Origin of the sequence: Myxococcus eversor (assembly GCF_010894455.1) — a bacterium.
Classification (GTDB): Bacteria; Myxococcota; Myxococcia; order Myxococcales; family Myxococcaceae; genus Myxococcus; species Myxococcus eversor.
Window position 1 is genome coordinate 343997 of sequence record NZ_JAAIXY010000001.1, and the last position, 113630, is coordinate 457626.

The following is a 113630-nucleotide window of genomic DNA, read 5'->3' on the forward strand; positions in this document are numbered from 1 at the left end:
GAAGAACCATGATGGAAACCCCGTTGCAATTGTAGCCCTCGAATCCAACTGCGGGCCCGGGGTTTGCGTCAAGCGCTACCCTGCTGACGCGTTGCGCCCATTGTCCACGAACTCGCAATCCCAGATGTGCCCCTCATCCTCTGTGGGCTGTCTTTGGGATGGGTGGACACCTGGGCGTGAGACGTGGCCTCGGATGCCCATGGAAAGACGAGATGCGGGTGGCCCGGGACTTCTACGCGCGTTCGGAGGCATGATGGGGGGGGGCAGGGTCGTCGCAGGGGGAGCGCGGGAATGTCGGAGTCGGTCGAGCTGAGGTGCCTCCGGTGTGGTGCTCCGGATGCGGGGAGCGTGGCGCGCTGTGTGTGCGGCGCCAGCCTCCGGGTCGACGTGGTGTTGCGAGACGCGGTGGCTGACGAGCGGACACGCTTCGCATTGGCCCGGGCCATCTCGCTGCTGGGGCCACCCGCGCCCTCGTTCTCCGAGGCGCGAAGCCTGCTCGCGACGGCGGGTGCTCCCCTGGCCCGTGGCGTCTTTCGCGCCTTCGCCGAGAAGCTCCTGGACGTGCTGCGCGCCCAGGGCGCCCGCGCGGACTTGCGGCCCTTCGTGGAGTCGGTGGTCCCCGCCCAGGAGTCCTCTCGCGGACTCCTGAGGGCGCTCGTGGGGGCCTGCATCCTGGTCGGGGTGCTGGGCGGCATCTGGGTGGCCCGCTCTCCTCGCTTCGAGCGCACGCGCTCGAATGTCCTGGCCCTCGCCACGGGTGAAGACCCGCCGAGCGAGGCAGCCCCCGTGCCCTCGGCCCTCTCCACCGCGGAGATTTCACGCCGCGCCGGCCCGAGCACGTTGACCCTGCGGTGTGGCAGCAAGACGGGCTCGGGCTTCTTCGTGGACTCCGAGCTGGTGCTGACCAACGAGCATGTGGTGTGTCCGCCAGGCAAGCTGATGACGGCGGTGCTCGCGGACGGGCGGGAGCTGCTTGGCGAGACGGTCGCCAGTGACGTGGACCTGGACCTCGCCACCGTCCGCGTCGTGGGCGCGAAGGCCGCACCGTTGCCGCTGGGGGACGTCACGCGCCTGGAGCCTGGAGACCCGCTGGTCTTCATCGGCAGCCCCAAGGGCCTGGACTTCACCGTGCACGAGGGGAAGGTGGGCTTCGTGGGCCGGCAGTACCTGGGCACCGGCTATGTGCAATTCAATGCTTCGGTGAATCCGGGCAACAGCGGCGGGCCCCTGTTGAATGGACGTGGCGAGGTGGTGGGCGTCGTCTCGATGAAAATCGAGAACGCGGATGGGCTGGGGCTGGCGCTGCCCATCGCCTACGCGAGCAAGCTCGTCTCCGTGCCCACCACGCCCGAGTCCACGGCGCGGTGGACGGAGCTGCTCGAGCGCGTGGCGCGCGACGAGGAGCGCGAGGTGCGGCGCTTCCAGGTGGACACCGAGCAGCAGGTGGTCCTCTCGGTGCAGCGGGTCGAAGGGTTGGGGCTCTTCGTGCTGGTCGTCGAGCGGTTCGATTCGCCCCCCACGGCCGTGAAGCGCCGCATGGAGCTGGAGACGGAGGGGAAGACGTGCACGCTGGACCTGGAGTTCGAGGACTGGCGGCCCCTGAGCCAGTCCCTGGCGGCGCAGGAGGACTCACGGCGGCTGCGCTGGTTCCTCTCGCGAGGCCTCACCCGGGGAATCCACATTGGCGGCGCGCGGCTGCCCGTCGAGACCTGTTCGCTGCCAGAAGTCGGCACGGCCTGGGTGAAGTCAGGGCAGGGAAGTGGTGAGAACCAGGAGCGCATCGAGGTGTCGCTCAAGGACGTGCGGGAGGCCCGTGAGACGTGGAGCCGGAACCCCACGGGCATCCAGCGCTGGGAGAAAGAGCGCTTCAAGCAGAGGTTGGCGGGGACTCGCTCACGGGAAGAGGAGGAGCGGTGGCGCTCGTCCTTCGTCAAGGCCCGGGCGCGTGTCGCCCGCTTCGAGGAGGAGCGCGCGCGTCTGCGCAAGGACGAGTCCTCCGGCAAGCCGGTGGTGAAGCGCCAATTGGAAGTCGAGGAGGAACTGAAGCTGGCGAACCAGCAGCTCGCCGAGCTCGAGCGCTACGCCGCGGAGAAGAGCGTTCCTCCGGAGTGGCGGCGGTAGGCTCTGGGCCTCGGGCTCCGCTTTCGCATCTGTCGCCGCGTCCGTGACAGGAGCGGGAACGAGGTTGGAGGGGACCGCTGGGGCTTTCGCGGCGGCCCTGGGATTTTTTGGGACGCCGCCCAGCCCATTCTGAAGCGCTTCACAGCCAGCCTGTGAAGCGCTTCACGGAGTCCGACGCAACCCTCTGAACTGCCGCGATGTGTGGCGTCCAGGGAGACCCTACGAGTTGCCCAGTCCACCTGTTGGATGCCCACCCTCAGTCGATGAGGACGTTGTCCTGGCAGTAGTTGTCGTTCAAAGACATGCCAAATAATGGCAGCGTGCCCGGCAGGTAGACGCCAGACTCACCGGCCGATGACCGACCGGTGTCGCGCGCATGGAGTCGATGTTCACTGAAGTGGAGCAGGCCCAGGTCGCTCCACCCTTGAATAAGGCGCCTTCCTCGCCGTCTGGTTCATGCATCTGGACCCAGCGCGGTCTGGCGCGATGGGGCCCGCCTGCGACGACCTCGGGCGGTGCACTCTCCGGCGCGAGGAGATCACGTGGATACGACGATTCGCAGCCGCACTCGAAGTGGCCTTTCCGCGCACACCAGAGCCTCTCTGCGCCACGGACTGCTTCTGGTGGCTTGGATGATTGGTGCCAGCTACCCGGCGCTCGTGCTGGCCAGAGACGGCGATTCCGGCTTCGCCATGTGCGTCAAGGCGGGTTACGTGGAACACGCCTGCGCCATGAACGGAACGCAGGCCTACGGCCGATGCGTCCAGAAGGGCTACCCGCCATACGCCTGCGAGCCGCAAAGCAAGATTGGCTATGCCATGTGTATCGAAGCGGGCTACCCGCCTTATGCATGCGCAACGGACGGGACACGTGCCTATGGCCAATGCATCGAAGCGGGCTCCCCGCCCTATGCATGCGAGGAGAGGATGTAGGCACCGAATCGAGGGGCAACGGCACTGCGTCTGCCCAGCCAGGTCTGGTTCGTTCGTCGATTCGCTGGCCGTGGGTGGCCCGCCAGGTGCGCCCGTTGTGCGGAACCCGTGGCGCCGACCCGACGCGCGGCCGCTGCCGGGAGATTTCCGGGGCGGGGGAAGGGGAGTGGGCCCTCCTGGATTCGAACCAGGGACCAATCGGTTATGAGCCGACAGCTCTAACCGCTGAGCTAAGGGCCCCCATGCATCAACGACCCGCGTGCACGCTGGCATATCGCCGCGCATGCGTTGCTGGCAAGCGCCACCCGCCCCTGGTTTGACGCTGCCTCCCGCGTCGGCGTGAGGCTTTGCGGCGCCCGTGTCAGCCCTTCCTCCTGGCGGTAGCGGCGACCTTCTTGCGAGCGGCCTTCGGTTTCGTGGCCGCCTCAGGTGTCTCGGCCACCTTCACCCGGAACACCTGTCCCCGCTGCTCCACCGTGACGCCCTCGGCGCGCAGGCGCTTCGCCTGCTCGCTCGCCACGGTGGTCGCCAGCGTCCCGCCCGACTTCGTGACACGCCACCACGGCACCTCCCGCCCTGGAGGCAGCGTCGCCATCTCGCGCCCCACGCCGCGCGCCGCGCCGGGCCGGCCCGCATACAGCGCCACCTGCGAGTACGAGCGCACCTGGCCTCGCGGAATCGCTCGCACCGCGCGCCACACCGCCTCGGAGAAGGGCGGACGCTTCGGCGGAGCCGAGGCCTCGGGTTCCGCTCGGGACTTCGTCCTGGACTTGGAGAGCGCCACGGCGCCCGACTCTAGAAACACGAAGGCCCCCGGTCCATGAAGGAGCGGGGGCCTCGCGCGCTTCCCGGGACGGCTCATGGTGGAGCCGTCAGGAAGGCGTCAGCTCTCCACGAACGAGCGCAGGCGCTTGGAGCGGCTGGGGTGACGCAGCTTGCGCAGCGCCTTGGCCTCAATCTGACGGATGCGCTCGCGCGTCACCTCGAAGTCCTGGCCCACCTCTTCCAGCGTGTGGTCGCTCTTCTCGCCAATGCCGAAGCGCATGCGGAGCACCTTCTCCTCGCGCGGCGTCAGCGTGGCCAGCACCTTGCGGGTCTGCTCCGCCAGGTTCATGTTGATGACCGCGTCCGCCGGCGACACGAGGCTCTTGTCCTCGATGAAGTCGCCCAGGTGGCTGTCCTCTTCCTCGCCAATGGGCGTCTCCAGGGAGATGGGCTCCTTGGCGATCTTCAGGACCTTGCGCACCTTGTCGAGCGGCAGCTCCATCTTCTCCGCGATCTCCTCCGGCGTCGGCTCGCGGCCAATCTCCTGCACCAGGTAGCGGCTGGTGCGGATGAGCTTGTTGATGGTCTCGATCATGTGCACCGGGATGCGGATGGTGCGGGCCTGGTCGGCGATGGCGCGGGTAATCGCCTGACGAATCCACCAGGTGGCGTAGGTCGAGAACTTGTAGCCGCGCTTGTACTCGAACTTGTCCACGGCCTTCATCAGGCCGATGTTGCCCTCCTGGATGAGGTCCAGGAACTGGAGGCCGCGGTTCGTGTACTTCTTCGCGATGGAGACCACGAGGCGCAGGTTCGCCTCCACCAGCTCGCTCTTGGCGCGCTCGGCGCGCTTCTCGCCCAGGCGGATGGCGTCGTAGTTGCGGCGCAGCGCATCCACGGGGAGGTTGGCCTCCTCCTCCACCTTCTTGATCTTCCGAACCGCCGTGCGCACGTCGCGGTCGAGGACCTCGAGCTGCTCGGGCGTGAGGTTGAGCTGCTTCTGCAGCTTCTTGCCGATGTTCGGATTCTCCCGCGACTCCTTCAGCTGCGGGCGCAGCTCCTTCATGGAGATGCCGTAGCGGCGCTCCAAATCACGAAGCTCGTCCTCGGCCTTCTCAACGCGCTCGATGAGCCCCTTGAGATTCACGACGATGCGGTCGACCTGCTTCTTGTTCAGCCGCATCTCCTCCAAGACCTCCATCATCTTGGTCCGGAGGTCCTTCATCTCCTGCTTGAGCTCCTTCTTGCGCACCTCGGTCAGCTTCTTCTTGGAGATGAGCTCCTCTTCCAAGACGTCGCAGTCCTTGGCGAACTTGCGGAAGCGCTCGATCTGCTTGCAGATCTGCTCAATCTTGTTGAGCTCGCTCTGCGCCAGCTGCGCCGGGGCGTCACCCTCGCCGACCTCCTCGGGCGCCTCCTCGGCGCCCTCGGCCTGGGCCTCCTCGGGCGCGTCCTTGATGACGTCGCGCACGCGCAGCTTGGCCGTCTTCAGCTTGTTGCCGATGTCGAGGATCTCCTCGACGGCGACCTTGCAGGCGAGCAGGGCGCGCAGCACTTCCTTCTCGCCCTCCTCGATGCGCTTGGCGATTTCGACCTCGCCCTCGCGCGTGAGCAGGCTGACGCTGCCCATCTTGCGCAGGTACAGGCGCACCGGGTCGTTCGACTTGCCACCCGGCTCGTCGTCTTCGTCCTTCTCATCCTCGACGGTGACGGTGGGCTTGATCTCGTTGTTCTGAGCAGCCTTCTGCGCATCGACAATCTCGATGTCGTTGTCGCCGAACATGCTCATCACGTCGTCGATTTGATCGGACGACACGATGTCGGCGGGCAGCGCGTCATTCACCTCGTCGTAGGTGAGGAAGCCCTTCTCTCGCCCCTGGGCGAGCAGGTCCTTCACTTCCTTGCGCTCGGCGACGGGGTCCTCCTCGACGTCGTCCTCGACGGCGTCCGGGTCCACCTCGACGGCGGCGGCGGCTTCTTCAGCGGCCTCCTCGGGGTCCACGTCCGCGGAGACGACGCCCTTCTTCTTCTTCTTCGTCTCGACCTCGGCGGGCGCCTCCTTGGCCTCCAGGGGCTCCTGCTCCTCGGTCCCAGCCTTCACCCCAGCACCCTTCGCCGCGGGACTGTCCGGTGCCTTCTTCTTGCGGATCACCGGATCCACCTTCTTCTTGGTGGGCTTCACGGACGCCTTCGAGGGCTTCTGCGTCGGCATTCGGGTACTTCTCCTTAAGAAATTCAGGGGCTTGAGGCCTGGGGCGAGCCGGCCGATCTACCGCAAAGTCAGGGTTTCTTACAAACGCGAAGTCAAACCGGTTGCATGGGCGCCTTTGTTCCCGGGGAAGCGGGCTTGAGCTCCTCCAGGACACGCTTCTTGAGCGCCAGCAGTTCCACGCGCTCCGACAACAGTTGCCGCGTCTCTTCCGTGAGGTCGAACGCTCCCGGCGTCTGCTCTGTCGCGCGCTTTATATAAGTGAGCCGCTCATCGATGCGCCGCACCATGATTTCCCGACAGATGGCGAAGAAGGCGTGCTCCAGCTCCTGTCCTTCCGAGGGGAGCTGGCGCCAGGACGTCTCGATGGCGCGTTTCACGGACTCGCCAGCCTCGAAGAGCGCGTCCTGCGCGCCCTGGCCCGACGTGGCGTGCGCGAGCGCCATGCGCAGTCCCATGTGGGACAGCTCGTCACAGACACGAAAGACATCCCTGTCGAGCAGGCGAGGGTCCCTCAGCACGGTGGCCACATAGAGCGCCTCCATGGGCGGGGGCGGCTTCTCGGGGAGCGGGCGGGCGGCCGCGGTGGCACCGCCATCCTGTGAACCCGAAGCGGCGGGCTTGGGCGTGGGGGGCACCTTGCTGCGCAGCGCGGCCTCCACGTCATTGGAGCGCCAGCCGAAGTGCTCCGCGAGGGCGGAGAAGAGCGACGCGCGCACCAGTCCCACGGGCACCTGTGCCGCCACGGGCTTGAGCCGCTCGAGTGCCGCCATCTTCTCCTCGAAAGACGCCCCCTTGCCCTGGGGGAGCAGGGAGGCGAACAGGTACGCGGTGAGCGGTTGCGCGCTTTCCAGCAGCTGCTCCACGCCTTCCGCTCCCTCTCGACGCGCGAAGACGTCTGGATCATCCCCCTGGGGAAGCAAGGCCACCCGGGCGGTCGCCCCGGCGGCGAGCAGGGGACCGGCGAGCCGCTCCACCGCCGCGATTCCGGCCGAGTCCCCGTCGAGCAGGAGCACCAGCTCCCGGGCCTCGCCGCGCTTGAGCACCTGCATGTGGCCCGGGGTGAGGTTGGTGGAGCACAGCGCCACCGCGTGGCGCACGCCCACCTGATGCAGGCCGATGCAGTCGAAGTAGCCCTCCACGAGGACAGCGGACTTGCGCTTGCGGACCTCGTCGCGCGCCTGGTCCATGCCGAACAGCGTGTCGCTCTTGTTGAAGAGCCGCGACTCGCGCGAGTTGAGGTACTTGGGCCCTTCCTCGGCGCCGACGAGGCGGCCACCGAAGGCGATGGGGCGGCCCTCGGGAGCGCGGATGGGCACCATCAGCCGGCTGCGGAAGAAGTCGTAGCAGCCGTCTCCGGTGTTTCGCTTGAGCACCAGCCCGGCCTTCATGGCCCACTCCAACATGCCTGTCTTTTGACAGCGCTCCGCGAGCAGGCTCCAGGCGTTGGGCGCCCAGCCCAACCCGAAGGACTGCGCCGTCTCTTCCGACACGCCGCGGCTCGCGATGTAGGCCCGCGCGGAGCGGCCTTCGTCCTGCCAGAGGATGGAGCGGAAGTGCTCGGCGGCCAGGTCCGTGGCCTCCTTGAGCTGCTGGCGCTCGCGCATGCCGGGGTCCTGCTGCGCCTCCAGGTCGATGCCCAGCTCGCGCGCCAGGTCCCTCACCGAGTCGAGGAACGTCTTGCCCAGGTAGCGCTGGACGAAAGACACCGCGTCCCCGCTCGCCCGGCAGCCGTGACAGAAATAGAAGTTCTTCTCCGGCACCACGTAGAAGGACGGCGTCTTCTCCTGATGGAAGGGACAGCGCCCCTTCCACTCGCGGCCCGCCTTCTTCAGTTCCACATGTCGGGAGATGAGGCCCACGAGGTCTACACGCTCGAGGACTTCCTGGATCTTGTGTTCCGGGATCATGTCGGCCACCCCTCGTCCCGCACCTGGGCGGGCGCACTCCCGACATCCTGGCAGCCGGGCCTGACGTCGCCCGTCTGGTCGCCAACCCGCTGGATCACCCCGCCCACGAGGGCGAAGGACCGGCGGCGGGGGGCGAATGGGAAGGCTGGGGACACGTTGGGGCTCCTACGGCCCGACGGCGCCACCCCTGGGGGGGTAGGGGCGCACGGCGGACTGGCCCTGGCACTTAATGACGGGGAGACGGGGGAGCAAGTTTCCGCTCACCCCAATCCCATCCACCCGAGGGGTCGCGGGAGCAAGCGAGCGACCCCGAACGGGTGGGAGACGACTTCAGCCGAGCTTCGCGAGCTGCGCCTTGACGGCCTCGGAGATGGCCTTGCCCTCGGCCTTGCCCTGGATCTTGGGGGTGAGGTTCTTCATCACCATGCCCATGTCCTTGGAGCTCTGGGCACCCACCTCGGCGATGGCGGCCTGGACGGCGGCGGCCAGCTCGTCGGGGGTGAGCTGCTGGGGGAGGTAGCTCTGGAGGACGGCGATCTCCGCCTCTTCCTTCTCCGCCATCTCCGGCCGGTTGCCGGCCTTGAACTGCTCCACGGAGTCGCGACCCTTCTTGATGAGGCCGGCGACGACGGTCAGCACACCCGCGTCATCGAGAGCGGACGCACCGGGCTCCACTTCCTTGTACTTGATGGCGCTCTTGATGGCTCGAATGACCGTGGTGCGCAGCTCGGTCTTGGACCGCATCGAGTCCTTCAGGTCCGCGTCGAGCCGTTCCTTGAGGGTTGCCATATATGCGACTCCGCTGGGTGGTGGTTCGGGGGGACTGGACGACGGGAGCCAGGGCACCTGACTGCTGGAGGGCGCCCCGGCTCTCACGCCGGCCTCGCGACTAGAACGACTTGCGGGCCTTCTTCACCGCGCGCTTCTTGGCGGCGAGGGCCTTCTTCTTCCGCTTCACGGAAGGCTTCTCGTAGTGCTCGCGCTTGCGGATCTCGGAAAGGATTCCGGCCTTTTCAGTGGCCTTCTTGAAGCGCTTGAGAGCGCTTTCAATGGATTCACCCTCTTTCACTCGGATACCGGGCATGAGTTCACCTCCTTCCGCCATGCGTCAATGTGTGTGTACCTCAAAAGGGGAGCGGGTATGTCCTAGCGGGGGCCAAAACGCAAGGACGCAGGAGGGAAAAGCCCGGGGCGGATGCACTACACTGTCCGCTGCGTGAGCCCTGCCCTCATCCTGATGGTACTGCTGGCGACCGGTCAGCGTGGCGGCACCGGGACGACCGACTGCTGGAACTCCTGCCAACGGCACGTGGCCGAGCGGGCCCTGCGAGCCCGGGTGTGTGGGGCCTGTCTGTCCGGCGGACGGGTGGACTCCTGGGTGGCGTCGCTGGGCAACATCCGGCCCGCGCCCCGTGACGCGCTGGCGTCCTCTCGCAAGGACGAGGACTGGCGCGTGCGCTGGGCCTCGGTGCGCGCGGAGGCGAAGGGGAAGGGGTTCTCCGAGCGGCGGGTGCTGGCGGAGTGGGTGGCCAGCACGCCCCCGTCGTCGGACCTGCAGGCCTGTCTCACCGCCGCTCGCGCCGCCGCGGAGTCGGATCAATCCTCGGCGACGTTCCTGCGGGATGCGGGCGCGCGGGGGCCGGAGGCGGCGGCTCGGGTGTGGGCTCGCCGTGAGGCCATCCGTCAGGCGCTGGAGGTGGAGCTGTACGCGGAGGATCCGCGCTCGCGCGGGGCGGCGCTCGGCCACCTGGGCGTGTTCCTGGGGCGCAAGCCGGCGCGGCTGCTGCTCGATGCCACGGCCACCCGTCCGGAGAGCAGTGACGCCATTGGCGCCGCCGCGCTGAAGGCCGTGGCGCTGCGGCAGCGCACGTCGGTGGGCCGCCTGTTGCTGGAGGAGGCGAAGCCCGTGGACGAGGTGCTCGTGAATCGCCTCTTCGCTGTGTACTCGCGGGAGCTGGAGGAGCTGCAGCCGGAGCTGACTGCGCCCGAGCCCCGTCGCCGGGACTCGGCGGTGCTGTCGCTGGGCGTCTATGGCCCCCTGGCCCGCAAGGAGTTGGAACGCGCGCTGGAGGACGCGGATCCGAAGGTGCGTGGATCCGCCGCTCGGAGGATGGCGGAGTCGGAGGGCACGTCGCTGCGCGTGGCCGCCGAGCGTCGGGTGGAGGGCCGCGACGCCGCAGTGTCCAAGCCCTGGCTGGAGGCCATGGTGCGGGAGAAGGGCTGTGCGGGCTTCTTCCTGGACGTGGCGAGCGACCCGAGGATGCCCGCCGAGCTGCGGGGCCAGGCGCTGGCGTCGCTGGCGGACTGCCGCGAGAGCGAGAACGAGCGGGTGCAGACGCTGTCGCCGTACCTGCGTGACTCGCGGCCCGTGATTCGCGCGGGGGCGGTGCGGGTGCTGGGCTCGCTGTCCTTCCGGAATCCGGAGGTGATGGATGCCACCACTCGCGCGCTGGAGGACGACGCGCCGGAAGTCGTGGCCGCCGCGCTGGCGGTGGTCGCGGGCCAGCGCCAGTCGACGCGAGGGGACACTGTCGCGGAGCTGCTCGGCTCGGAGCACCCGGTGGTGCGCGCCGCCGCGGCCCGGGCGTTGGAGGCCATTGGCCGCGCGGGCCACGTGAAGGCCCTGGCCTCCTGCCTGCGCGAGGATCCGGTGTCCGAGGTCCGCGTGGCCGCGGCGCTCGCGCTGGGCCGACTGGGTGGGCCGCATGCCGCCGCCGCGCTGTCGGACGCCGTGGCCCGGGACGCGGACACCCATGTCCAGCACGTGTCTCGCGAGGGGCTGCGGCGGCTGGGCTTCGGGAATTGATCCGCGGCGCCAGGCGGGGTGGCTGCTTGCGGGCGACGTCGGCGCGGTGTAGCTGCTCCGCGCCCTTCCTCAGGGACCGCTGATGGCCTTGGCGTCCGAGCGGTTTCGTCCCGCGCGCTTGGCCCGGTAGAGGTACTTGTCCGCTGCGGCGATGAGGTCCTCGGGCTGGGAGAAGTCCGAGTCCAGCAGCGTCGCCACGCCCAGGCTGATGGTCACCTTGATGGGCGTGCCGCCGAAGACGAAGTCCGCCTTGTCCACCGCGTACCGGCAGCGCTCGGCGCAGGCGAGAGCCTGGTCCTCGGCGGACTCACGCAGCATCAGCGCGAACTCCTCGCCGCCGTAGCGCGCCAGGAGGTCCTCGGTGCGCACCGTGTCGCTGACCCGCTGGGCGATGCGCGTCAGCACGTAGTCGCCCGCCGGGTGCCCGTACGCGTCGTTGATCTTCTTGAAGTGGTCCACGTCGAACAGGACCAGCGACAGGTTCACCCGGTGGCGCAGGCAGTAGCTGAACTCCTTGCGCACCGTCTCCAGGAAGTACTTCTTGTTGTAGACGCGGGTGAGGCCGTCGCGAGTGGCGGACTCATAGATGCTGCGCTGGTACTGCTCCTCCAACTCGTCCTGGATGGAGAACTTGAGGACGGTGTTGGAGCCGATCTGGATCTTGTCGCCGTCGTAGAGCGGGGCGGCGTTGACCTTCAGGCCGTTGAGGTACGTGCCGTTGGTGCTCGCCAGGTCCACCACCTGGAAGCGCCCGTCGCCCAGCGCCACCACCTTGGCGTGCTTGCGCGAGATGCCGTCGTCCTCCACCTGGAACTGCGCCTCGGAGCTGCGCCCCAGCACGACTTCAGAGCGGTCCAGCTTGAACATCCGGCCGATACCCGCCGCGGACTTGGCGCTGATGACGATCAGATAGGCGCTCTGCCGCTGGCCGTTGCCCAGCAGGTCCGAAATGGAATGGACGGAAGTTTTCTCCTCGGACATCGCGATACCCATCTTAAGGGCCGTTTTTTCATGGCGGCAAGCATGCTGCCGGCTTCCTTGCCGACAACCCTCGCCAGGGTTGGACTCACCGCGTCGGTTTGTGGCGCCGCTGACCCAGGGGTTCGACTGTCTTGCGTCCGACGGTCAGCTCTCCCGCCACCGGTGTCTGGATGAAGCGCGCCAGCGCCTCGGGAGAGCGGGGATGGTAGGCCAACCCCTGCATCAGCTTCACCAGCGCCGCCGAGGGCGTCAGGTCCGCCCCGCCCACCGCCCCCTGGGCCAGGGACGCCGCTCCAGATTCGTACAGACTGAGATCCACCCCGTTGCGGTGGGCCTGACTCACCACGACGATGGGCACGCCCCGCTCCCGGGCCTGGATGAACAGGGGCATGAGCGAGCGCCCGAGGGCCGGGTCGATGGGGAAGTTGCCAGCGCCGTACGCCTCCAGCACCAGGCCCCGGACGTGCGGCAGCAATTGAAGGGGCAGGGCGGGATCCAACCCCGGGTAGACCTTCAGGAGGAAGACGCGCGGATCCAGCTTCTCGTAGAGGCGGAAGGGGCCCTTGGGCCGCAGGCCCGGTTCGAAGGTCGCGTCCACGCCCAGGGTGCCCAGCACGGGGCAGTTGGGGCTCTCGAAGGCGTCGTACTCGGACACCTTCACCTTTCGCGTGCGGTTGCCCCGATAGAGGTGCGAGTCGAAGCAGATGGTGACCTCGCGCGGCCCCTGGAGCGCGGACAGCACCGCGTCGATGAGGTTCAGCCGCGCGTCCGAGCGCACCTCTCCCAAGGGGCGCTGGGAGCCCGTCAGCACCACGGGGCAGGGCGGGTTGCGCAACATGAAGGACAGCGCGCTGGCCGTGTAGGCGAGCGTGTCGGTGCCATGGGTCACCACGGCCCCGTCGAAGTCCTTGAGCTGCTGGTGCAGGTGGGTGGCCATCCGCCCCCACAGCTCCGGCTGCATCTCCGAGCTGTCCAGGTTGCTGAAGAGCTGCAGCTCGATGTCCGCGAGCTGGAAGAGCTCCGGGACGCGGGCCTTGAGCGTCTTGAAGAAGGCGGCGGGGCGCAGGGCGGAGGGCCGACCACCGGCCATCCCCAACGTGCCACCGGTATGCAGGAGCAGGACTCTGGGCATGGGCAAGGAGGCTCCTGCCAAGGCTTGCGTTGCTTTACAAGCCCCGCGAGCGTGGCTAAGACCCGCCGCGTGCTCCTCTCCTGCTGGAAGCGTGTCATTCCCCTGCTGGCCGCCATGGCGCTGACCAGCTCGGGCTGCAAGAACCCGGAGGGCTCCGCGCCCGCCTCGAATCCGGCCCCGGCCGCCGCTCCGGCTCCCGCCGCGCCCGCGCCGCCGCCCCCGGCCCCGCCCGCCGCCGCCCCGACGGACCCCGCCGCGGCCCTCTCCGGCATCCCCGGCATGGACTTCTCCTCGCTCTCCGCCGCGTCCAAGCGGGAGCTGGCCACCGTCCTGAGCGACGAGTTCTGCTACTGCGGCTGCCCGCACACCCTGGGCGCCTGCCTGAAGTCGCACAACACCTGCCGCCACGCCAAGCGCATGGCCCGGGTGGCCGCGCGCATGGTGTCCGAGGGCAGCCCCGCCACCGAGGTCATCGTCCAGCTGTCCCAGTACTACGGCGCCTTCCGCGAGCAGCGCGCCCAGTTCAAGGTGGATGACCGGATGTGCATGGGCGCGGCGGCCGCCCCGGTGACGGTGGTGGAGTTCTCCGACTTCGAGTGCCCCTACTGCGCCAAGGCCCGGCCCGTGCTGGAGGCCTTCGCGAAGAAGAACCCGGTGCAGGTGCGCTTCTGCTACCTGCCGTTCCCCCTGGCCAACCACGTCAACGCGCTGCCGGCGGCGCAGGCGGCCCTGTGGGCGAGAGACCAGGGCAAGTTCTGGCAGATGCACGACGCGCTCTTCGCCCATCAGGAGAACCTCAAGCCGGAGGCCCTGCCCGCGCTGGCGAAGGAGCTGGGGCTGGACGGCGCGAAGCTGGCGGCGGTGCTCAAGTCGGACGCCTACAAGCAGGAGCTGGAAGGCTTCCGCAATCAGGGCCGCTCGGCCGGACTGTCGGGGACGCCGACGGTGTACTTCAACGGACGCGCGCTCGACTTGAGCTTCATCCAGGACGACCTGCTCAACCACAGCCTGGAGGATGAGCTGGAGTGGGTGACGAACAAGAACGCCTGGGCGGCTGACTGACACGGAGATGACGCAACGGTTCCGCATCGACGCGGGGCAACTCGTCCCCGAGGATCGCCAGAGCCCCTCTCCGTTGGCGGGGCGGTCGGGGACGTACGCGCTGATGCCCACGGCGCCGGACCTGCTCGTCTTCGCCCGGGGCCCGTCCGAGGGCGGCACCATCGCCGCTCCGCGCGTGGTGCTCTCCGGTGACGCGGGCGGCTTCCCGCTGTCGGACCTGATGGCCTTCCTCAGCCAGTCGCGGTGGAGCGGCATCATCCGCGTCCACTCCCCTGGCGGCGAGCGCTCCGTCACGTTCCGGGACGGCGAGGTGCGTGGCGCCTCGTCGGATGACCCGGCGGACCGGCTGGGCGAGGTGCTGGTGCGCCTGGGCTACGTGGACCGCACGCAGGTGGAGGCCGCGCTCAAGGGCCAGCCTCCGTCCAAGGTGGGCCGCGCGCTGGTGGAGAAGGGCTTCCTGCAGGCACATGACCTCTTCAAGTGCGTCACGCATCAGGTCAGTGAGATCTTCCACGCCATCGTCCTGTGCCGGGAGGGGAGCTTCTTCCTCATCGACCAGCCGGTGGACGAGAAGGCGAGCCACTCCATCCAGCTCTCCACCCAGAGCCTGCTGATGGACAGCATCCGGAAGATCGACGAGATGGCGCACTTCCGGAAGCGCATCCCCCACGGCCGGCTGTACGTGGCGCGCAAGCGCGGCTCGGACGGGAAGCTGGAGGAGGATGAGGACCGGGTGCTGGGGCTGCTCGACGGCCGGCGCACCATCCTGGACCTGGGCCACGCCGCGCGCCTGTCCGAGTTCGACATCACCAAGGTCGTCTACCGGCTCTTGGAGGGCGGCTTCGCGTCGCTGACGGACAAGCCGCTTCTCGTGCCGGCGGGGCCTTCGCCTGTGGTGGGGCCCACGGGGGCGCAGGCTCCGGCCACGCCCGCGCCCGTGGGGACGACAGGGCGTCCTGTCGCGAGCGCCGCTCCGACGGTGGACCCTCGCCCCGTGGCGCGCGTGTTCAACTTCATCTTCCGGGAGATTCGCGACGAGGTGGCCAAGCAGGGCATGGACCGAGAGTTCATCGCCGCCGCCAACGCCGCGCTCTCCGGACAGGCGCTGTCGTCATCGCCGGTGCTGGAGGGCCTGGCCTTCCAGTCGGACGGGAGCCTGGCCGAGCCCAAGTTGATGGACGCCTTCGAGCGGCACCGCGCGCAACTGGGCAGCGAGCCGCTGGCGTCCTTCAAGCAGGCGCTCAGTGACGTGATGTTCTTTTTGCTGTTCCAGGCCGGAGAGCTTCTGGAGTCGCGCGCGGACGAGGACCTTGCCCGTCGCGTGAAGGAGCTGCTGGCGACGCTCGAGGGGCCGTGACGACGGATTCGGATTGGCCGCGGTTGACGGCGGATGTTCCTGGTTGTGGTGGTGCCTTCAAGCTGGTTCCCGAGGACTTCGAGGTCGAGGAGCTTCCCGCCTATCAACCGTCGGGCGAGGGGGAGCACCTCTACCTGTGGCTCGAGAAGCGCGGCCGGGACACGCGTGAGGTGGTGCGCGCGCTGGCCGCGTCGCTGGGCGTGTCCGAGGACGATATCGGCGTCGCGGGCATGAAGGACCGGCAGGCCGTCACCCGGCAACTGCTCTCGGTGCCCGCCCGCGCGGAGGCCCGACTGGGGGAGTTCGCGCTGGAGGGCGTGCAGGTGCTCTGGTCGAAGCGGCACGGCAACAAGCTGCGCACCGGGCACCTGCGGGGAAATCGCTTCAAGCTGCGCCTGCGTGGAGTGAGTGACGTGGGCGCGGCGCGCGAGTGCTTCTCGCGGCTGTCGGCCGGCGGCGTTCCCAACTACTTCGGGGAGCAGCGCTTCGGTCGCGCGGGCGACAACGCGGACCTGGGGCGCCTCTTGGTGTTGGGGCAGCGGCTGCCGAAGCGGCCCGAGCGCTTCCAGCGCAAGCTGTACCTGTCCGCCTTCCAGTCGCGCATCTTCAACCGGGCGCTCGCGGAGCGCGTGCGTTCCGGCACGCTGTCCACCGCGCTGCTCGGTGACGTGCTGCGCAAGGAGGAGACGGGCGGCCTCTTCGTGTGCGAGGCGCCGGACGTGGATGGTCCTCGCGTGGCCTCGTTCGAGGTGAGCCCGGCGGGGCCCCTGTTCGGCCCGAAGATGACGGCCGCGACGGGCACGGTGGGCGAGTTCGAGGCAAGCCTGCTGGTGGGAGAGGGTGTCACGCCGGATGACTTCAAGCGCGGTGGGGGCGAGACGGAGGGAGGGCGCAGGCCGTATCGCGTTCGCCTGGGCTCACCCGAGCTGACGCCTGATGGCGAGGACTTGTGGCTCGCGTTCGAGCTGCCTCGGGGTGCCTACGCCACCGAGGTCCTCCACGAACTGCTCAAGGACGACTGAGGCACTCTCGCGGGGTTGATGCCCTCGTGCGAAGCCTCGTGAGCGGCGTCCGCGCGAGGTCCTTCGCGGCTGCTTCGCACGGAAGGCGGAGTCGACTCTCGTGCGAGGAGCCTGGGCGCGGGGACCCGCGTCCCCTCGGTCGTCGCGCGCCCGTGCCGACCGACCCCCTGAAAAGCGAAGCGCCTCCTCGGGACTGTGCCCGGGAGGCGCTGGGCTGCTTGCCCCGGCCTTGAGGTGGCCGGGGCGGGCGGGCTACTGCGTGACGATGTTGAACTCCGTGCGGCGGTTCTGCGCGCGGCCCGCCTTGGTGGTGTTCGGCGCGATGGGACGCGTCTCGCCGAAGCCCACCGCTTCCATACGGCCCGGGTCGATGCCCTTGCGCAGCAGTTGCGCCATCACCGCGTCGGCGCGCTTCTGCGACAGCTTCAGGTTCGACTCGTCCTTGCCGAGCGAGTCCGTGTGGCCCTCGATGCGGACCTTCTGAATCCAGGGCGCATCCCTCAGGGCCGACGCCACGTCCTCGAGGATGGCGGTGCTCTGCTTGCCGATGATCTTCGCGGAGCCGGACCCGAAGAGGATCTGCTTCTTGATTTCAATCCGGTCCTTCTTGATGACGACGTTCTTGTACTGCTTCGGGCAGCCGCGCTCTTCCTTCGTGCCGGGCGCATCCACGCACGCGTCGAGCCGGTCCACCACGCCGTCATTGTCCGTGTCCTTGTCCGGGCAGCCGCTGTTCTCCGGCGGACCCGCCTCGTTGGGGCACTTGTCCTGCGCATCCGCCAGGCCGTCCGCGTCGTTGTCCAGGTCCGGGCAACCGTCCTCGTCCTGGAAGCCGTCCTTGTCCTCGGGCTCGTCCGGGCACTTGTCCTGACCGTCGTTGACGCCGTCCCCGTCCTTGTCCGGGCAGCCCATGTTCGTCATGGAGCCCGCCTCGTTGGGGCACTTGTCCTGCGCGTCGACGATGCCGTCGTTGTCGTTGTCCAGGTCCGGGCAGCCGTCCTCGTCCTGGAAGCCGTCCTTGTCCTCGGGCTGGTCCACGCACTTGTCCAGCGGGTCGACGATGCCGTCCCCGTCGCGGTCCTTCGGCGCCTCGGCCGGGCAGCCCTGGTTCTCCGCCACTCCCGCCAGCTCCGGGCACTTGTCGTTCGCGTCGAGCACGCCGTCGTTGTCGTTGTCCGCGTCCGGGCAACCATCCTCGTCCTGGAAGCCGTCCTTGTCCTCGGCCTGGTCGGGGCAGGGGTCGTCCTTGTCCAGCACGCCGTCCCCGTCGCTGTCCGTCTCCTCGATGCGGACCACGACCTGGGGCTGCTGCGGCTTGGCGTCCGTGGGCTGCTGGGGCTGCTGCGGCTGCGGCGCCTCGGGGCGCTCGCGCACCAGCACCTGGCGCGGGCCGCAGTTCTTCGACAGCTCCAGCGCCCGGTCCACCGCCGTGTCGGCGACGCGGACGTGGGAGGCGGCGCGACCGCTGTTGCCCTGGCTCAGCTCCCCCTTGGCGAAGTCGAGGTAGGCCTCGGCGGTGGCCAGCTCCACCGGGGCGCAGCGCAAGGCACCGCTGCGGCGGGCCCGCTCGACGTCCGCGGCGAGCACCTGGGTGTCCGCGCGAATCTTGCTGCCGCTCACACAACTGGCGGCCAGGAGGAGGGACAGCAGCGCTGCAAGGGAGGGACGCGTCATCGGGAGCGCTCGGTGCGTCACGGGTTCGGGGTCCGTTCGCCGTTGTCGGAATCGCCCGCCACGGACATGGCCTTCTCGCGGGCCTCGTTGGCGAAGCGGGAGGCCTTCACCGCGAAATCCACCCCGGCCTGGTAGTCGGAGTAGCCAACCTCCTCGCGAGCCTTCTCCAGATACAGGTTGGCGGCGGTCCACTCGTACGGAGCCAACTTGTCGGCTCCGGCCGTGCGTGCGGCCTGAATCTGGACTTCGGCGTCGAGGATGTTCGCGGTGGACTTCACAGGGCCGCATGCGGCGAGCGCCCCCGCCACCGCCACCAACACCGTCAGCTTCTTCATAGGGTGGCGCCTCTAGAGGAGGGAAAGAGGCATCGGTCGTATCAATCGCCTCTTGGGGGGTCAAGAATCGGGCAGACCCCGTTGAAGCGGGGGGCCGGCCGGCGGCGGGGACTTTGACGGCAGGCGCCGCCCTTGCCATCGTCGTCCCCCCGTGCGCCCGTCCGTCCTCTCCGCCCGCTTCCTGTTGCTGCTCGCGCTGCTCCTCCCCCCCCTGGCCCTGTCCGCCCAGGCGTCCGCCGCGAAGCGTGGCGAGCGCCGCGCCGAGACGGAAAAGGTCGTTCAGACCGTCATCCAGGGTGGGGCCGTCGCCGCCGCCGTCTCCCGGCTGCGCTACCTGCGCGAGGAGCCCTACGCGGCCGAAATCATCACCGACTCCCTCCGCCGGGTGCTGGAGGAGCGGGTCCGCCGCAACCTCGTCGCGGTGCTGGCGGGGCTGGACACGCGCTCCGCGGAGTCCTCCCTGGTCCGCCTCGCTGGCGATGGCGACAGCACGGTGCGCATGTATGCCGCGCAGGGCCTGGCCAGGCTGAAGAGCCGCAACGTCCAGGTGCTGGTGCCGCTGTTGGCCGACAAGAGCAGCGGGGTGCGCCGGGACGCGGCCCGGGCCCTGGGGGCCTCTCGCAACCCGAAGATGGGCAAGCCGCTGATGGCCGCGGCCAAGGAGGAGCAGGAGCTGGAGGTCCGCGCCATCATGCTGGCCGCCGCGGGCGAGACGGGCGACGCCAAGCAGGTGAAGCCCCTCAAGGAGTACCTGACGAACGACTCGGAGAGCACCCGCTTCGCCGCCGCGCGCGGCCTGTGTCGCCTGGGCTCGCCGGAGGGCTTCGCCTTCGCCAACAAGCTGCTCGGCGCGGAGGACCGCTTCGTTCGCCGGCAGGGACTGGAGCTGTTCGAGGGCGTCGCCGCCAAGAAGGCCACCCCCGCGCTCAAGCCGCTCCTGGAGGACAAGGACCGGGCCCTGGCCGCCGGCGCGGCGCGCATCCTCTACCAGGGTGGAGACGGCACCATGCTGGACTGGTTGGTGCTGGCCTCGTGGAACGCCAAGGGCGACGAGAAGCTCTCGTACGAGAAGGAACTGGAGACGCTCCAGCTCCAGGATGACCGGCGCAAGGCCATCCTCCGAAGGGCGGGCGTGGCGCAATGACGTGGGCGGTGGTGCTGGCCGCGGCGCTCGTCACCCAGGCGACGCCAGCCTCCTCGAAGAAGGACTCCGCCACGCCCGGCGCGGACCGGATTCTCGACTCCGGCTCGCCCGCGGCCCAGGCGGCCACGGCCGCTCCCCCGCGGCCCAACGGCTGGACGGGCCTGGACGCGAGCGCCTTCGCGGCCCTGGTGGTGGAGTCCGCCAACGCGCCGTTGACCGAGCGGCTGCTCACGATGAGCCAGCGCTTCATCAACACGCCCTATGTCCTGTCCCCGCTGGGCGAGGGCTCGGGGGTGGACCCGGATCCGACGTTCCGGTTGGACGCGGTGGACTGCCTCACCTTCGTCGAGCAGTCCCTGGCGCTGGGGCTGGCGCACACGGAGCCGGAGGTCGCCCCGCTGCTGGAGCACATCCGCTACGCCCAGGCCCCGGCCTATGAGGATCGCAACCACCTCATGGAGGCGCAGTGGCTGCCCAACAACGTCCGCAAGGGCTTCCTGCGCGACGTGACGCGCCGCTTCGGTGGCGAGGACGCGGTGGCCGTCACGAAGACGCTGACGCCGCTGACGTGGCAGTCCCGCTCGTCCCAGGCGCTCCAGCTCCCCAAGGAGCGGCAGCCGGTGGGCACGTTCGGGATGAACATGATTCCGCTGGAGCGGGTGATGGAGCACGCGCGCTCCATCCCCTCCGGCACCATCCTCGTGGTGCTGCGCGAGGACCTTCCGCTGAAAGCCACCCGCGTGACGCACCTGGGCTTCGTGGTGCAGCGCAAGGGCCGCACCTACCTGCGCCACGCCTCGCGCGGGGGCTACAACCGTGTCGTGGACGAAGATTTGGAGACCTTCCTCGGCCGCAACTCCCGCTACGCGAAGTGGAAGGTCACGGGCGTGAGCCTCTTCGAGGCCCGCCGCCCGGAGTCCGCTTCGCCTGGCGCCGTCGTCCGCTCGCCCTGATGCGTCAGAGGGCGGGTGGGGGAGACGCGGCCTGCTCGGTCTCCCGCTCCTCGTCCTCGGCGGCCTGGACCGCCTCGTTGGTGGTGGCCGCCTCCTGCACGCGCTCCCGTTCAATCATCGCCGCGGCGCGCTCCTGCTGCTCTTCGGGCACCAGAATCTCCCACCAGGGAAGCAGGTTGCCCGTGGTCAGCTTGTCCACGACACCGGAGCGGCCCGCCCGCACCAGCACCGGAATGTCCGCCTCCTGGAGCAGCTCCGCGAAGACCTCCGCCATCAGCGGATTGTCCGTGGTGCCCGCGCGCACGAAGACGCGCTTGTCCAGCTCATGTGGAAGCGGGAGTCCCCGGCTGCGCATCTCCCCCGCGTCCACCAACCGTGGGTTGCCCGGACAGTCCGCGCATTGCTCGACATCGTCCCGATACTCCGAACCGCACCTGGCGCAGTACTTCATGTCGGTCCCTCCTGCCCATTGGACGTCGTCCTGGAGGGACATAGTAGGTCTGGTGTCCTGTCTCGGCACCGGGGGCCAGTCCTTCCGTTCACTGTCGGGCGTCGTCGCCCTGCCATTGGCGCGCTTCTTCCCCCAGCTGGCTCACCGAGCTGCTCAGCCGCTCCACGTCGATGGGCTTGCGCAGGACGAGGTCGCAGTGCTCGGCGCCGTCCACCTGGGTGTAGCCGGAGACGAGGATGACGCGCGTGCGCGGCGCGCGGGCTTTCACCCGCCGGGCCAGCTCCGTGCCATGCAGCCCCGGCAGGGACTCGTCTGTCACCACGACATCCGGCAGCTCGCTCTCGAAGGCCTTCAGGCCCGCGAGCCCGTCGCTGGCCGTGACGACGTCGAACTCGAACTCGAGCAGCTCCGCGAGGAGCTCCCGGCTGTCACCGTCGTCCTCCACGAGGAGGACCTTGATTCGCTCGGCACCCATGCGTCTGGGTAACCCTGGCCCTTGTCGGATTCGTCCGCCGCGAAGGTGCGGGGCCGCGTGCCTCTCCGCTTGGAGAGCAGGCGGGGGGATAAGCCCCCCTCACCAGCGGGCGGGGGACTGTCCATCATTGGGCCTGGAGGTGATGCCATGAAGGTGTTGATGCGGGGCGTGCATCTGACCCTGACGGAGTCGATGAGGGACTACCTGCAGGAGCATCTGGTGGACCACATCGCGCGAATCGCGGACGACGAGGCGGCGGAAATCGACATCTCGTTGGTGGACATCAACGGTCCGAAGGGTGGGGTGGACAAGGAATGCCGGGTGACGGTGCACATGCCGAGCTTCGCTTCCGTGCATGTCACCGAGAGGGCGGAGACGCTGTTTCCCGCCATCGACGCGGCGCGTGACCGACTGGAGCGCACCCTGCGCAAGACGGTGGACAAGCGCCGCGACGTGCACACGAACGGGCTGCCCGACGACGTGGCGGCGGACGTACCCAACTATTAGCCCGGGGCGTGCCTCGGTGTAGGGCCCGGTCTTCCCGGTTGTCCACCGGGCGGCCGGGCCCGCGTTGTACGCTGTCCGAATCTTGCTGGGTCCGAATGGTGAACGCTATAAGCGGAACCCTTCACCCATGGGCTAAAGGACGGCGATGGTCCGCCTCAAGTTCCTCCTCTTCGCGTTCCTGGTCATTGGACTGGGGCTTGCTCATCTCCCGATGTTGTCGGGACCGCTGCGCGCGCGCGCGGTGGACGGAGCCACGGCCCAGTCCGCTTCGGGCGTGGCCGAGGTGGCGCGTCGCGTGGACGCGCGTCGCGCGGAGGTGCAGGCGCTGGCGCTGAAGCTGGCCGCCACGCCGGACGTCGCCTCCGCGGTCCACGCGCTGCTTCCTCCCAAGCCCGCCGTCCCCCCGCGTCCGCAGTTCAACAAGGACAAGGACAAGGTCGACGACAAGGCCAGCGCCCTCCAGCCGCTGACGGCGGAGCGCTTCGGGGCCGTGCGCACGGCGGCCGAGGCCGTCCTGCCCAAGGAGCTCAAGGGACTGGTGGTGGCGCTGGCCGCCCCTGACGCCGCGTTCCATGCCGTCGCGGGCGCGGAGCCTTCCTCGGACGCCGCGAAGCTGGACGTCGCCGCGCTGGCGAAGGCCGGCACCTCGGTGGTGGACGCGCTCGGCGCGACGCACGTGTTCGCCTCGGTGCCCGTGCTGTGGGGCGGGGACTTCGGCATGCAGCCGGCGGTGACGCTGGTGGTGGGCGCGCCGCTGCTCGACGAGGGCGCGCTGGAGGCCGCGGTGACGGCCACCGGTGTCTCCGCGCTCGGGTTGGTGAAGGGTGACTCGGTGGCGGCCGTGGGGCCGGACAAGCTGCTCGCGGAGGGCTCGCTGGCGCAGGTGGCGGCCAACGCGAGCGGCGTCGTGATTCGCCGCGGAAGCCTCCAGGCGCTGGGGCCCGTGGGCCTGCCCATGATGACGGAAGGTGACTTCCTGGGGGGCCAGGCGCCCCTCGCGGTGGGGACTCGCCGGACGCTGGAAGGCACTCCGCTGGAAATCCTCGCGGTGGCCGGGACGCAGTCGGTGCTGGGCGCCGTCGCGGACTACCAGCAGACCGCGCTCGTCGCGCTGGCGGGGCTCCTGGCCCTGACGCTGGTGTGGACGGCGCTGATGGGCGGCTCCAGCTCGGGCTCCGGTGACGACGTGCAGGGCACCTCCGACACGCTCAGCCTGTCGGCCGCGATGGCGGCGAATGCGCCCATGCACCACGCGGTGGTGCCTCCCGCGCCGCAGCCGCAGCCGGTGGCCGCCGCTCCGACGGCGGATCCGTTCGCCTCGGCGCCGTTCGCCGCCGCGCCGACGCCGGGCCCGTTGCCGGACCCCTTCGCGCAGGCGGCGCCGCCTCCTCCGGCGGTGGCCCCCATGTCGGACCCCTTCGCCATGGCCGCGCCGCCGCCTCCCGCGGCCCAGCCCTTTGGCGCGGACCCCTTCGCCATGGCCGCGCCGCCGCCTCCCGCGGCCCAGCCCTTCGGCGCGGATCCGTTCGCGCTGCCGCCGCCGGCCCCCGCGCCGGTGTCGAACCCGTTCGCTTCGGCGGATCCGTTCGGCTCGGCGGATGCGTTCCCCTTCCCGGCGCCGCCTCCATCCTCTCCGCCTCCTCCGGCGGCGAGCCCGTACGCGTCCCAGCAGCCCGCGCCCACGCCGTTCGGCGGTGCGATGCCGTTCGAGTCCGAGGCCGGTGGCTTCTCCGCCTCGGGTGAGCCCCTGTCGACGGCGTCGCCTCGGCGCGGTGCCTTCGCCTTCGAGGACCAGCCCACGGCGGCTTACACGCTCCAGCAGGCGGCCAACCCGTTCGCCCTGGCGGCGGCGCAGACGCCCGACAACCCGGAGACGACGCGCGTCGCGGCCATTCCGCGCGAGCTGCTCCAGGCCAGCACCCGGCCGGCCGAGGCGCCCATTCCGCTGCCGTCGCGCTCGGGCGGGCCCGCCGCGATTCCGCTCCCCGGCGCGGGTCCGTCCGGCAACTCCGCGGTGGCGCTCTCCGAGGAGCAGCACTTCCAGGAGGTCTTCCGCGAGTTCGTCACCACCCGTGAGCGGTGCGGCGAGCCGGCCGATGGCCTGACGTACGACAAGTTCGTGCAGAAGCTGCGCAAGAACAAGGAGCAGCTCGTCCAGAAGTACGCCTGCAAGACGGTGCGCTTCCAGGTCTACGTGAAGGAAGGCAAGGCCGCTCTCAAGGCCACGCCCGTCAAGGACTGAGCGCGGCTTCCACCGCGAGTCGACATCGGGGCCCGGGGCGATGATTCGCCTCGGGCCTCATGCGTTTCCGGCTAGGGCGCTCTGACGAGGCTGGACGCGGGGACGTCCGCGCGGGGGAGCACGACGCTGAAGCGCGCGCCCTGGCCCGGCTCACCGCCGACTTCGAGCTTGCCGCCGTGCTCCTGGAGGATGCGCGCGGCGATGGCCAGCCCGAGTCCCGTGCCGCCATCCTTGGTCGTGAAGTAGGGCTCGAAGATGCGGGCGCGGTGCTCGGGAGGGATGCCCGGGCCGCTGTCCTCGACTTCGATGATGGCGTCCGCGTCGGTGCCCTTCACCCGCACGCGCAGGTGGCCGCCCTTGCCCGTCATGGCCTCCTCGGCGTTCTTCACCAGATTCACCAGCACCTGCGTCAGCATGTCCCGGTCCACCTGGGCCACCACACCCGTCTGGAGCGCCGGGAGTATCTGGATGCCCTCGGGAGGTGTCGCGTAGAGGGACAACACGCTCTGCGTCAGCTCGGACAGGTCCACGGGGGCCAGTTGCGGCTTGGGCATCCTCGCGAAGCGGCTGAACTCGTCGACGATGCGCCGCAGGCGGTCCACCTCTTCGAGCACCACGCCCGCGCTCTCCTTGAAGAACTCCGGGAAGCGAGGGTGCCGGGCCTCCTGCGCGGCCAGCAGCGTCTCCAGCGACATGCGGATGGGCGTCAACGGGTTCTTGATTTCGTGCGCCAGCCGCCGCGCGACCTCCTGCCACGCGGCGATGCGCTCACTGGCCATCAACCGCTCCGTCGTGGCCTTCAGCTCGGACGTCATGTGGTTGAACGTCCGGACCAGCTCGCCCACCTCGCCCGTGGCGTCGGCCGTCACCTGGACGTCCAGCGCGCCTTCGGCCACGCGCCGGGCTCCCTCGGTGAGGGCCTCCACCGGCCGGGTCATCCACCGCGACACCAGCAGCCCGAGCAAGATGGCGAAGGCGCCCCCCAGTCCGGCGAGCAGGAGGAAGGCGCGCATGACGCCCTCCTCGGCCTCGCGGGCGGCGGCGCGGCTGAAGACGAGTCGCACCGTGGCGGCTTCGCCCAGGGGAAGCTCGCGCACCACCGTGGGAGGCAGCGCGGTGCCAGCCTTCGCCAGCTCGGTGTCACCGGAGACGAGCGAGACTTGCGCCTGCGTCAGTCGCGCGAGGTGCTGGGCCAGGCTGTCATCGAGCAGCACGCCACCCACGGCCCACAGGCGAAGGTCGCCGTAGTCCACCGGGCGCGCGGTGACGAGCGCTGGCATCTGTCGCAGCCCGGAGGGGGTGCGCACTTCCACGCGCACCGGCACGGGCTTGGGCGAAGTCTCACGCGTGACGGCGAAGAGGACCGGGTCCGGGTCTCCGCGTCGCGCGGGCAGGTGCCCGGAGGACAGCACGGTGCCGCTCCGGTCGAAGAGGGCGAGCACCGTCAGCCCGCGCGTCTTCATCAGCGCTTCCGCCGTGCCCGCTTGAATGGCGCGGGTGGGGCGCTCACGGGCCTCGCGTGCGAGGTCCTCCATGGCGGCGCTGTCCACCAGCTCCTCCACCGCGCGACGGGCGGTGGTGGCCGTGCGCTCCAGCGACTCCTGCGCGCTGGTGGTGGCGGCCTGCATGCGTGCATCCAGCTCGCGCGTCAGCGTGTCGCGCAGCCGTGAAAGGGTGGGCAGCACCACGACCGCGAGCGGCACCAGGGCGAGCAGGGCGAAGGCGAGCGCCAGCCGGGTCCTCAGGCGCAAGGGTGTGTCCCCTCGAGCAAGGCGCGGGCGCCCCTCATGGGCGTCCCCCGGTGCCGGCTCCCTCGGGAGGCAGCAGGAAGGCCCCGTCCAGCATCGGCAGGCCCTGCGCGTCCATCACCAGCCCGCCCACCTCCGGCATCGCGCGCAACCCAAGTCCCTGGGCGTAGAGCGGCAGCAGAGGCAGCGACGCGGCCAGCGCCAGGGCTCGCTCGCGGACCCGCGCATCCCTCGCCGCCGCATCCGACAGCGCTCCAATCGCGGGCAGCTCCACGCCGAGCAGGTCCTTGCGCCCACCCGCGTCCAGCACCACCGCGAGCGCGGGCCCCGGCACGGGAGGCAGCAGCACCGCATGCAGCATCAGCTCGAAGTCTCCCTTGGCCCAGCGGGCGCGCAGCGCGGAGCGCGCCAGGGGCTCCAGGGCCACGGTGTAGCCGCGCTCGTGCAGCTTCACCTGGATGCGCTCGGCCACCGCGCGCTGGTCGTCCAGGGCCGCGTCGTAGACGAGCGTCACCGTGCGAGCCGGACCCGCCGCGGGCGCCGCCGGACGGGGCTTGGGCGGCTGTGGCATCAGCGCGGGCGGCAGCAGGTGCGGCATGGGTACCGCCGGGCCGTGCACGAAGAGGCGAGTGAGGTCCTCGCGGTCGATGGAGCTCTCCACCGCCTGCCGGAAGTCCGTCGGAAGGCGCCGAGGCGAGAAGGCGAGATACGTGGCGTAGAGCAGGGCCCCCGGCGCGTTGTCCGTCTCCGAGGACACGCCCAGCTCCACCTGGACCTGCCGGGCGGACCACAGCCGGGCCAGTCCTCGCTCATCCGTGGCGGTGAGCAGCAGTCGGTCCAGATACGGGCGACCCCGAGGCCAGCCGAGCTGCGCATCCAGCGCGCCTCGCCCCGCGGCCGAGAAGGGGCCCGGAGTCGAGGAGGCCACGGGCGCGGCCAGGGCCGGGTGGCACAGCGCGCGCTCCAAATCCGGCCATGGGAATGAGAGCGCCAGCTCCAGCGAGGCGCCACTCGCGGTGACCTGCCGTCCCTCGCCTCGGAGCGGATAGAGCAGGGCCCGGTACGGCGAAGCCCCGTCGGTGCTCGACAGGCGCGTCCACGCGCGAGCCAGCGCGTTCGCCGTCGCGGCATTGGGCAGCGTCACCCGCGTGACTTGCGGCGTGGGACGCGACAGCTCACGGGCCAGCGTGGGCTGGACCTCTCCCTCCGGCGTCACCGCGCAGACGGGGCGGGACAAGAGGCCCAGCAGCGTGGCCTCCAGCGGGGTGTCGGCGAGCGAGGGCTCTCCAAGCTCGGGCGGCCCGGCATGAGCGACGCGCACCTCTCCGCCGTAGCGAGTCCGTCCCGCTCCCCACGCGGACGCGGAGCCCAGGAGCACGAGACTGGCGAGGGCGATGCGGCGGGACTTCATGGAGCACCCTGGCGAAGGAGGAACAGCTCACCGGTACCATCCGGCTTCGACAGGCCCACGACGACTTCGCGGCGCGTGTCGCCATCCAGGTTGGCCGTCACCACGAACAACGCGCGCCCGGTGGGCAGCGGGCCCTGCCACAGCGGCTCGTGCACCGTGGGGTCTCCCCCGTTGAGGGCGTGGACACGGAGCACATCCGGCGAAGGCTGGAGCAGGGCGGATGTGGTCAGCAGCTCCGTCGTGCCGTCACCGTCCAAGTCTCCCAGGGCACTGCCAGCGCCCAGTCCACTCAGTCGCGTCGGCGTCGCGCCCACGCGCGGATAGAGCGAGCCCGTGCCATCCGCGTGGACGAAGAGCATCCTCGGCGATGCGAAGCTCGCGGTGGTGAAGGGCGAAAGCAGCGTCACGGGCTTGCCGTCCCCCAGCCGCACCTCGGCCTGGAACGCCGTCTGCCCGGGGACGAAGCCGCCGCGCTCCACGGGACCGAGTGGCGCGCTGTCCAATGTCCCCACGGGGCGCAGCGTGCTCCGGCCCTTGTCCAGGACAAGCACTTCTCCCTGCGCACGACGGGTGCTCCACGCGGCCAGCCGGGGCGGCCCCGACAGCACGGCCAGCGCGCCAAACGGCTCGCGAGTCGTCGCGTTCGAGAAGGGCAACGAACCCAGCTCCCTGCGGGCCAGCAGTTGTCCATCCGCCGTGAAGACGGACACGTTTTCTTCCGTCAGCACCGCGATTTCGTCGCGGCCATCGCCGTCCAGGTCTCCCGCCGCGAGCGCCGCCACGGGCTGCTCCAGCCGGACCAGCGTCGCCCCCAGGAGCCGGATGCCCCGGGGCCCGCCCGTGGGAGGAGTCGTCGTCGGCGGCGTGCCCACCGAGGCGAGCGCGAGCGCCTCCGCGTCAGCCTCCACCGACTCGACGAGCGCACCCGACGGACGAGCAGGGCGCGTCAGCGCGCGGCCCGACCAGAAGTTGACCCAGGTGCCCAGCGCATCCCCGCGAGCCCGCAGCGCGCCAGCCTCCACGTCCACGGTCAGCCGCACCAGCGTGCGGGCCCCCTGTGCGCGAGCCACGCCCTCGGCGGCCTCCGCGCTCGGAGCGTCCACCACCGAGGGAGCCAATCCTTCCGCCGCCAGTCGCGCCGCCAGCACGCTGCCGACCGCGCGTCGCAGCTCGGCCGAGCCTCCCGAGAAGTACAGCGCCACGGGCGCCTCGGCGGGCAGGGCGCGCACGTCCGACGCCAGCTCTTGCGAGAGGCGCTGGACGGCGGACACGGTTTCGTCGGTCGAGGACCGCGGCGCGGCGTGGGCCGTGAGTGCGAGCAGCAGCGGTGCGAGGACCTGGGCTCGGCTCACAAACCCTTCCTGTTGTTTTCGTTGAGGAAGAACTCGTCGGTCGTCACCTGGCCCGGAGGCGGGGCCTCGGCGGTGGGCTGGGTGCCCTCGAGGAACGGCTCCAGCCGGCCCGGGACGGAGGCTCCGGCCAGCAGCCCCGTGACGGGGTCGATGCGTACCTGGAGGATGCCGGACGGCACCTCGAAGTCGCGCGCGGGCAGGCCCTCGTGGGCCACGCGCATGAACTGGAGCCAGATGGGCAGCGCGGCCCGGCCGCCCGTCTCACTTCCACCCAACGGCGAGTTGTCGTCGAAGCCCACCCACGCGCTGGCCACCCAGTCCATCGTGTAGCCGGAGAACCACGTGTCCTTGGACTCCTGCGTGGTGCCCGTCTTGCCCGCGGCGGGGCGGTTCAGCTCGCGCACGGCCTTGGCCGTGCCTTCCTCCACCACGCTGCGCATCAGCGACGTGGTGAGGTACGCGACGGCGGGAGGCAGCATCTCCTCGAAGGCCGGCTGATGGTCCTCAAGCACCTTGCCGCGCGAGTCGCGCACGCGCAGGAGCATCAGCGGCTCCGCGTAGCGGCCATTGGACTGGAGCGTGGAGTAGGCGTTCACCGCCTCCAGCATCGTCACCTCGCCGGTGCCGAGCGCCAGCGTCAGGTTCTCCGGCAAGGGTGAGCGGATGCCCGCCCGGCGCGCGAAGTCGATGACCGTGGGCGGAGTCAGCGACTCGATGAGCCGCACGGACACCGTGTTCTTCGACTTCGTCAGCGCCGTGCGCAGCGTCATCGGCCCTTCGAACTGCCGGTCATAGTTCTGGGGCCTCCACGCCTTGCCCGTGTACGGGTCCCGAATGGTCTCCGGCGCGTCGTTCACCATGGAGAGCGGCGTGTAGCGGCCACTTCCCAGGGCCGCGGCATAGAGGAACGGCTTGAAGGACGAGCCCGGCTGACGCTTGGCCTGCGTCGCGCGATTGAACGACGAGCGCGCCGCGTCGTACCCGCCCACCAGCGCCACCACGTTGCGGTTCTCCGGGCGGATGACCACCAGCCCACCCTGCACGAGCGGCACCTGGTCCAGCGTGGCCTCCACGAAGGCCGGCGCGGGAGGCGCCTTCAAGATTCGCACGTAGACGAGCTGTCCCTTGGTGAAGACGTCCGAGATGTTCTTCGGCGCGCCCTTGCCCTTCTGCCGGGCCCACGTGACGGAGGGGTACGCAATCTCCGCGGTGCGGCCCACCAGGTCCACGCGCGCCACGTTCCGCTTCTCGTCCAGCTCCGTCACATAGCCCGTCAGCCGCAGCCCTTCCGAGAGGGGCTTCAGGAGCACCGCGCGCACCATCAGCTCCTCCTCGGAGGGAGGCGCCTCGTCCTCGGGCGTGAGGTCCGGGCGCTGCTCCTCCGCGCCGTCCTCCTCGGTCTCCGCCTTCGGCTCCGGCTTCTCCGCCTTCGCGAGCGGCGCCAGGTCCGCCACGTAGCCCTGGTCCTTCAGTCGACGGCCGGCCTCTTCGATTCGCGTGGCGACCATGCCGCGCAGCCGGGCCCACTGCGCGTCATCCAGCGTGCCGCGCGGACCGCGATAGCCCTGGCGCCGGTCCACGGCTTCGAGGCCCTCGCGCACGGCCTGCTCGGCGGCGACCTGGAGCTTGGGCACCATGGCGATGTCCACCCGCAGGCCGCCCTCCATCACCGCGTGCTCGCCATAGCGCTCGATGAGCGTGCGGCGAATCTCCTCCGCGTAGTACGGGCCCACGCCCTGCTGGGGACGCGGGGCCAGGACGATGGGCTTGTCCAGCTCCGCCTCCGCGATGTTGCGCGGCACGAAGCCATGGTTGGCCATCTGCCCGAGCACGTACCGCTGACGCGACTTCGCGCGCGTCATGTTCGTCTCCGGGTTGATGCGGTGGGGAATCTGCACGGTGCCCGCCAGCACCGCGGCCTCGCCCACGCTCAACTCCTTGGCGTGCTTGCCAAAATAATAGACCGCGGCCTCCTCCACGCCGTAGCGGCGCTTCCCGTAATAGGACTGGTTGATGTAGAGGCCGAGAATCTGGTCCTTGGTGAGCGCCTCCTCGACGCGCGGGGTGAGAATCCACTCGCGAATCTTGCGCGACAGGCTGCGCTCGGGCGTGAGCAGCAGGTTCTTCACCACCTGCTGCGTAATCGTGGACGCGCCGGACTTGCGGCTGCCGGGGATGAGATTCTTGATGGCGGCGCGAGCGATGCCAAAGGGGTCCAGGCCCACGTGCTTGTAGAAGTCCGCGTCCTCGGCGGCCAGGAAGGCGTCGCGCACGTGGGGCGGCAGGTCCGCGACACGCACCACGGTGCGCTTCTCGAACGCGTACTCGGCGCAGATGCTCCCGTCCGCGCACGTCACCTTGGTGACCTGGGGCAACTGGTAGTGCTGGAGCGCGTCCACCGAGGGCAAATCCCGGCTGTAGTAGATGTACGCCCCCACGCCGACCAGCACGAAGAGCAACAGACCCACGGCGCCGGTGATGAGCAACCGCTTGGTCCACTTCCAGAGGCGCGCGCCGAATCCAGGGCGCGGCGGAACGGGCGCGGGCGCCGGGGTGGAAGGAGGAGGAGCTTCGGGCGGAGTGGGCATTACACGGGCCAGGGTCATGTGCTTCTCGACGGGGGCTGCACGTTAGACCAAGTCGGCATCTGAAATCGGGAATCGGACCGGCCTCCTTTCGTCCGGAGGCCGGCCTGCGGGCAGGGGAGCGCTACGGCGCCACGGGCCGCGGAGAGAGGCCCTCCTGTCCGCGAGCCTCGGGCGAGTCCAGGTCCACCTGGGCCACGCGGCTCATGCGGTCCGCGTTGACGCGGGCCTGGACGTAGCGCGGGGACAGCCGGGTGGCGGTGCCATACGCGGCGCGGGCCTCCTCCTTACGGCCCAGCCGCTCCCACGCCACGCCGAGGTTGTTGTGCACGTAGGCCACGTTCGGCAGCAGCTCCGCGGCCTGCGTGAGCACCTCGGCCGCCTTCGCGTTCTCTCCCGCGCGCAGGTACGCGAAGCCCAGGTTGTTGAGCGCGTAGCCATGCTCGGGCTCCAGGTGCACGGCCTGCTGGAAGCGGAGGATGGCCGACGTCAGTTCGCCGCCGACCAGGTGTGCCCGGCCGAGCACCTGATACGCCTCCGCGTCCTCGGGAGCGCGCAGCACGGCCTCCTCGCCCACGCGCACCGCCTCCGCGTGACGTCCCAGGGACACGAGCAGGCGGGCCTGCTGGATGAGGGCGCCCGCGTCCTCGGGAACCAGGTGGCCCAGTCGCGCGTACGCCAGCAGCGCGACGTCGGACTGGCCTTGGAGGCGGGCGAGCCGTGCGGCCTGCGTCAGCGCGTCCGTGTCGGCCGGGTCGTCATGCAGCGCGCGGCGCACCTCGGTGAGCGCGCCCGACACGTCACCCAGCTCTCGCAGCGAGCGCGCGCGTCCCAGGTGGTCCACGCGCCGCCCGTGCTCGTGGGGCAGCGCCAGGGCGTCCTCGGGCGCGGGGCGGGGCGCCTGCTCGACGATGGGGCTCGTCACTTCCGGAGGGGCGAGGGGAATGAGTCGCGGGGCCTCGGCGAAGTCGCTCGGCACCACGGGGGTGACGGCTTCGCGGGTGCGCGCGTGCTGCTCGGCGAGCGCGAGCCACGGGCGCAGCGAGGCGGGCAGGGGCACGTCGGTCCACGCGGCCAGGCCGAGCGCGGCGAGGCAGGTGGGCAGCAGGGACTTCTTCAGCGCGGGGGGCAGGGTGAAACCCAGGGTGCGGCGGGTGGCCTTCCTCGTCCTCGGGCTCATGGCGACCTCGACTCCAGGCGGGGCGTTCGAGAAGAACGCTCCGAGAGGGCTCCTGTGGGAGTCCTCCCACCCGGGGCTATTGCGATGGGCGTGCCAGGGGCCTGCCCCGAGGGCGTGCGACGGGGTGTGTCCCTGGGGCCGCACGCGAGGGGGAAAACCGTGGCGGGGGCGTGGGTGTCGTGCGACGGTGCCCGCGATGAAAATCGCCACCTGGAACGTGAACTCGGTACGGGCCCGGCAGGAGCGACTGCTCGAGTGGTTGAAGAGCGCGCAGCCGGACATCCTCTGCCTGCAGGAGCTGAAGTGCACGGAGGACGACTTCCCGATGGAGGCCGTGCGCGACGCCGGCTACCACGCGGCGGTCCACGGGCAGAAGACCTACAACGGCGTGGCCATCCTCGCGAAGGAGGCGCCGCGCGACGTGGTGAAGGGGCTGTCGGACGGCGTGGATGACACGCACGCGCGCCTCATCGCCGCGACGGTGGCGGGCATCCGCGTGGTGAGCGCGTACGCGCCCAATGGCCAGACGGTGGACTCGCCCCAGTACGAGTACAAGCTGGAGTGGTACGGCCGCCTGCGGCGCTACCTGGACACGCGGCACAAGCCCGACGAGGCGCTGGTGCTCGGGGGCGACTGGAACGTGGCGCCCGAGGACATCGACACCTACGACCCGAAGCTCTGGGAAGGGCAGACGCTCTTCACGCTGAAGGAGCGGGACGCGCTCCAGCGGCTGCGCGCCTTCGGACTGACGGACGCGTACCGGAAGCTGTACCCGGACACGCAGCGCTTCTCGTGGTGGGACTACCGGATGCTCGGCTTCCCGAAGAACCTGGGCCTGCGCATCGACCACCTCTACGTGTCGGCGCCGCTGGTGCCTCGGCTGACGGGCGCGGACACGGACCGGGAGGCGCGCAAGGGCAAGCAGCCCTCGGACCATGCGCCGGTGTGGCTGGAACTGAAGGACTGAAGTCGGGAGGACAGGCGTGACTCGGATGCGATGGCCGATGCTGTGCGTGGGGTTGGGGATGTTCCTCGTGGGCTGCGCATCGACGGGGAAGCCTCCCGCCGCCGCGGCCGAGCCCGTGCCCGCGCATCAACTCTTCACGCTCGCCTCGGCGACGCTGAAGGAGGAGCGGCGCATCGCCGTCTACACTCCCCCGGGATACGACGCGGCGACGGACGCGCGCTTCCCGGTGCTCTACATGCCGGACGGTGGGCTCCAGGAGGACTTCCCGCATGTCGCCTCGGCCGTCGACGCGGCGATTCGCGCGGGCGAGCTGCGGCCGATGCTCGTGGTGGGCATCGAGAACACGGTGCGCAGGCGTGACATGACGGGGCCCACGACGGTGGCCAGTGACAAGGAGATTGCTCCCATCACCGGAGGCTCGGAGGCGTTCCGCGCGTTCATCCGCGACGAGCTGATGACGGAGGTCCGTCGGCGTTATCGCGTGACGGAGGAGCGGGCCATCATCGGCGAGTCGCTCGCGGGGCTGTTCATCGTGGAGACGTTCTTCCTGGAGCCGGACCTGTTCGGCACGTACCTGGCCCTGAGCCCCAGCATCTGGTGGAACGCGGAGTCACTGGTGCGTCAGGCGGGCGAGCGGCTCGCGGCCCGCGCGGACCTGCGCGCGGAGCTGTACGTGTCGTCGGCGAACGAGGTGGATGACATCGTCCCCGCCGTCGCTCGGCTGGGGGAGGTCCTCCGGGTGAGCGCGCCCGTGGGGCTGAAGTGGGAGGTCGAGCCCCGGCCGGACCTTCGCCACGACAACATCTACCGGTCCTCCGCGCCGGGCGTGCTGCGCAAGTGGCTGCCACCGACGCAGGGCGCGGCCACACGGTAACGAGACGTTCGGCCTTCGGGTGCCGGCTGGAATAGAGTCGGCGTCCCATGCCTGTCATCCGACTCGACTGTACGAAGTGCGACCGGACCTTCGCGCCTGGCGTCGTGCTCAACCTGTGCACGTCCTGCAGCGCACCGCTCTTCGCGCGCTACGACTTGGAGCGCGCCGCGAAGACGCTACGGCCCGAGGCCCTGGCGACGCGGGAGCGCTCCATGTGGCGCTACCACGAGGTGATGCCCGTGGAGGACCCGGCCCAGCGGCTCAGCCTGGGCGAGGGCTTCACGCCGCTGCTCAAGGCGCCGCGCCTGTCGGAGTGGCTGGGCTTGAAGCACGTCATGGTGAAGGACGAGGGAGGCAATCCCACCGGCTCGTTCAAGGCGCGCGGCCTGTCGGCGGCGGTGAGCATGGCGAAGGTGCTGGGCGCGAAGGCGGTGTGCCTGCCCTCGGCGGGAAACGCCGGGAGCGCCCTGGCTGCCTATGCGGCGCGAGGGGGCCTGGAGGCCCATGTCTTCGTGCCCAAGGACATCGCGAGTCTCTTCCTGATGGAGACCCGTGCCTACGGCGCGCACGTCGAGACGGTGGACGGCCTCATCACCGACGCGGGGCGGGTCTGCGCGGGGCTCGCGCGCGAGCATGGCTGGTACGAGTGCGCCACGCTGAAGGAGCCCTACCGCGTGGAGGGCAAGAAGACGATGGGCTACGAACTGGCGGAGCAGCTCGACTGGACGCTGCCGGACGTCATCCTCTATCCGACGGGCGGCGGCACCGGGCTCATCGGCATGTGGAAGGCGTTCGAGGAGATGGAGACCATGGGGCTCATCGGCTCGAAGCGCCCGAGGATGGTCGCGGTGCAGGCCGAAGGCTGCGCGCCCATCGTGAAGGCCCACGCGGAGGGCCAGCCGGATGCCCCCATGTGGCCTGGGGCGACGACGCATGCGCACGGCCTGCGAGTGCCCAAGGCGCTGGGCGACTTCCTCATCCTCCGAGCCGTGAAGGCCAGCGGCGGGACGGCCATCTCCGTCACCGAGGAGGAAATCGTGCAGGGCACGAAGGAACTCGCGGCCTCCGAGGGACTCTTCGCCGCACCGGAGGGCGGTGCCTGTGTGGCCGCGCTGCGCAAGCTCCACTCCGCAGGACAGGTGACGCCGGACGAGTCCGTGGTGGTCTTCAACACGGGCACGGGCTTCAAGTACGTGGAGAACATGGCCCCGCTCTGGTGAGCGCGAAAGCGACAGGCGCACGACAATGCACGAAGCGAACTCGTTGCGATGGGCGCGCCTGCTCGTGAGTGGCGCGTGGCTCCTCGGCCTCACCCACTGCGGAACTCCTCGTGCCGTCACGCGCGAGGACCCGCCGGCCCAGGTCCAGGCCTCGCCCTCTGTGTCCTCGGATGGTCGCGTGCATGCCCGCCCCAGCGCGGCGCCCACCGAGCCCGGACTCGTGGGGTTGCATCCGCTGGGCCTTGGAGGCGGCAAGCGAGACGGCCTGCTCTACGTGCCCCGTTCCTATCGCCCGGGGCAGCCCGCGCCGCTGATGGTGCTGCTGCACGGCGCGATGGGAAACGCGGCGCAGATGCTGGAGGTGACACAGGCGCTGGCGGAGGCCGAGGGCCTCATCCTGGTGATACCGGAGTCGCGGGGCGTGACGTGGGACCACAAGCTGGCGACAGGCAGCGAGGACCTTGCCTTCATCGACCGGGCCCTGGCCCACGTCTTCGCGCGCCATGCCGTGGCGAAGGAGCAGCTCTCCGTCGCGGGCTTCTCGGATGGCGCGTCGTATGCGCTGGCGCTCGGCATCCTCAACGGAGACCTGTTCCCGCGCATCCTCGCCTTCTCACCCGGGTTCGTTGACGCGGCGGAGCCCCGGGGCGTGCCGCGTGTCTTCATCGCCCATGGTGACAAGGACGCGGTGCTGCCCGTCGAGCAGAGCGGCCGTCGCATCGTCGCCGAGTTGGGCGCGGCGGGCTTCGACGTGCGCTACCTGGAGTTCGCCGGAGGCCACTCCCTGCCCCAGGACGTGCTTCGCGCCGCCGCACAGTGGCTTCACGAACCGACTTCGCCCGTGAGCGCGGAATAGCCTCGGGTCCTCCTCACAGCCACTTCGGACGAACCCAGTCCAGGAAGCGGTCCTTGGCCTTCTCGAGGGGCTCCGTCACGTTGTCCCAGACCTGCTTGCCCGCGTCCTTCAGGCCTTTGACAATCTGGTCCTTGAGCTCCTTCAGCTCGCCGGTGGCCTTGGAGAAGTCCCAGTTCGGGTCGCCCTTGCCCGCGCGCAGCTCCTTCACCGCCGCGTCGAGATACGCGGTCTGGTCCTTGCCGCTCTCTCCGATGAACGGACGCTTGCCGTCGAAGTAGCCCTGCCTGACGGCGTCCTGGATGAGCTCGCCCTGCTGCTCGGGGTTGAGGTCTCCCCACTTCTTGCCGTCCTTGGCACCCGCTTCCCAGTCGTAGCCCTGTCCCGCGCTCTGGGCGACCAGGGCCTTGGCGGCGTAATCCGCGCCATGGTTCTGGTACTGCCAGACGTGGGTGGCCTCGTGGGTGAGCAGGTCCTTCGACGGCGGGAAGTTCGTCGGAGAGCCGTCCTGCGCCTTCGGGTTGACGAGAATCTTGTTCCCCGCGGTGAAGGCGGGCGTGTAGCGACTCAGGTTGTCGAAGAGGGACGCGGGGCCCTCCACCACGCGGACCTTGTCCAGGTCCACGCTGTCTCCGAAGACGCCCTTCAGGTCCTTCTTCTGCGCGTCCGTCAGTGGCTTGCCCTCGAGCTTCTCGGCGGCGTCCAGGACCTTCTTGAGGACCTCCTTGCCGGGGATGGCCGCGGAGGGAATGAACTCATCGACGATGGGCGAGGCCACCGACTGTGCCGCCACCGGCTTCGCCTGGGCCTTGGGCGCCACTTCCTCCTCGGGCCGGCGATAGGGAACAGTCCGTTGATTCTGGATGCGAACAGGGGCCATCGCGTGACTCCTCGTGGAGAGGGGGGCTGAGTCATTTGAATTGTCCGCAGTCGCCTTCGTTTTGTTTCCTCGAATTGTGAGATGTGTGAGTCCATGACGACGCCACCGCCCGAGTCCCTCCCATTCCCGGAGAGCCTCTGCCACCGCTGTGCGGCGCCTCCGCGTTACGTCCAGACGCGGACCTCCGTCTTCATCATGTGCCCGCTGCTGCCAGGGAAGTACCCGCCGCAGCCGGTGCGGGCGTGCGCGCTCTTCCGTCCCGCGGAACCCCATCCCGACTGAGTGCGTCAGGGCGACGGAGGGAGCAGGCCCTCGATGTCGCGGGCAGGCGGGCGAAGAGGGCGATTGCGAGCGGTTCTGTCCGTCCCCAACTGTGGCGCGCAGCCCAGTCACTGGGAGGGGGCCTTGATGGTTGCCAGGAAGAGCACGCGCGCCTCGACGCGCACCCGCACGATGATGCCCCGGAAGAAGCGGACGGTATCCCGCACGAGCAGCACCAAGGCGCGCCGCGTCAGCACGACGAGTCGGCGCCGCGTGGGGACTCGTGCCACCACCGCGAGCAGCAGCCGGTATACGCGGCCCGCGCTGAGGGAGCGCCTCAAGAAGCGCCTCATGGCGGGGACCCGGGGCGGACGCGCGGGACAGTGGAGCGCTCGCAAGGCGCAGCTCCTGGCGACGGAGTACGCGAAGGCCGGAGGCGGCTATCGCGGCCGGAAGACGGGGACCCAGAAGTCGCTGACGGCGTGGACCCGTGAGGAGTGGGGGACTCGGACGGGCGCCACACGTGCGCGTCGGGGCGCCACCACCGCTCGCTACCTTCCGAAGAAGGCGTGGGACCAGCTCAGCTCGAGGCAGAAGCAGGCCACGGACCGCCGCAAGCGCGCGGCGTCACGCCGGGGGCAGCAGTACGTGGCGAACACTCCGGCCGCGCGTCGTGCTCGAAAGATGGCGTCGCGACGATGACGGCTTGGAGGTCCGCCGTGCGGTGATGCACGGCGGACTTCCGGGTCAACAGCAGCGCCCGCCGCGGGGAGGGGCCGAGGGTGTCAGGCCGCTTCGGGAGAGGAGGGCTGGAAGTTCGGTGCGACGACGCGGGCGAGCTGGGGCATCCGGCCGTGTTTGCACTCGACGAGGAAGGCGTGGAGTGACTCCGCGGACAGGCCGTGGAGCATGAGGCGGAAGCCCGCGCGCAGAGTCGTGAGGGGCACCATGGGGTGGCGGTTGTTCACCAGCGCGACGAGTCCTGGCGCCTGGAGGAGCGTGGCGACGTAGATGGCGATGGTCTCATCCAGTTGCAGGGAGTTGCTCGCGCGCCAGAAGTCCCGGTCGGTGAGGAACAGTTGGTAGACGGGGGTGAAGACTTCAATCGCGGACTGGAGGTCCAGGAAGTTCGTCCACCGGTCGGGCAGTTCCTCCAGGGGGAACTCGTCGGACACGCCGCTGAAGTCGAGCCTGGCGGGAGGGGTGAGCGTCTTGCCCTGGTCTCGCAGTGCGCGGTTCAGGCGGATGACGAAGTTGAAGAGGTTGAGGTCGTGGTTGAGGAAGATCTCCTCCTTGACGTGCTCCAGGTTCGTCGGGCGGATGGGGTTGGTGGGGACGTTCAGCTCCTTCGTGTTCCGGGCGACGAAGTCGAGGATCTCCGAGCCGACGTGGAAGTGGCGCAGGATGAGGAAGTTCGCCTCGGGGCTGACCCAGACGCGCAGGCCCCAGGCGAGGAGCCGGTGGAGCCACTTCGACGAGGTGAAGCGGTTGGGGATGAAGATCTTCATCACCTGGAAGAGGACGATGTAGATCCGCGCGAGGGGCCGGACGACGGGCAGCAGGAACTGGCGCGAGCGTGAGCGCTGGTCCACGAGCAGGGCGGCCTTGGTGCGCTCGTGCATGGGCAGGCTGCGGTCCAGGAACAGCGCCACCCAGGGGTCCGGGTCCCTCGGGTCATGCGGTTGATTGTTCAGCAGCTCGATGGGGTCCATGGCTCACTGGGGCAGCGGGACACGTGAGGCCCGCACAATAGAATGCGTGTCATGAAAACCAAGAACCCCATGGCATCTTGGTGCCTCCTGGCGCTCTCCACGCTCGAGTTCCTGCTGGCTGCCTGCGCGGAGGGCCCGCTTCCCAAGACCACCAGCTTGGTCCAGAAATGGGTGGGCCCGCTGGTGAACGCTCCCGGAGGAGGACAGTTCCGCACCGTCATCTACTTTGGTCCCTGGCAGTGCAGCCAGCAACTGATGAACTATTGCCGGGGCAAGTGCGCAGGGGACGGGTATGCGCTCCAGGGCTGCATGTGGCTGGCGGACGTGAAGATGGATTTTCAGGGCACGCTGGTGCGAGCTGGAAGCCGGTTTGGGATGACGCACTGCTGTTGCAACTACGCGACACTCAACCCTGCCCAGACCGAGGCGGCGCGGAGCCGGTGGAACAACATCCGCACGGACTTTCGTGAGCAGTGGGCAGGTCGCTTCGGGGCCTGGCCCACCGATACCAACGGCCGGCTCTACGAAGGGCATCACGTCAGGGACCTCTGGCACGGAGGCAATCCCACGGACTGGGAGAACATCCTTCCGTTCCCCAAGGCCATCCACCAGGAACTGTTCGGGCTCTATAACCAGTGCTACGCGAACAACCCTCCGTGGTCCAGCGTGGGACCGGACTATCCCTATGGAAAGTAGCCCCATGTCGATGGCTGAAATGCTTGCGGAGGTGTCACGGCTTCACCACGCGCGACCTCCTGCGTCGCCAGCCCAAATCGAAGAGTTTGAGCGGAGCGCGGGGTGGCGCCTCGACCCGGATCTTCGTGCCTTCTATCTGCATTGCGATGGCGCCGACCTGTTCGACCTCAAGGACCCGGCGTTCACATTCTTCCCATTGGCACAGCTTCGTCGTGCCCGATGGGTCATGCGCAAGGATGACTCCGACAGGGCCGGACCTTCGACCTGGTACACCCTGGGCGAGGTCCGAGACAGCAACTTCATCTTGCTGGATGTGGGGGAACAGCCCGACGGCCGCTACACGATTCGTGACGGCTACAACGAGGCTTTCCCCGACCCGGCCTACTGCCGGAAGATCGCCGATTCCTTTGGCGAGTTCCTGGCGGGGGCGCTCCGGTCTGGAGAGCGGTGGTTCTGGCTCCGGGACAGCGAATAGTCCGCGCAGCGCCCCGTCCGCGCCTCAGACATTCCCCAGCTCCTCCAACTGGAGCAGGTACAGGCGCGCCGTCACCTTCGCCGTCTTCACGATTCGCGCGGCCAGCTCCGGCGTGAGGATGCCCGAGCCGAGCGCTCCGTCCAGCCGGTCCAGATGCGTGGCGTCGTTGTCACCGTGGTACAGGAAGAAGCGCACCTGCTCGTCCTCCAGTGACAGCTGCTCCCGGATGGCCAGACCCCAGCGCCGGGCCACGCGGCTTCCCAGTCCCTCGATGATGAACATCGCCCCCAGCAAATCGAACGGGTTCTCCTGGCTGGCGCGGTGGAACATCCACGCCGACAACGCCTCACTGCCAATGTTCTTCGGAGCGCGAGTGATGGCCTCGTGCGCGCCACCCACCGACACGTAGTGCCGCTCCAGCATCTCGTAGTCCCGGTGCTCGTCCCGCGCGTGGCGGATGAAGGACGAACGCAATGCCAGGTGCTCGGCGGTGATGCTCGACGCCGCGCGGGCAATCCAGCGCGAGCCCTCCACCACCTGCTGACGCATGTTGATGAGCAGCTCCCGGTAGTCCTCCACGGTGAACACGCCGCGCGACAGCTTGTCGAGCACCGGCACCCGCTGGAGCTTCGCCTCGAAGTCCACCCACACCCGCGTCAGCTCACGCACCAGCTTCTCGCGGACCGGGTCTCCTCCCTCCTTCGGGCTCAACGGCAGCGGCCCCAGCTCCGCGGAGACCGCACTCGTGGGGGTCTGCGTGTTCGCGGCTGGAGTCGAGACACCCACGTCGGGGACGAGGGACCGTGCTGGCGCAATGACGGTGAGCATCGCATAGCAGGCGATGAAGCCGCCGCTCTCGGGGACCATGCAAAAGATGCGCTGCCCCGGGCGCACGCGCCCCTCGTTCACCAGCTCCTCCAGCATCAAGAAGATGGACGCGCAGCCCGTGTTGCCTCGCGTGGAGAGGTTGGTGAACCAGCGCTCCTCGGGGATGCGCACGCCACCCCGCTCCAGCAGCTTGACGATGGGCTGCTTGAAGAAGTGCGAGGAGTAGTGGATGCAGAACCAGTCCACTTCGTCCGGCTTGAGCCGGCCCTGGTCCATCAACGCGAAAAAGCCATCCACGCCCAGCGCGACCAACGACTCCAACCGGCGGATGTCCTGCTTGATGTTGAAGGCCCCCGAAGCAGCCGCCTCGCCGAACGTCGGCGAGTCAATCCACCCCGGCCCGAAGCCACCATCCGCTCCCCGGTTCGCGCCCACGTACATGCCCAGTTCATGCCGGTTCGCGTGAGAGCGGATGTCCATCCACTCCACCTTCAAGCTGGGCCGCGTCGGGTGTGGTCGGTCCTGCACCACGGCGGCGCCCGCTCCATCCGAGAGCATCCAGCGCAGGAACTCCGCCTCGAAGGGCACGGTGTCCTCACCCGTGACCTCCTCGTAGTGGCTGGCCTTCAGCAACCGACTCACCAACTCGCTGGCACAGACGACGGCGCGCCGAGCCTCTCCACTGGCGACCTGGAGCGTGGCCGCCCGCAGCGCCTGCATCCCGCTGGAGCAGATGCCCTGGAGCGACGCCACCTCACACGCGGGCCCTCCCAGCGCGCGGTGCACCTGGCTGGCGAAGCCGGGCAACACCAGGTCCGCCTGGGTGGTCGCGGTGACGAGCAGGTCCATCTCCCCCAAGGAGATGGGTGAGCGTGACAGCGCATCGTGGATGGCGTGGACCGCCAGGTCCCAGTTGCGGAACAGGCTGCGCTGCTCCCGGTCGATGGCGTAGTGGCGCTGGGTGATGCCGTTCTGCGACAGCACACGGGCCCGCGCCCGGGAGGGCTTCCCCCTGACCTTGCCGAGATAGTCCTCCATCTGCTCGTTGGTGATGGGCTCGCCCGGCAGGAACTTTCCCAGGCTCGTGATGAAGGCGTCGTGGGGCATGGCCGGACCATATGTCGTCATCCCGCGCGAGTCCCCGTGAGCAGGTGGCGCCATCCGTCGCGCGTCATCGGCTCCGAGGTGACGGCGCCAGGGGTCACCGGGACTCGCCCGCTCGCGCACCACGCCTTTCAACGACGCCAGCAGCCTCCCGAGGGCGACGAGCGGCGGACCAGGAACGCCCGCCCCGAACGAGCGGCCGGAGAAATCACGATTTAGGACACCCTGCCGGACAAGCGGGCGTCACGACGTGCAGGCGGGTTTCATGTCGCCCTGAGGGCCGAGGCGTTTCGCATAGAGTGCTCCCGCCGAGCCCGGCGCCCCGGTCGCGACGACTTGGGGTGGTGGCGCATCGGAACGTGAGGACGGGAGACGCATGGACTGCGATTGGCTCATCATCGGCTCGGGCTTCGGCGGAAGCGTCAGCGCGCTGCGGTTGACCGAGAAGGGCTACCGCGTGGTGATGCTGGAGAAGGGCCGACGTCTGCTCGCCTCCGACTTTCCGAAGACGAACTGGAACCTGAAGCGCTGGTTGTGGATGCCGCAGGTGGGCTGGCGCGGCCTGTTCAAGATGACGTTCTTCCGCCACGTCACCGTGCTGTCCGGCGTGGGGGTGGGCGGAGGCTCGCTCGTCTACGCGAACACGCTTCCCGAGCCGAAGGACGACTTCTTCCAGGCCACCTCGTGGGGGCACCTCGCGAGCTGGAAGGAGGAGCTGTCCGGGCACTACCGGACCGCGCGAAGGATGCTCGGCGCGACGGCCAATCCGCTCACCACGCTGCCGGACCAGGTGCTCGCGGAGGTGGGCAAGGACCTCGGCCGTGAGGGCTTCGAGCCCTCCACCGTGGCCGTGTACTTCGGTGAGCCGGGCGTCACCGTGAAGGACCCGTACTTCGGCGGAGAGGGCCCGGAGCGCACCGGCTGCATCGCCTGCGGCGGCTGCATGCTCGGTTGTCGCCACGGCGCGAAGAACACGCTGGACCGCAACTATCTCCACCTCGCGGAGAAGCGCGGCCTCACGCTGCACGCCGACACCGAGGCCACGTGGGTGCGCCCGCTGCCGGACGGCGGCTACGAGGTGGAGGCGCGCCAGGGCACGGGTCTGTTCTCCCGGAAGCCGCTGCGCTTCACCGCGCGCAACGTCGTCTTCGCCGGAGGCGTGCTGGGGACCGTGGATCTGCTGCTGCGCTTGAAGGAGCGGACGGACGGCTTGCCCCGCCTGTCCGAGCGGCTGGGAGACGGCGTGCGCACCAACTCCGAGGCCCTGGTGGGCGTCGTGAGCGGGCGCAAGGACCACGACCTCTCCAAGGGCATCGCCATCGGCTCCATCCTGCACACCGATGAGCGCTCGCACCTGGAGCCGGTGCGCTACTCCGCGGGCTCCGGGTTCTTCCGCCTGCTGATGGCTCCGCAGGTGCGCGGGGCGACGATGCTCACGCGCGTGGCGCGGCTCCTCGCCCTGCTCGCGCGGCATCCGCTGCGCTTCCTCAAGGCCTGGTTCGTCCCGGACTTCGCGCGGCGGACGATGATTCTCCTCTACATGCGCACGCTGGAAGGCCACCTGCGCATGCGGCGGCGCCGAGGGCTGCTGACCGGGCTGCGCAAGGGACTCACCACGGGTCTGCAGTCGGGCCCCGCGCCCACCTCCAACATGCCGGAGGCGTTCGACCTGGCGAAGCGCGTGTCCGACAAGCTCGACGGCTACCCGATGACCATGGTCAGCGAGACGGTGCTGGGCATCCCCACCACCGCGCACATCCTCGGTGGCTGCTGCATGGGCGATTCGGCCCAGACGGGCGTCATCGACCATCGCCACCGCGTCTTCGGCTACGAGGGACTGTTCGTCGTGGATGGCTCGGCCATCTCCGCCAATCCAGGTGTCAACCCCTCGCTCACCATCACCGCGCTCGCCGAGCGCGCGATGACCTTCATCCCGGCCGCGCGCGCGAGCGACGACGTGGAGCAGGCAACGCCGCCCGCCATGACGGGGACGGCGCCGCCACCGCCGCACTGAGGTGAGGACGACTACAGGCGGACCTGGAGCTCGTACCGGCGGTTCTTCGCCTTCTTCGCCTCGGTGTTGTCCGGCGTCACCAGGGGGCGGTCGGCGCCGAGCCCCACGGCGATGATTTCTCCACGGGAGATGCCTCGGGCGACCAGCTCCTTGACGATGGCCTCCGCGCGCTGCTCGCTGAGTTGCTTGTTCTTCGCGGCGTCACCCGTCGAGTCGGTATGGCCCGAGACTTCGAACTTGTAGGTCTTCACGCCCGCGCTGGTGAGCTGCTTCTTCGCGTCGATGAGGGCGCTGGCCAGCTTCTTGAGCTTCCCGTCGCAGCCGGGCGTCAGCTCCGCGGTGCCCGTCTTGAAGCTGCACTGGTTCTTCTTCGCTTCGTCCGTGAGCTTGGTGTTGACGCGCTTCTCGACGGTGGACTTGCCCGCGTCACCGGCGGCCTTCTTGATGGAATCGAAAGGGCTCTGCGCGGCGGCCACGCCAGGGACGGCCAGCAGCGACACGGCGATGCACAACGCCTTGAGCTTCATACGTGGGACTCCTTGGGTTCCGGTGGGGAAGGGAACCGGGGGCGCAGGCTGCCCAGGGAGTCCGCTCTCGTCCAGCACCACGAGGCCTCCCGGACAGCGGAGCCGCCGCCCGCCTGGCGGGGTGGGTGAAGGTGCCCCGGGCGGGAGCTCCCGGGAAAACTTGCCTCGGCGTGTGAGCGGAGCAGCATGGACACCCGGAGTCCTTCCACGCAGCGACAGTGAGGCATCCGTGGGCAGCGGCAGTCGGACGGAGCGGTGGCGGCAGTTCCTCTCGAGGCACCGGGTGGGCTCGGACGGGAAGCCGGCGGAGGCGCTCGTGGAGAAGCCGCCCGTCGCCGACGAGCACCTGCTGCTGGATGAGCGCACGCCGTACGACGTGGACTACGACCGCATCGTCTTCTCCAGCGAGTTTCGTTGTCTGCACGACAAGACGCAGGTCTTCCCCCTGTCGTCGAGCGACTACACGCGCACGCGGCTGACCCACAGCATCGAGGCGTCCTGCGTGGGGCGTTCGCTGGGACAGCTCGCGGGCCGGGGGCTGAAGATGCAGGACGTGAAGGTGGAGCCCTCGCACCTGGGCACCATCGTCGCGGCGGCGTGCCTGGCGCACGACATCGGCAACCCGCCCTTCGGCCACTCGGGCGAGGCGGCCATCCAGCACTGGGTGGAGAAGCATCTCGCCGCGCCGGGAAGCGCGCCGTCCCAGCGCCCGAGTCCCTTCGGCACTCCCGAGGAGTGGAGGGACTTGGAGGGCTTCGAGGGCAACGCGCAGGGCTTCCGCATCCTCAATCGGCTCCAGTCTCGCGAGCGGCGCGGCGGCCTGCGCTACACGGCCGCGACGTTGGGCGCGATGAGCAAGTACCCACGCCCGTCCGTGCTCCCCGGAGGTCGCGTGCCGGTGAAGGGGCGCGTGTCGGAGAAGAAGTTCGGTTACTTCCAGGACGACCGCGTGCTGGCGCTGGAGGCCTATCGCGCCGCGGGCCTGCGGGAGCGCGAGGAGGGCGTCTTCTCTCGTCACCCGCTGGCCTTCCTCGTCGAGGCGGCGGACGACATCTGCTACGCGGTCATCGACCTGGAGGACTCCGCGAAGCTCGGGTTGATTCCGACGAGGGAGGCCTGCGAGCTGCTGGACCGCGTGCTGCCACCAGAGAAGGCGGACACCCGACCGCCTCCGGCGCACCCGGAGACTCGAATGGCGCAGGCCCGGGCGCGAGCGATTGGCGTGCTCATCCAGGCGTGCGTGCGGGTGTTCCTGGAGCACGTGGAGGCGATGGAGGCGGGCGAATGGGAGACCTCTCTTATCTCCGTAAGGGAAGAGATTCGCGTGCCGTTGAAGGACATCAAGGAGCTGACGCGGCGCCAGGGCTACGAGAGCGAGCGCGTGCTGCAAATCGAGAGCGCGGGCTTCAAGACCCTGGGCGGGCTGTTGGACATGTTCGCGGCGGCGGTGGTGACGGACACGCCCAACCGCGAGGAGAAGAAGCTGCGGCAGCTCCTCCCCCTGGAGTTGTTCCAGCGTCCGGACAAGCCGCTCTCGCTCAACGAGGACATCGGCGGGGCGCTCGCGCGACTGTCCATGTACCAGCGGCTCCTGTGCGTCACGGACTACATCTCCGGGATGACGGACGGCTTCGCGGTGGAGCTGTACCAGCGGCTGTCCGGCATCAAGCTGCCGACCTAGCGGCGCCCTCGCCGTGCCTCAGGCGTGCAGGTCCTCCCCGGGCATGCCCCTGCGCGGCCCGCGCTCGCGTTGCTCCAGGCTGGAGAGCGAATTGTCGATGGCCAGGATGTTTCCAGAGGGGTCCTTGAACCACGCGGACTTGATGTCACCCATGGTGGCGACGCCATTGCGTGTCTGGATGCCCATCTCCGGAATGTCGTAGTCCTCCAGCTTCACTCCAGCGAGCCGCAGGCTGTCCGCGGTCGCCTCCACGTCCTCCACGGGGAACGAGCATGCGGTGGCCGTGGAGCCGGAGGGCGTCGAGCGCTCATAGAGCAGCAGGAAGGAATCTCCGCTGACGCGGAACATGGCCGCGCCTTCCTCCTCCCCCAGCTCGGGCACCTCTTCGAGTCCCAGCACCTCGCTGTAGAACCGCCGGGCCGTCTTCAAGTCCGTCACCGCCAGGGTGGGTATCGCCTTCGTCCGTCCGAGTCCCATGGGCCTTGGCCTCCTTCTCCGACAGGTGGGCACCGGAGCCAGGGCTCGCAAGCGATGCCCCCGCCCGTGCCCTGGCCTTCCGAGGTGGCGAGGGAGGCATGTTCCTCGGACGCTCGGGTGCGACGTCGACGTAGGTCTCTCTCCGGGGCTCCGTTAGACTCGGCGGCACCGTGACACCGATGGAAGAACAGACGACGTCCTCCACGTGGCGGCGATGGCTGACGTGGGTCGCGGTGTGGACCGCGCCGGGGGCGCTGTCGGCCCTGGAGACGTACTTCTTCAGCCAGTCGGGCCCCAGGCCCCTGGCGCCCTGGCGCGCCTTCCTGTCGCAGCTCCCGGCCTGGTACGTCTGGGTGTTCGCCACGCCGCTCGTCTTCCAGCTCGCCCGCCGTTGGCGCCTGGGGCGTCCCTTCCAGGTGCGGGCCTGGGCGGGCCACCTGCTGGCCTGTCTGGGCGTGGGGAGCCTCTTCGCGCTCGTGTACACCGTCTGCCAGCGCGCCTTCGCCCCGGGAATGAGCGGGAGTGGACTGTCCTTCGCGCCGATGCTGCTGCGCTTCTGGCTGGGTTGGTTGCCGATGATGGCGATGACCTACGCGGCGGTGGTCGGCGTGGCACAGTCGCTCGCTTCCCAGCAGAGGGCGCGAGAGAAGGAGCGTCAGGCGGCAGTGCTCGCCATCGAGCTCTCGGAGGCCCGGCTCCAGGCGCTCCAGGTCCAGCTCCATCCTCACTTCTTGTTCAACACGCTCAACGCCATCGTCGTGCTGGTGCGCGAGCAGGAGACGGACACGGCCGCGAGGATGCTCGTGCTGCTCTCGGACATCCTTCGCGGGTTGTTGCGGCAGGGCGCCACGCAGGAGGTCTCATTGCGAGAAGAGGTCGCGGTGCTGTCGCGCTACCTGGAGATTCAACAGCTTCGCTTCCAGGACCGCTTGCGTGTCGACTGGGACGTGGACGAGGCGCTCCTGGACGCGCGGGTGCCGCACCTGGTGCTCCAGCCCTTGGTGGAGAACGCCATCCGGCACGGCGTCTCCGCTCGCTCGGCGGCGGGTGTGCTGCACATTCGCGCGCGTCGCCAGGGAGCGGCGCTGGCGCTGGAGGTGGAGGACGACGGGCCGGGGCTTCCGGCGGGCTTCGACCTGGAGCGCAGCCCGGGCATCGGCCTGTCCAACACGCGGGCGCGCTTGTCGCAACTCTATGGCGACGCGGGGCGTGTCGTCGTCGCTCCACCGAGGGAAGGCGTGGGCACGGTCGCCACCGTCACGCTGCCGTTCCACTCCGTCGCCACGGTGTCCGAGGTGGGGGCCGCGCGTGGCTGAGCTGAGTGTCCTGCTGGTGGATGATGAGCCGCTGGCCCGGCGAGGGCTGCGGCAGGCGCTGAGCCGACACGTGGACATGACGGTGTGTGGCGAGTGTCGCGATGGACGCGAGGCGGTGGCCTCCATCCACGCGCTGCGGCCCCGGCTGGTGCTGCTCGACGTGCAGATGCCGGAGCTGGATGGGTTCGGCGTCGTCCGGGAGGTGGGCGCGGCGATGATGCCGGCGGTCATCTTCATCACCGCGTACGACACCTTCGCCGTCCGGGCCTTCGACATGCACGCGGTGGACTATCTGGTGAAGCCCTTCGCGGAGGAGCGCTTCGACGAGGCGCTGAATCGGGCCCGCCAGCGACTGCGCCAGGGAGAGGCGGTGGAGCTGGGGCGGAAGCTCGCCGCACTGCTGGCGGACGCGGCTCCCGCGCAGGGGATGGGGGCCACCGCTTCATTGGACCCGGTGCGTCCGGACGAGGCCCTGGACCGGTTGTTGGTGAAGGTGGGCACTCGCTCAGTGCTCGTGCCGGTGGCGGATATCGACTGGATTGGGGCCGACGACTACTGCGTCACGTTGCACGTCGGGGAGCGGGAGCATGTGCTGCGAGAGAGCCTCGCGGCGCTGGAGTCCCGGCTGGATGCGGAGCGCTTCGTGCGCATCCACCGCTCGGTCATCGTCAACGTGGAGCGCATCCGCGAGCTGCACCACGACTCGCCCACGGAGATGGTGGTGGTGCTGAGCACGGGGCAGCGGCTGCGTGTGAGCCGGGGGCGCAAGGACGTGCTGGAGCGCAGGCTCGGCCGGGCTCGCTGAGCAGGGGCGCTCAGGACGCTGGTGGAGCGGACCACGTGTGGCGCGTCTCAGCGAGACTGGGCCGGAAGCATCTCCCCTTGCAGTGTCACCAGCTCCCCGGCTGTGCGCTCTCCCAGGAGCTTCAGGCGCACCACCTCGTTGAAGCCCCGCAGCTTGAAGTACTGAATCCACAGCTCGTCCAGGGCCCACCACGTGCCATCCGCCGACACGAGGATGATGGTGAAGTCGGTGGTCGCGACCGGAGTCACGCTGTCCGAGAAGTACTTCCTGGCGTAGGGGATGGCGGATTCGTCGAACCATGACGCCGCTTCGACGGCATCGAACTTCAACTTGCGGTGTCCGAGGCCAGTCAAGGTCAACCCGCCCAGGGTATGCATCACGGCCTCGGCGATGGCGTTGAGACGAAAGCCGTAGACCTCCAGTCGTGTCGCGATGTCGGCGACATCCACGGTCCGCTCCTGGAAGACGTCGCGTGCATCCAGGAGGGTCTCGACCGTGGCATCCAGTTTCCCCATCCAGGCGGGGATGGTCAGTGAACCGCTGTTCGCCATCGTGTGCGCTCGCTCGAGGTCCGCCGCGTGGAATCAGCCCTCGACCATCTTCGCACACACGGGTGGAGTGGAGCGCGTCAGGGCGCTGGAGCGCGGGTCTTCTCCACTGCGGTAGCGAGGCGGGACCACTCGCTGGCACTCAAGTGCATCCCAAAGACCCGGGCCACCTCCAGCTTCTCGCGCGCCGCCACGTCCACTGTCTCGGAGATCTGCTGCACGTTGAAGAACGAGCCGTCCGGCAGCGGCTGCACCAGGTCACTGGTGTACAGGAGGTGATGCTCGGGGAACCAGACGAAGAGCATGCGTTCTCCCGTCTCGGTGCGCACCGGCACCAGCTCCAGACGGTTCTTCCCCGAGCCCAGCGTGGTGCGTGCGCCCACGGGCCGAATCATCGCGGAGCGAGGCGACTTCGCGAGCGCATCCGGAGTGAGGGTGCGTGGCGCCTTCAGCAGCCGCTCCACCAGCGGACGGTTGAGGTCCAGCACATGGAGAGGCACTCCGCGAGCGACGTACTCCCGCAGGCCACCGACGTGCGGCCACGCATCGCTGGTGGACACCACGGCCTTCACCTTCACGCCAGGGAAGCGCCGCTGGGCTTCGTCCAGCACCCGTGAGGAATAACCCGAGGACAGCGGCGCCTCGATGATGACCAGGCCATCCTCCTGCTGCACGAGCGCCACGTCCCAGGCGCCGGGCAGGTGCACCACGCCGGGGACCAGCTCGACGGCGGGACGGTCGGGCCGACCCAGTGGCGCGGACTCCGCCGTCGTCTTGCTCCGCGTCGCGAAACCCTTGCGCACGTCCTCCGGGATGGCGAAGTCCGCCTCGGTCAGCGTGGGGTCCAGCTCCAGCCGCGTCACCGTGAAGGAGTGATACGCGTTGCCATTGCGCTCCCATTCCCAGTGGCGCGGGTAGCGAAGGCCGCCGGACTCGAGAGACCACGACTGGAAGGACAGCCGGGTGCGCACGTCACCCCAGACGCTCCAGAAGAAGTCTCCGGGGTGCGCGTCCACGGTCTCCACCTGCGTGGGCAGTCCGGTGCGGGCATTGAGGAACAGCTTCGCCGTCGCGCGTCCCTGGTGGAACGTCACCACATGGTGGGGTACGTCCTGCAACACGGTGTCGGGAGCGGAGCGCAAATCCGTGGCCGCCAGCGCGGTGAAGAGGACCCGCTCGGGAGCGAAGTCGAGGCGCTCCTCCATGTCCTGGAGCTGCGCGGCGCCAGCGGGGTACAGCTTTCCCCCGCGCTCCATGGCGACGACTCCGTCCGCCATCACCAGCGTCACGGCCTGCCACGTGTCGAGTCCGCCCGCGCCCCGGCCCTCCGTCTGCTGTCGAAGCCGGCGCTGGCGGAGGTCTCGCACCTCCTCGAGCTGCTCGTACGAGACGAGCCAGGGGGGAGTGGGGCGCTCGGATTGCTCCAGGAGATTCCAGTGGCCGATGCCATGGATTCGCAGGCTGGAGAGGGACCGCAGCCGGGCTTCCCCGCCCATGGCCTCCAGGGCGGCTTGGACGCGGGGCCGGGCGGTGTCCTCGGCGGAGCGTGCGGTGGAGGCGAAGAGCAGGGCGACGAGCACGAGCGACAGCGAGAGTCTTCTCATGCTCGCCAGGATGTCGCCGCGCGCATCGCCCTTTCCGGGGCGTGCAGGCAATGGCATGTAACGCGCGGCGAGTGGTGGGCCTGGAGCGGCGAACGGCGGAGGGAGCTCAGTCTCCGGAGACGGCGAGCTGCCAGTCACCCGTCTTGCTGATGCCCACGCGCAGGCCGACATAGGCATCGTCGAAGGCCTCCTGCATGCCCTTCAACTCCGCGTCGGAATAGATGCCGGCGAGGGCCTTGCGGTCCTGCGGAGTCTTGAGCCCCGTGACGTGAAGCCAGGGCCAGTAGTAGATGTCCCCCTCCTTCGCGTAGGGCAGCTCCAGCACCTGGACGATGCGCGCGAGGGCGGGCTCGCCCTGGGCCTCCTGTTCCTTCCAGTAGGCCACCGCGTCGTCCCCGTCACCGAAGGAGAAGCGCACGCTCTTGCCCTTCTCGTCGACCAGCTTCGCCAGCTCCGCGTAGTCGCAGGCCCTGGCGGCGGCCATGATGCGCTCGCGCATGCTCTGCACGGCCTTGGGCGGCGGCGGGGGGCCTCCGGTGGTCGCTGGGCGCACTGGCAGGCCCATCGCCGAGCACTTCGCGGTGCTCGCATCCGAGGGCCCGGTGGCGTCCGCCATCGCTCCGGAGTCCGGGGCTCCCACGGCTTGAGCGGGGGGAGGCGCGACGGCGGGCGCCTGTGCTTCCGCGCGCGGCGCGGGAGGGCTCGCATCCGCGTCTGGGGACTGCTTGGTGGGGCGTTCCGCGCAGGCGATGAGCGAGGCGGCACAGAGGGACAGGAGTGTGAACCGGTTCATGGCCCGCCTATGTAGACCAGGGGCGGCGGACGAGGTGCCGGTTTCAGCGCGCCGCGTCGTTCAGGTGCCACCTTCTGGTGACTCGATGACGACGGCGAAGGGGTCGAAGGGCTTGTCGCTCTTCTTCTTCGTGGACGTGTTGGGCATGCCGTACTCGCCGGTGGGGTGCTCCGGGCGCACGGAGGTGTACGGGTCAATCTTCACGGGGACGCCGAACACCTTCGGATTCTTCTTCGGCTCCGACGGTCCGCCGAAGCTCGAACGGTTGTCATCGCTCATTCCCTGGAGTCTACCGCGTCGGCAGGCCGGTTGCCGCCAGGGCGGCCCTTCACGGATTGCTTGGGTCTCTCCGTGGACAGGGAGATACTCCGGGCCCATGTGCGGCCGTGTCACCGTTCGGACTTCTCCAGACCAGCTCGTGGTGGAGCTGGGGCTCGCGGGCATTCGCGCGGCGGTGGACCGCCCGCGCTTCAACCTGGCGCCCACGCAGCTGATGCCCGTGGTGCCGAACGACGGCGCGCGGATGTTGGACGCGTTCCGTTGGGGGCTCATCCCCTCGTGGGCGAAGGACGCGAGCATCGGCAACAAGCTCATCAACGCGCGAGGCGAGACGGTGGCGGAGAAGCCCAGCTTCCGCAGCGCGCTCAAGCGTCGGCGCTGTCTGGTGATGGTGGACGGCTGGTACGAGTGGAAGCAATCCACGAAGCCGAAGACGCCCTTCCTCTTCCACCGCGAGGACGGCAAGCCCCTGGCGCTCGCGGGGCTGTGGGAGGAGTGGACGGCGCCGGACACGGGTGAGGTGCTGCGCACGTGCACCATCATCACCACGGGGCCCAATGCGCTGATGGCGCCCATCCATGACCGGATGCCCGTCATCCTGTCGCCACAAGCGCAGGAGGTGTGGCTGCGTCCGGAGCCCCAGGAGGCGGCGGTGTTGTTGCCGCTGCTGGTGCCCGCCGTCGACGGCGGGATGGAGGCCTACGAAGTCTCGCGCGTGGTCAACATCCCCACGAACGACGTGCCCGCTTGCGTGGAGCGCGTGGCGGCGTAGCGGCTTTTCGAGACGAGAATAGGCCAAAGACTTGGTTGCAATGAGGCTATTTTGTTGTCACCAGTAGAGCTGTCGGGAGCGGCAAGATTGGGTTGGTTAACTGAGTCATGGTCTGTGTGAGTTTGATTTTTTGTATCTCGTCGTGTGGGGAAGTCGGTGATTCATGGTCATCAGTCAGTTCGGCCACGAATGCTACCCGTTGAGATGGGCCGATCGACACTCCAACCGGATATGCGGCCACTTCCTGGTACGAGAGTTCAACAACCCATAGGTCGTCAGATATGTCGATACCCTTTTCATCAAGGTGCACGGCGGATAGGTTGTAAGTGCGATCGAGCAGCGGAGAGTTCCGAACTCTTGCATTCTTGCTCGGCGGAAGCGCTCTCTCGTTGGGGGCGGGCCGTAGTTGAGCTGTTACTTCGCGGCAGGCCCATGTTTCCGGTGTTGCGTGGTTCACGGGTGGATCCCATGAGACTATCAGTCGAACTCGCGGTTCCTTTGCTTTGACTAGCCAAGCTTTAGGGAGAGGCAATTGTACGCGAGCAATATCTCCTGATGCTTCTAGCAGGCCTTGCCAGAAAATTAATGCGCGTTCTGCACGAGGCGTTGCGAGGACAGTCGAGTCTGGAAATCCTCTGCCTAAGCTTCTTTCAGCCAGCGCTGCTATTGGCTTGGTGTAGGTGTTTTCCCCGCGCCGTGCGGCGGTGAGAGTCATTACTGCTCGCACGAGTGCTGCGAATGGCCGCCCAGCAATCTTCTGGAGACGCTCTACAGTTAGTGCTGCTTCTCTTGCGAGCAGTGGGGCCGCGAAAGATGTGCCGGGGTGATCTTCCCACTCCCCAGTGCTTGAGCAGCACCAGACACCCCCTCCAGGAATTGATTGGTAGTTGGCGCCAACATCTCCTCCTGGTGCTGAGAACTCCGGTGCTGCTGCTTGACTGATAGGTGGACCGATGCGCGTGAATGGACTAGGCCACCCCACTGTGTTGACAATTCCAGTGGATACGGGGTGGCTCACAAAGGCGCCGCACTTGAGTGTGCTGATTCCGCTTACCCATCCACCTAGTTTCCACTGCGGATCGTCGATGTGGTCCGGATAGAGCTTCGTTGGCTGCATTCCACCCAAGGAGTTGCCTGCAGACATTATGACGACTACGTCGTTTGCGAATATGAAATTATCTAGATCTTGTGCGTAGATTAGACGCTCAGTTGTCTCTACTCGTCCGTCGTTGTGGAGAGGAGAGCCACTGAAGCTTAAATTGAATACCCGAACTTCAGGGTTGCCTGTTGTGACGGTTCCTATGGCATCAACTACGTCTTCGTCTTGAATTACGGTTTTGGCTGCTGTGCTGTGGATTGGATCGGCAACGATGACATCTACAATTGCAATATTGCCAGGAGGAGGAACACTCACTCCACTGTAGAAGTTGAGTTCGCCAAATACGATACGAGAAGCTACAAGTGATGCGTGGTCTCCGGCAACCGCGCTGGAATTTCTTCCTGTGTATCGTCCCCTAATAAAGTTTCCGAGCAGGTTGTGGTTCTGTGGAATTCCACAGTCGAGCACTCCCACCACAGGCAGATTACTCGGAGGAGTAGTCGTGAGAGGGGGCGGGGTAGAGGGGACTGCCGTTTGGGTTGATTTGGCGGTAGACTTCTTCCGTGCCCCATCTAACGCCGTCAGCATGGGTGGGTGTATTGCCTGAATAGAAGGAAACTCCTTCGTAAGTCGCTCAATCGACTTGCGACGAAGCATGGCGGAAAACCATGGCCGTCCAGAAAAACTTCGCCCGGCGCGGATTAGGGTCTCGCCCTCCGTGAGAATTGATTCTGTAATTGCCCTTAGGACTAGTTCGATGTCGATACGTGTTAGTGAGGCGTGTAGTCTAATTACTGATTCGACGGGGGTCGATTTGCTGATGTTCTCGAGCCACGAGTCGTCGACTTTCATGTGAGGCGGAACCACATCGAATCTATCTAAAGGGGCCCAGCGCGCTTGTTCACGCTCTCCTTCTTTTTCTAGAGCTGCAGTTGTTTTGAGGAGCTTCTCGACTCGTTGACTGGTGACATGCACAACTGCTTCGCCTGTTGCCGCAACGTCGACAAGATCGATTCCTAAGCGTCGAAAAATGAGGGATTCTTTTCCGGCAAACGAGGGTCGCTCATCAAACTCTCCCGTAGGGTGTTTTTTCTTGTTGTCAGAGAGTTTGGGGATGGCCAGTACTGGCGTTGCGAGGAGAAAGAGACGATCGGTAGTTGTGGGATCGAGTGATCTATCCATTGTCTGTCTTGCCGCAGTCAATGACTGGGAAAGAATTTGTCCTCGCTTAGCCCAATCGATTCGGCCGAACTTAGGTTTGCCACCGCCGCCTTCCTTCTCTGCTCGTGAGAGTTCATGCCCTTCATTGAGGAAATAGTGGCGTGCTGGCGTGGTCATGATTGTACTTTCCGCAGCAGGGTTTCGCGCTGAGTGTTGTCGATAATCCTCAGTGCGTCTGCATAGCTTTTGCTTTGAAGTGCTCTGCGGCGCGTGTTTGGGTTGAGCTTGATGTCTCTTTTGAGGGACTCGTGAGAGATGAAGCTAGTTAGGCCCTCTCGTGAGGGGGATTTGAACTCGAAGATGGTATCAAAACGTCGGAGGAGGGCGCTGTCGAGAGTTGAGGCAACGTTTGATGTTGCGACTACAAGTCCCCTGGGATTGGAGTGTTCTAGCTCTTGCATTAACGAGATGGTTACGCGATCGAGTTCACCAATGTCGCGCAGGTCCCCTCGGCTTCGCCCTAATGCGTCGATTTCATCAATAAGTAATACGCAGTTTGACGCTTCGGCGAAGCTAAAAAGTTCACGCAGGCGAGAGGCGGTTTGTCCGAGATATGCACCGACAATCGCATCGAGTCGGACAACATAGACTGGCAGCCCAAGTTCAGTCGCGATTGCTCGTGCGGCCATGCTTTTTCCGCAGCCAGGGGGCCCGTGAATTAGTAGATGGCGTCTTGGATTTAGTCCGTTTGCGAATAGTATGTCTTTGTGCCGGTGCTCGCTAATTATGGCTTCCATCCCATCTCGGAGTTTTCTGGGTAGGAAGACGCTAGAGAGCGGAGTCGGCGCATTGAGCGCGGATATCGCTGTTGATGTGAAAGGACGTTCGGTACTTGATTTGGAGAACAGATCTCCGTGAGTGGCGCTGGGCGGGTGTGTTGCTAGGCTGCTTCGTAGTTGAGATGCGAGTACATGGTGGCCACGTTCCTCTTCTGCTGCAGCGATTGCCGTGGCCGATTTTTTAGCGGCGTCCCAATTGGTTGTAGCGATGCTGTGGAATAGGCGGATAAGTTCTTGTTTATGGGACATTGTTGATTCTAGTTGATGAGGTTGAGAATGAAGATTGTTCGGTAGGCCGTCTGCCATTCGTTTGCTCTACGGTCCGCCTCAAGGAGCACCTCTTGATCGCGGGCGGAACTCGCCTGCTGCTACATGCGGTGAGTTCGTCTTCCATGAAGAAGAATCTACTCCCTGGCACTGACACAAAGTCAGGACGACGCTTACGCTTGTCTACATCGGGGGACACTGAACAGCAGGAATGGAGGGTCCTCTCGATCTTCATGTGATGCGCAGCGAAGGCTTGAACGTGCGACTGCCTGAGTCTGTGGAGGCCGAGTGAGGGGGCGTAGGTGGTACAATCACCCTGTAGCATATGAAGGTCCGGCGGCTGGGCCAAGTGCTTCGATAGAGGCAGGGCGTGGAGACGCTGTAGCAGGGTGTTGAAGCCCACAGCCCGGCGGCCTCTAGGCCTTGCGTCGCACGCGTGCGTCCAGGCTCCAGGGCCCTCCGCCGATGAGGGCCACCGCCACCATCACCGTGAGATAGAGCAGCGCCAGCTCCATGCGGCCAAACGGGTCCGCGCGGTGGCGGAACAGCGCCACCAGCATCGTGAAGCCCGCGAACAACGCGGCCGGCCGCGTGAACAGGCCCACCGCCACGAGCACCCCACCCACCAGCTCCGCCAACGACGCGCACCACGCGAAGAAGAGCGGAAAGGGAAACCCCAGCTCCGCCACGCCCGCGGCGAACCTGGACATGTCCCCGGTGACCTTCCCCAGCCCGTGTCCCAGCCCCAGTGCAATTCCAAACACAACCCGGATCAGCGTCCAGCCCAACGCCATTCTTCCCACCATGCCGTAGTCCTCCGATGTGTTGCCGCATCCTCGCATGACGAAGTCGTGGCTCGAACCGAAGGATTCCCAGTGAAGCGTTCCTTCCCTGTCCTGCTGCGAATCGCAGCGGACAAGCCACGAGGAAAAGGGGCGACATATGCGTGAGCAGCAGAGGCCGTCGTGCGTCCAGCGCCGAGGGATGCGATGGGGACTTGTGTCCTGGCTGTGTCTGGGCGCGGTGGGCTGTGGCGGAGTCGCCGGGCCCGAAGCCACCGGAGCCGAGCCTTCGTCGTCCGCGTCCGCGGGGCTGGTGGAGCGCGTGCGAGATTCAGCGGAGCTGGCGAAGATGAAGGACTACGTCGACTCGCTCTACGACGCGAAGTCCGTGGTGCACCGCTTCACCAGCAAGGGCGGTGATGGCATCGACTGCGTGCCGCTGTACGCGCAGCCCGCGCTGCGGCAGCCCGGCATGGCGCACCACCGCATCCAGTTGGCGCCGGGAACCGAGCCCGTGTCGCTCGAGCGCCTCGTCGCGTCCCCCACGGCACCCGACGTGAAGTGGCGGCCCGAGCCCGCGACGCTGGAGGGTCTGGAGACCGCGCCGGACGACCTGGACGCCACGGGCGCGCTGCGTCGCTGCCCGGAGGGCTCCGTGCCCATCGTCCGACTGACGCTCGACACGCTCAAGCGCTTCGAGTCGCTGGACGACTTCCGTCAGAAGGTCCCCGGCCACCTGCGTGGCAACGCCTCGGTGGAGACCGACAAGCTCCGCTCGCTGGGGTACGGCACGCCGTCGGTGCGCGCCGGCCCCACGGACCTGCACCAGTACGCGCACGCTTCCCAGGGCGTGGCGAACATGGGCGCCGAGGCCTTCTTCAACATCTGGAGCCCGTTCACGGAGCTGTCCAACGAGTTCAGCCTGTCGCAGATGTGGGTCGTCCGTGGCTCGGGCTCGACGCTGGAGACGGTGGAGGCCGGCTGGCAGAAGTACCGGGACCTCTACGGCGATGACCGGGCGCGCCTCTTCATCTACTTCACGCCCGACAACTACGGCAGCGGCGGTTGCTACAACCTGAGCTGCGGCGCGTTCGTCCAGGTGAACAACACCGTCACCATTGGCGGCGGCTTCAACCAGTACAGCGTCTTCAACGGCCCGCAGTACGAGTTCAAGCTGATGTGGTTCAAGGATGGCACCACCGGCGCATGGTGGCTGAAGTTCCAGGACGTCTGGGTGGGCTACTACCCGCGCACGCGCTTCGACGCCGCGGGGTTGATGGACCGGGCCGACGTCATCGACTTCGGCGGTGAAATCATCGACAACCGCAATGGCAACCTCCACACGTCCACGGACATGGGCAGCGGCTCCTACCCGGGGCAGGGCTTCTCCTTCTCGGCCTATACGCGCAACATGCTCTACGTGGACACCGCCAACACCTACCGGGAGCCCGCGTCGCTGGGCGCCTGGCGCAATGACAGCAACTGCTACGACATCATCCAGGGCAACAACCCGGGAGGCTGGGGCCGGTACTTCTACTTCGGCGGCCCTGGCTACAACGCCAACTGCATGTAGCCGCACCCCGTGACTCGGGAGGGGGGCGGGCGCCAGACGTGCCCGCTCCCCTCTCGCGGTGCTCCGTCGCAGGGAGTCGGGGCAGGGGCGCGGGCCATGGCTGGCCCAGCGCGCGCGTCGGGGGCAACTTGAAGACTGGATGGGGGCCTCCTCTCACCGTGTCGGCCGGGCGAAGAGGCTCGGGCTCGCCTGGTGGTCAGGGTGGAGCCGAGCGGGGAGCCTCCGGAACGGGAGCGCCATGCAGACCGAGAACCCAACCCTGGACCTGGACAAGGTGGACGAGGCGGTGAGTGGGCGCATCGTCGACGCGGGGCCGGACCACCTCACCATCCACGACACCGGCGCGGGAGAGGACCTCACGCTGCGCATCGACGACCGCACCACCTACGCCTGGACGGACTCCCGCAAGCGGGGGCAACTGACCGACGAGGCCCAGGTCCGGGTGGGCTTCTACATCGCCGGAGGCGTGCACACGGCCGCCGAAATCATCGTGATGGACCCGGGAGATGGCGAGTCCATCGCCGCGGAGACGCTGCCCGACCAGTACCAGTGAGCCCGCGCCGGAAGAGGCGGGTGGAGGCCTCGTTCCGGTGGTCCGCCCCTCGAGCGCTACGAAGCGCGCTTGGGGGCGCGCAGGTCGGTGATGGGCAGCGGGTGACGTGCGCCCTGGGGTGAGACGAGGGCCGCGTTGAGGACGAAGTCCTGGCCCATCCGCAGCTCCAGGGTGGTGGGCCCCTTGTGCGTGGTGCGCCAGTCCAGGTCGATGCGCACGGTGCCCAGCAGCTCGCGGTCCACCGTGGTGGTGTCGAGCGATTCGAAGAGGGCGACGGAGATGGGGCCGGGGATGAGCGGCAGCTCCAGCGTGACGGATTTGGTCGCGGGCACGGGGGTGTTGGCGGGGATGACCTCGTGCTGCGCGCCGCCGGGCACCATGATGCCAATGGGCATGGGGACCACGTCCGCCAGCCCGCTGATGCCGCGCGCCAGGTTGCGCCCGAGAATCGCCGCGCCCACCGCCACGCCCAGCTCCGGGTTGACCTCCTTCTCCGAGGACAGGCGCTTGAAGTGGGCGAAGCGCTGGCGGATGACGGGCATGCGCGTCTGGCCTCCCACCAGCACCAGCTCATCCACGTGCTCGGCCTTCAGCTTCGCGCGCTCCAGCACGTCGTCGCACGCGGACGCGGCGCGCTCGATGAGCTGGAACACCATCTCCTCCAGCTGCTTGCGCGTGAGCGTGTAGTCGAAGTCGACGAAGCCGCCGTCCTTCTGGGCGATGCAGGGCACGCGCAGCACGGTGGAGTCCTTCGCGCTGAGCAGCATCTTCGCGGACTCGGCGGCGAACACCAGCCGCTGCATCACCACCTGGTTGCCGCGCAGGTCGATGCCGTGCTGGCGCTGGAAGTCCGTCACCAGCATCTCGACGATGCGCTCGTCGAAGTTGGCGCCGCCCAGGAACGCGTCGCCGCCGGTGGCCAGCACCTTCACCACGCGGTTCTGCACCGCGAGCAGCGTGGCGTCGAACGTGCCGCCGCCCAGGTCGAACACCATCACCGTCTGCTCGGGGTTGCGCAGGTTGGCGTAGTACAGCGCCGCCGCCGTGGGCTCGTTGACGATGGCGCGCACCTGGAGCCCGCACTGCTGGGCGGCCTGTCGCACCGCCTCGCGCTGGCGGATGCTGGCGTGCGCGGGCACGGTGAGCACGCACTCGCGGAAGGGCTCTCCGGCCGCGTGGGTCGCCAGCGTGAGAATCTGCCGGATGACCAGTTGGGTGACGTCCGTCAGCGACGTCTGCTTCCCGTACATCGTCACCGCGGTGTAGCCGTCCGGGGCCTCCACCAGCTCGAAGGCGTACTTGTCCTTGTGCTGCGTCACGTACTCGGACTGGAAGCGGCGGCCGAGGAATCGCTTGGCGCCGAAGACGGTGTGGCGGGGGTCGTCGATGATTTGACGCCGCGCCGCGTGGCCGACGATGGCCTTGTCCGCCGCGTGGAACCACACCACCGAGGGCAGCGTGAAGCTCTTGTCCGTCACGGGCACCAACCGCAGCTTGCCCGCCTTGTCGAAGAAGGCCGCCGAGGTGTTGGTGGTCCCGAAGTCGATTCCGAGGATGGAGGCCGTGCTCATTCTCCTCCGAGTCTCCCATGTCCTGAGCGACGGTTCAGCTTCGGAGCGTCCTCGTTCTCCGGCCCCGCGGCGTTTTGTGCCCGCTCGCTGTCATTTCCACCTCACCGGGGGTGGGTGCCCCTACACGTGCTCCATCACCATGACGGCCACGGTGTGGGGTGCGAGCGCCTCGTAGATGTGGGGCACGTCGCCGGAGAAGGTCGCGTAGTCGCCGGGGCCCAGCTCCACGGTGGCGTCGATGGGGCCCGCGCGCAGGCGGCCCTTGCTGACGACCAGGTGCTCGACGCTGCCGGGGATGTGGGGCTGGGCGTTGCGGGAGGCGCCGGGCTCCAGGCTGATGACGTAGATATCTCTGCGTGCGCCGGGAGGACAGGCGGACAGCATGATGCCGGTGAAGTGGGCCTGCTCGGAGCGGATGGCGGCGCCCTCGCCCGCGCGGATGACGCGCACCTCGCGGGTGGGCGGGTCGACCAGGCGGCTGAAGGGCACGCCCAGGGCCACGGCCAGCGCCCACAGCGTCTCGATGCTGGGGTTGCCGCTGCCTGACTCCAGCTGCGACAGCGTGGACTTGGAGATGTTGGCGCGCCGGGCCAGCTCCGACAGCGACACGTCCGCGCGCTCGCGCTCCCGGCGCAGGGCGATGGCGATGGCATCCAGCGGGCGGGGTGGCCTGGTCGTTCGTTTTACCGGCATGGTCGTTCTTATTGACGAACGACAGGCTTCTGTCCACATTGGTGCGCATGGGAAACGTGGATCGCGCCCTCGTCCGGGATGTGGGTGCCGTGGCGCTGGCGTCCGGAGTGGTGGGCGTGTCGTTTGGCGCGCTCGCGGTGGCGGCGGGGCTGTCGGTGTGGATGGCCCTGTTCATGTCGGTGGTGGTGTTCGCGGGCGGCGCGCAGTTCGTCGCGGTGGGGATGGTGGCGGCGGGTGCCACGCCGGTGGCGGCGGTGTTCGCGGGGCTGTTGCTGAACGCGCGGCACCTGCCGTTTGGAATGGCGGTGGCGGACGTGTTGGGGAAGCGGTGGCCCACGCGGTTGTTGGGCGCGCACCTGATGGTGGATGAGTCGGTGGCCTTCGCCCTGGCGCAGCGGGAGCCGGGGCGCAAGCGCGCCGCCTATTGGTTGTGTGGCGGCATGCTGTTCGTGGCGTGGAACCTGGGCGTGGTGGTGGGCGGCTGGGCGGGACGCACGGTGGGCAACCCGGAGCTCCTGGGGCTCGACGCGGCGTTCCCCGCGAGCATGCTCGCGCTGCTGTTGCCGTCGTTGCTTCCGCCCAAGGAGGAGGACGCGTCCGAAGGGGTGAGGCTCAAGGCCACCAAGGGGCGACGGGTGGCGCTGGTGGGAGCGCTCATCGCCCTGGCGGCGACGCCGTTGTTGCCCGTGGGTGTGCCGGTGTTGCTGTCGATTCTCGCCGTGGGAGTGGCCCTGCGATGACGCTGTTGCCCATTCTGGTGCTGGCGGTGGGGACGTTCGGCTTTCGAATCGCGGGGCCGTTGTTGAGCGAGCGGCTCCAGTTGTCCGAAAGGGTGCAGGGGCTGATGTCCATGGCGACCATCGCGATGCTGGCGGCGCTCGTGGCCACGTCGACGTTGATTGTGCAGGGAGGCTTCGCGGGGTGGGCGAGGCCGGCGGGGGTGTTCGTCGGAGCGCTCCTGGCCTGGCGTCGGCTGCCCTTCATCGCGGTGGTGGTGGCGGCGGCTGTCACCGCGGCGGGACTGCGCCTGCTTGGGGTTCCGTAGCGCCGCCCTGGCGGATGCCTGTGATAGGGTTTCGCGGCCCCCGAAGCGAGGGGGCGACGAAGCAGTATCTCGAGTGGAAGGCGCCGTTCAGGTCCTTGACGCGGAGATGCTCACATGAAGAAGAAGCTGCTCGCGGTGTGCATGGTGCTGGGAATGCCCTTCGGGTTCGCGATGGGGATGATGTCGAGCCCGTCCGAAGCGGAGGCCAGTGGTGGATATGTCTGTCTCACCGAGTACTACTCGGACGACACGTACTCGCAACAGGTGGGCACCGAAGGTTGTGGTTGTTGGACGCCGTGCAAGCTCTTCGGGCAGCGGACGGAGTATGCCGTGAGGGAATGCACTCCCTGCTGAGGCTCGTGCAGGAGGGCGGCCCGCTCCGGGACAGGGAGCGGGCCGTGAGTCACTCAGGGACAGGTGCCCTGGTTGTACCGCTTGGGATAGAGCGTCAGGGCCCCGGTGTAGACAGGCGACGCGCCACACTCGCACTGCATCGTGCCGAGCACCGTCGTATAGGTCTTGTCGTAATACTTGATGATGTACTGGCTGTCGCAGATGGCCTGCGCGGACACCTCGCCCTCGGGCAAGGGGACTTCGGCTCCGCCTTCGTTTCCGCCACCGCAGCCCACGAACAGCGCCGCCGCCAGCAGTCCTCCGAGAATGCTTCGCATGCGTCCTCCAGGAACGGGTCTCAGGTGCATGTTGCACGTCGAGATTAGGTGATTGGACACTCCGCTGAAACCGTGCGTCCGATGACGCGGTGCGCGCCGGGTTTTCAAGCAACCGTGGACGAAACCTTCAGCCTGTCTAGACGATGGAGCCTCGATAGAGTCCCCCGTCATGGGCGTTGAGGGCACGTGCGCTTCACGAGGGCATCCGTCGTCATCTCAGCAGAACGGCTCGTGAGTGACGAATCAAGCAACCGAGCTGGCGCCAGATGTCGTGAGTCGTGATAGCTGCGATACATGCGAACGAACGGACGATGGCTCGGATTGACGTTGCTGACGACAACCCTCTGCCTCGCTGCCTGTGACTCGGACGATGACAACCCGGGTCCGGATGACGCGGGAGTGGGTGATGCCGGCACGCCGGACGCCGGTGGCTCGGATGCAGGGACTGACGCTGGCCCCACGGACCCAGGCCTGGAGCAGGGCGACGGCGTCTCTCGCGAGTCCACGGTGGTGGGTGGACACTCGGTGGACCGCTACACGTGGACGGACTCGCGGGGCCGCCCTCGCACGGTGTCGCTGAAGCGGCAGACGCCCGCGGGCAATGGAGGCTATGCCGTCCAGTTGACGTATCAGGTCCAGGCCGGCGCGGACTGGCGCACGGTGACGGTGGATGGCACGGGCGGCGGTGAGAGCGGCTTCGGCTACTTCGTCGGACACGAGCTGTACCGCACGTTCGACAACGGCTCGTCCGGCACCATCGCGGGGCTGCATGGAGAGGATGACTCGCCGCTGGGGTACGGCTTCGCGGTGCAGGGTTCGCACTCGGCCATCGTTCCGGGCTCCACGTCCGCCAGCCATACCTTCACGACGGCCTATCCGAAGTGGGGCACCCGCGTCGCCATGCCGGATGTGACGGCGAATACGCCCGCGGCGCTGGCGGCCCATCAGAAGTTCATGGTGCCCGTCACCCTTCGGTGGGTCTTCGAGAAGGGCACGGACTTCCCGCGCTTCGACACCCGGTTGGACCTGGGCGAGGCGGTGGCGGGGCAGCTCTCCTTCGACATGCGCGGGCCCTACGGCGTCGTGGAGTTCGCGGACTCGGACACCCAGGCCCCGCTCAGCAACGTGCAGTGGGGTGACACGCGCAATCACTTCACCACGCAGTCCCCCGTGGCGGGCTCGTTGACGACGCAGGCGGGGTGGACGTGGAACGAGCCCATCGGCGCCACGCGCAAGTATCACAGCCTGCTCGCGCGCCACTCGGGGACGGGCGTGCTGTACGAGCTGGGGCTCGTGGAGCTGAAGCTGGGCCAGGACGCGGGGCTCGTGTACGGCGGCTACAGCACCAACAACGGCTCGACGAAGGCGGCCACGGGACGGGCGCTGTTGAGCGGGGACTTCTCCGCGGGCGAGTGGCCCTTCCAGTCCGCGCAGTACAGCGGGCTCAATCCGAACACGGGCGTGACGGGGAAGAAGTTCGCGTGGGGCTCCAGCCCGTTCTACGGCTCGGCGCTCACCAGCGTGTACTTCAACAACGATTTCAGCTCGCCCATCACCGCCTTCCCCGCGAGCAAGGCGCTGCTCTACCGGACCTGCGTGGTGCTGGGCGTGTCTCCCTTCACCGACGCGAACCGGAAGTCCCTGACGCGAGGAGTGGCGGAGAGCGCGTCCCCGAGCTGCGCGACGGCCGAGCCACTCTGAGTCCGCCTGGTGGAGGCCCGTGATGTTCCGTCACGGGCCTCCGCGGGTGGGTCGATGATATGATGAGGCCATGAGGACGTTGATGGATTGGCTCATGATTCTCCTGCCATTCGCCGGGCTTGTCTTGCTCTGGGTCGTCTCGATTGCGCGAGAGAAGCAGCGTGCCGAAAAACTCTATCGGTTCATCGATGAGGGCTCGCTGAGCGAGGTCCAGTCCATGCTCTCGAAGCAGGCTTTCCCGAACCTGCGAACAGGGGTCGTCGCGAGCGCCATCGAAAGAGCCGTTGAAGCAAGACAGCCCGCTGTTCTCGATTATCTCCTGAGCTCGGACCTGAAGCTGCTGACGCCTGGTCAGAAGCTCGCTTCGTTTCTCCATGAGCAGTCGCTGCGAGGTGGCTGGAGAGCCGTTGTTCTCTGGCGGTCTCGAACCGCGCACCCATTCGAGCCCTGGAGGGATTTGAGCAAGAAGGACAAATCGAAGTTGAGGAACAGGGCCTGTCGCGGCGGTGCCGCGGAGGCTTCAACGGCCCATCTTCGCCTTGAGCTTGGACGATGGACTGTCTCCTGACCGGAGACATCGTGGGTCATGCCTCGGACGAGCCCCGCCGCAGCCCCAGCGCCTTCATCTTCTTGTAGAAGTGTCCACGCTCCAGGTCCAGCAGTCGCGCGGCCTCCGTCACGTTGTCGTGGGTATGGGCAAGCACGTACAGGATGATCTCCCGCTCGGCGTCCTCCACCTGTTCGCGGAAGGTCTTGTCGGCCCGGGGCTGGAAGCCCGCCTGGACGGGCGCTGACACCGGGGGAGGGGGCGCCACCAGGGCCGGAGCCGGCGTGCTGGCCGCCACCACCACGGCCGAATCGACGGTGGGCGGAGGCGGAGTCAGCGCCGCCGTCACTTCCACCGGAGGCGGCACGCCACCGCGCCCCCGGGGCAGCAGCTCCAGCGCGTCCGTCCGGGTGACGATGGGGCCCTCGCAGAGGATGGCCAGTCGCTCGACCAGGTTGCGCAGCTCGCGCACGTTGCCCGGATAGTCATACGCGCTCATCACCGACAGCGCGTCCGGAGACAGCGTCAGCGGGCGGCGCCCGTTCTTCGCGCACGCCTCGCGGAGGAAGGCCCCCATGAGGTCCGGCAGGTCCTCGCGCCGTTCGCGCAGGGGCGGCGAGTGAATCTGGACGACGTTGATGCGGTAATACAAATCCTCGCGGAAGCGCCCCGCGGAGATCTCCTTCTCCAGATTCTTGTTCGTCGCCGCGATGACCCGCACGTCCACCTTGAGCGTCTCGGCGCCGCCCACCCGCTCCAGCTCGCCCTCCTGCAACACGCGCAGGAGCTTGGCCTGCATGGCCGGCGGCATGTCCCCAATCTCGTCGAGGAACAGCGTGCCCTCGTGGGCCAGCTCGAACTTGCCGCGCCGCACGCTCACCGCTCCGGTGAAGGCGCCCTTCTCGTGGCCGAACAGTTCACTTTCAATCAACTCGTGAGGCACCGCCGCGCAGTTGAGCTTCACGAACGGGTTGGCCTTGCGCCGCGAGTTCTGGTGCAGCGCCCGGGCGATGAGCTCCTTGCCCGTGCCGTTCTCACCGGTAATCAGCACCCGCCCCTCCGAGGGCGCCGTGCGCTGGATGAGCGAGAAGATGCGCTGCATGGCCGGGCCGCTGCCCACCATGTCGTAGCGCCCGAGCTGCTCGCGCAGCTCCCTGAGCTCCTCCATCGCCGCCTGGTGCTTGAGCACGTTGCGCAGCGCGACGAGCAGCCGCTCCCGGGCGATGGGCTTCTCCAGGAAGTCCCTCGCGCCCAGTTGGGTCGCCTTCACCGCCGTGTCGATGGTGCCGTGCCCCGACATCATGATGACGGGCAGCTCCGGCTTGAGCTCCGTGAGCCGGGCCAGCGCCGTCAGCCCATCCATGTCCGGCATCTTCACGTCCATCAACACCGCGTCCACCGGACGCGCGCTCACCACGTCGAGCGCCACCTGGCCGCTGGCCGCCAGATGTGTCTGATACCCGGCAAGCTGTAACGACTGGCTCAGGGTCAGCAGAATGTTCTTCTCGTCATCGACGATGAGGACGGATGCGGGCATGTGGGGCGCTCCCGGCCGGGGGCCACGTCACGCGGCCGCTTCACGGGCAAGGGCCACAATCTCACGGAAATTATTTGGACATTCAAGGGTTTCGGGGCGCGGGGGGGTGTCTCGAAAGGGACAAATGCTTTGACTCACCCCTCCGACTGCGACTACACGCGACCCGAATACCCGCCCCCTGCGGGTGCTTCTTTCGTTTTCAAGATTTTCGGGAGGAATGATGCGTCGGATTTCTCTTTGGGCGGGCCTCGGCCTTGCCATGGCCGTGCTGACCGGCTGCCCCCCCAGCTACCCCAACTGCAATGACGATTCGACCTGCTCCGAGAAGGGCGAGGTCTGCGTCCAGGGCCAGTGCCAGGAGTGCGCCACCGACGCGAACTGCAAGGAGGGCTTTACGTGCCAGGGCAACAAGTGCGCGCCCAAGCCCCCCGAGTGCACGGTGGACAACCAGTGCGGTGATGGCCGCATCTGCGAGGCCGGCAAGTGCGCCGAGGCCCAGTGCAAGGACGACTCGGCGTGCCCCTCCGGTGGCAAGTGCCAGGCCGGCCGCTGCCAGGTTCCCTCGGACACCTGCGCGGCCAACTCCGACTGCGGTGAGGGTCAGGAGTGCAGCTCCGGCCGCTGCGTGACGGCCGCCGCCGACAAGTGCGACTGGAGCCCGGTGCGCTTCGGCTTCAACGAGTCCTCCCTGACCTCGGAGGCCCAGCAGCGCCTGTCCGACCTGGCCACGTGCCTGAAGACGGGCCAGCAGGGCAAGCTGACCCTGGCGGGCCACGCCGACGAGCGCGGCACCGAGGAGTACAACCTCCAGCTGTCCAACCGCCGCGCGCAGGCCGTCAAGCGCTACCTGACGGACCTGGGCGTGAAGTCCAACTCGGTGACGACGGTGGGTTACGGTGAGACCCGCCCGGCCAGCAACGCCTCTTCCGAGGACGCCTGGTCCGAGAACCGCCGCGTCGAGTTCCAGCGCTAGTTGAGGCTGGGGTAGGCTGTGCGCCACATGGCCGTCCACGAGCCGGAAGCGCGGCAGTCCTATCTCGTTTTTGCCTGCGGTAGCAGTTGGTACGCGGTACCCGCGGAGAGCGCGGCGGAGGTGGTTACCTTCCCCGAGCTGACGCGGGTACCGGGCTCCCCTGCCCACCTGTTGGGCGTGTTCGCCCACCGAGGAGAGGTCATCCCGGTGGTCGACATGGGCCTGCTGGTGGCGGGGGTGAGCCAATCCTCGCGGCGGGCCGTGCTGGTGCGGCTGCCGCGTGGCACGCTCGGCCTCACGGCGTCCACGGTGGCGGGTGTGTCCCCGGTGACGGGCGCGCTGGAGCCCCTGGGCTCCGCCGGCGTCCAGGTCCACCTGCGGGGCCCCGCCAAGAGTGGCCCCAGGGATGTGGCCGTCATCGACCCCGAAGGGCTCTTCGACCATCTCAGCCAGGGGGCTTGACCCATGGCTCCAGCCAGTCCCGTCCGGGGCATGCTGTTCTGCCATGCGGGCCCGCATCGGCTCGCCTTCGCCGCGCACGAGGTGCTCGCCATCTCCTCTCCCGGTGAGGAGGCGGACGCGGCCTCTGCCCGGCTGGCGTTCCAGGCTCCGGCGGGCGCCATGCGGGTGCTGGTGGCGGCCTCGGGCGGCGCGGTGGGGGTGGACACGCTCGAAATCGACGCGGAGTCGCACCCGGTGCTTCCCGCGCCCTGTGTGACGGTGCACGCCTCGGGGGGCAGCCTGCGGGGTTTCGTGCTGGCGCGCGGGGTGCTGTGGCCGCTGTTGGGCCTGGCGGACTTCGAGCGCTTCCTGCGGGGCCTGGTTCGGGGGGCGGCATGACGGGGCCCAGGGACGTGCGGGGCCTGGCCCGGTGGCTGGCGCGTCCGGTGGCGCCCGCCAGCTCGGTGGGCATCTCCCTGGCGCTGCTGCATGGCCTGCTGACGGAGGCGCTTCCCGTCGAGTCGTGGCCGCGCTTCCTGGGGCTCGTCGTCCTCGTCACGGCGCTGTCGCTGTGGCTCATCCAACTGCATGCGCGGCGCTCGCTGCGGGTGCTGTACGCCGTGGGCGACGGGCGGCTGTCGGCTTCGTCGGAGCATCTCAAGGCGGCGTTGTTGGAAGCCCGGGGCTTTCCCGAGCGGTGTTTCTCCTTCGCGCTCCAGAGCTGGCTGGTGGGCGCGTTGGTGGTGGCCTTCATCTTCATCCCCTGGGTGGACGCGCCCCTGTCGCTGGGGCCGCGCATCCTGCTCGTGGGCGTGTCGCTGGGCTCGCTGACGGCGCTGCTCATCTACCTGCTGGTGGTGCGCCGCTGCCGGGAGGCGGTGGAGCTCATCGCGGCCCGGGGCCTGTCGCCCATGGAGGTGGTGGCCGCGGCGCCGCCCCGACGGCTGCATATCCGCCGCCGCATGGTGCTCTTCACCGCCATCGCGGTGCTCACGCCGTCGCTGTTCATCCTCGACGCCACCGTCAGCCGCACCTCGCGCGCCATGGACGACGTGGTGCGGGCCCACTCGCCGGAGGAGCAGGACGCGGCGCTGCGGCGGGCGGATGACGGACGAGGGCTGGCGGTGGCGGGGCTGGTCGCCATCCTCGTGCTGCTGACGGCATACCTGGGGGGCACCGTCATCGCGGCGCCGCTGCGCGCCATCACCGAGGATGCCACCCGCATCGCCCAGGGGGACTTGCGTCCTCCACGAGTCATCGCCGCCGAGGACGAGGTGTGGGCCACCTCCGCCGCCTTCGCGCAGATGCAGGCGCAGCTCGGCCAGGCGCTCACCCAGCTGCGGCGCGCGGGGCTTCAAATCTCCACCACCACGGAGCAACTGGTGGCCACGTCCGGGGAGCAGGAGTCCGGCGCGGACGAACAGGCCAGCTCGCTCAACGTGACGAGCGCGACGACGGAGGAGCTGGCGCGCTCGGCGCAGCAGATCGCCGGCAACGCGGAGTCGGTGTCCACCATCGCCGAGTCGACGTTCGCCGCCGCGCAGACGGGGCAGCGGGGCGCCGCCGCCTTCCTGGGCGCCATGCAGCGCATGAAGCAGGACAACCAGGCCATCGCGGACGCGGTGGTGCGGTTGAACAAGCGCGTGCAGCAGATTGGCAAGGTGGTGGAGTTCATCAACGAGCTGGCCGACAAGACGGACCTGCTGGCGCTCAACGCGGAGCTGGAGGGGACCAAGGCGGGCGAGGTGGGGCGGGGCTTCTCGCTGGTGGCCGCGGAGATGCGCAGGCTGGCGGAGAACGTCATCCGGTCCACCAAGGCGATTGAGCAGCTCATCGCGGAGATTCGCGACGCCACGCACGCGGCGGTGATGGCGACGGAGGCGGGGCTGAAGGCGATGGACGCGGGCACGGTGCTGGCGGCCGAAGTGGACGAAAGCCTGAGCCTCATCCTGGAGCTGGCGCGGCAGACGTCGCACGCGGTGCGCAGCATCTCCCTGGCCACGCAGCAGCAGCAGACGGGTACCGACCAGCTCGCCGCGGCCATGGGGGACATCCTGCGCGTCACGGAGCAGAACTCGGCGGCCACCAAGCAGATGGCGGTGGCGAACGCGGACCTGTCCACCCTGTCGAGGGACCTCAAGCGCGTGGTGGAGCGCTTCCACGTCGTGGCCGGGGAGGACGCATGAGCGCGCGCGGAGGCCCTCGGCGGGCCTCGTTCAGCCGGCATCTGATGCTGCCGGTGCCCCTGGCCAACCTGATGGGCGCGGCGCTGGGGCTTCACTACGCCCGGCTCACGCTCTCCGACGCGCTGGCCGTGGACGGGCGGCTGTCGCTGCTGCTCCGGCTGGGCGCGCTGCTGTGTGGCGTGGCGATGGTGGTGGGCTCGGCCGTGGCGCTCGGGCGGCTGCGCACGCTGCGTGGGTTGGAGCGGGGTGATATCTCGCCGACGCCGGAGTCCCTGAAGGCGGCGGTGATGGAGGTGACGCGCGCGCCGGATGAGTCCTTCCTGGGCTCGCTGGGGCTGTGGCTGCTCACCACCGTGGGGCTGGGGGCAGCGCTGTGGGGCGCGGGCGGCGCGGACGTGGACATGTCCCGTCGCATCGCCGGGCTGGGGCTGTTGTTCGGTCCCCTGACGGCGCTGCTGGTGCACTGCCTGGTCATCCTGCGCTCGCGCAAGGTGGTGCTGTGGCTGGCCGAGCTGGGCATGACGCACTCGCAGCTCATCGCGGCCATGCCCCGGCGGGCGGAGATTCGCGCGCGGCTGGTGGCCTTCGCCTTCATCTCCGTGGTGACGCCGGCGGTGTTGTCGGTGCAGCTCTCCTCGGCGCTGGGAGAGCGGGCGCTGGCCCAACTGGTGGAGCATGGAGCTCCGAGCGCGGAGCTGGCCTCGGCGCTGCGCCTGGAGGCGCTGGCGTCGGGAGGGCCGCTGGTGCTGCTCGTCTTCGGGCTGGGGCTCGCCACGGCGTACCTGGGTGGCACGTTGCTGGGGCGGCCGCTGCGGGAGCTGTCGAGCGAGGCGCGCCGCATCGCCGAGGGCGACCTGGCCAGCCCCCGCGTGGTGCCGGCGGAGGATGAAATCTGGGATGTGTCCGCCGCCTTCACCACGATGCGGGCGCACCTGGCGGATGTGATGTCGCAGCTGCAGCGCGCCGGGGCGCAGATTTCGGCCACCACCGAGGAGATTCTCACCACCTCCGGGCGCTACGAGATGGGCGCCGCGGAGCAGGCCAGCTCGCTGGACCAGACGAGCGCGACGACAGAGGAACTGGCGCGCTCGGCCCGACAGATAGCGGAGAACGCGGGCTCGGTGGCGCAGATCGCCCAGCGGACGCTGGGAGCCGCGCAGCAGGGACAGCGCAGCGCGGAGTCGTTCCTGGGCTCCATGGAGCGCATGAAGCAGGACAACGCCGCGATTGCGTCGGCGGTGGTGCGGCTCAACAAGCGCGTCCAACAGATTGGCAAGATTGTCGAGTTCATCAACGGCGTGGCCGACAAGTCGGACCTGCTGGCGCTGAACGCGGAGCTGGAGGGGACGAAGGCGGCGGAGGTGGGCCGGGGCTTCTCGCTGGTGGCCGCGGAGATGCGCAGGCTGGCGGAGAACGTGCTGGAGTCGACCAAGGAAATCGAGGGGCTCATCGAGGAGGTCCGCGAGGCCTCGGCCGCGGCGGTGTCCGCCACCGAGGGCGGCGTGCGCGCGGTGGAGACGGGGACGACGCTGGCCCAGCAGGTGTCGGAGTCACTGCGGCAAATCACGAAGCTCGCGGGGAAGACGTCGGACGCGGTGCGCAGCATCTCGCTGGCCACGCAGCAGCAGCAGACGGGCACCGACCAGCTCGCGGAGACGATGGCGGACATCCTGCGCATCACCCAGCAGAGCCTCAACGCCACCAAGCAGGTGAGCACGGCGAACACGGACCTGCTCGTGCTGGCCAGGGACCTCCGCGAAGTGGTGGAGCGGTTCCAGATTGGCCAGGAGACGCTGCGGGAGGAGGGCGGGTGAACCCGAGCGAGCGCCTCCTCAGGCAGTTCCGGGACCTGGTGACGGTGCGCTTGGAGCGCATCAACCGGGCGCTCATGGAGCTGGAGGCGGGGGCGAGCGCGGAGGCTGGAAGGGGCGCGCTGCGCGAGCTGCACGGCCTCAAGGGCGAGGCCCGGATGATGGGCTTCGACGACATCAACGTGCTCGTGCACGAGATGGAGGAGCTGGTCCGCTGCACGGAGCCTCGGCGGTATTCGCTGTCGGCGGACTCCACGGACGCGCTGCTCAGCGCCGCCGACGTGGTGCTGCTGCTCTCGGGAGCCCAGCCGTCGACCGAGGTTTCGCCCGAGGTGGGGCGGCTCGTGGTCTGGCTCCAGGCGTGTACCCGGGCGGAGGCGGATGGGCCGTCGATGGGGGCTGGCTCGTCGGAGGTCGTCGGTCAGGAGCCCGCGGTGTCGCGCCGGGTCGACGCGGGTGAGTCGCTGGCCGCATTGGCTCGGGCCGCCGCCGTGGCGTCCGAGCTGGCCACGGGTAACCCTGCTCCAGCGGTGGTGGAGGACAAGGGCACAGGCGTACCTCGCGGCACTCTCGTGCAGGGCGCTGGGATGGGGCGGGTGGGGGCCGGTGCCTCCGTCGAGAGCGCGCACAGTGGTTCAGGCACCGCGACGTCGAGGGGAGGCAGTGCCTCCGTCGAGGAGACGCCCCGGCGTGGCTCGGGCACGGGGATGTGGCGGGTCAGCAGCGGCACTCCCGTGGAGACTCCTGCTCGGAGCCCGGTGGGAAGTCTCCTGGCGACGGGCGGCACGCCTGCTTCGTCACGGGCCCGCAATTGGCCCTCCGCGCCTCGCCCAGAAGGAAGCCCCGCCGCGAGCCCTTCTCGGACTGGCACCGCTGCTTCTGGAGCGGGGACCTCTCCGGCGACTTCATCCATCACGGCGCCTCGGGCACCGGGGCAGGGTGGGGCGCAGCAAGGGGGCACCACCGCGGCGCCCCGCCAGGTCGAGACGCGCATGGACGCGGTGCGCATCGATGTGGCCAGCCTGGACCTGTTGACCAGCGCGGTGACCAACCTGGCCCAGGTGGCTCGGCGGCGAGAGCGCGCCAACGCCCGGCGGCTGGCCCTGGCCCGGGAGCTCGGTCAACTGGCCCGCGAGGCGGAGGACCTGGGGCCCGCGGCAGTGGCCCTGGTCGCCCGTCTGGGAACCGCCAAGGAGCTGGCCGCCGACCTCCATCGCGAGTCCAAGCTCCTGTCCAACGAGGAGCTCCGAGATTTGGGCCTCGTCGTGGAGGAGGTGCAGGGCCTGCGGATGCTGCCCTTGTCCGTCCTCTTCGAGCCCTACCCGCGCATGGTCCGCGACTTGTCTCGCTCGCTCGGCAAGGAAGTGGAGCTGGTCGTCGACGGCGAGGATACCCGCGCGGACCGGGCCGTGGTGGAAGCGCTGCGCGAGCCGCTGATGCACCTGGTGCGCAACGCCCTGGACCACGGCCTGGAGACGCGGGTGGACCGGGTGACGTCGGGCAAGCACCCTCGGGGCTGCCTCACGCTGCGCGCCGCCCGGGAAGGCAGCCGCATCATCCTCCGCGTCGAGGACGACGGCCTGGGCCTGGACCCCGCCGAGCTGCGCCGGGTCGCCGTGCGCCGGGGCACCCTGGACGAGAGCGCCGCCAACGCCCTCTCGGACGCCGCGGCCCGCGAGCTCATCTTCCTGTCCGGCTTCACCTCGCGCGAGGTCGCCACCGACTTGTCGGGGCGGGGCGTGGGGCTCGACGCCGTCCGTGCCTCCATCCAGGGCCTGGGCGGCGACGTGGGCGTGGAGTCCGCGCCCGGCTGGGGCACCATCTTCGAGCTGCGCGTCCCCGTCTCCCTCACCGTGGCGCCGCTGCTCTTCGTCCAGGTGGGCCAGGAGACGCTCGCGCTGAGCGCCACCCACGTCTCGCGGGCCCTCAAGGTGGAGCCCATCCACCTGTGCGAGGTGGCCGGCCGTCCCTCGCTGCTCGTGGAGGGGCGGGTGCTGCCGCTGGCCTCCCTGGGCGCGCTCCTGGGCCTGGCTCAGGAGCGGGAGGTGCGCGAGGGGGAGCTCGTCCTGGTGGTGCGCAGCCAGAGCGGCGCCGCCGCCGTCGTGGTGGACCGCGTCCTGGAGGAGCGGGTCCAGGCCATCCTCCCCCTTCGCGGGGTGATGGCCCGCTTCGGCCACCTCGCCGGAGCCACGTCCCTGGCCGACGGCCGGCTGGCGATGGTCCTCTCCGCCGCCTGGCTCACCGCCAGCGCCCACGGGACGTCCCCGCTGAAGCTGCCCCGCTCGACCTCCCCCGGAGCCGAGTCCCGCCGCCGCCGCATCCTCGTGGTGGACGACTCGCCGTTGACGCGGGAGCTCATCTCCAACCTCCTGGAGGCCGTGGGGTACGACACCGTCATGGCCGCCGACGGGGCGGACGCGCTGGATGCCCTGGAAGGGGCGCCGGTGGACCTGGTCGTGACGGACCTGGAGATGCCCGGAATGGACGGCCTGGAGCTGACCCGGCGCCTGAAGGGGCATCCCACCATGGCCCGGATGCCCGTCGTCATCCTCACCACCCGTGGTGGCGAGGAGGACCGGCGGCGTGGGCTGGCGGCCGGGGCGGACGGCTACATCACCAAGGGAGATCTGGTGCGCCAGGACCTGGTGGATGTGGTGGGCCGCCTCCTGTCCTGAAGGGCCCCCGCTCAACCTCCTGAGGACACGGCGGAGCATTGGCTATACTCGTGGCCTCGCGTACGGGGTATGGACAGGGCATGGGCAAGAAAGTGTCGGTGCTGGTGGTCGATGACTCACTCATCTGCCGACAGCTCATCTGCGAGGCGCTGAGCAAGGACCCCGACATCGAGGTCGTGGGTTCCTGCGCGGACGGCAAGCAGGCCGTGGAGATGACCAAGGAGCTGCGCCCCCACGTCATCACCATGGACGTGGACATGCCCGTCATGGACGGGTTGACGGCCACCGAGCACATCATGGCCGAGTGCCCCACGCCCATCCTGGTGCTGACGGCGGACCCGCGCTCGCAGGCCCCGGAGCTGACGTACCGCGCGCTGGAGCTGGGCGCGCTCGCGCTTCAAATCAAGCCCGCCATCGACGCCGGCCCCGAGGCGTGGAACCTGGTGCGGGAAATCAAGCTGCTCTCCTCGGTGCGCGTCATCCGGCACCTGCGCCGGGCCCAGAAGGGCACCATCACCCCTCCCCGGGTGACGACGTCGGTGCTGCCCGCGGTGTCCATGGGCGTGGTGGTGGTGGCCGCCAGCACGGGCGGGCCGCAGGTGTTGAACCGGATGCTCTCCGAACTGCCGGCCGACTTCCCGGCGCCCATCGTCATCGTCCAGCACATCAACGCGGCCTTCGCGGAGTCGCTGGCGGGGTGGCTGGGCAACACGAGCCGGCTGAAGGTGCGGCTTGCGCAGGACGGCGAGCCGTTGATGCCAGGGCACGTGCTCATCGCCCCGCCGGGGATGCACACGGTGATTCCCTTCCGCGGGCGGGTGGCGCTCAAGGCGGGGGTGGAGCGGGACGGGCACATGCCGTCCGGGACGACGCTGCTGGAGAGCGCGGCCAGGACGTATGGCCGCCGGGCGGTGGGGCTGGTGCTGACGGGCATGGGCGGAGATGGCGCGGAGGGGCTGCTGGCCATCCGTCAGGCGGGTGGGCTGACGCTCGCGCAGAACGAGGAGTCCTGCGTGGTGTTCGGCATGCCCGGCACGGCGGTGGAGCGCAAGGCGGTGGACCACCTCATCCACGGAGACGAAGTCGCCGCCACGCTGGCGCGACTGGCCCGGGGTGAGTCGCTCGCAGTGGGGCGCTGAGCCGCCGGTGCGCGCCCCGGGTGCGCCATGGTCTTCCGTGCGCGCCTTCCTCACGGCGCGCACGGGCATGGCCTTGAGCGGGCCGCAGATTCGTCGCCTGGATGATCGGCTGGCGGAGCGGTGTCGCGGGCTGACGCCGCACCAATACCTGGCCTTCCTCAAGTCGCCGTCGGGCGCGGCGGAGCTGGAGGGGCTCATCTCTGCGGTGGTGGTGAACAAGACGGACCTCTTTCGCGACGAGGTCCAGCTCACCGACTTCCGGGAGCGGGTGCTGTCGCCGCTGGTTGCGCGCGCGGGGGGACGGCCGCTGCGAATCTGGAGCGCGGGCTGTTCCACGGGCGAGGAGGTGGCCACGCTGCTCATCCTCCTGGCCGAGTCGGGCGCGAGTCCTGGCAGCACGGTGCTGGGCACGGACATCTCGGAAGCGGCGCTGCGGCGGGCGTCCGCGCTCTCTTTCACGACGGAGCAACTGCGCCGGGTGCCCTCGGGGCCGCGTGAGCGCTACTTCGTGACCAGGGGCTCGAAGCTGTCGCTGGTGTCGGCGCTGCGTGAGCGCGCCAGCTTCCAGGTCCACAACCTGATGGACGTGCCCTATCCCCGGCCCGTGGGAGAGGGGTGCTTCGACGTCATCTTCTGCCGCAACGTCCTCATCTACTTCACGGTGGAGTCCTTCCACCGGACGGTGGCGACGCTGGCCGACAGCCTCGTGCCGGGGGGAACGCTGGTGCTGTCCGCGGCGGAGCCGCTGCTCCAGGTGCCTCCAACGCTGCGGGTGGCACGCACGGAGGCCGCGTTCTTCCACGTCCGGGTCGACGTGTCCGAGGGGACACCGCATCCAGGCAAGGAGGCCCCGGCGAGCATCGTTGGAGTGGGCGTCGGGGCGGGCCGCGACGCGGCGACACCCAATAGCGCGGACCGGGCGCTCACATCGGGAACGAGCCGGGAGTCGCGGACGCCCACCAGCACGGGGAGGCGCACGCTGTCGGGCGCGAGCCGCGAATCGCCGACTCCCCTCGGCGCGGGCCGGGCGTCCGTGCCGGGAACGGGCCGCTCGCCGTCGATTCCCACCAACGCGGACCAGGGCTCGGCGCTGCCCTCACCGTCCTCCGCCGAAGCCGACCTGCTCTTCGCCTGCGTCCTCGACGGCGCCGCCTCGGGAGCCTCCGACGCGGTGGCGGAGCGCGATTTGCGCCGCTGCCTCTCGCTGGACCCGGACCATGCCGCCGCGCGCTACCTGCTCGGGCTGCTGCTGGAGCAGTGCCGTCGCCCCCTTGAGGCCGCCGCTGAGTACCGCCGGGCCCTGGTGTCCCTGGAGGAGGGGAGGGCCCGCCCGGTTCCCTTCTTCCTCAACCCCGCCCGGCTCCGCGTGGCCTGTGCGCACGCCGCCGGACGCCTGTCTCCCCCGAGCAGCAGCCGCCGCTGACGAAGCAGGCGGGCGGGCTCGGCGCCAGGGGCCTTGCGAGAAGTCCGGACGGCCCGGCGATTTGGCCGTAAGATGCCCGACCCATGCGAAGGCTCGTCCTGTTCGCGCTGCTGGTGGCGCTCCCTGGTTGCTTCTATCCCGCTGATCGCGGCCGCGCCCTCGAGGCGAAGGTCGACCGGCTCGGCGCCGACTCCGCGCAGATGCAGACGGAGCTGAAGGAGGCGCGCGATCAACTCGCCGCCACCCTGCCGAAAATCGACGAGAAGGTCGCCGAGGTCACCAAGGCCCTGGATGGCCTGGACACCGCCGCGCGCCGCAAGGACGCGGACATCGGCGTCCAGCTCCAGAAGACGATGGAGGACCTGTCCCAGCTGCGCGGCCAGGTGGAGACCTACCTCCACAAAATCACCGAGCTGGAGACGGCGCTCGGCGCCCAGGACCAGAAGCTCCTCGCGATGCAGGGCACGGCCGCCGTGAAGGAGGCCGAGGCCAAGAAGAAGGCCGAGGAGCTCCAGCGTCCCACCAACCCCAAGGACTTCCTCGCGCTCGCCCAGGAGCGGGCCAAGGCCGGCGAGGTGCTCGTGGCCCGTCAGCTCTTCACCGAGCTGATGAAGAAGTGGGCCAAGGACCCGCTGGTGGGCGAGGCCCACTACGGCCTGGGTGAGACGTACTTCTCCGAGTCCAAGTGCCGCGAGGCCCTCTTCGAGTACGGCAAGGTGGTGCAGGACCACCCGAAGACGCCCTCCGCGCCGGACGCCTTCCTGCGCTCCTCCGAGTGCTTCGCCCAGCTCAAGATGAAGGACGAGTCGCGGATGGCGCTCGAGGAGCTGGTGAAGAGCTACCCCAAGGCCGCCGCCGCGAAGACGGCCAAGGAGCGCATCGCCGAGCTGGACAAGGCGAAGGCCCCCGCGAAGAAAGGCGGCAAGAAGTGAGCCTCCGTCCCCTGCGGCTCGCCGCGCTGGCGCTGCTGCTCCTGCCCTTCGTCGCGGGCGCGGCGCCCAAGCAGTTGGTGCTGCTCTTCACCGGAGACAATGGGGGCGAAATCGCCCCCTGTGGTTGACGACACAACCCGTCTGGCGGTCTGGCCAGAAGAAAAGTCACGATAGAGCAGGAGCGCGCCAAGGGCGTACCGGTCCTCGTATTGGACGCGGGCAACGCGCTCTTCAGGAGCCGGGACAGCGGCGGCGCTCCGGATGCACGGCCGCGCGCGGAGCTGTTGCTCGCGCAGATGGACGCGCAGGGCACCACCGCCATGGCCGTGGGCACGAGAGACCTCAACCTCGGCGTGGACTTCCTGCGCAAGCAGACGCGCAAGTCGAAGCTGAAGCTGTTGTCGGCGAACCTCGTGGACGCCAAGGGCAAGCCGCTGTTCCCCGCCTCCACGGTGGTGGACGTCGGCGGCCTCAAGGTCGGCGTGGTGGGCGCCTCCCCGGCGACGACCCAGCCCGAGCCCATGGAGCCGTTGGCCCAGGGCAAGGCGGCCGGAGTGATGCGGCAGGGCCTGCCGGTGGGTCCCGCCGTGGCCGCCGAGGCGAAGCGGCTGCGCCAGCAGGAGCACGTGGACCTGGTGGTGCTGCTCGCCGCCGTGCCCTACGACGAGGTGCTCAAGCTGGCCAACGAGGTGGAGGGCGTGGACTTCGTGATGCCGTCTCACGAAGGCCGGGGCTCCGGCATCCCCCAGCGCATGGCGATGACCACCATCGTCCCGCCGGGAGACCGGGGGCGCCAACTGGCGAAGCTGGAGCTGGCCATCAACGGCCCTGGCCGGTTCGTGGACAACTCCGAGGTGGCGCGCACCCGCGACGGCCTGCGCATCGTCGAAACCAACCTGGCCAAGGCCAGGGAGCGGCTCGCCAAATCCACCGACGAGACGCAGAAGCGCTCGCTCGAGGCAGCGGTCGCCAGCCTGGAAGCCCGGCGCACGGCCCTGGAAAAGACGGTGGCGGGGGGCGCAACGCCCGCGGCCCGGACGCATCTATTGTCGTACATCCAGCTTGGGAGCGACGTGCCGGCGGATCCGGCCGTTCAAAAAGCGGTGGAACGCATCGAGCCTCCTGGCTCGGCATCCCACTGACCCGGGCGGATCTTGTGCCCCGGTCGGCGCGCCGTTATAAGCGCCGGCCATTACAGTGTCGGACCTCCCAGCCGTTGGCGGTTGGGGGCAAGGCACCCTGGAGAGCGTCATGAAGCCGGACCTGCACCCTGTCTATCCGCCGTCCCGCATCACCTGTGCCTGTGGCAACGTTTTCGAGACCCACTCCACCCGCGGCTCGTTCGCGGTGGAAACCTGCGCGAACTGCCACCCCTTCTTCACGGGCAAGTTCAAGCTCATGGACACGGCCGGCCGCATCGACCGCTTCAAGAAGAAGTACGCCGCGAACCCCACGAAGGGCGCGGACGCTGCTCCTGTCGAGGGCAACATCGCGGTCCCCGTCGCCAAGGCCAAGAAGGCCAAGGCCTGAGTCGGGCCGTCGCGCTTCGTAGCCACTGAAGCAGCACCGCGAGCAGGGTGTCGGAGCGCCTCCACGAGAGGCGCTCCCGCCCTGCTCGCGGTGTTTCTACGGCTTGAGCACCTCGTCAAGTTTCAGGGTGCTACAGGTCAGAAAATTGCTGTAGCAGCCTGTTGAGGCACATTCCGCCGCGTCCCACGACGAAGAGTCCGACGGAGGCGTGATGTTCGCGGAAGCTGCTGCCCCAAACCTGAAGGTTGTCCGGCGCTCCCTCAACGAGAGCGTGCACGCGAAGGGCGACGCCTGGACGCTCTTGCGGGGGGACAGCCTGGATCTCCTGCAGCAGTTCGAGCCCCAGACGTTCGACATGATTTTCGCGGACCCGCCGTACTTCCTCTCCAACGGTGGCACCACCTGCAAGGGTGGCAAGCGCGTGTCGGTGCAGAAGGGCGGCTGGGACGTGTCGCGCGGGGTGGAGGAGGACCACGCCTTCACCACCGCGTGGCTCGCCGCCTGCCAGCGCCTGCTCAAGCCCACCGGCACCCTCTGGGTGAGCGGCACGCAGCACGTCATCTTCAACGCCGGCTTCGCCATGCAGAAGCTCGGCTACAAGCTGCTCAACACCGTCACCTGGTTCAAGCCCAACGCCAGCCCCAACCTGGCGTGCCGCTACTTCACCCACTCGACGGAGCTGCTCATCTGGGCCTCCCCGAAGTCGGGCGGCAAGCTCCAGCACGTCTTCAACTATTCGAAGATGAAGGCGGACAACGGCGGCAAGCAGATGCGTGACGCCTGGGCGCTTCCTCCCTCCGGCGACGCGGAAGTGACGGCCGACGGCGAGGGCCGCCTGTGGACGCTCACCGTCCCGCGCGGCGGCGAGGAGAAGGCCTTCGGCAGCCACCCCACGCAGAAGCCCGTGGCGCTGCTGGAGCGCATCATCGAGGCGAGCACCCCCGAGGACGCGCTGATTCTGGACCCCTTCAACGGCAGCGGCACCACGGGCGTCGCCGCCCTCAAGCTGGGCCGCCGCTACGTGGGCATCGACATGGATGCCCAGTACCTGGACATCGCCGAGAAGCGCCTCGTGGCGCAGGCGGCGAAGTAGTCCACGCTCCCCAACGGTCCTCGCGCCTCTTCAGGCGCGGGACAGGATGAGCTCCACGCCCTGACGGGCGATGGGGTGGTAGCGCTCCGAGTACTTCTTGAAGAGCGAGCGCGCCAGGCCCTTGAACTCGCGTGACGAGCAGAGCACGCCGTACAGGGGCTTGAGGTACTTCATGCGGCCCACCTCACCCAGGAAGGCCTCGGTGCGGCCCACGGCCGGCTCCCAACCCACGCGCAAGGCCGCTACCAGCCACGCCACCAGCACCTCCGCGTTGCGGCTCTTGGTCAGCTCGAAGCGCTCGTCGAGCTGGCGGAACATGTCTCGCGGCGTGTCCGAGGGCAGCCACTCCAGGAAGAGCTGCCACTCCGCGGGCGTCCAGTCCTTCACCGCGTCCTTCGAAGGCACGGTGCCGCGCAAGCGGAGCAGCTCCTCCAGGCGGCTGGAGCGTGGTGAGGGCGCGCCCGCGGGAATGCCAGGGCGTTGCAGATAGGCGTCCGCGTCGACCTTCGCCAGCACGCCGGGCAGCTCGCGCTCGGTGAAGGCGATGAACTCCTCGGTGGTGAGGGCGCGGAAGCGGTACGTGGCCAGGTAGCGGCGCAGGAAGCCGTCGAAGGCGTCGCGCCCCACGGCGTCCTCCATGGCCCGGAGGAACAGGTACCCCTTCTCGTACGGAATCTGGGAGAAGGCCTCGTCCGGGTCCACGCCCGTCAGGTGCGTGCGCAGGGCCGTCAGGTGCGGGTGCTCGCGGAAGTGGTGCATCGCCTCCTCCAGCGCGCGGCGCCCCAGCGCGGCGTTGAGCGCGGCGACTTCCGGCCCCGCCAGCGCCTCCAGGATGCGGCGCTCGGCGAAGACGGTGAAGCCCTCGTTGAGCCAGAAGTGCTCCGCGGAGGCATTCGTCACGAGATTTCCCGTCCACGAGTGCGCCAGCTCGTGCGCCACCACGTTGACCAGGCTCTTGTCCCCGGCAATCAGCGTGGGCGTGAGGAACGTCAGCCTCGGGTTCTCCATGCCGCCGTACGGGAAGGACGGAGGCATGGTGAGCAAGTCAAAGCGCTCCCAGTCGTACGGGCCGAAGAGCGACTCGGCGGCGCGCAGCATGTCGTCCACGCCGGAGAACTCCTCGGCCGCGTCCTCCAGCAGCTCCGGCTCCGCCCATACGCGCGAGCGAGGGCCCAGCTCCTTGGGCGCCAGGCTGCCCACCGCGAAGGCCAGGAGATACGGAGGCACCGGCTGCGGCATCTCGTAGTGCTCCTCCGCCTCCACGCCGTGCTCCTCGCGCCGCAGGAAGCTGGCGGCCATGACGGCCTTGAGCGCCTTGGGCACTCGCAGCGACGCGCGGTAGCGGATGCGGATGCGCGGCGTGTCCTGCAGCGGCACCACGCTGCGCGCGTGGATGGCCTGGCATTGGCTGTACAGGAACGGGTGCTGCCCGCCCGCCGTCTGCGAGGGCGTCAACCACTGCAGCGCGCTCGCCGTGGGCGAGGTGCGGTAGTGCACCGTGAGCTGTCGCACCCCCGAGGGCAGCTCCACCCTCAACCGGCTCCCCAGAATCGGCTCCGGTGGGGCGAGCATGTAGGGCAAGGGGCGACCATTGCCGTCTACGACTCTGAGAATTTCCAGCTCCCGGGTGTCCAAATCCAGGGGCCCGGCCGAGGCCTCCTTCAGCGTCAGTGTTGCCTCCGCGTGCAGGCGGCGGGTCCGGAAGTCGACGCGAGCCTTCCAGTCCAGGGTTTCCGTCTCAGGCTGCGTGCTGTCGTTGTACGAGTGCGGGTCGGGGCGAGCCATGGAGGTCCGGTTTGTAGTCCTTGGGACGACGCATGGCGAGTGCTCCCACCTTCCGAACAGATTGACTTTCGGGTCAATCGCCTACATTTGTGCAGTCCCTTCTTCCCTCAAGGGAGCCTCTTCCAATGACGACGCGGATCCGCAAGGTAGCTGTGCTGGGCGCCGGAGTGATGGGCAGCGGCATCGCCGCCCATCTGGCCAACTCGGGCGTGCGCGCGCTCCTCCTGGACATCGTTCCGCCGAAGGCCGCACCGGGCGAAGACACTTCGACCAAGGCCTTCCGCAACAAGTTCGCCCTCGGGGCGCTGGCCAACATGCGCAAGCAGAAGCCCAGCCCCATCATGTCCGAGCAGGTGTTCACCGCCATCGAGGTGGGCAACTTCGATGACGACATGGCGAAAATCGCCGACTGCGACTGGGTCATCGAAGTGGTGAAGGAGGACCTGGCCGTCAAGCAGGCCCTCTTCGAGAAGGTGGAGAAGCACGCCCGCAAGGACGCCATCATCTCCTCCAACACCTCCGGCATGTCGATTGTCGGGATGACGCAGGGCCGTGGCGCGGCGTTCAAGAAGAACTTCCTCGTCACGCACTTCTTCAACCCCGTCCGCTACATGAAGCTGCTGGAGTTGGTCGCCGGCACGGAGACGGACCCGGCGGTGATGAAGACCATCCACCGCTTTGGTGAAGAGGTGCTCGGCAAGGGCATCGTCTACGGCAAGGACACCACCAACTTCATCGCGAACCGCATCGGCGTGTACGGGATGATGCGGACCATCGCGGCCATGGGCCCCGCGGAGCTGTCCATCGAAGAGGTGGACAAGATTTTCGGCCCGGCCATGGGCCGTCCCAAGTCCGCCGTGTTCCGCACCGCGGACATCGTCGGTCTGGACACCTTCGTCCACGTGTCGAAGAACTGTTACGACACGCTGACGCAGGACGAGGAGCGTGAGGTCTTCGCCATCCCCGGCTTCCTCCAGAAGATGGTGGAGAAGGGCATGCTCGGCGACAAGAGCGGCGGCGGCTTCTACAAGAAGGACAAGAGCAGCGGCGGGAAGGAGATCCTCGCGCTGGACTTGAAGACGCTGGAGTACCGGCCGCAGGCCAAGGTGCGCTTCGAGTCGCTGGGCGCCGCCCGCGAGGTCGAGAACGTCAAGGAGCGCGTCGCCGTCGTCATGAACGGCACGGACAAGGCCGCGAAGTTCGCCGAGCAGGTGACGCTGGACGTGCTGGCGTACACCAGCCGCCGCATCCCCGAAATCGCCGACGACGTGGTCAACGTGGACCGTGGCGTGCGCTGGGGCTTCGGTTGGGACCTGGGCCCCTTCGAGGTCTGGGACGCGTACGGCGTGAAGAAGGGCCTGGCGCGGATGAAGGAGCTGGGCCTCAAGCCGGCGAAGTGGGTGGAGGACATGGTGGCCACGGGCCGCGAGTCCTTCTATGGCGTGGAGGGCGGCAAGGACACGTACTGGGACATCCCCACGAAGTCCGTGAAGGTGGTGCCGGAGAACGCCCGCACGCAGCGCGTGGAGTACCTCAAGCGCGGCAACAAGAAGGTGGCCGGCAACGACTCCGCCACCCTGTGGGACTTGGGCGACGGCGCCACGCTGCTGGAGTTCCACACGAAGATGAACTCCATCGATGACCAGATCATCGAGATGATGAACACGGCGCTGGACGAGACGGAGAAGAACTTCAAGGGCCTCGTCATCGGCAACGACGGCTCCAACTTCTCCGCGGGCGCCAACATCGTCGCGCTGGTGTGGGCGGCGAAGAGCGGCCAGTACGAGGACATCCGCAAGCTCGTCACCGGCTTCCAGGCGGTGAACCAGCGCATGCGCTACAGCCCGGTGCCGGTGGTGACGGCGCCCTTCAACCTCACCCTGGGCGGCGGCTCCGAGGTGACGATGGGCGGCAACGCGGTGCAGGCGAGCGCGGAGCTGTACATGGGCCTCGTCGAGGTCGGCGTGGGCCTCATCCCCGGCGGTGGCGGCAACATGCAGCTGCTCCGCAACGTCTACGGCGCGTACTCCACGGACAAGGACTTCGATCCGCTGCCCTTCCTCAAGAAGGTGTTCCTGGCCATTGGCACCGCGAAGGTCGCCACCAGCGCGGAAGAGGCGCGGGAGCTGGGCTTCCTGTCCCTGACGGACGGCATCAGCGCGAACCGGGACTTCCTGCTGTCGGACGCGAAGGCTCGGGTGCTGGGCATGGCGGACGCGGGCTTCCGCGCGCCGCGTCCCACGCGCTTCCGGCTAGGCGGCCCCAGCGGCTACGCCACCATCGACATGATGCTGTACGACATGGAGATGAACGGGCAGGTCAGCGCGCACGACCGCAAGATTGGTCAGAAGCTCGCTCGCGTGCTCACCGGCGGCGACACCAGCACCTCGGCGCTCGTCACCGAGGAGAAGCTGCTGGAGCTGGAGGCCGAGGCCTTCCTGAGCCTGTGCGGCGAGGAGAAGACCCAGGACCGCCTGACGTTCATGATCGAGAAGGGCAAGCCGCTGCGGAATTGACGGCCGGCCGGTATCCATTGGCTACGACATAAATTTCGCTGCATGCCCGGGTACTCCCCGGGCAAGGAGACATCAAGATGCCTGGTCGAGTCGTGATTGCCAGCGCGGTCCGCACGCCGTTCACCCGCGCGCACAAGGGAGAGTTCAAGGACACCCGGCCGGATACGCTGGCCGCCATCGCCATCAAGGAAGCCGTTGCCCAGGTCCCCGGCCTCAAGCCGTCGGACGTGGAGGACGTCGTCCTGGGCTGTGCCATGCCGGAGGCCGAGCAGGGGATGAACGTGGCCCGTCAGGCCACGCTCCTGGCGGGGCTGCCGGTGGAAGTACCGGCGATGACCATCAACCGCTTCTGTTCCTCGGGGACGCAGGCGATTGCCCAGATTGCCGCGGCCATCCAGGCGGGGCACATCCAGGTCGGAATCGGCGGTGGTACCGAGTCGATGACGATGGTGCCCATGGGCGGCAACAAGGTCAGCGCCAACCCGGACATCATGGCGAACCACCCGGAGATCTACTCGTCCATGGGTGTGACGGCGGAGAACATCGCCTCCCGTCACAACGTGTCGCGTGAGGACTCCGACAAGTTCGCCGCGGAGAGCCAGCGCCGCGCTGCTTCCGCGCGGGAGACGGGCAAGTTCGCCGAGGAGATCGTCCCCGTCACCACCACCGTCTACGACGAGGATGGCAAGGCGCAGACGGTGACGGTGTCCGTGGACACCATCCTGCGTCCGGAGACGACGGCCGAGGGCCTGGGCAAGCTGCGCCCGGCGTTCAACGCCAAGGGCGTGGTGACGGCCGGCAACGCGTCGCCGCTGACGGACGGCGCGGCGGCGGCGGTGGTGATGAGCGAGGAGAAGGCGAAGGAGCTGGGCGTCAAGCCGCTGGGCTACTTCGTGGACTTCGCCGTCGCCGGCGTGCCTCCGGAAGTCATGGGCATCGGCCCGGTGCCGGCGGTGCGCAAGCTGCTCGCGAAGAACAAGCTCGAGGTGAAGGACATCGACGTCTTCGAGCTGAACGAGGCCTTCGCTCCGCAGGCGCTGTACTGCATCCGTGAGCTGGGCATCCCCATGGACAAGGTGAACCCGAACGGCGGCGCCATCGCCCTGGGCCACCCGCTGGGCGTGTCCGGCGCGCGGCTGGTCGCGACGATTCTGCGCGAGCTGAAGCGCCGCAACGGCCGCTACGGCGTCGTCACCATGTGCATCGGTGGCGGCATGGGCGCCGCGGCGCTCATCGAGCTGGCGAAGTAGTCGCCCGCTTCACCGACTGAAAGTTCGCGGGCCCCGGGGAAGTGCTTCCCGGGGCCCGTGTCGTTGCGGGGCTCGGAGGCTGGTGACGCCTCTCCATGCTCGAAGTCAGGAGACAGGGGCCTCGGGGTCGTCCACGGGGACACCGGCGAGGCGGAGGACTCGCAGCGCGTTGGTGGTGTCCACCACGCCATCGCGCAGCAGGTAGTCGAACACCATCTCTCCTTCCTCCAGGTGGTCCCTGAAGTGGACGTTGCGGACGTGGGCGTCACGCGTCTCTTCGGCCAGCGACGTCAGCGACAAATCGTGCGTCGTCACCGCGCCGGAGGCCCCGGTGGAGAGCAGGAGCCGGAGCACCTCGCGTGAGGCGAGCTGTCGCTCCCGGGTGTTGGTGCCCAGGAGGATTTCGTCGAGCAGGAACAGCGCCTGCCCGTTCGCCGCGCGCGCCGCGTCCAGCACGGCCTTGATGCGCTGCACCTCCGCGTAGAAGTACGACACGCCGCGCTCCAGCGAGTCCTTCACCCGCATGCTGGTGAGCACGTGGAGCGGCGACAGTCGGAACGACGCGGCGGACACCGGTGCTCCAGCGAGCGCCAGCACCGTGTTGGTGCCCAGGGCCCGCATCAGCGTCGTCTTGCCGCTCATGTTGGAGCCGGTGATGAGCAGGGCCTGCCGGGGGCCCGGCAGGGACACGTCATTGGGCACGGGGGCATCCAGCAGCGGATGGCCCATGACCTTCGCCTCGACGAGCGGCCCGGCGGCTTCCAGCGTGGGCCACGCGAAGGCGGGCCGGTCATGCGCGAGTCCCGCCACGCAGGAGAGCGCCTCCAGCTCCGCGAGCGCCTCGAACCAGTGCCGCACCCGCGCGCCGTGCTTCGTGCGCCAGCTCTCCAGGGCGAACAGCGCGTGGATGTCCCAGAGCGTGAGCCAGTGGATGATGGGGTGGAACTGGTGCCGCTTGAATTCGATGAGCGAGAACAGCCGGCTGAAGCGCTGGAAGTGCTTGGAGACGGGCGGCTCGCCCTGCTGCTGGAGTCCGGACTGGAGCTGGCGCAGGAGGGGATGCTCGAAGCGCTGACCTTCGACGCGCTCGAAGATGGGGGCGTAGCGGACGAAGCCCTGTTCGCCCTTCTCCACGCCTTCGTCCATCTTCCGCAGGGTGCGGCGGGTGGCCACGGCGACCGCGAGCTGCGCGGCGAGCCCCGCCCACACGGAGGAGCCGGGAAGCACGCCGACTTCGCCCAGGATGAAGAGCGTCAGCGTCACTGGCGGCAGGAGGATGGCGAGCGGGCGGGACCAGCGGATGGAGTCCAGCGAGGGCCCGGCCTCGGACCACTGGATGAAGAGGCTCGGGTCGGCCTTCTCCTTCGCCACCGTGCGTGCCTCCACGCAGAGGTCCTGTCGGAAGTCCACGAGCGGCGAAAGCTCCCGAGCCGCGCCCTGACGCGCTTGCACCACGTCCACCGGAGCAGGGGCCGACAGCCAGGCCGCGAGTCGCTCTTCGCCCGCGCGCGTGGCCGTCTCGTTCAGGAGCTGGAAGAGGCTGCCCTGCCCGAAGACGTCCAGGTCCGGCGTGTAGAGGTGGGCAGGGGAGGCGAAGCGCTCACCGCGCTCGGTGAACTCGTGCCAGCCGTGGCCCAGGCGCGCGAGGCCCCGCTCGTTGAGGGTGACGTACAGCCGTTGGCGGGCCTCGCGGCGGAAGATTTGATGGTGGAGGACCGCGAGGAGGCCGTAGACGACGACGGCGCTCACCGTGCCCCACCACCACGTCTTGGGCAGCCGCCCGGTGACGATGAGGCCCGAGATGATGGCCGCGACGAGGAAGGCCAGGGTGCGCAGGTTCGCGTAGCGGGCACTGACGCGGTCCAGGGCGGCCAGCTCCGCCTCCGCGGCGGCACGGCGCTCGGTGTACGTGTGGTGGGGGCTCGGGCTCGGGGCGTTCGGGGACACTGTGGCCGCGCATGCTGTGCTTCCAGCCCGCGCGGGGCAAGGGCTGGCTTTCCCCGGATGGTGTCGGGACGACGGAGATGGCCCTTCGCGAGGAGGCCCGGGGCTCGGTTGGCTCAGCCCCACAGCTCCCGGGGCGGCCAGAAGAGGGTGTTGCCCTCGAAGCGGATGCCCGGCTCGCGGTCCTTCGCGAGCAGCAGCGGGCCGTCCAGGTCCACCACCTCGGCGCCCTGGGCCACCAGGACGGCGGGAGCCATGGACAGCGAAGTCGCCACCATGCAACCCACCATGAGCTGGAGTCCGTGCCCGCGTGCCTCGCTCGCCATGGCCAGGGCCTCGGTGAGCCCTCCCGTCTTGTCGAGCTTGATATTCACCGCGTCGTACTTGCCCACGAGCGTGGCCAGTCCGTGCCGGTCATGCGCGGACTCGTCGGCGCAGACGGCCACGGGACGTCGCAGTCCTCGCAGGCCCTCGTCGTCGGACGCGGGCAGCGGTTGCTCCACCATCACCACGCCCATCTCGGCGCAGGCGGCGAGCAACGTGGGGAGTTCGCGGGGCGCCCAGCCCTCGTTGGCATCCACGATGAGGCGACTTGCGGGAGCACCGAGACGGATGGCGCGCAGTCGCTCGATGTCCCCTTCGCCCCCGCGGCCCAGCTTCACCTTCAACAGCGGACGGTGCGCGGACTTCTCGGCGGCCCGCCCCATGGCCTCGGCTGTGTCCAGGCTCAGTGTGTACGCGGTGACGAGCGGCTGGGGCTTCGACATTCCGAGCAGCTCCCAGATGGGCTTGCCGCACTTCTTCGCCTCCAAATCCCACAGCGCGCAGTCCAGCGCGTTGCGCGCGGCCCGGGGCTCCAGCACCTCCGGGACACCGTCGCGGCCCACGCCGCCCTCGATGCTCGGCCGGGCGATCTCCAGCGCGCGCAGCACGCCGTCCACCGTCTCTCCATAACGCCCGTAGGGGACGCACTCGCCGCGCCCCACCGCGCCGTCCTCTTCGAGCGTGACGACCACCACCTCGGCCGTCGTCTTCGAGCCCCGGGAGATGGTGAAGCTGCCCGCGATGGGCCAGCTCTCGTGCCTGATGGTGAGCTTGCGCATGGCTCGGGTCAGCCCTTCGCGGGGTAGCGGCGCACCAGCTCGTCGACCAGCGGGCCGACTCCGGTGCGGATGGGGTCCACGCAGGGCAGGCCGTACTCGCGTCCGGTCCGCTCCAGCAGCGCCAGGGCATCCTGCTCGGACAGGTGCTCGGTGTTGATGGCGAGCCCCGTGCACTGGATGGCCGGGTTGGTGAGCTGCCCCTCCAGCACCGTGCGGTCGATGACGGCCTGGATGGAGGGCAGGGCGTGCTGGACGCCGCGCATCTTCGTCCGCGTGGGCTCGTGGCAGACGATGAATGCATCGGGTTGAGCGCCGTGCATCAGCCCCAGCGTCACGCCCGCGAACGAGGGATGGAACAGCGAGCCCTGGCCTTCCACCAGGTCCCAGTGGTCCTCGTCGTTGGCGGGTGACAGCCACTCCGCCGCGCCCGCGACGAAGTCGGACACCACCGCGTCAATCGCCACGCCCCGGCCGGAGATGAAGATGCCCGTCTGGCCCGTGGCGCGGAAGTCCGCCTTGAGGCCCCGGGCGCGCATCGCCTTCTCCAGCGCGAGCGCCGTGTACTTCTTTCCCACCGAGCAATCCGTGCCCACTGTCAGCAGCCGCAGGCCCTGCCGCTTCGTGCCCTTGCCCGTGGCGAAGTCCATGTCGGGGATGCGCACGTCGTGCAGCTTCCGGCCATTGCGCGCCGCGGCCTCGGCGATGGCGGGGAAGGAGGCCAGCCGCTTGTGCAGCCCCGTGGCCACGTCCATCCCCGCGTCCAGGGCCTCCACCAGCTTGCTCACCCAATGCTCGGGGAGCACGCCCCCCGCGTTGGCCACGCCGACGATGAGCGTCTGGGCGCCCTTCGCCTTCGCCTGGGCGATGTCCAGGTCCGTCAGGCCACAGTCCGCCTGACAGCCGGGGAGCCGGAGCTGTCCCACGCACCACTCGGGACGCCAGTCGACGATGCCGTGCGCCGTCTTCGCCGCGAGCTGGTCGGGTACATCCCCCAGGAACAACAGGTAGGGCTTCTGGATCTCCACCAAGGTCCTCCCCGCGCCCCGGTCTGGGGCTGTGGCGAGGCTATTCAGCACGCCCCCGACAGGCCCGCAAGGTCATCTCGGCCCCCTGTCAGGAGGGGCCCGTTTCGCCCCCGGAACCACCCCACGCGTAGGCCCGTCCGAGCGCCCGGAAATGTCAGACCCACCGCGTATTCTTCATCCCATCGCAGCACACGAGGGGAGCGAAAAATGGCCGCGTCAGTCATTGATAATCGCGTCGAGATTGTCTTCAGCTTCGACACCACCGGCAGCATGTACCCTTGCCTCGCGCAGGTGCGAAAGAAGCTGCATGGCACCGTGTCCCGGCTGATGAAGGAGATTCCCGGCATCCGCATTGGAGTCATCGCGCACGGCGACTACTGCGACGCGGGCTCGACGTACGTCACCAAGATTCTCGACCTCACGGACGATGCGAACGCCGTGGTGCGCTTCGTGGACAAGGTGGGGCAGACGGGCGGCGGTGACGCGCCGGAGTGCTACGAACTGGTGCTGCGTGAAGCGCAATCCCTGTCGTGGACGACGGGCTACCAGCGGGCCTTCGTGCTGATTGGCGATGACGTGCCGCACGGGCCGTCGGACAACCCGAAGCGGCTGGACTGGCGCAAGGAAGTGGACGCGCTGGGTAGGATGGGCGTCCCGGTGTACGGGGTGCAAGCGCTGGCGCGGCGCCACGCGACGCCGTTCTACAAGGAGCTGGCGGAGAAGTCGGGCGGCTTCCACCTGAGCCTGGACCAGTTCGCGCACGTCACCGACATGCTGCTGGCCGTCTGTTACAAGCAGTCGTCCGACGCGCGGCTCCAGGCCTACGAGACGGAGGTTGCGAAGGAAGGGCGCATGAGCCGCGGGCTGAACGCCATGTTCAGCACCATGCTCCAGCGCAAGACGGAGTCGCTCTACGGAGAGACGGACCTGCGCGCCGTGCCGCCCGGCCGGTTCCAGTCGTTGGAGGTGGACGGCGACATGCCCATCAAGGCCTTCGTCCAGGAGAACGGGCTGGGCTTCAAGACGGGCCGGGGCTTCTACGAGTTCACCAAGACGGAGACCATCCAGGGCCACAAGGAAGTGGTGCTGATGGACCGCAAGACGGGCGACTTCTACAGCGGCGAGCGGGCGCGGGAGATGCTCGGGTTGCCGCCGGGAGAGACGGTGCGCATCCGCCCCGCCAGCCTGGAGAAGTACGTCGTGTTCGTGCAGAGCACCTCGGCCAACCGCAAGCTCGTGAAGGGCTCCAAGTTCCTCTACGAAGTGGAGGACTGGGACGGCGCGAAGGCGCTCGCGGCCTGAGTGGGCCTCTGGTTCAGCGCACCCACTCGGGGACCACGACGCACAGCAGGCCGAGGCCGGCCGATATCACGGCCAGCGCGAACAGGATGGGCGCGACCACGCGCCGCTGGGACACGCCCGCGGTCCTCATCAGGCCCATGACCGCCCACGGTCCCATCAAGGGGACGAGGGCGGCGGTGGACCAGAAGCCGCCGCAGTGCGACAGCAACCTTTGCACCAAAGGACTCCGGGGGCGGGACATCAGGCGTCGCCACGCCGCCAGTCGCTCCAGTCCATCCCAGCCCAGGTCCACGACGAGGACCTGGAGGTAGCCCAGGGGCACGCAAGCGAGGACCACCGCCCACGCTGGATAGCCCAGGCCGAAGATGCCCAGCGGCACGGCCGCGAGGACGCCACCCACCGGGCTTGCCGCCACCAGGGCGAAGGAGAGCAGTCGTCCCACGGCTTCACCACCCGGGCTTCGTCGCGTCCCTCCGGGCATGACCTCCCGCCTGGAGCATATCCCGGACAGGTCGTGGCCTCATGACACGTGTGTGACTCCCACGCGCCACGGGCATCAGGGATGAAGCAGAGAACAGCGTCAACGCACGGGAGTGCTTGCTGCGTGAGCGGTGACTGTCGAGCACGTGATGTTTCTCATGAGTGGATGTTTCATCCACTGGGGCGGCCCTGCGCCAAGGGTTGAAGAGGGAGCAGCCCATCGTTACCTGGGACGACGGTGAGGTCCTGGGTCCCATGGCTGCTGGTGCTCTGCGCCGGCTGCGACGTCTTCGAGCTGCACCCCTATGAAGTCCGAGGGGGTGTGCGTGACACGAATGCGCGGGCGGTCGAACGACTCGAGCGCAACGTCAGTGGCGGGGCCTTCCGCTTCGTGGTGCTGGGGGACATCGGCGTCTACCAGGACGACACCGTCGACGCGGTGAGGGACATCGCGCGGCGGGACGTCGACTTCGTCGTGCAGATGGGGGACCTGACGGAGTTCAGCTCGGCCCAGGAGTACCACTGGGTGGCGGACCTGCTCGGTGAGTCGGCGGTGCCGACGCTGGCCGTCATCGGCAACCATGACCTGCTCGGCCAGGGGAAGGAGCTCTTCCTTCACCACTTCGGCCCGACGTTCCTGAGCTTCGAGCACGGAGGGAGCCGGTTCATCCTCTTCGACTCCAACTCCCGCGAGTACGGATTCCCAGGCAACGTGCCGGACCTGGAGCAACTGCGCTCGGCGCTCGGTGAGGTGCCCGGCGGCGGGCATCTGTTCACCTTCTCGCATGTGCCGCCCGGGCACGCGGACTTCGACGCGTCACTGACGGAGCCCATCGAGCAGCTCCAGGCGGAGCGCGGAGTCTCCATCTCCTTCCATGGTCACTCCCACCGCTTCAGCACCGACGCGCGGCGGGGCGTGCGCTACTTCTGCACCGATGCGCTCGAGATCCACAGCTACCTGGTGGTCACCGTCGAGGGCGACTCGGTGAACGTCGAGCAGGTCTCCTTCTGATGGCGCGCCCCTGGCTCGTGGGAGGATTGCTGGCATCGCTGCTGCTCACGGGGCGCTCGGCGCGAGCGGAGTCACCGGAGCAGGCGGCGGCACCGTGGTACGTGCCGGACCACGCGGCGCTCCAGTTCGCCGGCTCCATCGGCATGCTGGCGGCGGGGCCGGGGTGGGCCTTCCTGGATGAGCAACTGGAGCTGGAGGTGCTCGTGGGCTGGGCGCCCAAGGCGGTGGTGGGCGCGGACTTCGTCACCCTCACGCTCAAGGGCCAGTGGCACCCGTTCCACCTCACCCATCGCGAGTGGAGCTTCCGTCCGTTCACCGTGGGCGCGGCCTTCAGCTACACCTTCGGCGATGACTACTACCTGACGCTGCCGGACCGCTACGTCTCCGGCTACTACTGGTTCAAGACGGCGTTGAGGCCCGCGCTGCTGCTAGGCGGGAGCGCGGGCCGGTCCGTGCCATCGCTCGGCCTGCGGCACCTGGAGGGCTACTACGAACTGGTGGCCACGGACTACCGCATCGTCCAGTTCCTCCAGAACCCGAGCACCGTGAAGACGGGCCTGTTCACGCTCGCGCTCGGAGCGCGGGTCCGCTTCTGAGCGGCGTTCAGCGCGGAGGCTCGGTCGCCGTCGCGGGGCTGGTGCGAGGCTCGGCCTCACCCTGCGCGCCGCCGCCCCGGAGTCGACGGAGGATGCGAGGGGCCTCGGCGGCGAAGCGCTCCCGCGCGTCTGTCAGCGGGCGGTCCCACAAGTCGCTGAGCTCCGTGCCGGGGAGCCCCGCTCCGAAGCGCACCTTCAAGTCCCGACCGATGAGCGCATAGCGAGCCTCCCAGCCGATGGTGGTGAGCAGGTAGCGCCGAGGGTCCGGTCGGCTCATCGGAATCCCGTCACCCAGTTGCTCGGGTGTGTGGGTATCGCCCAGCAAATCGAACAGGGTGGGCACCAGGTCGATGTGGCCGGTGACGGCGTCAATCTGACCCGTCGGGAGCTGCTCGTCGAACACGAGCATGGGGACATGGAGCTGCAGCTCGGTGACGTCGCTGGCGTGGCCGACGCGGCCGTGCTCGCGGAACTCCTCACCATGGTCTCCAGTGAAGACGACCAGGGGGCGAACTCCTCGCACGGCCTCCCACTGGCTCAGGAGCTCCTCCACCTTGGTGTCCACCTCGTAGGCGGAGTTCCAGGCGCGGGCCTTGAGGTGCTCGGCGGGGACACGCGCGGTGGCAAGGCCTCCCTTGCCGTCCCAGGCGGGGGTGAACACCGCGGAGCGCTCCGGGTAGTCGTAGTCGAAGTGCGTGCCCGCGAAGAACACGAAGGTGAACAGCGGCGTGTCCCTGGGCGTCTTGCGCGCCAGGTCCAGCGCGTCCTTCACCATGGCGGTGTCCCGCAGGTGGCTGCGGCCCTCGTAGTCCGTGCGCAGGCCGCCCTGCACGTCGCGGAACACGGTGTCCTTCAGGCCCATCCAGTCCACCGAGGACGCGGCGAAGAAGGCCTGGCGGTAGCCATTCTCCCGGAGCGCGGGGAAGAGCAGCGGCGCGCGCCCCGCGCCCACCACCGCGTCGCGACGCTGCGCCTCCAGTCCGAAGAAGAGGCTGAAGAGGGAGTAGTCCGTGGAGCTGGCCGCGCTGTGGTGGTGCAGGAAGCGCGTGCCGTGCTCCGCCCTGCGCCAGAGGTGGGGCATGACGTCCGCGCGGAAGAAGTCGTCGCGCAGGCTCTCCACCAGGATGAGGACGATGTCGGGCCGGCGGGTGAAGCGCACTGAAGCGGGGTCGATGGTCGACGCGGGGATGCCGGCTTCGGGGCTCACGCCCAGCCGCAGCCCGGACGCGGGAGGCCGGTTCGTCAGCCGCATGAGCAGCGTGTTCATCCTCACGGGGGGCTGCAGGGGCAGGGTGGTGGCCGCGTGCAGCACGGCGCCCCCGTGGGCGAAGACGAGCCACGCGCTCGTCAGGCGCTCCACCCCGGCGACCACGACGAGGATGGCGATGAGCCGACCCAGGTGACGTGGACCGGGGATTCGCCGAAGGAAGTGCACGCCCGCCCAGGCATCCAGCGCGAGCACGCCCAGCGTCGCCGCGCCCAGGAGCGCCAGTTCATGCGGCGCGAGCCCCGTCTCCGCGAGCGCGCGCGGCTGTAGCGCAACGGCGAGCACCAGCCCGTTGATGTGGAATCCCAGCGACGACAGCACCAGCGCGTCTACCCCGAGCAGCGCCACGCCCAGCGCCACGACGATGGGCAGGGCCAGCGCATAACGCCGCCCGAGCAACACCAGGGGCAGGGTGGCCACGAAGGTGAGCAGTCCCAGGAACAGCGCCTGGATGACGCCGCCCACCAGCAGCACGGGCCGCAAGGTGCTGGCCAACCGCCCCACGGAGTCGAGCAGGGGAGCCCCGAAGAACAGCAGCGCGAGCAACCCGTGCAACGTGCACCAGAGCAGCGCGGGGCCCAACAGGGGCAGGGCCCCGGCCCACCGCTGGCGGAGCCTCTCTGCGGGAGTGACGGTGGCGGGAGGCATCCGAGACATCGCGCACCCTGCTAGCCCGCCAGGGGCGGATGTTCAAGGAAGACAGGGCCGCCCGGCCGCCCCCTCGCAGTGGAGGCGCGCCGGGGCGACGCGAGTCCTCGGGTGGGTCTTTTCTCATGCCTCGTGTCCGGCGGCTCGCCGGTGCCAGGATGGGGTGCATGCCGCCACGCAAGCTGGTGCGACACCTCGTCTGGCTGGAGTCCTTCACCGCGGCCGTGGAGGCGGGCAGCATCGAATCCGCCGCGGAGCACCTGGGCGTGGCGCGCTCCGTGGTGAGCGAGCACATCCGCGCGCTGGAGATGGCGCTGGCCGAAGGCGCCACGCTGCTGGAGCGGGGCCCCGGCCGACGCCTCCAGCTCACCGCCCGGGGTGAGCGCCTCTTCGCCGGCACGCAGACGCCCCTGCACCAGCTCGACATGAAGCGGCTGCGTGATTTGGCCAGCGCGGAGCCCGTGGTGCGCCTGGGCCTCAACCCCACCCTGTCGCTCTCACTGCTGGGCAAGGTCGCGCGCGACGCGGCGGCCACCGGCCTCAAACTGGTGCTCAGCTTCGGCGGACCGCACGAGCTGACACGACAGGTGCAGACGCGCCAGTTGGACCTGGCGTTGGACTTCACCCCGCTGCCGCCGCACGAGGGCGTGGAGTCCGAGTCCCTGCTGCGCATGTCCTTCGTCGTGCTCGCCGGCCCGGACAGCGCCCTGGCGAGCGCGGCCTCGTCCCGACGGGCGCTGCACGTGAGGGATTTGAACGGACAGCCCTTCGTGGACTGGCTGCGGGACGACCCCTATGGCGGCGCGAACAGCGCGCGCTTCACCGCGCACGGCGTCAAGGTGGCGGAGGTGGCCCGCGTGGAGAGCTTCCTTCTCCTCTACGAACTGCTGCGCGCCTTCAAGGCCTGCGCGATTACGCCGGACCTGCGCCCCATGCACCCGTTTCCCCCCGACATCCACGCCTGGCCCTTGAAGGAAGACGAGCCCCAGGCCGTGGAAGTCGTGGCCCTCTGGCCCTCCGGCTCCCTCAGCCCGGGCGCCGCCACCGTCTTGGACGGACTGCGTCAGCGCGTGTGAATGCTCGTCGTTAAATCGACGAAGATGTCGAATTCTGCCGGTTTTCCGGAGCAGAGCCCGTCTGTATCCTCTCCTGACTGAAAGTTTTCACCAGGAGTGCCCGGATATGACGCCAACGGAACTGACGATATCGCGCCTGCCGCCGCATCTGCGGCGCTACGTGGTGAGCCAGGACTACGACGCGTATACGCCGAGAGACCACGCCGTCTGGCGCCACATCCTGGGCAAGCTGCGCGGTCATCTCTCGCAGCGGGCGCACTCCGTCTATCTGGAGGGGCTGGCGGCGACGGGCATCAACCTGGAGTCCATCCCCAGCCTGGACGAGATGAACGAGCGGCTGTCGCGACTGGGCTGGGCGTGCGTGGGCGTGCGCGGCTTCATCCCGCCGGCCGTCTTCACGGAGCTCCAGTCCCTGGGCGTGCTGGCCATCGCCTCGGACATCCGCACGCACGAGCACATCGAGTACACGCCCGCGCCGGACATCGTCCATGAGAGCGCGGGCCACGCGCCCATCATCGCCAACCGGCGGTACTCGGAGTACCTGAAGGCGTGCGGCCTGGTGGGCTTCAAGTCCATCGCGAGCGCGGAGGACCAGGCCGTCTTCAACGCCATCCGCAACCTGTCGGTGGTGAAGGAGGACCCGGACGCGAGCGCGGACGAAGTCTCCCACGCCGAGGCGCGGCTGGAGGCGGCGAGCGCCAGTCGTCGGTATGTGAGTGAGAGCACGCGGGCGACGCGGCTGTACTGGTGGACGGCGGAGTACGGCCTCGTCGGGGGCCTGGAGTCGCCTCGCATCTACGGCGCGGGGTTGCTGTCGAGCATCGGCGAGGCGGCACAGTGTCTGACGCCGGCCGTGCGCAAGCTGCCGCTCGGCGTGGCGTGCGTGGACACGGACTTCGATATCACCCGGATGCAGCCGCAGCTCTTCGTGGCGCGGGACTTCGAGCACCTGTTCGAGGTGCTGTCCGAGTTCGAGTCCACGCTGGCGTGGAAGCGCGGCGGCGACTTCGGGCTGGAGGTGGCCCGTCAGGCGCGCACGGTGAATCACCTGGTGCTGGCGGATGGCCGTGAGGTGACGGGTCTCGTGCTGGACACGGTGGCCGCGCCCGCCGAGGTGGCCCCGGGGCTCACCACCGCGCTGGTTCGGATGGAGGGTCCGGTCCTCACCTCGCGCGGTGGCAAGGGGGACGGGAGTCGGCCATGGAACGGTCCGGCGCTGGTGGCCTTCGGTGCGGGCCAGCTCCCGGAGCGCGGAACGTTCAAGTTGTCGTTGGCCAGCGGACTGGAGTTGGAGGGCTTCGCGGCGGGCGGAGGCGAGGTGCTGGCGCTGCGGGCTCGACTCGCGGGCCGCGCGCTCGACGTGCCCGCGGTGACGAAGCTCTTCGTCACCACGCACCTGCCCTCGGTGGCGGGTGGGCCGGCCGACCCGGCGACGTGGGACAAGTGGTTCGGTGAGCTGGAGGCCTTCGCGGAAGGTGACGGCGAGTCGAAGGCCCGGGAGCGCAAGGCGCTGGCCCTGCACCCGTCGCTCGCGGCGCTCTACCGGGAGGTGCGCACCTTGCGCGACTCCGGGCAGGCGAAGCAGGAGCGGCTCTCGCAGATCGCCGCCGCCGCGACGGACTTCCAGGACGACTGGCTCTTGCGCACCGAGGTCGAGGAGCTGAAGGTCCGGGCCTGAAGTCGCTGCTCGGCGGGTTTACGTTCCGTCGAATGTCACGTCGGGAGGCGTTCCAGCTTCCGGCCGCCGGGCGTGAGCGCTGTCGAGCGTCACGCCTCCATGTCGCGGAGGCAGGCGCCCGGCACCTGGGGCGCGCGGGCGCGTGCCTCGCTCAGGGTGTGCCGTCCCCCGCAAACGACGCGGGCCCGGCCACGTGGACATCCCGTGGTCAGGCCCGTCGTTGACGTCAGGTCTCCCGCGATGCGCGCGGAGGACTGTCGGTGCTCACTTCTCCTTGGAGGCAATCTTCCGCAACGCCTTCTGGTCCCTCACGCAGAGGATGCGGCCGACATTGCCGAGCACGCCCTCGCGCTTCATCTCGTTGATGAGCGTGGACACGAACGAGCGCGACGCGCCCACCAGGTCCGCCAGGTCCTGCTGCGTGATTCCGCGCAGGTCCGTCTCACCGCCGTGGGGGCAGCGCTCACCGTGCGCCTCCACCAGCGTCAGCAGGGTATCCGCCAGCCGCGCGGGCACTTCCTTGAAGGTCAGCCCCAGCACGCGCTTGCGCAGGGCACGCACGCGCTCGGCGTAGGCGCGCACCACGTCCACCGCCAGCGCGGGCCGGGCCTCGAGCTGCGCGCGGAAGTCGCGGCCCTCGATGCTCCACACCTCGGCCTCGCCCGCGGCGATGGCCATCTCTTCAATCGGCGTCCCCTCGGGGCGGAACAGCTCGCCGAACAGGTCACCCGGGCGGAGGATGGACACCACCGAGCGGGTGCCGTTCTTGCCAATGCGCATCAGCCGCACGCGGCCGGACTTGAGCAGATAGACGCGGTCCGTGCTGTCGCCAGGGCGGTAGATGGTCGAGTTGTGCGGGAAGGACTCGACCTTGAAGTAGCCCTTGAAGTCGATCGCTTCCTGGCCCGGAACCAGCTTGTTCGCGGTGACCATCATCCCGGAGCTGGTTGCCTGGAGCGGCGCCACGACGTTGGAACCGATGGGGCCGAGGGGGCGATTGAAACCGTGCATGGCATTCACTCCGTGGAAAGCAATCGGGGGTAGGACCGGCCGCCTGCTTCAGCGGCAACGGGACTTACCTTTTCCAAGGAACGTGCCAGCCGGGAATGAAGTGCTCCGGAAGGAACACATCCAGGAATGCCGGGTACTTAGCGCTAGAGGCCCGTAGCACCCACCTGTCTGTGTCCGAAACCTGAAACAAAACGTTCAAACAGTCTGATCATGTTGAACGAAACGTTCAAAGGGCAGGGCCCATTGTCGCGACCCGGACAATGTTCACGGGTCGTCCTTCACGGTGAACCCGTGCCCTAAAGGGTTCTGTCCCTGTGAAAGATTGTACTTCTGCAGTTTGCGCTCAAGGGTGGGGCGACTGATTCCAAGAATCTGGCAGGTGCGACCCTTGTGCCCCTTTGTGACGGCCATGGCACGGGCGATCAGCATCCGTTCGGCCTCATCGAGCGTGGGGATGAGGCTGGCGTCATCCACCGAGGGGGCGGTGAACATGAGGGTGTTGTTGGCGGCGCGGACCGACTCCGGGGAGGGCGGGATGTCCAGCGTGGGCAGGTCGTCCCCGCGCAACACATCGCCCGGCGCGAGCACCACGGCGCGGGTGAGCACGTTCTCCAGCTCGCGCACGTTGCCCCGCCAGGGCAGGCGCGTCAGGCGCTCCATGATTTCGGTGGGCACGCGGGTGACGCGCTTGTGCACCTTCTCGTTGATGCGCTCGAGCAGGTGTTTGACGAGCAGCTGGATATCCTCGCGCCGCTCTCGCAGCGGGGGAATCAGGAGGGTAATCACCTTGAGGCGCTGGTAGAGGTCCTCGCGGAAGCGGGTGTGCTCCACCTCCTCGGAGAGGTTGCGGTGGGTGGCGGCGATGACGCGGGCGCGCAGTTTGATTCGCTTGACGCCGCCCACGCGCTCGAACTCGCGCTCCTGGAGCACGCGCAGGAGCTTCGCCTGGAGCATCATCGACATGTCGCCAATCTCGTCGAGGAAGACGGTGCCGTCCTCGGCCAGCTCGAACTTGCCGGGCTTGCCCGCCGTCGCGCCGGTGAAGGCGCCCTTCTCGTGGCCGAACAGCTCGCTCTCCAGCAGCGTGTCGACGATGGCCGAGCAGTTGATGCCGATGAAGGGCCGGGGCTCGTCGTACGAGTAGTTGTGGATGACGCGGGCGATGAGCTCCTTGCCGGTGCCGCTCTCGCCGGTAATCAGCACGGTGGCGTGGCTGCCCGTCACCTTGCCAATCTCCTTCACCAACTGCTGCATGGAGGGGCTGGTGCCGACGATGTCGCCCAGGCGCACCGCGGCGTTCTCGCGGTTCACCTCGTCCGCGCGGCGCGACAGCTGGCGGTACTCCAGCGCGCGCTCGACGACGAGGTCCAACGCGGCCGGGTCGGCGAAGGGCTTGTGGATGTAGTCGAAGGCCCCCGCCTTCATCGCCCGGATGGTGGTCTCCATGTCGTGGTAGGCGGTGACGAGGATGATGCGCGCGTCGCCGCACAGGCCCTTCATCTCCTCGATGATCTCCAGACCGGTGCGGTCCGGCAGCATCATGTCGAGGATGACCACGCTGGGCATGGAGTCCTGCGCGGCGCGCAGACCCGCGGCGGCGCTGGTGGCCGTGGCCACCTGGTAGCGCGGCTGGCCGTCGTGCTCAATCTCCTCGAAGTGCATCTTCAGCGTCTCGAGGAGAGACACGTCGTCATCGACGATGAGAAGGGTCTCCATCATGGCTTCCTTCTCAGGTGGCGAATGTGAGCGTGAAGACCATTCCGGGCTCGGCGCTGCCTTCGGCGGCGACGTCCCCTCCTTGTCCCATCATCACCCGCCGCAGCGCCGCGAGTGACAGCCCCGCGCCGCGCGCCAGCCTCGAGCCGAAGGGCTCGAAGAGGGTGCCGTTCTCTTCCGGAGGAAGGGCGGCGGCCGGGTCCTTGAGTACCATCAGCACGCGGCCCGGCGAGCCCCGGCGGAGGGTCACCTCCACCGGACTGTCCTCGGGCCGACCCATGGCCACGTTGAGCAACACCTGGGCGAGCACGGGGCGCAGCCGGTTGGGGTCCACGCGCACGCGCGGCAGCTCGGCCTCCTCGTCCACGCGCACCTCGATTCGCCGCTCGGCCAGTTCCGGCGCCACCATGCCCGTGGCCTCCTGAATCACCGAGCGCAGCACGTGCGCGTCGATGTTGGGCGTGGTGTCGCGGCCGTACTCGGACAGGAGCCACAACATGCGCTCCATGGTGCGAATCTCGCGGTTGGCGATGGTCAGCCGCCGCCTGTCCCGGTCTGACAGGCCGGTGTTCCGGGCCAGCGTCTGCACCGCCATCTTCACGGAGGACAGGGGGTTGCGAATCTCGTGGCTGAGCGAGCTGGACAGCCGGGAAATCTGTACCGGAGGGGCGCCTTCCAGGAGGACGTTGAGGTTCTGGACGCAGGCGCTGGCCTCGCCCTCGTCCATGCCGAGCGCCAGTCGCAGCGGTGTGGCGTCCTCGCTCCCCAGCTCCGAGGAGATGAACTCCACGGCGCGGCGGTCCTCGCGAGCCCGTGCGTCCAGCTCACGGGCCCGCTCGGGGGAGATGCCAAGGGCCAGGTGGAGAGGTCTGTCGAGCAGCTCCTCCGCGGGGCGGTGGAGCACGGCGGCGCAGTCTCCCTGCGCGCGGGTCACCCGCAGGCCAGGAGACCAGGCGAGCAATGCGGCTTGCAGGAGATGGGCGTTCATTGGTGGGTCCCGAACATAACGAGTAAGGTTCCGCGCTGTCCCCTTATGTCCCTCATCGCGCGTTTCCCGAAGAACCTTGTGTCCGTCCTCCTCTTCCTTTCAGGAGGTACGGCGCTGGTCTACGAGTTGGTTTGGTCCAAGTATCTCGGGAACGTCCTGGGCAACAGTGGTCAGGCGCATGCCGTGGTGCTCGCCACCTTCATGGGCGGCCTGGCGCTCGGCGCATCTGTCTTCGGGCGGACAGCGGACCGGGTGAAGAGCCCGTTGGCCTTGTACGGCCTGCTGGAGCTGGGCGTGGCGCTGTACGCGCTGGCCTTCCCGTACGTCCTGGACGCCCTGGGGGCCCTGTGGCTGGCGGTGGCGCCTGGCGTGCCGGACGGGTGGCGCGTGGGGCCCCGGCTCCTGGTGGCCGCGGTGTCGCTGGTGGTGCCCACGCTCTTGATGGGCGGCACGCTGCCGGCGCTGGTGCGGCACTTCGCGGACAGCCTGTCCGGAGTGCAACGGGAGCTGGCGCGGCTGTATGCCGTCAACAGCCTGGGCGCGGCGCTGGGCGTCTTCATCGCGGGCACGAAGCTGGTTCCGGTGCTGGGGCTGTCGGCCTCGGCGAAGCTGGCGGCGGGGCTGAACCTGCTCCTGGCGGTGGCGGCGCTCCTGCTCGCGCGCAGGCATCCTCCCGCGTTGGCGCCAGGGCAGGCCGCGCCGGTGTCGGAGAGCGCGGCGAACCTGGCCTATCCCCGGGTGGCGGTGCGCGCGGCGCTGGTGGGCGTGGCGCTGTCGGGCTTCACGTCCATGCTGTACCAGGTGACCTGGATTCGCCTCCTGTCCATCGTCCTGGGCGCGTCCACGTACGCCTTCACGCTCATCCTCACCGCGTTCATCCTGGGCATCGGCCTGGGCAGCTTCTGGCTGATGACGCGCGCGCGGAAGTCAGACTCGCTGAAGCTGTACGCGCAGATGCAGGTGGCGCTGGTGGCCAGCCTCTGCGTGGCCCTGCCGCTCTACGTGCGGCTGCCGCACCTGTTCCGCTCGGCGCAGTGGATGATGACGCGCTCGGTGGACACCTGGCCTTTGTTCCAGTTGTTGACGTTTGGCTTCTGCTGCCTCGTCCTGCTGGTGCCCACCTTCTTCATGGGCGCGGCCTTCCCGGCGGCGGCGCGCGTGGCCACGGCGAAGGTGTCCGAAGTCGGACGGGAGCTGGGTGGCGTCTATCTCTGGAACACGGTGGGCACGATTACGGGCTCCGCACTGGGCGGGCTGGTGCTGATGCCGTGGTGGGGCATGGAGGGCAACTTCGTGGCGGGCGTGGTGGCGAACCTCGCCGCCGCCGCGCTGGCCTTCCACGCGCTGCCGAACCGTCCCTCGAGCCCCGTGCGCGCGCTGTGGCCGGTGGGCGCCGCGGCCCTGCTGGCGGCGGTGGTTCTCGGAGGGATGAGCGGCTGGTCCGTCCGGCTGTCGGGCATCGCCTCCATCCGCTCCCACCAGAAGCCGCCGGAGAGCTACGCGAAGCTGGTGGAGGAGACGGAGAAGAACATCCACCCCGTCTTCTACCGGGACGACACCTTCGCCACGGTGATGGTGGCCGACTACCCGGCGGACCACCTGCGCTTCATGAAGCTCAACGGGAAGATTGACGCCTCCAACGGCAGCGACGTGGAGACGCAGGTGATTGCGGGTCACCTGGGCGCGCTGCTGCATCCGCGCGAGCCGAAGAACGTGCTCCTCGTCGGCGCGGGCGCTGCGATTACAGCGGGCAGCGTGCTGGCACATCCGGTGGAGCGCCTGGACATGGTGGAGATTGCGCCAGCGGTCATCGACGCGGCGCGCCTGTTCAAGGATGACAACCGCAACGCGGTGGACGACCCCCGGACGCGCGTGCACATCGACGACGCGAAGACGTTCATGGCGCTGGCCGACCGCAAGTACGACCTGGTGGTGAGCGTGCCCTCCAATCCGTGGGTGGCGGGCGTGTCCGGCCTCTTCACGCGGGACTTCTTCCAGACGGTGGACCGGCACCTCGCGGACGACGGCGTGCTGGTGCAGTGGATCCACACCTACGAGAGCAACGACGAGCTCATCCGGCTGGTGGTGCGCACGCTGCGCGACACCTTCCCGCATGCGACGACGTGGCTGGGGCCGCATGACCTGGTGCTGGTGGCCAGTCGCAAGCCGCTGGCCTTCGACGCTCAGCGCCTGGCCCAGCGGATGGCGGTGCCGGACGTGCGCGCGGACATGGCGCGCGTGGGCCTGACGGATGTCTTCGCGCTCCTGTCCAAGCAGGTGCACAGCGAGGACGGGCAGCTCGCCTTCGCGGGCCCGGGCCCCATCAACACGGACGACCACAACCTGCTGGAGTACGCGTCCCCCATCGCCTTCTTCGTGGCGAACATCGACGTGCGCGTGAAGGACGAGCGGCGCTCTCCGGAAGGGGGCTCGCGCCTGTTCCTGGAGGACTACCTGCGCCAGCACCCACCCACGGCGGAGGAGGCCGCGCGGCTGTACCGGAACATGGAGCGCTACCACGCGGCGAATGATCCACTGGTGCGCGGCGTGGCCACGCTGTGGCGCTCGGTGGACCCGGACAACCGCGAGGCGACGGTGGCGCTGGGCAAGGCCGCCCTGGCCCAGAAGGATTTGACGCTGGCCGCGCAGCTGCTGGAGCCGGAGGTGGCCAAGGGTGGGCGGGAGCCAGGGCTGATCGCTGCCTACCTGAAGCTCGTCGCCGAGCGTGCCTGGGCGACGCGGACGGTGTGGACCCCGGTGGATGCCGTCCCTGCCCTGGCCCTGGGCCGGCAGGTGGCCGCCGAGTTCCCGGCCGACGCGGAACTCGCACGGGCCGTGCGCAACCTGTGCGATGCTCTCCCTGCCTCGGCGTGTGCCCCTCCGAAAAGCCCCGTCGCAGCCCCGGTTGGCCCCTAAGCGGGCATCCAAACCGTGAGAAAAAGGCCTATCCGCCGGGAATTACAGGGGATTAGCCCCATCCTCCCGATGACGGATGGAGGTGCAGGTGGGATCTCCCGTACTGTGCTTTTCAACCCCGAGTAACAGGGTGTCTTTCCCGTTCTGAACCCCCAGGAGACTTCCATGAAGGCGATCTCGAAGAAGAACCAGCTCCGCAAGGCTCGTGGTCAGGGCATGACCGAGTACATCATCATCGTTGCCCTCATCGCGATCGCCGCCATCGGCGTCGTGACGCTGTTCGGCGACAACATTCGCAAGCTGTTCGGCGCCTCCGCGGCGGCCCTGGCGGGTAACTCCAACGTCGCCAACGACGGCCAGAGCTCCAACGTCGCCCTGAACAAGAAGACCATGAAGAGCTTCGGCGAGAACAACGCCTACTAAGCTTTCATGTCTCGGAGGCGTCGCCTCTCGGCGGTGCCTCTGCTCACGTGGCGGGAGTCCTCTTCACCGAGGACCCCGCCATGTTTCTTTGTGCGCTCGTGCTCGGTCGCTGTGCAGGTGGCCGGAGACGGGCCGACGTCCAGGATGCCTCCTTGCGTGACTCCACCTCCGCGGACTCTGCAGTGCTGCGTCGCCGGGTGGTGCTGTACCGGACGCTGTCGCTGGTGCTGACGGTGTTCCTGCTGGCGGTGTTGTTCGCCGTGAAGCGCGCGATGACGGTGCCCGAGGACCCGGAGGTGGAGGTCTTCGACGTGCCCGCCGTCTTCGAGGCGCTGGCGAAGAAGAACCCCGACGCCGCGGATGTCTCCGACACCTTCTTCTTCTCGGACACCGCCACGGTGCACCTGCACGTCATGGGGCGAGGGCAGGCGTGTCCGCTGCACATCCACCGTCGCACGCACGAGGCGACCGTCATCGTCGCGGGGCAGGCGGAGGTGCATCAAATCTGGGGGCGGGATGGCGTGCTGGCGGAGCGGCGCGGGACGCATCATCCCGGCGCGCTGATTGCCTCCGAGCCCTTCACCGGCCACGCGTGGTTCAACCGCGCCGAGGACCAGATGCTGGGCAACCTCGTGTTCGCGACCCCGCGCTTCGACGGCAACCTGTACGTCGAGCCGACGGATGCGCGACTGATGCAAGGGCCGGAGCCGTTCACCTACGCGCCCACCCGCGCGCTGGTGCTGCTGGCCGAGCAGGCCGGTGGCGTGGCGGTGGAGACGTTGCCGGCGCTGGAGGGGAAGATGTCGAGCGTGGTGCTCGCCAAGGGAGAGCACGTCCTGAAGGCCACGCGTGCGGAGCCCGTCATCGCCTATGTCGCGGAGGGGGCGGGCTCGCTGACGGCGGCGGAGGAGCGGCCGGTGAAGCCGGGCCAGCTCTGGGTGCTGCGGCGCGACGCGACGGTGCGCGTGGCCGAGGGGGCCTCGCTGATGCTGTATGTCTTCCGTCCTCCGGTGGACGCTCCGCCCGACGTGGCGCGAGGCGAGTGAGCCCGTGACAGGCTGCCCGCTCGCGACGCGGTGAGGGGTTGACCCTCACGCGACGTGAGGCCTTAGACATCTCATCCGAGGTGAAGAGAGATGGCTCTGACGGTCAGCCAGGTGGCCCGATTGGCGAAGGTCAGCGTTCGGGCGCTGCATCACTACGACGAGCTCGGCCTGCTGTGTCCTTCAGGGCGCAGCGAGGCGGGGTACCGGCTGTACACCCAGGCGGACCTGGAGCGGCTGCAGCAGGTGCTCTTCTTCCGGGAGCTGGCTTTCCCGCTGGAGGAGATTCGCCGCATCCTGACGGACTCTCGCTTCGACCTTCGCGCGGCCTTGCTCATGCAGCGGCAGTTGCTGACCGAGCGGGCCTCGCGGCTGGACGCACTCCGCCACGCCGTGGACGCGGCGTTGGACGCACTGGACCAGGGGACGACGATGGACCGCGAGAAGATGTTCGAGGCGTTTGGGGACTTCGACCCTTCGAAGTACGAGGCCGAGGTGAAGGAGCGCTGGGGCGACACGGAGGCCTACAAGGAGTCGGCCCGACGGACCTCGCGCTACAAGAAGGAGGACTGGAGCACGCTCAAGGCGGAAGGGGACCAGCTCATGAAGGCGCTCGGGGAGCACCTGGGTGCCGGACATGCGCCGACGGAGCCCAAGGTGCTGGCGCTCGCGGAGGCGCATCGCCAGTACATCTCGAAGTGGTTCTACCCGTGCTCGTACGTCATCCACCGGGGGCTCGGGGAGATGTACGTGAGTGACTCGCGCTTCACGGAGAACATCGACAGCGTGAAGCCCGGGCTCTCGCGGTACCTGCGCGACGCCTTCGTGGCGAACGCGGAACGACACGGCGCGGAGTCGTGAGGTCCGTCACGCACGGGCGAGCGGACGCCGTCTCGCCTTGAGCCACACGAAGCCGAGCCCCGCCCAGCCGAGCAGGGACAACAGGAGTCCCGCGCGGAAGCTGAGCGGGGTGTAGTCGAAGCGGACGTGATGCTCACCGGGAGAGAGGCGCACGGCTCGCAGGGAGTGGTCCGCGCGGTGGATGGGGGTGTCCTGGCTGTCCACCGTCGCGCGCCATCCCGGGTAGTAGCTGTCGGAGACGATGAGGTAGCTGTCGTCGCAGGCCCTCACGTCCAGCGCCAGGTGCTGGGCTCCGCTGCTGGAAGGACGCACGGAGCCTTCGCACTCGGGGCGTTCAAGCGGCTCGCCCGAGGCGAGGAAGGCAATCTCCCGGAAGGGCTGGTCGGCATCCAGCACCGCCTCCAGGGCTTCGTCATCCGTCACCACGCGGGCGCGTTGGACGAGGAACGCTCGCGGCAGGGCGGTGCGCGAGCGGGACAGGGTGGTGCCGTCCTCGGCGCGGTGGAGCAGCTCCAGGTCCTCGAACGGAGGCGGGCCCTGGCGGAGGTAGTGGGTGACTCCGGCCAGGTCATAGACGCTGCGCTCTCCGGCGAGGTGGAAGCGGTCCGAGCGAGCGGGCTCGGGAGCGCCGTAGCCTTCGAGCGCGGGCAGACGCTCCTCGACGAAGCGGTTCGGCATGAGGCGGTCGAGGCTGCGCTCGATGGTGTTCGTCACCACGGCGCGGGTGGGGTCCTCGGGGCCTTCGATGTCCGCGCTGATGCGCCCCTGGAAGGGCTGGGGCAGCAGAGCGCGCAAGGAGAAGGGCTGTCGCAGCGAGTCCCAGGGCGTGTATTTCGGAATGCCCAGGAGCGAGTGCGCCGCGGCGAGCTCGAGAACGGCGAGCGCCGCGAGTCCATGGCGGACGCGACGCGGGCGCGCGAAGGACCACGGCAGCAGGAACAGGATGAGGGTGGCGAGCCCCAGTGCGAAGGGCACCCAGGGTGCACCCGCCTCGGCGGAGGCGCGCATGGGGAGCATGCGGACGACGGGGCCGATGGCGGCGATGGCGGCGCCCATGGCGACGAAGGCGATGGCGGCCTTCAGTCGAGACGGGGGCAGCTTGTGCGCCAGTCGCCCCAGCGCATCCAGGCCGAAGGCGGAGAGCACCGAGAGACAGAAGGCCGCGCCTACGAAGTACTTCGCCGGATAACGGAAGAGGGAGAAGGGCGGCACGGACTGGAGGACCCAGGCCGAGGGAGGGAAGTGGCGGCCCAGGCTCAACATCACCAGCGTGAGCGCACCCACCACGAAGGGCCGCGCGCGACGAGGGCCGTGCAGTCCGCCGATGATGGCGAGCGCGCAGGGCAGGGTGCCGAGAAAGAGGTTGAGGATGAACCACTGGTCCTCGCCCCAGTACCTGTCGCGAGGCCAGTCCGCGAGCGGCCACACCGAGGACAGCACCTGGGGCCAGGACACGGACCAGGCGAGCTGCTCGGCCCAGCCGCGCTGCGAGCGCAGGGAGTTCCGAGCGAACTCGGCCGTCGGGAACAAGGCCACCGAGGCGAGCACGGCGGACAGGATGAATCCACCGGTGACGCGAGCCACGGCGAGCCCCCGGGCCCGGAGGCCGGTCCGTGGGTCGCGCGAGCTTGAAGGTGCTTCCGCAGTGGGGACGCCGTGGAGCCGGGAATCACGGGGGAGCGCTTCGACTTCCGTCGACGGATTCCCCGCTGCGACCGCATGGAGCTGAAGTGCCGCGCTTGCTGACTCAGCGCCTGCGCGGGGCGGCGTTCCCTGTTCCCTGTCTGTCGAGGTGGCGGTATTCGGCCCGGCGGTGTGAGAGGCGCCTATCGGTTGAGACGAGGCGGCCAGTCCACGAGTCGCAGGGGTTGTTTCATAAGCCCGGCGTCTCGTCGAATCCCCGAGCATGGCCACCAGCACCGCGACGATTCCCTGCCACAGCGTCGTCTCAGGCGAGCCAGCGAAGAGAGACAGCGCGGAGAAGATGGCGAGGCGAGAGAGCGGACCGGGTCCAGGCCGGTGCGCGAGGTCATGCGCGGCGAGGAGGATGAACCCGCTCCATGCCGCCGCGTCCACGACGTTCTGCTGGATGCCCAGGTCCGTCATCATCGGCGACAAGCCGAACATGGCTCCCGCGACGAGCGACGCGGGCCATGAGGCGCGCAGCTTCCTGACGAGCAGGAACACGCCCACCGCCGCGAGCGCCGCGTGCGCGACGTGCATCACCGTCATCGAGGCGATGGGGCCGGAGATGAGCACCGCCACCCAGCGCGGTGGATAGAACACCTGCGAGTAGAGCGTGGCCGCGAAGGGCTGCCCCAGTCGGAGGTAGGGCGTCCACAAGGGCAACTCGCCCGCGCGCAGGGACTCCAGCAGGAAGGCGGAGTCGGGGAAGAAGATGCGGAACACGTCACGCCCGGCGAGCAGCTCTCCCCGCAGCACCGGGCTGTAGGCGAAGGCGAGCATCGCCACGAGGCCCACGACGGCGAGCCCTGCCTTCCGTGCGTCCTTCCGCCGCCCTGTCATGGGTGGCCCGTCGTGGTGGTGCGCTCGCGAATCCACAGCACGTAGTTGCCGTCCCGTGCCTCCTCGCGCCAGCCACCGAGCACCTTCAGGTTGTCGAGCAGGATGTTGCCGGGGTTCTCGATGTCCCAGAGCAGGTAGTCCGGGTCATAGCGGGTCAGGGCTTCTTCCCAGCCGGGCTCGCCCCAGACGAGCTTGTCGTAGTCCTCGTGGACCGACATGGGGAACGGGTCGTTCCGGCTGTCGATGAACACCTTGTAGTCGGCGCCCGCGAAGAACGAGATGGGCCCGCCGATGACGAAGGGGTTGAGCACCTTGCCGGGAGGGTGCTTGCGCAGCGCCTCGAAGACCGGGATGGGGATGACGGAGCGCTTCACGCCCTGCTCGAACGGCATCGGATTCTGCGCATGAATCAAGACGAGCCCCGCCAGGGCGAGCGTGGGCCAGAGCGCGCCACCCGCCTTGTCACTCCATCCGGCGGTCAGTGCATCGAACCGCGCCCAGAAGCGCTTCCACGCTCCAGCCGGCGCATCCGTTGCCACGGCGGAGTCTCGACTCAGCGCGACATGTTCCAGGAGCGCGAGCGCCAGCAGCACGGCGGCGAACGGCGCATGGCGCTGCACCTTGATGGCGGCGAGACCGAGGACGAAGGCGGGGAGGAGAATGGCCACCTTGCGCGCGCGGGCCTGTCCCACGGCGAAGCAGGCCGCGCCGCCGAGCGCGAGGTACGCCCAGCTCGAGGCGAGGTCCAGGTTGAGCGGACGCCACTCGACGATGGTCTGGGTGGACGCCAGCAGCGAATGGTGGAGCGGGTACAGGTAGATGTTGAGCCCGTCCGGCCCCAGTCCCGCCATGAGGAACGCCGCGACACTGAAGCCGATGGCTCGCAGCGAGCGGCGGCGCGACTCCGGAGTGCCTTCATCCAGGGCCTGACCGACAGCGGTGGCGCCGAGCAGCGCCGGGCCGAGGAGCCAGCTCCCGTGGACGTTGGCCCAGACGGCGCCGAGGAAGGGGAACACCCAGAGGATGCGGTCATTGCCGGCGCGCCAGGACTGGATGGCGAGCACCGCGAGGGTGAAGAGCAGGTGTCCCAGGTGGTAGGGGCGCTCTTGGGGCCACGTGGGGGCATAGACGACGAGGAGGGCCGCGAGCGTCGCGACGGCGAGCAACCCGCGCCGCCCCGAGGCCGCGCGCTCCAGGACGGTCCACAGGAGCATGAGGTTGAGGGCGACGAGGCCGGCGACCAGGAGGGCGGGCCCGGCGGCGCCCAGCCAGCGAACCAGGGCGACGCAGAGGACACCGAAGCCCCACTCATGGGGGACCCAGCCCGCGGTGCCGGTGACGCTGAAGGGGTCGATGCGGGTGAAGCCGTTCTTCAAGACGAACTGTCCACCGGCGAGGTGGAAGAACAGGTCGAAGTTCTTGAGCGGCGACATCCCGAGCCGCACGGTGAGCACCAGTGCCGCCAGGGCCGCTGGACCGGGAAGGAGGAGGGACCGCGTTCTCATGTGGGCCGCAGGCTACTTCGCTCCTGGGGCCCCTGCGAAGGCATGCTTGCTGGGAGGCCGAAGAGGCGAGGAGGCCCTGGCCCACCGTGGGCCGAGCCCCCTCTTCAGACTGTGGCAGCTCCACTGATGCCTATCGGCCGAGGGCGCAGGAGATTGACCCCGCTATCTGCTCGTGGATGAGGATGGCGCATATCCGGGAGAGTCAGCCCGGAACGATTCTTCCGGCCCCATGATGCGGGTGTGACATGAACTCAAGGATTCTGTTGCTGGTCTTTCTGATGGGATGTGCGCATTCGGTTGTTCCTCAAGGGGTGGTTCATGCCAAGGCAGTTTCCGAGTGTCTTGTGAGTTCTGGTCAAGCGGATGTGCTTGGTATTCCGGAGGGTTGGGCTCGCACGCCAGAGTGTCGCGAACGTTGGTGGGATGCAGCTCGTGAATTCGAACTGCGTTCGACTTGTGAGACTGATGATGAATGTGTGCTGGTTTCATTGCAGCCGAGCCTGCATGGGGGGTGCTGGCTTGTTTCTTCGCGGTCCGTGCTGAAGAATGATGCGCAGCAGTACTTTGAGCGGGTTGCGGCTGCTTGTGGTTCCTTCAATGTCTCATGTCAGGGCAGGCCCAGTACGCGCTGCGTGAATGGCAGATGCAGGATTCCCGGGTATCCGAAGATGCGTGTGCCGCGCGATTCGAGTTGTGGTGACGTGGCGCGCTAAACCGGAAGCACCAGGGCCTCAAGTCCAGGCAGGTCTGCCTCCAACTTCAGCGCCAGTCGGCGCATGACCGCCGCGTCTGCCCAGGCGCTGCCACTGACGTACTGTTGGATGCACTGGCGCCTGGCCTCCTTCTTGCCATCCTCCCCCACCAGCGGACCTGCCACTGGGTCGATGCTCTTGCGCTCGACCTCAAGCAGAAGACCCTTCACGTACCAGTTCATCGCCCGCCGCCATTCTACTCGACCCAGGCCCGAGAACATCGACTCAAGGATGCCCCAGCTCTCCTCCAGTCGCTTCACCTGCTTCGGCGTCATGCTCGGGGACTACTTCGCCCACCCTCCTGCATTCTTGAAGCGACCAAGTCGTATTAGGAGCGTGGCCATGGCGACATATCGCCACCGGGCCGCGAGCCAATCACCGTGGGTTTGTTGGTTCGTTCGCCTGAAGCCGTCCAATCGTGGTGCGCGAACATTCAGGGGTGCCTTACGGCGCTTCCGTGTTCGGATGGACGTCGACGGAGCATATCGGATGGAGGCACGGTTTCCATCATGGCGCCGTCACGGTTCGACGCTCCTTGCGTAAAATGGGGCGTCTCCCGGTGCAGCCGAAAGCATGGGTTAGTATTGCCTGGGGATAGAAGTGCATGCCTTCTCTCCCGGAATCGAGGTCATCCCGTGAGCGTCCTGGCCCGTCTGAAGTGGGTGGTTGACCGATGGATGCACCCCCTTGTACTGGCAGCGCATGACCAGCGTACTTGTGAGGGGTTCACGATTTACGGGGACAGTGAACATGACTTTGCTCTGGTGGTCGAAGCCATCGAGCTTCTTCGTGACTCGGATCCCCTGCGTTTCCGAAGAGCCGTCTGGCACTTCCCTTTGGTGCTTTGTGCTCCATTGGGGACGTGCGGCAGTCCCGTGACTCGCACATTCTATCTGAATACTCGCGAGTTTTCTGAGCCGCTCTC

100 protein-coding genes and 1 tRNA gene (1 of these 101 cut by a window edge) are annotated in these 113630 nt (G+C 68.6%); 54 read left to right on the top strand and 47 right to left on the bottom strand.

Going from position 1 to position 113630, the window contains the following annotated elements; translation table 11 throughout:
- On the bottom strand, positions 1-10 hold the start of the coding sequence (locus G4D83_RS01355; RefSeq protein ID WP_163861709.1) for a hypothetical protein. It extends 245 nt beyond the left edge of the window; only the first 10 of its 255 coding nucleotides appear in the window; its start codon is at positions 8-10; its stop codon lies beyond the left edge, outside the window.
- Positions 11-291: 281 nt separating this feature from the next.
- Here G4D83_RS01355 and G4D83_RS01360 point away from each other — a divergent pair, with 281 nt between their 5' ends.
- Positions 292-2121: a S1C family serine protease gene (locus tag G4D83_RS01360; protein WP_163861711.1), complete on the top strand. Its 1830-nt coding sequence runs from the start codon at positions 292-294 to the stop codon at positions 2119-2121.
- Between the two features lie 542 nt (positions 2122-2663).
- Complete coding sequence (locus G4D83_RS01365; protein ID WP_163861714.1) at positions 2664-3053, top strand: hypothetical protein; 390 nt, start codon at positions 2664-2666, stop codon at positions 3051-3053.
- A 167-nt stretch (positions 3054-3220) separates the two neighbouring features.
- Here G4D83_RS01365 and G4D83_RS01370 read toward each other — a convergent pair.
- The 6 genes from G4D83_RS01370 to rpsU all read right to left on the bottom strand — a co-directional run bounded on the left by G4D83_RS01370 (position 3221) and on the right by rpsU (position 9021).
- A tRNA-Ile gene (locus tag G4D83_RS01370) sits at positions 3221-3293 on the bottom strand.
- Positions 3294-3414: 121 nt separating this feature from the next.
- On the bottom strand, positions 3415-3837 hold the full coding sequence (locus tag G4D83_RS01375; protein WP_176437460.1) for an MGMT family protein: 423 nt from the start codon (positions 3835-3837) through the stop codon (positions 3415-3417).
- A 99-nt stretch (positions 3838-3936) separates the two neighbouring features.
- Complete coding sequence (rpoD, locus tag G4D83_RS01380) at positions 3937-6030, bottom strand: RNA polymerase sigma factor RpoD (protein ID WP_163861717.1); 2094 nt, start codon at positions 6028-6030, stop codon at positions 3937-3939.
- 92 nt (positions 6031-6122) lie between these two features.
- On the bottom strand, positions 6123-7937 hold the full coding sequence (dnaG, locus tag G4D83_RS01385; RefSeq protein WP_163861720.1) for a DNA primase: 1815 nt from the start codon (positions 7935-7937) through the stop codon (positions 6123-6125).
- A gap of 330 nt (positions 7938-8267) precedes the next feature.
- Entirely contained in the window at positions 8268-8726 is a 459-nt protein-coding gene (locus G4D83_RS01390; protein WP_163861723.1) for a GatB/YqeY domain-containing protein, read from the bottom strand.
- Between the two features lie 100 nt (positions 8727-8826).
- Positions 8827-9021, bottom strand: a complete 195-nt coding sequence (gene rpsU / locus G4D83_RS01395; RefSeq protein WP_002614080.1) for a 30S ribosomal protein S21 — start codon at positions 9019-9021, stop codon at positions 8827-8829.
- A 111-nt stretch (positions 9022-9132) separates the two neighbouring features.
- Between rpsU and G4D83_RS01400 the strand changes: the two genes are divergently transcribed.
- Positions 9133-10743: a HEAT repeat domain-containing protein gene (locus G4D83_RS01400; protein WP_163861725.1), complete on the top strand. Its 1611-nt coding sequence runs from the start codon at positions 9133-9135 to the stop codon at positions 10741-10743.
- A 69-nt stretch (positions 10744-10812) separates the two neighbouring features.
- Here the strand turns inward: G4D83_RS01400 and G4D83_RS01405 are convergent, their stop codons facing one another.
- Both G4D83_RS01405 and G4D83_RS01410 read right to left on the bottom strand, forming a co-directional pair.
- Positions 10813-11724, bottom strand: coding sequence for a GGDEF domain-containing protein (locus G4D83_RS01405; RefSeq protein WP_141644120.1), 912 nt, complete (start codon positions 11722-11724; stop codon positions 10813-10815).
- Between the two features lie 85 nt (positions 11725-11809).
- Entirely contained in the window at positions 11810-12856 is a 1047-nt protein-coding gene (locus tag G4D83_RS01410; RefSeq protein ID WP_163861728.1) for an asparaginase, read from the bottom strand.
- A gap of 51 nt (positions 12857-12907) precedes the next feature.
- Between G4D83_RS01410 and G4D83_RS01415 the strand changes: the two genes are divergently transcribed.
- From G4D83_RS01415 to truD, 3 genes are read left to right on the top strand one after another with little or no spacing between them, the layout of a single operon-like run.
- Complete coding sequence (locus G4D83_RS01415; RefSeq protein WP_240356085.1) at positions 12908-13918, top strand: DsbA family protein; 1011 nt, start codon at positions 12908-12910, stop codon at positions 13916-13918.
- Between the two features lie 7 nt (positions 13919-13925).
- On the top strand, positions 13926-15275 hold the full coding sequence (locus tag G4D83_RS01420) for a DUF4388 domain-containing protein (protein WP_163861731.1): 1350 nt from the start codon (positions 13926-13928) through the stop codon (positions 15273-15275).
- Positions 15272-16297, top strand: coding sequence for a tRNA pseudouridine(13) synthase TruD (gene truD, locus G4D83_RS01425; protein ID WP_163861733.1), 1026 nt, complete (start codon positions 15272-15274; stop codon positions 16295-16297). The genes G4D83_RS01420 and truD overlap by 4 nt, the downstream gene beginning before the upstream one ends.
- Before the next feature lie 252 nt (positions 16298-16549).
- Here the strand turns inward: truD and G4D83_RS01430 are convergent, their stop codons facing one another.
- Together G4D83_RS01430 and G4D83_RS01435 are read right to left on the bottom strand one after the other, a co-directional pair.
- The gene (locus tag G4D83_RS01430) at positions 16550-17971 is read right to left on the bottom strand and encodes an OmpA family protein (RefSeq protein ID WP_163861736.1); all 1422 of its coding nucleotides are present in this window, start codon (positions 17969-17971) and stop codon (positions 16550-16552) included.
- Positions 17972-17988: 17 nt separating this feature from the next.
- Positions 17989-18306, bottom strand: a complete 318-nt coding sequence (locus G4D83_RS01435) for a DUF4398 domain-containing protein (protein ID WP_163861739.1) — start codon at positions 18304-18306, stop codon at positions 17989-17991.
- Between the two features lie 151 nt (positions 18307-18457).
- Between G4D83_RS01435 and G4D83_RS01440 the strand changes: the two genes are divergently transcribed.
- Positions 18458-19450, top strand: coding sequence for a HEAT repeat domain-containing protein (locus G4D83_RS01440; protein ID WP_163861741.1), 993 nt, complete (start codon positions 18458-18460; stop codon positions 19448-19450).
- Positions 19447-20403 carry an N-acetylmuramoyl-L-alanine amidase-like domain-containing protein gene (locus G4D83_RS01445; protein WP_163861744.1) on the top strand — a complete coding sequence of 319 codons (957 nt, stop codon included), beginning with the start codon at positions 19447-19449 and terminating at the stop codon, positions 20401-20403. The genes G4D83_RS01440 and G4D83_RS01445 overlap by 4 nt, the downstream gene beginning before the upstream one ends.
- A gap of 4 nt (positions 20404-20407) precedes the next feature.
- Here the strand turns inward: G4D83_RS01445 and G4D83_RS01450 are convergent, their stop codons facing one another.
- Positions 20408-20854 (bottom strand): putative signal transducing protein, encoded by a 447-nt coding sequence (locus tag G4D83_RS01450; RefSeq protein WP_163861747.1) that lies wholly within the window; start codon positions 20852-20854, stop codon positions 20408-20410.
- Between the two features lie 88 nt (positions 20855-20942).
- The gene (locus tag G4D83_RS01455) at positions 20943-21329 is read right to left on the bottom strand and encodes a response regulator (RefSeq protein ID WP_163861750.1); all 387 of its coding nucleotides are present in this window, start codon (positions 21327-21329) and stop codon (positions 20943-20945) included.
- A 147-nt stretch (positions 21330-21476) separates the two neighbouring features.
- Here G4D83_RS01455 and hpf point away from each other — a divergent pair, with 147 nt between their 5' ends.
- The gene (gene hpf / locus G4D83_RS01460; protein ID WP_163861753.1) at positions 21477-21836 is read left to right on the top strand and encodes a ribosome hibernation-promoting factor, HPF/YfiA family; all 360 of its coding nucleotides are present in this window, start codon (positions 21477-21479) and stop codon (positions 21834-21836) included.
- A gap of 145 nt (positions 21837-21981) precedes the next feature.
- Complete coding sequence (locus G4D83_RS01465) at positions 21982-24078, top strand: MXAN_5187 family protein (RefSeq protein WP_163861756.1); 2097 nt, start codon at positions 21982-21984, stop codon at positions 24076-24078.
- A 71-nt stretch (positions 24079-24149) separates the two neighbouring features.
- On the opposite strand, the gene G4D83_RS01470 is transcribed toward G4D83_RS01465, so the two are convergent.
- The 5 genes from G4D83_RS01470 to G4D83_RS01490 all read right to left on the bottom strand — a co-directional run bounded on the left by G4D83_RS01470 (position 24150) and on the right by G4D83_RS01490 (position 32354).
- A complete protein-coding gene (locus G4D83_RS01470) occupies positions 24150-25829 on the bottom strand; it encodes an ATP-binding protein (RefSeq protein WP_163861759.1) in 1680 nt (559 codons plus the stop codon).
- Positions 25830-25863: 34 nt separating this feature from the next.
- A complete protein-coding gene (locus G4D83_RS01475; protein WP_163861762.1) occupies positions 25864-27237 on the bottom strand; it encodes a periplasmic substrate-binding domain-containing protein in 1374 nt (457 codons plus the stop codon).
- The gene (locus G4D83_RS01480; RefSeq protein ID WP_163861765.1) at positions 27234-28589 is read right to left on the bottom strand and encodes a VCBS repeat-containing protein; all 1356 of its coding nucleotides are present in this window, start codon (positions 28587-28589) and stop codon (positions 27234-27236) included. The genes G4D83_RS01475 and G4D83_RS01480 overlap by 4 nt, the downstream gene beginning before the upstream one ends.
- Positions 28586-31195, bottom strand: coding sequence for a penicillin-binding protein 1A (locus tag G4D83_RS01485; RefSeq protein ID WP_176434027.1), 2610 nt, complete (start codon positions 31193-31195; stop codon positions 28586-28588). Before G4D83_RS01485 ends, G4D83_RS01480 begins: the two co-directional genes overlap by 4 nt.
- Before the next feature lie 103 nt (positions 31196-31298).
- Positions 31299-32354 (bottom strand): tetratricopeptide repeat protein, encoded by a 1056-nt coding sequence (locus G4D83_RS01490; protein WP_163861768.1) that lies wholly within the window; start codon positions 32352-32354, stop codon positions 31299-31301.
- 196 nt (positions 32355-32550) lie between these two features.
- Here G4D83_RS01490 and G4D83_RS01495 point away from each other — a divergent pair, with 196 nt between their 5' ends.
- From G4D83_RS01495 to G4D83_RS01510, 4 genes are read left to right on the top strand one after another with little or no spacing between them, the layout of a single operon-like run.
- Positions 32551-33321 carry an exodeoxyribonuclease III gene (locus G4D83_RS01495; RefSeq protein WP_163861769.1) on the top strand — a complete coding sequence of 257 codons (771 nt, stop codon included), beginning with the start codon at positions 32551-32553 and terminating at the stop codon, positions 33319-33321.
- 25 nt (positions 33322-33346) lie between these two features.
- Entirely contained in the window at positions 33347-34195 is an 849-nt protein-coding gene (locus tag G4D83_RS01500; RefSeq protein ID WP_163862751.1) for an alpha/beta hydrolase, read from the top strand.
- Positions 34196-34242: 47 nt separating this feature from the next.
- Positions 34243-35415 (top strand): threonine synthase, encoded by a 1173-nt coding sequence (locus G4D83_RS01505; protein WP_163861772.1) that lies wholly within the window; start codon positions 34243-34245, stop codon positions 35413-35415.
- Between the two features lie 25 nt (positions 35416-35440).
- Entirely contained in the window at positions 35441-36271 is an 831-nt protein-coding gene (locus G4D83_RS01510; protein ID WP_163861775.1) for an alpha/beta hydrolase, read from the top strand.
- 13 nt (positions 36272-36284) lie between these two features.
- Here the strand turns inward: G4D83_RS01510 and G4D83_RS01515 are convergent, their stop codons facing one another.
- Positions 36285-37148 (bottom strand): eCIS core domain-containing protein, encoded by an 864-nt coding sequence (locus G4D83_RS01515; protein WP_163861778.1) that lies wholly within the window; start codon positions 37146-37148, stop codon positions 36285-36287.
- A gap of 93 nt (positions 37149-37241) precedes the next feature.
- Here G4D83_RS01515 and G4D83_RS01520 point away from each other — a divergent pair, with 93 nt between their 5' ends.
- A complete protein-coding gene (locus tag G4D83_RS01520; RefSeq protein WP_163861780.1) occupies positions 37242-37430 on the top strand; it encodes a hypothetical protein in 189 nt (62 codons plus the stop codon).
- A gap of 107 nt (positions 37431-37537) precedes the next feature.
- On the opposite strand, the gene G4D83_RS45820 is transcribed toward G4D83_RS01520, so the two are convergent.
- Complete coding sequence (locus tag G4D83_RS45820; RefSeq protein WP_240356086.1) at positions 37538-37750, bottom strand: hypothetical protein; 213 nt, start codon at positions 37748-37750, stop codon at positions 37538-37540.
- 10 nt (positions 37751-37760) lie between these two features.
- Between G4D83_RS45820 and G4D83_RS45825 the strand changes: the two genes are divergently transcribed.
- On the top strand, positions 37761-38111 hold the full coding sequence (locus G4D83_RS45825) for a hypothetical protein (RefSeq protein WP_240356087.1): 351 nt from the start codon (positions 37761-37763) through the stop codon (positions 38109-38111).
- A gap of 83 nt (positions 38112-38194) precedes the next feature.
- Here the strand turns inward: G4D83_RS45825 and G4D83_RS01530 are convergent, their stop codons facing one another.
- A complete protein-coding gene (locus G4D83_RS01530) occupies positions 38195-39121 on the bottom strand; it encodes a DUF6999 family protein (protein ID WP_163861789.1) in 927 nt (308 codons plus the stop codon).
- Positions 39122-39172: 51 nt separating this feature from the next.
- On the opposite strand from G4D83_RS01530, the gene G4D83_RS01535 reads away from it, so the two are divergent.
- Positions 39173-39817, top strand: a complete 645-nt coding sequence (locus tag G4D83_RS01535; RefSeq protein ID WP_240356088.1) for a hypothetical protein — start codon at positions 39173-39175, stop codon at positions 39815-39817.
- 4 nt (positions 39818-39821) lie between these two features.
- Positions 39822-40292, top strand: coding sequence for an SMI1/KNR4 family protein (locus G4D83_RS01540; protein ID WP_163861792.1), 471 nt, complete (start codon positions 39822-39824; stop codon positions 40290-40292).
- Positions 40293-40316: 24 nt separating this feature from the next.
- Here G4D83_RS01540 and G4D83_RS01545 read toward each other — a convergent pair whose 3' ends face one another.
- Positions 40317-42248 (bottom strand): 3-oxoacyl-[acyl-carrier-protein] synthase III C-terminal domain-containing protein, encoded by a 1932-nt coding sequence (locus tag G4D83_RS01545; RefSeq protein ID WP_240356089.1) that lies wholly within the window; start codon positions 42246-42248, stop codon positions 40317-40319.
- 352 nt (positions 42249-42600) lie between these two features.
- Between G4D83_RS01545 and G4D83_RS01550 the strand changes: the two genes are divergently transcribed.
- Entirely contained in the window at positions 42601-44238 is a 1638-nt protein-coding gene (locus tag G4D83_RS01550) for a GMC family oxidoreductase (RefSeq protein ID WP_163861795.1), read from the top strand.
- Positions 44239-44249: 11 nt separating this feature from the next.
- Here G4D83_RS01550 and G4D83_RS01555 read toward each other — a convergent pair whose 3' ends face one another.
- Complete coding sequence (locus G4D83_RS01555; RefSeq protein ID WP_163861798.1) at positions 44250-44765, bottom strand: OmpA family protein; 516 nt, start codon at positions 44763-44765, stop codon at positions 44250-44252.
- Between the two features lie 229 nt (positions 44766-44994).
- On the opposite strand from G4D83_RS01555, the gene dgt reads away from it, so the two are divergent.
- Complete coding sequence (dgt, locus tag G4D83_RS01560) at positions 44995-46446, top strand: dGTP triphosphohydrolase (RefSeq protein WP_205522548.1); 1452 nt, start codon at positions 44995-44997, stop codon at positions 46444-46446.
- A gap of 18 nt (positions 46447-46464) precedes the next feature.
- Here the strand turns inward: dgt and G4D83_RS01565 are convergent, their stop codons facing one another.
- Entirely contained in the window at positions 46465-46923 is a 459-nt protein-coding gene (locus G4D83_RS01565) for a VOC family protein (RefSeq protein ID WP_163861801.1), read from the bottom strand.
- Between the two features lie 179 nt (positions 46924-47102).
- Between G4D83_RS01565 and G4D83_RS01570 the strand changes: the two genes are divergently transcribed.
- Both G4D83_RS01570 and G4D83_RS01575 read left to right on the top strand, forming a co-directional pair.
- Positions 47103-48239, top strand: a complete 1137-nt coding sequence (locus G4D83_RS01570) for a sensor histidine kinase (RefSeq protein WP_163861804.1) — start codon at positions 47103-47105, stop codon at positions 48237-48239.
- Positions 48232-49044 carry a LytR/AlgR family response regulator transcription factor gene (locus G4D83_RS01575; protein WP_163861807.1) on the top strand — a complete coding sequence of 271 codons (813 nt, stop codon included), beginning with the start codon at positions 48232-48234 and terminating at the stop codon, positions 49042-49044. The genes G4D83_RS01570 and G4D83_RS01575 overlap by 8 nt, the downstream gene beginning before the upstream one ends.
- A gap of 47 nt (positions 49045-49091) precedes the next feature.
- Here the strand turns inward: G4D83_RS01575 and G4D83_RS01580 are convergent, their stop codons facing one another.
- The 4 genes from G4D83_RS01580 to G4D83_RS01595 all read right to left on the bottom strand — a co-directional run bounded on the left by G4D83_RS01580 (position 49092) and on the right by G4D83_RS01595 (position 52268).
- The gene (locus G4D83_RS01580) at positions 49092-49595 is read right to left on the bottom strand and encodes a hypothetical protein (protein ID WP_163861810.1); all 504 of its coding nucleotides are present in this window, start codon (positions 49593-49595) and stop codon (positions 49092-49094) included.
- Between the two features lie 77 nt (positions 49596-49672).
- Positions 49673-51196: an MBL fold metallo-hydrolase gene (locus tag G4D83_RS01585; protein ID WP_163861813.1), complete on the bottom strand. Its 1524-nt coding sequence runs from the start codon at positions 51194-51196 to the stop codon at positions 49673-49675.
- 106 nt (positions 51197-51302) lie between these two features.
- Entirely contained in the window at positions 51303-51989 is a 687-nt protein-coding gene (locus G4D83_RS45830; RefSeq protein WP_240356090.1) for a hypothetical protein, read from the bottom strand.
- Positions 51990-52049: 60 nt separating this feature from the next.
- Positions 52050-52268, bottom strand: a complete 219-nt coding sequence (locus G4D83_RS01595; RefSeq protein ID WP_163861815.1) for a hypothetical protein — start codon at positions 52266-52268, stop codon at positions 52050-52052.
- Positions 52269-52365: 97 nt separating this feature from the next.
- On the opposite strand from G4D83_RS01595, the gene G4D83_RS01600 reads away from it, so the two are divergent.
- Complete coding sequence (locus G4D83_RS01600; RefSeq protein WP_163861816.1) at positions 52366-53040, top strand: SOS response-associated peptidase; 675 nt, start codon at positions 52366-52368, stop codon at positions 53038-53040.
- Positions 53041-53086: 46 nt separating this feature from the next.
- Here the strand turns inward: G4D83_RS01600 and G4D83_RS01605 are convergent, their stop codons facing one another.
- From G4D83_RS01605 to G4D83_RS01615, 3 genes are all read right to left on the bottom strand, one after another.
- Positions 53087-55477, bottom strand: coding sequence for a S8 family serine peptidase (locus tag G4D83_RS01605; RefSeq protein WP_163861819.1), 2391 nt, complete (start codon positions 55475-55477; stop codon positions 53087-53089).
- The gene (locus G4D83_RS47070) at positions 55474-56445 is read right to left on the bottom strand and encodes an AAA family ATPase (RefSeq protein WP_338041895.1); all 972 of its coding nucleotides are present in this window, start codon (positions 56443-56445) and stop codon (positions 55474-55476) included. Before G4D83_RS47070 ends, G4D83_RS01605 begins: the two co-directional genes overlap by 4 nt.
- A 377-nt stretch (positions 56446-56822) precedes the next feature.
- Positions 56823-57248 (bottom strand): DoxX family protein, encoded by a 426-nt coding sequence (locus G4D83_RS01615; RefSeq protein WP_338041896.1) that lies wholly within the window; start codon positions 57246-57248, stop codon positions 56823-56825.
- Between the two features lie 142 nt (positions 57249-57390).
- On the opposite strand from G4D83_RS01615, the gene G4D83_RS01620 reads away from it, so the two are divergent.
- Entirely contained in the window at positions 57391-58761 is a 1371-nt protein-coding gene (locus G4D83_RS01620; protein WP_163861829.1) for a neprosin family prolyl endopeptidase, read from the top strand.
- Between the two features lie 238 nt (positions 58762-58999).
- Positions 59000-59314, top strand: coding sequence for a hypothetical protein (locus G4D83_RS01625; protein ID WP_163861831.1), 315 nt, complete (start codon positions 59000-59002; stop codon positions 59312-59314).
- A gap of 56 nt (positions 59315-59370) precedes the next feature.
- Here G4D83_RS01625 and G4D83_RS01630 read toward each other — a convergent pair whose 3' ends face one another.
- Positions 59371-60885, bottom strand: a complete 1515-nt coding sequence (locus G4D83_RS01630; protein ID WP_163861833.1) for an Hsp70 family protein — start codon at positions 60883-60885, stop codon at positions 59371-59373.
- A gap of 120 nt (positions 60886-61005) precedes the next feature.
- A complete protein-coding gene (locus G4D83_RS01635; RefSeq protein WP_163861836.1) occupies positions 61006-61578 on the bottom strand; it encodes a helix-turn-helix domain-containing protein in 573 nt (190 codons plus the stop codon).
- 47 nt (positions 61579-61625) lie between these two features.
- Between G4D83_RS01635 and G4D83_RS01640 the strand changes: the two genes are divergently transcribed.
- The 3 genes from G4D83_RS01640 (at position 61626) to G4D83_RS01650 (ending at position 62977) form a co-directional block, all read left to right on the top strand.
- Positions 61626-62318, top strand: coding sequence for an AzlC family ABC transporter permease (locus G4D83_RS01640; RefSeq protein WP_163861839.1), 693 nt, complete (start codon positions 61626-61628; stop codon positions 62316-62318).
- On the top strand, positions 62315-62623 hold the full coding sequence (locus tag G4D83_RS01645; protein WP_163861842.1) for an AzlD domain-containing protein: 309 nt from the start codon (positions 62315-62317) through the stop codon (positions 62621-62623). Before G4D83_RS01640 ends, G4D83_RS01645 begins: the two co-directional genes overlap by 4 nt.
- 114 nt (positions 62624-62737) lie before the next feature.
- Positions 62738-62977, top strand: a complete 240-nt coding sequence (locus G4D83_RS01650) for a hypothetical protein (RefSeq protein WP_163861844.1) — start codon at positions 62738-62740, stop codon at positions 62975-62977.
- 53 nt (positions 62978-63030) lie between these two features.
- Here the strand turns inward: G4D83_RS01650 and G4D83_RS01655 are convergent, their stop codons facing one another.
- Positions 63031-63294 carry a hypothetical protein gene (locus G4D83_RS01655; RefSeq protein WP_163861847.1) on the bottom strand — a complete coding sequence of 88 codons (264 nt, stop codon included), beginning with the start codon at positions 63292-63294 and terminating at the stop codon, positions 63031-63033.
- Positions 63295-63588: 294 nt separating this feature from the next.
- On the opposite strand from G4D83_RS01655, the gene G4D83_RS01660 reads away from it, so the two are divergent.
- Both G4D83_RS01660 and G4D83_RS01665 read left to right on the top strand, forming a co-directional pair.
- Positions 63589-64995, top strand: a complete 1407-nt coding sequence (locus G4D83_RS01660) for a hypothetical protein (RefSeq protein WP_163861850.1) — start codon at positions 63589-63591, stop codon at positions 64993-64995.
- Positions 64996-65089: 94 nt separating this feature from the next.
- On the top strand, positions 65090-65563 hold the full coding sequence (locus tag G4D83_RS01665) for a hypothetical protein (protein WP_240356091.1): 474 nt from the start codon (positions 65090-65092) through the stop codon (positions 65561-65563).
- A gap of 16 nt (positions 65564-65579) precedes the next feature.
- On the opposite strand, the gene G4D83_RS01670 is transcribed toward G4D83_RS01665, so the two are convergent.
- Positions 65580-67079: a sigma-54-dependent transcriptional regulator gene (locus G4D83_RS01670; RefSeq protein ID WP_163861856.1), complete on the bottom strand. Its 1500-nt coding sequence runs from the start codon at positions 67077-67079 to the stop codon at positions 65580-65582.
- Between the two features lie 220 nt (positions 67080-67299).
- Between G4D83_RS01670 and G4D83_RS01675 the strand changes: the two genes are divergently transcribed.
- The 13 genes from G4D83_RS01675 (at position 67300) to G4D83_RS01730 (ending at position 81282) form a co-directional block, all read left to right on the top strand.
- On the top strand, positions 67300-68052 hold the full coding sequence (locus G4D83_RS01675) for an OmpA family protein (RefSeq protein ID WP_163862756.1): 753 nt from the start codon (positions 67300-67302) through the stop codon (positions 68050-68052).
- 27 nt (positions 68053-68079) lie between these two features.
- The gene (locus G4D83_RS01680) at positions 68080-68514 is read left to right on the top strand and encodes a chemotaxis protein CheW (protein ID WP_163861859.1); all 435 of its coding nucleotides are present in this window, start codon (positions 68080-68082) and stop codon (positions 68512-68514) included.
- A gap of 3 nt (positions 68515-68517) precedes the next feature.
- Positions 68518-68892, top strand: a complete 375-nt coding sequence (locus G4D83_RS01685; protein WP_163861860.1) for a protein CrdC — start codon at positions 68518-68520, stop codon at positions 68890-68892.
- Positions 68889-70679 (top strand): methyl-accepting chemotaxis protein, encoded by a 1791-nt coding sequence (locus G4D83_RS01690; RefSeq protein ID WP_163861863.1) that lies wholly within the window; start codon positions 68889-68891, stop codon positions 70677-70679. Before G4D83_RS01685 ends, G4D83_RS01690 begins: the two co-directional genes overlap by 4 nt.
- Entirely contained in the window at positions 70676-72493 is a 1818-nt protein-coding gene (locus G4D83_RS46730) for a methyl-accepting chemotaxis protein (protein ID WP_163861865.1), read from the top strand. The genes G4D83_RS01690 and G4D83_RS46730 overlap by 4 nt, the downstream gene beginning before the upstream one ends.
- Entirely contained in the window at positions 72490-75165 is a 2676-nt protein-coding gene (locus G4D83_RS01700; RefSeq protein ID WP_163861868.1) for a hybrid sensor histidine kinase/response regulator, read from the top strand. The genes G4D83_RS46730 and G4D83_RS01700 overlap by 4 nt, the downstream gene beginning before the upstream one ends.
- An 80-nt stretch (positions 75166-75245) precedes the next feature.
- A complete protein-coding gene (gene cheB / locus G4D83_RS01705) occupies positions 75246-76304 on the top strand; it encodes a chemotaxis-specific protein-glutamate methyltransferase CheB (protein WP_163861870.1) in 1059 nt (352 codons plus the stop codon).
- A 67-nt stretch (positions 76305-76371) separates the two neighbouring features.
- Complete coding sequence (locus tag G4D83_RS01710; protein WP_163862757.1) at positions 76372-77727, top strand: CheR family methyltransferase; 1356 nt, start codon at positions 76372-76374, stop codon at positions 77725-77727.
- A gap of 83 nt (positions 77728-77810) precedes the next feature.
- Positions 77811-78659: a tetratricopeptide repeat protein gene (locus G4D83_RS01715; protein ID WP_163861873.1), complete on the top strand. Its 849-nt coding sequence runs from the start codon at positions 77811-77813 to the stop codon at positions 78657-78659.
- Entirely contained in the window at positions 78656-78787 is a 132-nt protein-coding gene (locus tag G4D83_RS46735; RefSeq protein WP_275902348.1) for a hypothetical protein, read from the top strand. Before G4D83_RS01715 ends, G4D83_RS46735 begins: the two co-directional genes overlap by 4 nt.
- 81 nt (positions 78788-78868) lie before the next feature.
- On the top strand, positions 78869-79801 hold the full coding sequence (locus G4D83_RS01720; protein WP_240356094.1) for a metallophosphoesterase family protein: 933 nt from the start codon (positions 78869-78871) through the stop codon (positions 79799-79801).
- 109 nt (positions 79802-79910) lie between these two features.
- Complete coding sequence (gene rpmE / locus G4D83_RS01725) at positions 79911-80189, top strand: 50S ribosomal protein L31 (RefSeq protein ID WP_163861876.1); 279 nt, start codon at positions 79911-79913, stop codon at positions 80187-80189.
- Positions 80190-80400: 211 nt separating this feature from the next.
- Positions 80401-81282: a DNA-methyltransferase gene (locus G4D83_RS01730; RefSeq protein WP_163861879.1), complete on the top strand. Its 882-nt coding sequence runs from the start codon at positions 80401-80403 to the stop codon at positions 81280-81282.
- A gap of 30 nt (positions 81283-81312) precedes the next feature.
- Here G4D83_RS01730 and G4D83_RS01735 read toward each other — a convergent pair whose 3' ends face one another.
- On the bottom strand, positions 81313-83067 hold the full coding sequence (locus G4D83_RS01735; protein WP_163861882.1) for a M1 family metallopeptidase: 1755 nt from the start codon (positions 83065-83067) through the stop codon (positions 81313-81315).
- A 125-nt stretch (positions 83068-83192) separates the two neighbouring features.
- Here G4D83_RS01735 and G4D83_RS01740 point away from each other — a divergent pair, with 125 nt between their 5' ends.
- Both G4D83_RS01740 and G4D83_RS01745 read left to right on the top strand, forming a co-directional pair.
- A complete protein-coding gene (locus tag G4D83_RS01740; RefSeq protein WP_163861884.1) occupies positions 83193-85583 on the top strand; it encodes a 3-hydroxyacyl-CoA dehydrogenase/enoyl-CoA hydratase family protein in 2391 nt (796 codons plus the stop codon).
- Between the two features lie 77 nt (positions 85584-85660).
- Complete coding sequence (locus G4D83_RS01745) at positions 85661-86833, top strand: thiolase family protein (protein WP_163861887.1); 1173 nt, start codon at positions 85661-85663, stop codon at positions 86831-86833.
- A gap of 105 nt (positions 86834-86938) precedes the next feature.
- On the opposite strand, the gene G4D83_RS01750 is transcribed toward G4D83_RS01745, so the two are convergent.
- The 3 genes from G4D83_RS01750 to dgcN form a co-directional block, all read right to left on the bottom strand.
- Entirely contained in the window at positions 86939-88780 is a 1842-nt protein-coding gene (locus G4D83_RS01750; protein WP_163861890.1) for a MutS-related protein, read from the bottom strand.
- 113 nt (positions 88781-88893) lie between these two features.
- Positions 88894-89880 carry an N-acetyl-D-Glu racemase DgcA gene (gene dgcA, locus G4D83_RS01755; protein WP_163861893.1) on the bottom strand — a complete coding sequence of 329 codons (987 nt, stop codon included), beginning with the start codon at positions 89878-89880 and terminating at the stop codon, positions 88894-88896.
- Positions 89881-89888: 8 nt separating this feature from the next.
- A complete protein-coding gene (dgcN, locus tag G4D83_RS01760; protein ID WP_163861896.1) occupies positions 89889-90905 on the bottom strand; it encodes an N-acetyltransferase DgcN in 1017 nt (338 codons plus the stop codon).
- A gap of 207 nt (positions 90906-91112) precedes the next feature.
- Here dgcN and G4D83_RS01765 point away from each other — a divergent pair, with 207 nt between their 5' ends.
- A complete protein-coding gene (locus G4D83_RS01765) occupies positions 91113-92207 on the top strand; it encodes a vWA domain-containing protein (protein ID WP_163861899.1) in 1095 nt (364 codons plus the stop codon).
- Positions 92208-92220: 13 nt separating this feature from the next.
- Here the strand turns inward: G4D83_RS01765 and G4D83_RS01770 are convergent, their stop codons facing one another.
- On the bottom strand, positions 92221-92649 hold the full coding sequence (locus G4D83_RS01770; RefSeq protein WP_163861901.1) for a hypothetical protein: 429 nt from the start codon (positions 92647-92649) through the stop codon (positions 92221-92223).
- Positions 92650-92925: 276 nt separating this feature from the next.
- Between G4D83_RS01770 and G4D83_RS01775 the strand changes: the two genes are divergently transcribed.
- On the top strand, positions 92926-93699 hold the full coding sequence (locus G4D83_RS01775; RefSeq protein WP_163861904.1) for a metallophosphoesterase family protein: 774 nt from the start codon (positions 92926-92928) through the stop codon (positions 93697-93699).
- Complete coding sequence (locus G4D83_RS01780; protein ID WP_163861906.1) at positions 93699-94295, top strand: hypothetical protein; 597 nt, start codon at positions 93699-93701, stop codon at positions 94293-94295. The genes G4D83_RS01775 and G4D83_RS01780 overlap by 1 nt, the downstream gene beginning before the upstream one ends.
- Positions 94296-94302: 7 nt before the next feature.
- On the opposite strand, the gene G4D83_RS01785 is transcribed toward G4D83_RS01780, so the two are convergent.
- Positions 94303-96219, bottom strand: coding sequence for a sulfatase-like hydrolase/transferase (locus tag G4D83_RS01785; protein ID WP_163861908.1), 1917 nt, complete (start codon positions 96217-96219; stop codon positions 94303-94305).
- Positions 96220-96377: 158 nt separating this feature from the next.
- On the opposite strand from G4D83_RS01785, the gene G4D83_RS01790 reads away from it, so the two are divergent.
- A complete protein-coding gene (locus tag G4D83_RS01790) occupies positions 96378-97286 on the top strand; it encodes a LysR family transcriptional regulator (RefSeq protein WP_240356095.1) in 909 nt (302 codons plus the stop codon).
- Positions 97287-97392: 106 nt separating this feature from the next.
- Complete coding sequence (locus G4D83_RS01795) at positions 97393-98964, top strand: aromatic amino acid hydroxylase (RefSeq protein WP_163861911.1); 1572 nt, start codon at positions 97393-97395, stop codon at positions 98962-98964.
- A gap of 264 nt (positions 98965-99228) precedes the next feature.
- On the opposite strand, the gene mrpC is transcribed toward G4D83_RS01795, so the two are convergent.
- From mrpC to G4D83_RS01810, 3 genes are all read right to left on the bottom strand, one after another.
- The gene (gene mrpC, locus G4D83_RS01800) at positions 99229-99975 is read right to left on the bottom strand and encodes a Crp/Fnr family transcriptional regulator MrpC (protein ID WP_163861913.1); all 747 of its coding nucleotides are present in this window, start codon (positions 99973-99975) and stop codon (positions 99229-99231) included.
- A gap of 264 nt (positions 99976-100239) precedes the next feature.
- A complete protein-coding gene (locus G4D83_RS01805) occupies positions 100240-101691 on the bottom strand; it encodes a sigma-54-dependent transcriptional regulator (RefSeq protein WP_163862762.1) in 1452 nt (483 codons plus the stop codon).
- 13 nt (positions 101692-101704) lie between these two features.
- Entirely contained in the window at positions 101705-102679 is a 975-nt protein-coding gene (locus G4D83_RS01810; protein WP_163861916.1) for a sensor histidine kinase, read from the bottom strand.
- A gap of 78 nt (positions 102680-102757) precedes the next feature.
- On the opposite strand from G4D83_RS01810, the gene G4D83_RS01815 reads away from it, so the two are divergent.
- The 4 genes from G4D83_RS01815 (at position 102758) to G4D83_RS01830 (ending at position 107922) form a co-directional block, all read left to right on the top strand.
- Positions 102758-105595, top strand: a complete 2838-nt coding sequence (locus G4D83_RS01815) for a fused MFS/spermidine synthase (RefSeq protein ID WP_240356096.1) — start codon at positions 102758-102760, stop codon at positions 105593-105595.
- Positions 105596-105760: 165 nt separating this feature from the next.
- Complete coding sequence (locus tag G4D83_RS01820; protein ID WP_141643904.1) at positions 105761-106018, top strand: hypothetical protein; 258 nt, start codon at positions 105761-105763, stop codon at positions 106016-106018.
- A gap of 152 nt (positions 106019-106170) precedes the next feature.
- Complete coding sequence (locus G4D83_RS01825; protein WP_163861922.1) at positions 106171-107064, top strand: hypothetical protein; 894 nt, start codon at positions 106171-106173, stop codon at positions 107062-107064.
- A 90-nt stretch (positions 107065-107154) separates the two neighbouring features.
- Complete coding sequence (locus tag G4D83_RS01830) at positions 107155-107922, top strand: MerR family transcriptional regulator (RefSeq protein WP_163861926.1); 768 nt, start codon at positions 107155-107157, stop codon at positions 107920-107922.
- 6 nt (positions 107923-107928) lie between these two features.
- Here the strand turns inward: G4D83_RS01830 and G4D83_RS01835 are convergent, their stop codons facing one another.
- The 3 genes from G4D83_RS01835 to G4D83_RS01845 form a co-directional block, all read right to left on the bottom strand.
- Complete coding sequence (locus tag G4D83_RS01835) at positions 107929-110448, bottom strand: YfhO family protein (protein ID WP_163861928.1); 2520 nt, start codon at positions 110446-110448, stop codon at positions 107929-107931.
- Positions 110445-111953, bottom strand: coding sequence for a hypothetical protein (locus G4D83_RS01840; protein WP_163861931.1), 1509 nt, complete (start codon positions 111951-111953; stop codon positions 110445-110447). The genes G4D83_RS01835 and G4D83_RS01840 overlap by 4 nt, the downstream gene beginning before the upstream one ends.
- 709 nt (positions 111954-112662) lie before the next feature.
- Positions 112663-112980: a transposase gene (locus tag G4D83_RS01845; RefSeq protein ID WP_163861934.1), complete on the bottom strand. Its 318-nt coding sequence runs from the start codon at positions 112978-112980 to the stop codon at positions 112663-112665.
- Between the last annotated feature and the right edge of the window lie 650 nt (positions 112981-113630).

Coding starts and splice junctions, on each gene's coding strand:
- G4D83_RS01360 (WP_163861711.1), top strand. CDS start 292: ATGTCGGAGTCGGTCGAGCTGAGGTGCCTCCGGTGTGGTGCTCCGGAT.
- rpoD (WP_163861717.1), bottom strand. CDS start 6,030: ATGCCGACGCAGAAGCCCTCGAAGGCGTCCGTGAAGCCCACCAAGAAG.
- dnaG (WP_163861720.1), bottom strand. CDS start 7,937: ATGATCCCGGAACACAAGATCCAGGAAGTCCTCGAGCGTGTAGACCTC.
- G4D83_RS01390 (WP_163861723.1), bottom strand. CDS start 8,726: ATGGCAACCCTCAAGGAACGGCTCGACGCGGACCTGAAGGACTCGATG.
- rpsU (WP_002614080.1), bottom strand. CDS start 9,021: ATGCCCGGTATCCGAGTGAAAGAGGGTGAATCCATTGAAAGCGCTCTC.
- G4D83_RS01400 (WP_163861725.1), top strand. CDS start 9,133: ATGCACTACACTGTCCGCTGCGTGAGCCCTGCCCTCATCCTGATGGTA.
- G4D83_RS01405 (WP_141644120.1), bottom strand. CDS start 11,724: ATGTCCGAGGAGAAAACTTCCGTCCATTCCATTTCGGACCTGCTGGGC.
- G4D83_RS01410 (WP_163861728.1), bottom strand. CDS start 12,856: ATGCCCAGAGTCCTGCTCCTGCATACCGGTGGCACGTTGGGGATGGCC.
- G4D83_RS01420 (WP_163861731.1), top strand. CDS start 13,926: ATGACGCAACGGTTCCGCATCGACGCGGGGCAACTCGTCCCCGAGGAT.
- G4D83_RS01430 (WP_163861736.1), bottom strand. CDS start 17,971: ATGACGCGTCCCTCCCTTGCAGCGCTGCTGTCCCTCCTCCTGGCCGCC.
- G4D83_RS01435 (WP_163861739.1), bottom strand. CDS start 18,306: ATGAAGAAGCTGACGGTGTTGGTGGCGGTGGCGGGGGCGCTCGCCGCA.
- G4D83_RS01445 (WP_163861744.1), top strand. CDS start 19,447: ATGACGTGGGCGGTGGTGCTGGCCGCGGCGCTCGTCACCCAGGCGACG.
- G4D83_RS01450 (WP_163861747.1), bottom strand. CDS start 20,854: ATGAAGTACTGCGCCAGGTGCGGTTCGGAGTATCGGGACGATGTCGAG.
- G4D83_RS01455 (WP_163861750.1), bottom strand. CDS start 21,329: ATGGGTGCCGAGCGAATCAAGGTCCTCCTCGTGGAGGACGACGGTGAC.
- hpf (WP_163861753.1), top strand. CDS start 21,477: ATGAAGGTGTTGATGCGGGGCGTGCATCTGACCCTGACGGAGTCGATG.
- G4D83_RS01465 (WP_163861756.1), top strand. CDS start 21,982: ATGGTCCGCCTCAAGTTCCTCCTCTTCGCGTTCCTGGTCATTGGACTG.
- G4D83_RS01475 (WP_163861762.1), bottom strand. CDS start 27,237: ATGAAGTCCCGCCGCATCGCCCTCGCCAGTCTCGTGCTCCTGGGCTCC.
- G4D83_RS01485 (WP_176434027.1), bottom strand. CDS start 31,195: ATGACCCTGGCCCGTGTAATGCCCACTCCGCCCGAAGCTCCTCCTCCT.
- G4D83_RS01490 (WP_163861768.1), bottom strand. CDS start 32,354: ATGAGCCCGAGGACGAGGAAGGCCACCCGCCGCACCCTGGGTTTCACC.
- G4D83_RS01495 (WP_163861769.1), top strand. CDS start 32,551: ATGAAAATCGCCACCTGGAACGTGAACTCGGTACGGGCCCGGCAGGAG.
- G4D83_RS01500 (WP_163862751.1), top strand. CDS start 33,347: ATGCGATGGCCGATGCTGTGCGTGGGGTTGGGGATGTTCCTCGTGGGC.
- G4D83_RS01505 (WP_163861772.1), top strand. CDS start 34,243: ATGCCTGTCATCCGACTCGACTGTACGAAGTGCGACCGGACCTTCGCG.
- G4D83_RS01510 (WP_163861775.1), top strand. CDS start 35,441: ATGCACGAAGCGAACTCGTTGCGATGGGCGCGCCTGCTCGTGAGTGGC.
- G4D83_RS01515 (WP_163861778.1), bottom strand. CDS start 37,148: ATGGCCCCTGTTCGCATCCAGAATCAACGGACTGTTCCCTATCGCCGG.
- G4D83_RS01520 (WP_163861780.1), top strand. CDS start 37,242: ATGACGACGCCACCGCCCGAGTCCCTCCCATTCCCGGAGAGCCTCTGC.
- G4D83_RS45825 (WP_240356087.1), top strand. CDS start 37,761: ATGGCGGGGACCCGGGGCGGACGCGCGGGACAGTGGAGCGCTCGCAAG.
- G4D83_RS01530 (WP_163861789.1), bottom strand. CDS start 39,121: ATGGACCCCATCGAGCTGCTGAACAATCAACCGCATGACCCGAGGGAC.
- G4D83_RS01535 (WP_240356088.1), top strand. CDS start 39,173: ATGAAAACCAAGAACCCCATGGCATCTTGGTGCCTCCTGGCGCTCTCC.
- G4D83_RS01540 (WP_163861792.1), top strand. CDS start 39,822: ATGTCGATGGCTGAAATGCTTGCGGAGGTGTCACGGCTTCACCACGCG.
- G4D83_RS01545 (WP_240356089.1), bottom strand. CDS start 42,248: ATGACGACATATGGTCCGGCCATGCCCCACGACGCCTTCATCACGAGC.
- G4D83_RS01550 (WP_163861795.1), top strand. CDS start 42,601: ATGGACTGCGATTGGCTCATCATCGGCTCGGGCTTCGGCGGAAGCGTC.
- G4D83_RS01555 (WP_163861798.1), bottom strand. CDS start 44,765: ATGAAGCTCAAGGCGTTGTGCATCGCCGTGTCGCTGCTGGCCGTCCCT.
- G4D83_RS01565 (WP_163861801.1), bottom strand. CDS start 46,923: ATGGGACTCGGACGGACGAAGGCGATACCCACCCTGGCGGTGACGGAC.
- G4D83_RS01570 (WP_163861804.1), top strand. CDS start 47,103: ATGGAAGAACAGACGACGTCCTCCACGTGGCGGCGATGGCTGACGTGG.
- G4D83_RS01580 (WP_163861810.1), bottom strand. CDS start 49,595: ATGGCGAACAGCGGTTCACTGACCATCCCCGCCTGGATGGGGAAACTG.
- G4D83_RS01585 (WP_163861813.1), bottom strand. CDS start 51,196: ATGAGAAGACTCTCGCTGTCGCTCGTGCTCGTCGCCCTGCTCTTCGCC.
- G4D83_RS45830 (WP_240356090.1), bottom strand. CDS start 51,989: ATGAACCGGTTCACACTCCTGTCCCTCTGTGCCGCCTCGCTCATCGCC.
- G4D83_RS01595 (WP_163861815.1), bottom strand. CDS start 52,268: ATGAGCGATGACAACCGTTCGAGCTTCGGCGGACCGTCGGAGCCGAAG.
- G4D83_RS01600 (WP_163861816.1), top strand. CDS start 52,366: ATGTGCGGCCGTGTCACCGTTCGGACTTCTCCAGACCAGCTCGTGGTG.
- G4D83_RS01605 (WP_163861819.1), bottom strand. CDS start 55,477: ATGACCACGCCAGCACGCCACTATTTCCTCAATGAAGGGCATGAACTC.
- G4D83_RS47070 (WP_338041895.1), bottom strand. CDS start 56,445: ATGGCAGACGGCCTACCGAACAATCTTCATTCTCAACCTCATCAACTA.
- G4D83_RS01615 (WP_338041896.1), bottom strand. CDS start 57,248: ATGCGAGGATGCGGCAACACATCGGAGGACTACGGCATGGTGGGAAGA.
- G4D83_RS01620 (WP_163861829.1), top strand. CDS start 57,391: ATGCGATGGGGACTTGTGTCCTGGCTGTGTCTGGGCGCGGTGGGCTGT.
- G4D83_RS01625 (WP_163861831.1), top strand. CDS start 59,000: ATGCAGACCGAGAACCCAACCCTGGACCTGGACAAGGTGGACGAGGCG.
- G4D83_RS01630 (WP_163861833.1), bottom strand. CDS start 60,885: ATGAGCACGGCCTCCATCCTCGGAATCGACTTCGGGACCACCAACACC.
- G4D83_RS01635 (WP_163861836.1), bottom strand. CDS start 61,578: ATGCCGGTAAAACGAACGACCAGGCCACCCCGCCCGCTGGATGCCATC.
- G4D83_RS01640 (WP_163861839.1), top strand. CDS start 61,626: ATGGGAAACGTGGATCGCGCCCTCGTCCGGGATGTGGGTGCCGTGGCG.
- G4D83_RS01645 (WP_163861842.1), top strand. CDS start 62,315: ATGACGCTGTTGCCCATTCTGGTGCTGGCGGTGGGGACGTTCGGCTTT.
- G4D83_RS01650 (WP_163861844.1), top strand. CDS start 62,738: ATGAAGAAGAAGCTGCTCGCGGTGTGCATGGTGCTGGGAATGCCCTTC.
- G4D83_RS01655 (WP_163861847.1), bottom strand. CDS start 63,294: ATGCGAAGCATTCTCGGAGGACTGCTGGCGGCGGCGCTGTTCGTGGGC.
- G4D83_RS01660 (WP_163861850.1), top strand. CDS start 63,589: ATGCGAACGAACGGACGATGGCTCGGATTGACGTTGCTGACGACAACC.
- G4D83_RS01665 (WP_240356091.1), top strand. CDS start 65,090: ATGATTCTCCTGCCATTCGCCGGGCTTGTCTTGCTCTGGGTCGTCTCG.
- G4D83_RS01670 (WP_163861856.1), bottom strand. CDS start 67,079: ATGCCCGCATCCGTCCTCATCGTCGATGACGAGAAGAACATTCTGCTG.
- G4D83_RS01675 (WP_163862756.1), top strand. CDS start 67,300: ATGCGTCGGATTTCTCTTTGGGCGGGCCTCGGCCTTGCCATGGCCGTG.
- G4D83_RS01680 (WP_163861859.1), top strand. CDS start 68,080: ATGGCCGTCCACGAGCCGGAAGCGCGGCAGTCCTATCTCGTTTTTGCC.
- G4D83_RS01685 (WP_163861860.1), top strand. CDS start 68,518: ATGGCTCCAGCCAGTCCCGTCCGGGGCATGCTGTTCTGCCATGCGGGC.
- G4D83_RS01690 (WP_163861863.1), top strand. CDS start 68,889: ATGACGGGGCCCAGGGACGTGCGGGGCCTGGCCCGGTGGCTGGCGCGT.
- G4D83_RS46730 (WP_163861865.1), top strand. CDS start 70,676: ATGAGCGCGCGCGGAGGCCCTCGGCGGGCCTCGTTCAGCCGGCATCTG.
- cheB (WP_163861870.1), top strand. CDS start 75,246: ATGGGCAAGAAAGTGTCGGTGCTGGTGGTCGATGACTCACTCATCTGC.
- G4D83_RS01710 (WP_163862757.1), top strand. CDS start 76,372: ATGGCCTTGAGCGGGCCGCAGATTCGTCGCCTGGATGATCGGCTGGCG.
- G4D83_RS01715 (WP_163861873.1), top strand. CDS start 77,811: ATGCGAAGGCTCGTCCTGTTCGCGCTGCTGGTGGCGCTCCCTGGTTGC.
- rpmE (WP_163861876.1), top strand. CDS start 79,911: ATGAAGCCGGACCTGCACCCTGTCTATCCGCCGTCCCGCATCACCTGT.
- G4D83_RS01730 (WP_163861879.1), top strand. CDS start 80,401: ATGTTCGCGGAAGCTGCTGCCCCAAACCTGAAGGTTGTCCGGCGCTCC.
- G4D83_RS01735 (WP_163861882.1), bottom strand. CDS start 83,067: ATGGCTCGCCCCGACCCGCACTCGTACAACGACAGCACGCAGCCTGAG.
- G4D83_RS01740 (WP_163861884.1), top strand. CDS start 83,193: ATGACGACGCGGATCCGCAAGGTAGCTGTGCTGGGCGCCGGAGTGATG.
- G4D83_RS01745 (WP_163861887.1), top strand. CDS start 85,661: ATGCCTGGTCGAGTCGTGATTGCCAGCGCGGTCCGCACGCCGTTCACC.
- dgcA (WP_163861893.1), bottom strand. CDS start 89,880: ATGCGCAAGCTCACCATCAGGCACGAGAGCTGGCCCATCGCGGGCAGC.
- G4D83_RS01765 (WP_163861899.1), top strand. CDS start 91,113: ATGGCCGCGTCAGTCATTGATAATCGCGTCGAGATTGTCTTCAGCTTC.
- G4D83_RS01780 (WP_163861906.1), top strand. CDS start 93,699: ATGGCGCGCCCCTGGCTCGTGGGAGGATTGCTGGCATCGCTGCTGCTC.
- G4D83_RS01785 (WP_163861908.1), bottom strand. CDS start 96,219: ATGTCTCGGATGCCTCCCGCCACCGTCACTCCCGCAGAGAGGCTCCGC.
- G4D83_RS01790 (WP_240356095.1), top strand. CDS start 96,378: ATGCCGCCACGCAAGCTGGTGCGACACCTCGTCTGGCTGGAGTCCTTC.
- G4D83_RS01795 (WP_163861911.1), top strand. CDS start 97,393: ATGACGCCAACGGAACTGACGATATCGCGCCTGCCGCCGCATCTGCGG.
- mrpC (WP_163861913.1), bottom strand. CDS start 99,975: ATGCACGGTTTCAATCGCCCCCTCGGCCCCATCGGTTCCAACGTCGTG.
- G4D83_RS01805 (WP_163862762.1), bottom strand. CDS start 101,691: ATGGAGACCCTTCTCATCGTCGATGACGACGTGTCTCTCCTCGAGACG.
- G4D83_RS01810 (WP_163861916.1), bottom strand. CDS start 102,679: ATGAACGCCCATCTCCTGCAAGCCGCATTGCTCGCCTGGTCTCCTGGC.
- G4D83_RS01820 (WP_141643904.1), top strand. CDS start 105,761: ATGAAGGCGATCTCGAAGAAGAACCAGCTCCGCAAGGCTCGTGGTCAG.
- G4D83_RS01830 (WP_163861926.1), top strand. CDS start 107,155: ATGGCTCTGACGGTCAGCCAGGTGGCCCGATTGGCGAAGGTCAGCGTT.
- G4D83_RS01835 (WP_163861928.1), bottom strand. CDS start 110,448: ATGACAGGGCGGCGGAAGGACGCACGGAAGGCAGGGCTCGCCGTCGTG.
- G4D83_RS01840 (WP_163861931.1), bottom strand. CDS start 111,953: ATGAGAACGCGGTCCCTCCTCCTTCCCGGTCCAGCGGCCCTGGCGGCA.
- G4D83_RS01845 (WP_163861934.1), bottom strand. CDS start 112,980: ATGACGCCGAAGCAGGTGAAGCGACTGGAGGAGAGCTGGGGCATCCTT.